Annotated in this window: 93 protein-coding genes and 1 tRNA gene (2 of these 94 only partly in view); 47 read left to right on the top strand and 47 right to left on the bottom strand. The window is 43.4% G+C overall.

Translation table 11 applies throughout. From position 1 onward, the window contains the following. From B3O12_RS01900 to B3O12_RS01875, 6 genes are all read right to left on the bottom strand, one after another. On the bottom strand, window positions 1-235 hold the beginning of the coding sequence (locus B3O12_RS01900; RefSeq protein WP_286755091.1) for a glycosyltransferase. The gene continues 563 nt to the left of window position 1, outside the view; only the first 235 of its 798 coding nucleotides appear in the window; it begins with the start codon at window positions 233-235; the stop codon falls past the left edge of the window. Between the two features lie 7 nt (window positions 236-242). Further along, window positions 243-1,202, bottom strand: coding sequence for an O-antigen ligase family protein (locus tag B3O12_RS01895; protein ID WP_286755084.1), 960 nt, complete (start codon window positions 1,200-1,202; stop codon window positions 243-245). 227 nt (window positions 1,203-1,429) lie between these two features. Continuing rightward, window positions 1,430-2,269: a glycosyltransferase family 2 protein gene (locus B3O12_RS01890; protein WP_286755083.1), complete on the bottom strand. Its 840-nt coding sequence runs from the start codon at window positions 2,267-2,269 to the stop codon at window positions 1,430-1,432. Further along, window positions 2,266-3,075, bottom strand: a complete 810-nt coding sequence (locus B3O12_RS01885; protein ID WP_286755082.1) for a 6-hydroxymethylpterin diphosphokinase MptE-like protein — start codon at window positions 3,073-3,075, stop codon at window positions 2,266-2,268. Before B3O12_RS01885 ends, B3O12_RS01890 begins: the two co-directional genes overlap by 4 nt. Continuing rightward, the gene (locus B3O12_RS01880) at window positions 3,065-3,844 is read right to left on the bottom strand and encodes a hypothetical protein (RefSeq protein WP_286755081.1); all 780 of its coding nucleotides are present in this window, start codon (window positions 3,842-3,844) and stop codon (window positions 3,065-3,067) included. The genes B3O12_RS01885 and B3O12_RS01880 overlap by 11 nt, the downstream gene beginning before the upstream one ends. Then, window positions 3,834-5,123 (bottom strand): hypothetical protein, encoded by a 1,290-nt coding sequence (locus B3O12_RS01875; RefSeq protein WP_286755080.1) that lies wholly within the window; start codon window positions 5,121-5,123, stop codon window positions 3,834-3,836. Before B3O12_RS01875 ends, B3O12_RS01880 begins: the two co-directional genes overlap by 11 nt. Before the next feature lie 53 nt (window positions 5,124-5,176). Here B3O12_RS01875 and B3O12_RS01870 point away from each other — a divergent pair, with 53 nt between their 5' ends. Further along, window positions 5,177-6,241, top strand: coding sequence for a hypothetical protein (locus B3O12_RS01870; RefSeq protein WP_286755079.1), 1,065 nt, complete (start codon window positions 5,177-5,179; stop codon window positions 6,239-6,241). Between the two features lie 32 nt (window positions 6,242-6,273). On the opposite strand, the gene B3O12_RS01865 is transcribed toward B3O12_RS01870, so the two are convergent. The 13 genes from B3O12_RS01865 to cysD all read right to left on the bottom strand — a co-directional run bounded on the left by B3O12_RS01865 (window position 6,274) and on the right by cysD (window position 19,969). Then, the gene (locus tag B3O12_RS01865; RefSeq protein WP_286755078.1) at window positions 6,274-7,008 is read right to left on the bottom strand and encodes an SDR family NAD(P)-dependent oxidoreductase; all 735 of its coding nucleotides are present in this window, start codon (window positions 7,006-7,008) and stop codon (window positions 6,274-6,276) included. Continuing rightward, window positions 7,005-7,952, bottom strand: coding sequence for a phosphoglycerate dehydrogenase (locus B3O12_RS01860; protein ID WP_286755077.1), 948 nt, complete (start codon window positions 7,950-7,952; stop codon window positions 7,005-7,007). The genes B3O12_RS01865 and B3O12_RS01860 overlap by 4 nt, the downstream gene beginning before the upstream one ends. 4 nt (window positions 7,953-7,956) lie before the next feature. After that, window positions 7,957-8,640 (bottom strand): cytidylyltransferase domain-containing protein, encoded by a 684-nt coding sequence (locus B3O12_RS01855; RefSeq protein ID WP_286755076.1) that lies wholly within the window; start codon window positions 8,638-8,640, stop codon window positions 7,957-7,959. Further along, window positions 8,640-9,410, bottom strand: coding sequence for an MBL fold metallo-hydrolase (locus tag B3O12_RS01850; protein WP_286755075.1), 771 nt, complete (start codon window positions 9,408-9,410; stop codon window positions 8,640-8,642). The genes B3O12_RS01855 and B3O12_RS01850 overlap by 1 nt, the downstream gene beginning before the upstream one ends. Further along, window positions 9,407-10,288 (bottom strand): glycosyltransferase, encoded by an 882-nt coding sequence (locus tag B3O12_RS01845; RefSeq protein WP_286755074.1) that lies wholly within the window; start codon window positions 10,286-10,288, stop codon window positions 9,407-9,409. Before B3O12_RS01845 ends, B3O12_RS01850 begins: the two co-directional genes overlap by 4 nt. 18 nt (window positions 10,289-10,306) lie before the next feature. After that, a complete protein-coding gene (locus B3O12_RS01840) occupies window positions 10,307-12,925 on the bottom strand; it encodes an SLBB domain-containing protein (protein ID WP_286755073.1) in 2,619 nt (872 codons plus the stop codon). Window positions 12,926-12,968: 43 nt separating this feature from the next. Beyond that, window positions 12,969-13,472 (bottom strand): UpxY family transcription antiterminator, encoded by a 504-nt coding sequence (locus B3O12_RS01835; RefSeq protein ID WP_286755072.1) that lies wholly within the window; start codon window positions 13,470-13,472, stop codon window positions 12,969-12,971. Then, a complete protein-coding gene (locus tag B3O12_RS01830; protein ID WP_286755071.1) occupies window positions 13,465-13,989 on the bottom strand; it encodes a winged helix-turn-helix domain-containing protein in 525 nt (174 codons plus the stop codon). The genes B3O12_RS01835 and B3O12_RS01830 overlap by 8 nt, the downstream gene beginning before the upstream one ends. A 136-nt stretch (window positions 13,990-14,125) precedes the next feature. Next, a complete protein-coding gene (locus tag B3O12_RS01825; RefSeq protein ID WP_286755070.1) occupies window positions 14,126-15,238 on the bottom strand; it encodes a DegT/DnrJ/EryC1/StrS family aminotransferase in 1,113 nt (370 codons plus the stop codon). Window positions 15,239-15,252: 14 nt separating this feature from the next. Beyond that, complete coding sequence (locus B3O12_RS01820; protein WP_286755069.1) at window positions 15,253-16,308, bottom strand: NAD-dependent epimerase; 1,056 nt, start codon at window positions 16,306-16,308, stop codon at window positions 15,253-15,255. Continuing rightward, window positions 16,308-17,588 carry a nucleotide sugar dehydrogenase gene (locus tag B3O12_RS01815; RefSeq protein ID WP_286755068.1) on the bottom strand — a complete coding sequence of 427 codons (1,281 nt, stop codon included), beginning with the start codon at window positions 17,586-17,588 and terminating at the stop codon, window positions 16,308-16,310. Before B3O12_RS01815 ends, B3O12_RS01820 begins: the two co-directional genes overlap by 1 nt. 177 nt (window positions 17,589-17,765) lie before the next feature. Continuing rightward, window positions 17,766-19,022, bottom strand: a complete 1,257-nt coding sequence (locus B3O12_RS01810) for a sulfate adenylyltransferase subunit 1 (protein WP_286755067.1) — start codon at window positions 19,020-19,022, stop codon at window positions 17,766-17,768. Further along, complete coding sequence (gene cysD / locus B3O12_RS01805) at window positions 19,022-19,969, bottom strand: sulfate adenylyltransferase subunit CysD (RefSeq protein ID WP_286755066.1); 948 nt, start codon at window positions 19,967-19,969, stop codon at window positions 19,022-19,024. The genes B3O12_RS01810 and cysD overlap by 1 nt, the downstream gene beginning before the upstream one ends. Window positions 19,970-20,025: 56 nt before the next feature. On the opposite strand from cysD, the gene B3O12_RS01800 reads away from it, so the two are divergent. From B3O12_RS01800 to B3O12_RS01720, 17 genes are all read left to right on the top strand, one after another. Continuing rightward, window positions 20,026-20,688, top strand: a complete 663-nt coding sequence (locus B3O12_RS01800; RefSeq protein ID WP_189628621.1) for a heme exporter protein CcmB — start codon at window positions 20,026-20,028, stop codon at window positions 20,686-20,688. Window positions 20,689-20,705: 17 nt separating this feature from the next. Then, window positions 20,706-21,368 carry a cytochrome c biogenesis protein CcsA gene (gene ccsA / locus B3O12_RS01795; RefSeq protein WP_286745402.1) on the top strand — a complete coding sequence of 221 codons (663 nt, stop codon included), beginning with the start codon at window positions 20,706-20,708 and terminating at the stop codon, window positions 21,366-21,368. A gap of 4 nt (window positions 21,369-21,372) precedes the next feature. After that, on the top strand, window positions 21,373-21,627 hold the full coding sequence (locus B3O12_RS01790) for a CcmD family protein (RefSeq protein WP_189628623.1): 255 nt from the start codon (window positions 21,373-21,375) through the stop codon (window positions 21,625-21,627). 53 nt (window positions 21,628-21,680) lie between these two features. Further along, complete coding sequence (locus B3O12_RS01785) at window positions 21,681-22,079, top strand: cytochrome c maturation protein CcmE (RefSeq protein WP_189628624.1); 399 nt, start codon at window positions 21,681-21,683, stop codon at window positions 22,077-22,079. A 133-nt stretch (window positions 22,080-22,212) separates the two neighbouring features. Further along, entirely contained in the window at window positions 22,213-24,762 is a 2,550-nt protein-coding gene (locus tag B3O12_RS01780) for a heme lyase CcmF/NrfE family subunit (protein ID WP_229838493.1), read from the top strand. Between the two features lie 165 nt (window positions 24,763-24,927). Then, window positions 24,928-26,217 (top strand): aminotransferase class V-fold PLP-dependent enzyme, encoded by a 1,290-nt coding sequence (locus B3O12_RS01775; RefSeq protein WP_286755065.1) that lies wholly within the window; start codon window positions 24,928-24,930, stop codon window positions 26,215-26,217. 93 nt (window positions 26,218-26,310) lie between these two features. Beyond that, entirely contained in the window at window positions 26,311-26,751 is a 441-nt protein-coding gene (tnpA, locus tag B3O12_RS01770; protein WP_286745393.1) for an IS200/IS605 family transposase, read from the top strand. Between the two features lie 54 nt (window positions 26,752-26,805). Further along, a complete protein-coding gene (locus tag B3O12_RS01765) occupies window positions 26,806-27,651 on the top strand; it encodes a Rossmann-like and DUF2520 domain-containing protein (RefSeq protein WP_286755064.1) in 846 nt (281 codons plus the stop codon). A gap of 27 nt (window positions 27,652-27,678) precedes the next feature. After that, window positions 27,679-28,539 carry a geranylgeranylglycerol-phosphate geranylgeranyltransferase gene (locus B3O12_RS01760; RefSeq protein ID WP_189628627.1) on the top strand — a complete coding sequence of 287 codons (861 nt, stop codon included), beginning with the start codon at window positions 27,679-27,681 and terminating at the stop codon, window positions 28,537-28,539. Beyond that, window positions 28,536-29,114 carry a phosphoribosylglycinamide formyltransferase gene (locus B3O12_RS01755; RefSeq protein ID WP_286755063.1) on the top strand — a complete coding sequence of 193 codons (579 nt, stop codon included), beginning with the start codon at window positions 28,536-28,538 and terminating at the stop codon, window positions 29,112-29,114. The genes B3O12_RS01760 and B3O12_RS01755 overlap by 4 nt, the downstream gene beginning before the upstream one ends. Before the next feature lie 39 nt (window positions 29,115-29,153). Then, window positions 29,154-30,683: a bifunctional phosphoribosylaminoimidazolecarboxamide formyltransferase/IMP cyclohydrolase gene (gene purH / locus B3O12_RS01750; protein ID WP_286755062.1), complete on the top strand. Its 1,530-nt coding sequence runs from the start codon at window positions 29,154-29,156 to the stop codon at window positions 30,681-30,683. A gap of 72 nt (window positions 30,684-30,755) precedes the next feature. Continuing rightward, complete coding sequence (locus B3O12_RS01745; protein WP_189628630.1) at window positions 30,756-31,784, top strand: rod shape-determining protein; 1,029 nt, start codon at window positions 30,756-30,758, stop codon at window positions 31,782-31,784. 9 nt (window positions 31,785-31,793) lie between these two features. After that, window positions 31,794-32,648, top strand: coding sequence for a rod shape-determining protein MreC (mreC, locus tag B3O12_RS01740; RefSeq protein WP_189628631.1), 855 nt, complete (start codon window positions 31,794-31,796; stop codon window positions 32,646-32,648). Beyond that, window positions 32,641-33,153: a Rod shape-determining protein MreD gene (locus B3O12_RS01735; protein WP_286746536.1), complete on the top strand. Its 513-nt coding sequence runs from the start codon at window positions 32,641-32,643 to the stop codon at window positions 33,151-33,153. Before mreC ends, B3O12_RS01735 begins: the two co-directional genes overlap by 8 nt. A 3-nt stretch (window positions 33,154-33,156) precedes the next feature. Continuing rightward, complete coding sequence (gene mrdA / locus B3O12_RS01730) at window positions 33,157-34,995, top strand: penicillin-binding protein 2 (protein ID WP_286755061.1); 1,839 nt, start codon at window positions 33,157-33,159, stop codon at window positions 34,993-34,995. Further along, entirely contained in the window at window positions 34,992-36,266 is a 1,275-nt protein-coding gene (rodA, locus tag B3O12_RS01725) for a rod shape-determining protein RodA (protein WP_189628634.1), read from the top strand. The genes mrdA and rodA overlap by 4 nt, the downstream gene beginning before the upstream one ends. Window positions 36,267-36,270: 4 nt before the next feature. Next, window positions 36,271-36,423: a hypothetical protein gene (locus B3O12_RS01720; RefSeq protein WP_286755060.1), complete on the top strand. Its 153-nt coding sequence runs from the start codon at window positions 36,271-36,273 to the stop codon at window positions 36,421-36,423. Between the two features lie 228 nt (window positions 36,424-36,651). On the opposite strand, the gene B3O12_RS01715 is transcribed toward B3O12_RS01720, so the two are convergent. Both B3O12_RS01715 and B3O12_RS01710 read right to left on the bottom strand, forming a co-directional pair. After that, window positions 36,652-37,404, bottom strand: a complete 753-nt coding sequence (locus tag B3O12_RS01715; protein ID WP_286755059.1) for a hypothetical protein — start codon at window positions 37,402-37,404, stop codon at window positions 36,652-36,654. 420 nt (window positions 37,405-37,824) lie between these two features. Beyond that, the gene (locus B3O12_RS01710) at window positions 37,825-38,832 is read right to left on the bottom strand and encodes a hypothetical protein (RefSeq protein WP_286755058.1); all 1,008 of its coding nucleotides are present in this window, start codon (window positions 38,830-38,832) and stop codon (window positions 37,825-37,827) included. Window positions 38,833-38,866: 34 nt separating this feature from the next. On the opposite strand from B3O12_RS01710, the gene B3O12_RS01705 reads away from it, so the two are divergent. Genes B3O12_RS01705 through chrA form a run of 6 tightly spaced genes read left to right on the top strand, consistent with a single transcriptional unit; the run spans window position 38,867 to window position 44,926 of the window. Further along, window positions 38,867-39,190, top strand: coding sequence for a 2Fe-2S iron-sulfur cluster-binding protein (locus B3O12_RS01705; RefSeq protein ID WP_189628639.1), 324 nt, complete (start codon window positions 38,867-38,869; stop codon window positions 39,188-39,190). 1 nt (window position 39,191) lies between these two features. Next, complete coding sequence (locus B3O12_RS01700; RefSeq protein ID WP_189628640.1) at window positions 39,192-39,794, top strand: thymidine kinase; 603 nt, start codon at window positions 39,192-39,194, stop codon at window positions 39,792-39,794. Then, on the top strand, window positions 39,791-42,028 hold the full coding sequence (locus B3O12_RS01695) for a T9SS type A sorting domain-containing protein (RefSeq protein WP_286746549.1): 2,238 nt from the start codon (window positions 39,791-39,793) through the stop codon (window positions 42,026-42,028). Before B3O12_RS01700 ends, B3O12_RS01695 begins: the two co-directional genes overlap by 4 nt. After that, window positions 42,028-42,720 carry a DNA repair protein RecO gene (gene recO, locus B3O12_RS01690; protein WP_286755057.1) on the top strand — a complete coding sequence of 231 codons (693 nt, stop codon included), beginning with the start codon at window positions 42,028-42,030 and terminating at the stop codon, window positions 42,718-42,720. The genes B3O12_RS01695 and recO overlap by 1 nt, the downstream gene beginning before the upstream one ends. A 43-nt stretch (window positions 42,721-42,763) precedes the next feature. Continuing rightward, window positions 42,764-43,738, top strand: coding sequence for an isopenicillin N synthase family dioxygenase (locus tag B3O12_RS01685; protein ID WP_286755056.1), 975 nt, complete (start codon window positions 42,764-42,766; stop codon window positions 43,736-43,738). 6 nt (window positions 43,739-43,744) lie between these two features. Continuing rightward, window positions 43,745-44,926, top strand: a complete 1,182-nt coding sequence (gene chrA, locus B3O12_RS01680) for a chromate efflux transporter (protein WP_189628644.1) — start codon at window positions 43,745-43,747, stop codon at window positions 44,924-44,926. A gap of 5 nt (window positions 44,927-44,931) precedes the next feature. Here the strand turns inward: chrA and B3O12_RS01675 are convergent, their stop codons facing one another. From B3O12_RS01675 to B3O12_RS01625, 11 genes are all read right to left on the bottom strand, one after another. Then, a complete protein-coding gene (locus B3O12_RS01675; RefSeq protein ID WP_286755055.1) occupies window positions 44,932-45,822 on the bottom strand; it encodes a S66 peptidase family protein in 891 nt (296 codons plus the stop codon). A gap of 68 nt (window positions 45,823-45,890) precedes the next feature. Beyond that, entirely contained in the window at window positions 45,891-46,463 is a 573-nt protein-coding gene (locus B3O12_RS01670) for an OmpH family outer membrane protein (RefSeq protein WP_286755054.1), read from the bottom strand. Between the two features lie 18 nt (window positions 46,464-46,481). After that, entirely contained in the window at window positions 46,482-47,024 is a 543-nt protein-coding gene (locus B3O12_RS01665) for an OmpH family outer membrane protein (protein WP_189628647.1), read from the bottom strand. Window positions 47,025-47,027: 3 nt separating this feature from the next. After that, on the bottom strand, window positions 47,028-49,688 hold the full coding sequence (locus tag B3O12_RS01660) for a BamA/OMP85 family outer membrane protein (RefSeq protein ID WP_286755053.1): 2,661 nt from the start codon (window positions 49,686-49,688) through the stop codon (window positions 47,028-47,030). Between the two features lie 8 nt (window positions 49,689-49,696). Then, window positions 49,697-50,434, bottom strand: coding sequence for an isoprenyl transferase (locus B3O12_RS01655; protein ID WP_286746561.1), 738 nt, complete (start codon window positions 50,432-50,434; stop codon window positions 49,697-49,699). An 83-nt stretch (window positions 50,435-50,517) separates the two neighbouring features. Beyond that, complete coding sequence (locus tag B3O12_RS01650) at window positions 50,518-51,234, bottom strand: DUF6089 family protein (protein WP_286755052.1); 717 nt, start codon at window positions 51,232-51,234, stop codon at window positions 50,518-50,520. A gap of 44 nt (window positions 51,235-51,278) precedes the next feature. Then, window positions 51,279-52,154, bottom strand: a complete 876-nt coding sequence (locus B3O12_RS01645; protein ID WP_189628651.1) for an NAD kinase — start codon at window positions 52,152-52,154, stop codon at window positions 51,279-51,281. A gap of 8 nt (window positions 52,155-52,162) precedes the next feature. Further along, a complete protein-coding gene (locus tag B3O12_RS01640) occupies window positions 52,163-52,828 on the bottom strand; it encodes a CBS domain-containing protein (RefSeq protein ID WP_286755051.1) in 666 nt (221 codons plus the stop codon). Window positions 52,829-52,889: 61 nt separating this feature from the next. After that, complete coding sequence (locus B3O12_RS01635) at window positions 52,890-53,456, bottom strand: anthranilate synthase component II (RefSeq protein WP_286755050.1); 567 nt, start codon at window positions 53,454-53,456, stop codon at window positions 52,890-52,892. Continuing rightward, a complete protein-coding gene (locus tag B3O12_RS01630; RefSeq protein ID WP_189628653.1) occupies window positions 53,453-53,977 on the bottom strand; it encodes a CvpA family protein in 525 nt (174 codons plus the stop codon). Before B3O12_RS01630 ends, B3O12_RS01635 begins: the two co-directional genes overlap by 4 nt. After that, window positions 53,978-54,430 (bottom strand): GatB/YqeY domain-containing protein, encoded by a 453-nt coding sequence (locus tag B3O12_RS01625; protein WP_189628654.1) that lies wholly within the window; start codon window positions 54,428-54,430, stop codon window positions 53,978-53,980. 69 nt (window positions 54,431-54,499) lie between these two features. Here B3O12_RS01625 and B3O12_RS01620 point away from each other — a divergent pair, with 69 nt between their 5' ends. From B3O12_RS01620 to metK, 4 genes are all read left to right on the top strand, one after another. Further along, window positions 54,500-55,216, top strand: a complete 717-nt coding sequence (locus tag B3O12_RS01620; protein ID WP_286755049.1) for a pyridoxine 5'-phosphate synthase — start codon at window positions 54,500-54,502, stop codon at window positions 55,214-55,216. Continuing rightward, a complete protein-coding gene (locus B3O12_RS01615; RefSeq protein ID WP_189628656.1) occupies window positions 55,213-55,974 on the top strand; it encodes an alpha/beta fold hydrolase in 762 nt (253 codons plus the stop codon). Before B3O12_RS01620 ends, B3O12_RS01615 begins: the two co-directional genes overlap by 4 nt. A 1-nt stretch (window position 55,975) precedes the next feature. Next, on the top strand, window positions 55,976-56,686 hold the full coding sequence (locus B3O12_RS01610) for an SAM-dependent methyltransferase (protein ID WP_286755048.1): 711 nt from the start codon (window positions 55,976-55,978) through the stop codon (window positions 56,684-56,686). 66 nt (window positions 56,687-56,752) lie between these two features. After that, window positions 56,753-58,006, top strand: a complete 1,254-nt coding sequence (metK, locus tag B3O12_RS01605; RefSeq protein ID WP_286755047.1) for a methionine adenosyltransferase — start codon at window positions 56,753-56,755, stop codon at window positions 58,004-58,006. A 183-nt stretch (window positions 58,007-58,189) separates the two neighbouring features. Here the strand turns inward: metK and hpf are convergent, their stop codons facing one another. The 4 genes from hpf to B3O12_RS01585 all read right to left on the bottom strand — a co-directional run bounded on the left by hpf (window position 58,190) and on the right by B3O12_RS01585 (window position 60,865). Continuing rightward, window positions 58,190-58,486, bottom strand: a complete 297-nt coding sequence (gene hpf, locus B3O12_RS01600; RefSeq protein WP_189628659.1) for a ribosome hibernation-promoting factor, HPF/YfiA family — start codon at window positions 58,484-58,486, stop codon at window positions 58,190-58,192. Between the two features lie 25 nt (window positions 58,487-58,511). Next, window positions 58,512-59,393, bottom strand: coding sequence for a tyrosine-type recombinase/integrase (locus B3O12_RS01595; RefSeq protein WP_286755046.1), 882 nt, complete (start codon window positions 59,391-59,393; stop codon window positions 58,512-58,514). Window positions 59,394-59,455: 62 nt separating this feature from the next. After that, a complete protein-coding gene (gene rpsU / locus B3O12_RS01590; RefSeq protein ID WP_189628661.1) occupies window positions 59,456-59,650 on the bottom strand; it encodes a 30S ribosomal protein S21 in 195 nt (64 codons plus the stop codon). A gap of 75 nt (window positions 59,651-59,725) precedes the next feature. Continuing rightward, window positions 59,726-60,865, bottom strand: a complete 1,140-nt coding sequence (locus tag B3O12_RS01585; protein WP_286755045.1) for an acyl-CoA dehydrogenase — start codon at window positions 60,863-60,865, stop codon at window positions 59,726-59,728. A gap of 169 nt (window positions 60,866-61,034) precedes the next feature. Between B3O12_RS01585 and rfbB the strand changes: the two genes are divergently transcribed. Both rfbB and rfbA read left to right on the top strand, forming a co-directional pair. After that, window positions 61,035-62,084, top strand: a complete 1,050-nt coding sequence (gene rfbB, locus B3O12_RS01580) for a dTDP-glucose 4,6-dehydratase (RefSeq protein ID WP_189628663.1) — start codon at window positions 61,035-61,037, stop codon at window positions 62,082-62,084. After that, window positions 62,081-62,944, top strand: a complete 864-nt coding sequence (gene rfbA / locus B3O12_RS01575; RefSeq protein ID WP_189628664.1) for a glucose-1-phosphate thymidylyltransferase RfbA — start codon at window positions 62,081-62,083, stop codon at window positions 62,942-62,944. The genes rfbB and rfbA overlap by 4 nt, the downstream gene beginning before the upstream one ends. 1 nt (window position 62,945) lies before the next feature. Here rfbA and B3O12_RS01570 read toward each other — a convergent pair whose 3' ends face one another. After that, complete coding sequence (locus B3O12_RS01570) at window positions 62,946-63,950, bottom strand: M28 family peptidase (protein WP_286755044.1); 1,005 nt, start codon at window positions 63,948-63,950, stop codon at window positions 62,946-62,948. Between the two features lie 150 nt (window positions 63,951-64,100). On the opposite strand from B3O12_RS01570, the gene rimP reads away from it, so the two are divergent. The 3 genes from rimP to infB are packed head-to-tail and all read left to right on the top strand — an operon-like array spanning window position 64,101 to window position 68,656. Then, the gene (rimP, locus tag B3O12_RS01565; protein WP_286755043.1) at window positions 64,101-64,571 is read left to right on the top strand and encodes a ribosome maturation factor RimP; all 471 of its coding nucleotides are present in this window, start codon (window positions 64,101-64,103) and stop codon (window positions 64,569-64,571) included. A gap of 5 nt (window positions 64,572-64,576) precedes the next feature. Further along, window positions 64,577-65,821 carry a transcription termination factor NusA gene (gene nusA, locus B3O12_RS01560; protein ID WP_189628667.1) on the top strand — a complete coding sequence of 415 codons (1,245 nt, stop codon included), beginning with the start codon at window positions 64,577-64,579 and terminating at the stop codon, window positions 65,819-65,821. Window positions 65,822-65,860: 39 nt separating this feature from the next. Continuing rightward, entirely contained in the window at window positions 65,861-68,656 is a 2,796-nt protein-coding gene (gene infB, locus B3O12_RS01555; RefSeq protein WP_286755042.1) for a translation initiation factor IF-2, read from the top strand. 93 nt (window positions 68,657-68,749) lie between these two features. On the opposite strand, the gene B3O12_RS01550 is transcribed toward infB, so the two are convergent. Then, window positions 68,750-69,193 carry a DUF6438 domain-containing protein gene (locus tag B3O12_RS01550; RefSeq protein ID WP_189628669.1) on the bottom strand — a complete coding sequence of 148 codons (444 nt, stop codon included), beginning with the start codon at window positions 69,191-69,193 and terminating at the stop codon, window positions 68,750-68,752. A 150-nt stretch (window positions 69,194-69,343) separates the two neighbouring features. On the opposite strand from B3O12_RS01550, the gene B3O12_RS01545 reads away from it, so the two are divergent. Continuing rightward, window positions 69,344-72,697 carry a T9SS type A sorting domain-containing protein gene (locus tag B3O12_RS01545; RefSeq protein WP_286755041.1) on the top strand — a complete coding sequence of 1,118 codons (3,354 nt, stop codon included), beginning with the start codon at window positions 69,344-69,346 and terminating at the stop codon, window positions 72,695-72,697. 200 nt (window positions 72,698-72,897) lie between these two features. Here B3O12_RS01545 and B3O12_RS01540 read toward each other — a convergent pair whose 3' ends face one another. Next, window positions 72,898-74,082: a THUMP-like domain-containing protein gene (locus B3O12_RS01540; protein WP_286755040.1), complete on the bottom strand. Its 1,185-nt coding sequence runs from the start codon at window positions 74,080-74,082 to the stop codon at window positions 72,898-72,900. Then, complete coding sequence (locus tag B3O12_RS01535) at window positions 74,079-75,071, bottom strand: aspartate-semialdehyde dehydrogenase (RefSeq protein ID WP_189628672.1); 993 nt, start codon at window positions 75,069-75,071, stop codon at window positions 74,079-74,081. The genes B3O12_RS01540 and B3O12_RS01535 overlap by 4 nt, the downstream gene beginning before the upstream one ends. An 80-nt stretch (window positions 75,072-75,151) precedes the next feature. On the opposite strand from B3O12_RS01535, the gene B3O12_RS01530 reads away from it, so the two are divergent. The 5 genes from B3O12_RS01530 to B3O12_RS01510 all read left to right on the top strand — a co-directional run bounded on the left by B3O12_RS01530 (window position 75,152) and on the right by B3O12_RS01510 (window position 84,884). Continuing rightward, entirely contained in the window at window positions 75,152-82,603 is a 7,452-nt protein-coding gene (locus B3O12_RS01530; protein ID WP_286755039.1) for a lamin tail domain-containing protein, read from the top strand. A gap of 111 nt (window positions 82,604-82,714) precedes the next feature. Further along, complete coding sequence (locus B3O12_RS01525) at window positions 82,715-82,867, top strand: hypothetical protein (RefSeq protein WP_189628674.1); 153 nt, start codon at window positions 82,715-82,717, stop codon at window positions 82,865-82,867. 205 nt (window positions 82,868-83,072) lie between these two features. Continuing rightward, window positions 83,073-83,459, top strand: coding sequence for a TraR/DksA family transcriptional regulator (locus B3O12_RS01520; RefSeq protein ID WP_189628675.1), 387 nt, complete (start codon window positions 83,073-83,075; stop codon window positions 83,457-83,459). After that, window positions 83,459-84,046, top strand: a complete 588-nt coding sequence (gene scpB / locus B3O12_RS01515; RefSeq protein ID WP_286755038.1) for an SMC-Scp complex subunit ScpB — start codon at window positions 83,459-83,461, stop codon at window positions 84,044-84,046. The genes B3O12_RS01520 and scpB overlap by 1 nt, the downstream gene beginning before the upstream one ends. 43 nt (window positions 84,047-84,089) lie before the next feature. Continuing rightward, window positions 84,090-84,884, top strand: coding sequence for a pseudouridine synthase (locus B3O12_RS01510; protein WP_286746597.1), 795 nt, complete (start codon window positions 84,090-84,092; stop codon window positions 84,882-84,884). Window positions 84,885-84,996: 112 nt separating this feature from the next. On the opposite strand, the gene B3O12_RS01505 is transcribed toward B3O12_RS01510, so the two are convergent. Continuing rightward, a tRNA-Phe gene (locus B3O12_RS01505) sits at window positions 84,997-85,069 on the bottom strand. Between the two features lie 100 nt (window positions 85,070-85,169). Here B3O12_RS01505 and B3O12_RS01500 point away from each other — a divergent pair. Both B3O12_RS01500 and B3O12_RS01495 read left to right on the top strand, forming a co-directional pair. Next, complete coding sequence (locus B3O12_RS01500) at window positions 85,170-86,498, top strand: 4Fe-4S dicluster domain-containing protein (protein WP_286746598.1); 1,329 nt, start codon at window positions 85,170-85,172, stop codon at window positions 86,496-86,498. A gap of 13 nt (window positions 86,499-86,511) precedes the next feature. Further along, window positions 86,512-87,300 (top strand): (Fe-S)-binding protein, encoded by a 789-nt coding sequence (locus B3O12_RS01495; RefSeq protein WP_414706544.1) that lies wholly within the window; start codon window positions 86,512-86,514, stop codon window positions 87,298-87,300. 158 nt (window positions 87,301-87,458) lie between these two features. Here the strand turns inward: B3O12_RS01495 and B3O12_RS01490 are convergent, their stop codons facing one another. Next, window positions 87,459-88,304: a hypothetical protein gene (locus tag B3O12_RS01490; protein WP_286755036.1), complete on the bottom strand. Its 846-nt coding sequence runs from the start codon at window positions 88,302-88,304 to the stop codon at window positions 87,459-87,461. A gap of 10 nt (window positions 88,305-88,314) precedes the next feature. Then, a complete protein-coding gene (locus tag B3O12_RS01485) occupies window positions 88,315-88,989 on the bottom strand; it encodes a DM13 domain-containing protein (RefSeq protein ID WP_189628683.1) in 675 nt (224 codons plus the stop codon). Window positions 88,990-89,091: 102 nt separating this feature from the next. Here B3O12_RS01485 and B3O12_RS01480 point away from each other — a divergent pair, with 102 nt between their 5' ends. The 6 genes from B3O12_RS01480 (at window position 89,092) to B3O12_RS01455 (ending at window position 111,724) form a co-directional block, all read left to right on the top strand. Continuing rightward, window positions 89,092-89,595, top strand: coding sequence for a hypothetical protein (locus B3O12_RS01480; protein WP_189628684.1), 504 nt, complete (start codon window positions 89,092-89,094; stop codon window positions 89,593-89,595). Between the two features lie 36 nt (window positions 89,596-89,631). Next, window positions 89,632-91,698, top strand: coding sequence for an OmpA family protein (locus tag B3O12_RS01475; RefSeq protein ID WP_286755035.1), 2,067 nt, complete (start codon window positions 89,632-89,634; stop codon window positions 91,696-91,698). Between the two features lie 162 nt (window positions 91,699-91,860). Beyond that, on the top strand, window positions 91,861-93,024 hold the full coding sequence (locus tag B3O12_RS01470; RefSeq protein WP_286755034.1) for an AIR synthase related protein: 1,164 nt from the start codon (window positions 91,861-91,863) through the stop codon (window positions 93,022-93,024). Between the two features lie 140 nt (window positions 93,025-93,164). Further along, on the top strand, window positions 93,165-100,073 hold the full coding sequence (locus tag B3O12_RS01465) for a T9SS type A sorting domain-containing protein (RefSeq protein WP_286755033.1): 6,909 nt from the start codon (window positions 93,165-93,167) through the stop codon (window positions 100,071-100,073). Between the two features lie 237 nt (window positions 100,074-100,310). Then, the gene (locus B3O12_RS01460) at window positions 100,311-105,956 is read left to right on the top strand and encodes a T9SS type A sorting domain-containing protein (RefSeq protein WP_286755032.1); all 5,646 of its coding nucleotides are present in this window, start codon (window positions 100,311-100,313) and stop codon (window positions 105,954-105,956) included. Window positions 105,957-106,180: 224 nt separating this feature from the next. Further along, window positions 106,181-111,724, top strand: coding sequence for a T9SS type A sorting domain-containing protein (locus tag B3O12_RS01455; protein ID WP_286755031.1), 5,544 nt, complete (start codon window positions 106,181-106,183; stop codon window positions 111,722-111,724). Here B3O12_RS01455 and B3O12_RS01450 read toward each other — a convergent pair whose 3' ends face one another. From B3O12_RS01450 to atpA, 4 genes are all read right to left on the bottom strand, one after another. Then, window positions 111,725-112,342 (bottom strand): class I SAM-dependent methyltransferase, encoded by a 618-nt coding sequence (locus B3O12_RS01450; protein ID WP_286755030.1) that lies wholly within the window; start codon window positions 112,340-112,342, stop codon window positions 111,725-111,727. Then, window positions 112,339-113,151, bottom strand: a complete 813-nt coding sequence (locus B3O12_RS01445; RefSeq protein ID WP_286755029.1) for a hypothetical protein — start codon at window positions 113,149-113,151, stop codon at window positions 112,339-112,341. The genes B3O12_RS01450 and B3O12_RS01445 overlap by 4 nt, the downstream gene beginning before the upstream one ends. Window positions 113,152-113,244: 93 nt before the next feature. After that, on the bottom strand, window positions 113,245-114,123 hold the full coding sequence (gene atpG, locus B3O12_RS01440; protein ID WP_189628691.1) for an ATP synthase F1 subunit gamma: 879 nt from the start codon (window positions 114,121-114,123) through the stop codon (window positions 113,245-113,247). A gap of 33 nt (window positions 114,124-114,156) precedes the next feature. After that, window positions 114,157-115,343: the 3' portion of a F0F1 ATP synthase subunit alpha gene (gene atpA, locus B3O12_RS01435; RefSeq protein ID WP_189628692.1), read on the bottom strand. 388 nt of this gene lie beyond the right edge of the window; the window shows 1,187 of its 1,575 coding nt (coding positions 389-1,575); its start codon lies beyond the right edge, outside the window; it ends in the stop codon at window positions 114,157-114,159.

The following is a 115,343-nucleotide window of genomic DNA, read 5'->3' as shown; positions in this document are numbered from 1 at the left end:
TTGTACAGTATTTTAAACCGGCGTTAAGTGCTATACCAAGCCCCAGGTTTTCAGGCAACTTCAACACCTTCAGACTAGTATACATTGCTCTCGCTTCCTCTATAACCTTATCCAATTCTGAAGTAAGTACTCCATCTTCAACCAGCACAAATTCTGTTGGTAATACACTAGAGTCATACACCGAGGATATTGCTCTCTTCAGCAAGACTGGATCATCCATTTTGTAACAACTCATTAACACACTAAAAGCTCTCATCCCGTCCTTCCTTAGAGATAAAATATTTATCGCACCCTAAATAAATGCCAAAAAAAAGCAAAAGCAATAACATGTTGTTCGGTTGTATTGTGAGGTCAGTAGACCCCAACATAACAATGTAGGTGAGAAACCAGACTGCAGTTTTGTTCCTTTGCCAAGACAAAAATATTTGCTTGATTAAAAAGAACAAGCAAGCAAGTCCCACTAAGCCATAATCCACTAGATATTGCAAATAGGCATTATGCAAACTAATTTTATCACTATTTTCCCAAGTACTAAATAAGTACTTATAGTAGAAAGATATTTCCGATAACATCTGACCTACGTACCCATAGCCCAAAAATAAGTCGAAGTAAGAGGGATTGTAATTAACAAAAAAAGAAAGCCAGATCAAGCTCCTGAATGACGAGGCATTACTGATTTGTTCCGGGTCAAGATAGTTGTTGCTAAGAAAATCAAGAATGATAGGAAGAGGAATAATTAAAAAAAGTGAAATATAGAATACCATTGATCGTCTGCTCCATCGAACTCGAGAAAACAGAAAGCTTATTAAGAGATACAAAACGGGCCCTCGGGCGTCATTCAAAAGCAAGGAAATGATACAAGCTACTACCAGCAGTTTTCGATATTTTTTTTCAATGAATTCATTGAATATGATTAAAAGCCCCAATATCATTGCATAGTAAGCATAATTGGGTGAGAACAAGAATTTAACTCTGTTCAAGCCTACCCCAAAAAGCTCTAGAACTCTTACATTGGTATCTTTTTCAAGGTTGATATTATTAAGCTTCGGTCCTTGAATGCCGATAGCAAAAAATACCAGATTGACCATGACCATAATTGCCAGTGCTCCAAAAACGTCTCTTAAAAACCCTTCCTTTCTGGAATCATCTATCAACATTCTTACAGAAAACCCTAAGGTTAAAAGGGATATCATAAAAGTCATGATGTTGACGGAGCCGCCCAGATACCCACGGATATAAGACACAAAAAAAATGAGACAAAGAATAAGCATGGGTTTTTTTGACGGAAGGAGCTCCTGCTTAAACTTGATATTGAAGTTCCAATAAAACAGCAGTAAAAGTAATGTAAGAGTCAAAATAAGTGACCATTGGGAACCTCTTAGACTAGGTTGTAAAGCAACAATGCAGAAGATAAGAAAATACCTGTCTTTCACGAAAATCGAAAATATGACTTTACTCTATTTGTAAGGCTAAAGTAACTAAGAATCGCCCTTTTAAACCGAAACGTGCAAAAGTAAAATAAAGCACCGAGTAATGGTTTTACCCACAAGTTTTCTAATGTGGCTTTAAGCCCCAAATTGGAACGATGTTTTTTTAAGTAAGCCCCATGTCCTAGGCTATTCCTCTTTACCTTGGCCTTTAAAACTTTGAAATCAATGACATTGTTATCAGGGTGCAATACACGGATGTCTGCAATGAACTTTCCCCTCACTCCCTTTAACAGTAATTCTACAACATAATCAAACTCTTCACTGCTATTGTACTGAGCACCAAGTCCAAAGCGCTCATCAAAACGATGATTTGACACTGCTCGATGAAAAATTGAAATACTTGATACTCCTTGAAAGGTATTTGATAACAAGAGTTCAGTATCTCGTGTAAGGCTTACAAATGACAATTTCTTTGCTTGTTCTAGGTTCCAACAGGAAACTGAAAGTAAACCGTAATCTGGATTATTGGAGAAAAAAGCCCTGACTTGACCTAGGGTATGTTCAGTATATTCACAGTCATCATCAGGAAAGCCAATAATCTCTCCGGTCGCATAAGTCAATCCAACATTTCTTGCTCTTGACAGCCCCGAATGTGTATAGCATATTTGCAAATCCAAGCACTTGAATTCTTGCAATATTGAATCTAGGTATCCATACTCATCCTGACATGCGATGATCACTTGAAACGATTGCTCCGAACTATTAACTAATGAGCCTAAAAAACCTCTAATCAAATCTATACGATGCCCCTTTGTGGCTACAATAAGAGAGAATATCATTTAAACAGAGTATCATAATCTAGTCTAGGGAATACTTCAAGTTTTCCGCCAGCGGTGGCATTAAAAATGGATCTACCATCGTTTTCATAAACTGTCTTGGCGAGCTTATAATACTTGAGTACGTTATGCAGCTTTGGATCATGCCATACTTTACCTTTTCCAAAATAGTCCTTATGAAAATGATTAATATCATCCCCAGCACTCGTAATCTTATTCCCTTTAATCGAATCCTCTTTGGGTATAGTATATGAAAAATCCATCCCAATGAGGTATACCTCTTTGAAGCCCATAAAATAAGCGAACTGCAAACTGATCATCGTTACACTTTGGCCACAAAACGCTCTTTGCGCAACATTAGGTGAAAACTGAGGAAACTCAAAAAACTCTGAACTTTCTTCGTAAAACGAACGGTTCATATTGAAGAAATAGGTACAGTTGTCTCGCTTAACTTTCCGCTTGTAGAGAGAAGGAAAGAACTTATAGTTGGCCTTATATGCATTTACTTCTTGAATATTGTCATTCAAAAATGCGGTATCCTCAACCATATAAAAAGTAGGTATAAAACCATCATCTTTGGTCTTATAGAAAATACCATTAAACCCAAAAGAATACTCGTCTTTGAGTTTCCCCAGATCGAGTTTGTTGAGTGATGGACCATTTCCTACAATAAAACATCTCTCTCCTTCAAATTTATTCTTGAGACTCAAAATCTTTTTTTTGTCGTATCCAAACAACAAACCAGGTTCTATCAGTATCCTCGAAGGCAGAACAGATTTATAAACCTTTCTCTTCAAATTAACTAGCATTCAATATACTTTTTAAGCGCATTTCTATTAATTCCATTCCAAGGTCGCTGAGATGAATATTATCACAAGTATATTTTTTCACATCTTCAGGAGACCAGTTTGTAAAATCTATTTTATTTTTCTCATGCAAATAGCGACACATATCAATACTAAAATCATTTACTAGATCGATATTTTGTGGCCTTTCTCTTCTGTAATTTCCCCTCCAATTGTTGATAACCGGATTGCACGAAATCCATATGAAATTAGGGATTTTATTTAGCTCCTCCGCTACTCTCTTTAGCAAGCTCCTTTTTAGAATTGATGCGGTATTTTCCTTCTCAAATTTCACATCATATTCAGTTACATTATATAAATCAGAATAGAACTCACTTCCAAATACATTTTCAATTTTATGCTTTTTAAATTCTATAACTTGTTTTGCTTGAGAGGCTGCTCTAGGAGAAAAATCCACCACTCCCAAATGTCCTATCACTGCAATATAATCTACTCTCCCTAGCTGATTCTTATATAAGAATAGAAAATCAAAAATGGTTGTGTGCTTTTCGGGACACACATAGATGTCAGCATTATATTTCCTTTTGATCCCTGAAACATAGCTATTCCAAGGGGCCTTCCTATTTCGCCATTTTGTAATCTCAAAGCCTCTAGAGTCAGTAAAAATCAGAACTCTCTTCTTTCTGAAGTTGACCATCTTCCAAAAAAAAATATCAATTCTACTAGCAATGATAACAATTACATAAAGCACTTTTCTCATATTATTTTTCATAGAGTATTGTTTTTACCGCTTTCTTATTTAAGTGGATACCAATTAACACAGCTGCTGGAAACATGACATAGGGTATAACAGATATGTCATTTCTTAGTAGAGTGTAAATAATGGATGCAATAATAATTGAATACAAACAATATATAGAATAGTGCGACACGTTATTAGACATCATAATGGCTTGAGAATTCATGGAATTCAGTCGCTCTATCATGGATAGCATGCCAAACACTAGGATAAGGTAAGTTGACAAAAGCTTGGTATTGGAGTTTATGAGTTCAAGCGCCCAGTTTCCTAAAAATCCCAAGATAAGGATCCCTATCAGCAACAAAACCAGGACATTTATTTGTCTAAATCTTATCTTCTTTAGTAGATAGGTTCTTCTTATTTCCTTTCTCTTAAAATCTCTTATGAAAGTCGGCAGCCGGGTATAAAACGGTGCCCAAGAGAACTCGTTGATAATACCCAGCAGCCTATTAGTAAGCAAGTATGATGACGAGACATCTACTGATGTTCTATTGGCTATAATTATACTAATTACCCTATTGAGGCCCACTGAAGACAAAGAAATAAGGCCTGCTCTCCAAGTAGGAGCCCAAATTTCAACAACAGCCTTGAGGTTCATTTCAATATTAAACCTGATGTACTCATCACTTACTAGATATCTAGCTATAAAATAATCTTTGAAAACGTACAAAATCATAACTGCATAGTATACAGCCATAAAATTTGTGAATGAGGGTGAAAACAACTTAAGGTACAAGACCAATATGATGCCAACAATCAGATAAGCGGCTCCATTTATCCAATACACCTTTACAATGTGGCCAAAGCCTTTAAGTACAGAATCAATACGCTTAAACTGAATAGAGAAGAATACATAAAAACTTGGAATCATGACGGTGCTGAGGTAATCTGTAATTTGAACATCCAACTCATCATTTGTGCTGAATGAAAAATACAATGTACCGATACAAACCACCAAACCGATGAGTCCTACCAAAAGAAATATGCCATTTGAGGCACTCAAATATTGTAGGTAGATCTTTTTATCCAATGATCTTGAATGATGATAGGACGAATACCTTAATAGGGTTGTAGTAAAACCAAAATCCAGAAACTGGGTAAGTCCAGTGACACTCGAAACCAAATACCAAGTGGTAATGTATTTAGGCTCATACTGAGAAAGCAATATGGGTGTAAGAACCAATAATGTTAACATTTTTACACCCGTGTTAAACCAAGAAGAGAAAGAAGGTGAGCGAAGATTAAATTTCATTATTACTAACAAACTTCTATTTGTTCAGAAAGATTAGATTTGTAAAAAAAAAAATGATCTTAAGAGAGATTGGAAAACTTACAATTAGCCAGATTATAGAATATTGCTTAGGGCATGTCAAACCACTTGTCATCACTGTGTTGATTGGAGGTGTTATTGGAGTATCGATCTCATTCCTATGGCCAAAGGAATATATGTCCAAAACTACAATGGTTACTACCTCAAATAGTTCGAGTTTTGGAGGAGGTATTGCAAGTCTTGCTAGTATTACTGGGTTTAACTTGAGTACTGGGTCTCAATCAGGCATCAGCCCTAACATTTATCCCCTTATTTCGAAAAACGTGAAGTTTCAGATAGAGCTTTTAAATATGGAACTGGATTCAACCACTGGAGTTACCTATAAAGATCATCTGGAATCAAGACGAACAAATCCCTTTTCTTGGTTAAAGGCCAATACAATTGGGCTTTATGGCAGATTAAAAAAAGAGTCACAAGATGATAAAGAAACATTTGCCAAAAGTAGCGAGGATATTGATTCTTCTGAACCTATCAAAATCAGTTACAAAATTCAAGACCTGCTAAAAATCATTAGCAATGAAGTTCAGGTCAATTGGAATGACAGAGAGCAATACATTGAGATCAAGGTAAAAGATCAAAATCCGATTGTGGCAGCGGCCATAACAAAGTTTACGAAGGATAAGCTTGAGCAGTTCCTTATTAAAATTGAGACAGAAAAAACATTGTCATTTTTGGAATTCATTAATGAAGAGTATCAAAAAAAAGAAAAAGACTACATCAGTGCTGAAGAAGAATTATCCTCCTTTTTAGATCAAAATAAATCCCTTTCTAGTAACATAGCTCAACTCGAACGAAGAAGACTAGAGCAAAAAAGCTCACTGTATTACTCGGTTTTCCAAGAAGTCGCGAATCAAAAAGCACAAGCAGAAATAGAATATCAAAAGAAGTTACCAATATTCACAGTAATAGAAGATGTCAAAGTACCATTAGACAAGGTGGGGCCTAATAGGATTTACTGGTTCGTTAGCTTCGGTTTTCTTTTTGGCTTTATTTGGTTGGTTCTAAGATTACCTATACTTATACGGTCATCCGCAGATTGAGTTAGACATTATTTACATGTGTAAGGTAGGTGTTAAATATCATTTAGCACTGAGCTAATTCCTCCATCTAAGCTTAGATTTGCCCCATTTATAAAGCCACTATCATTAGATGCCAGAAATAAAGCCAACTTCGCCACCTCATCTGGATGACCGATTCTTTGAGAAGGGTGAAGCCCTTTCAGAGTATCTAAAGCCCCCTCATTACCTCTAAACCCCGCTTTGAGCATATCAGTTTCTATGGCAGCTGGACTTATTGCATTGACTCTTACTCTTCCCGATAAGTCTACAGCCATTGATTTTGTCAGCCCTACCAATGCGCTTTTACTTGTCGCATAAGAAACAAACTCCTTTTTAGTAAGCTGGTGATGTATACTTGCAATATTTATAATGCAACCCTTATTCTTTTCTAGAAAAGGTAAAGACCATTGACTTAACAACATTGGAGCAGTAAGGTTAATGTCTAATGTATGCTGCCAATCTTCAATACAAATCTTATCAAACGAGTCAATTATTTGTACTGCTGCATTATTAATCAAAACCAAAAGATTGTTAGCAACTAGACCTAGTTGACTTAAACACTCCTGTTGATAGACTCTGTCATGAGGAAACCTAGATAAGTCAAATGTTAAAAGTTCATCACAGCTATGAGGTTTTTCCTTCGCTAGTTTATCTATACCAACAACAAAAAAACCATTTTCCTTAAATACACTACAAATACTGCTACCGATGCCTCCTAAAGCTCCTGTTACAATTACACTCCTTTTCATAACCTTCCCTTTAGTCCTAGAGATTCCAACAAGTTATTTATGGTACTCTTATGAACACTCTCCCATGCAAATGGGCTACTATTAGTATTGTGAGGTGCCAACATTACTTGATCCATTTTCATTAAAGGGCTATCATAAGGTAGTGGCTCTTCTTCAAAAACATCCAATGCCGCACCACGAATCTTGCCCTCAGAAAGTGCCTTAACTAAAGCTTCTTCATGTACTAGAGGCCCTCTAGCCGAATTGATCAAGACCGAGTTGGATTTCATCATATTGAAAGCATCTTCATTCATCAAATGAAAGCTAGTTTCATTAAGGTCACAATTCAAGCTAACATAGTCGCTTTGTTTAAGCAACTCTTCAAATGACACCACTTTAAGATTCAGCTCAATAATCAAGTCCGTCGGAATTGGTATGATATCATGTGCCACTAGATTCATACCAAAGGCCTTCGCTTTTCTTAACACACTTTTACCAATATTCCCAACACCAATGACACCTAATGTAGCCTCATGCAAAGCATGTCCTGAAATCTTCTTCCATTCTCCAGATTTCATAGCTTTATCCATAAAAGATATATTCCTAGCAAAATTGAGAATATAGGCTAGAACAGAATCGGATACAGGAACAGTAAAAGCATTTGGAGTATTTCTAACTACAATTCCTCTTTTATTACACTCCGACTTATTAATGGAGTCGATACCAGTGCCCCATTTTGAGATCACTTTCAGCCGCTTAGCATGATCCAATACCCTTTCAGTGAAACGATCGTCACCACAAATAATTCCATCAATATCCTCAATGTACCTGAGGAGGTCTTCTTCTTCAAGCCTTTCGTTTACTTCAGGAAGAATGATATCGATGTTATTTGATTCGAGAAAAGACCTGAATCTATCGATAAATGGAATCATATATGGGGCAGAAATAAGTACTTTATATGTCATAAACTTAATTTGTGAAATTCATAATAGACTCGGCTAACACCCAAGTGTCCTGATCATCTATATCTACAGATTCAAGTCTAGGGGTTTCATATAAAAAAGGCCTTTCTCCTATGCGAGAGCCTGTAGTTAAAAAACTCTCTTTCGAAAATATGTATAGGCAAGAGTTTTCTTCATATAGCACCGGTAAATCCTGTGTCCTAATCAATACATTAGGGTCATGATTAAGTGGTTCTAATTTTGAATTAAAAAAGCGGGACTGAAATCTATTCACTGAAAACAAACTATCATATTTTCCTTCTCTTTGCAACCTAATAAAAGTATCAATCGCGTTGTTAAACGTAGACTCCTTTATTAGAGGATTGGTAGTATGGGTCATTAAATAAAATTCTGAATCTACTGCCTCTATGTCGTCTGAAAGCACTTTATTCATCGAAACAAAGTCACCTCTGATCTCATCCCTTCGCTCTCTTAGTAAAACCTTTGGGTGATTTAGAATTTCATACTTACGATTTAGCAACTCTACAGAGTCTGTATTGATAATGACCAAGTCTATGGCTTCTAATGTAATCAGATTTTCTAAAGTCCATTCAAACAGTGGCTTCCCTTTAAAAAGCTTAAAATTTTTACCCTTAATACGCTCACTATGAGCCTTCATCGGCAAAAGTGCAGTACACTTATATTTTTTCATCAAAGCTCTTCCTTTTTATAGAGTATAGGCAATTTCAATTCTACTTGATGGTATTCTTTCTTTATCAAAACTATTTCTTCTGGAGTTGTGCCATTCAACGCAAACATGTCCCAGTGAGTAGGTATCATTGTTTTAATACCTAACTCCTGTGACCATTGAAAAGCTTCCCTCAAGGTCATATTACCTATGATACCTAACTCCTCTCTAAAAAAATTTCTTTCGTTTACTGGCATAAAGCCAATCTCAATATCTGATGTTAAAAACGATTCAATTTCTCTATTGGGAATAGTATCACCCGGATGATACAGTCGATTAGTGCCCACTTGCATGATGTACCCATTGAATTCTGATAAACCATCTTCAATATTAAGCTCGGTATGAGCAGAAGGTATTGTCAAAATGCTGACGTTTTCTGAAAGGCAAATTTTGTCACCGATTTTCGGCACAATTGGAGTAAGCCCTGGAAAACTCTGACCAATAATTTCAGCACTTTTCCAATCACAAATGATTTTCATGTTAGGATTCTGCTCTAATAGAATAGCCAAAGATTTAGGGTCACAGTGATCCTCGTGAGCATGAGTAATGAGACAGTATTCAAGATCAGAAACGTCTATCTTCTTTTCATCGAATATGAATGTTCTGACAAACTTTTCACCATACTGCTCCTCTACAAAAGAAGTGAAATATGGATCAATGATCCAACGAAGCCCTTCATAGGAAAATAAAAAACAAACTTGACCTAAAAAGGTATAGTTCAGGCAAGAACTCATGAAGGATAAAAGTATTTATTTTTTGTGTTTTTAGAAACCTTACGATGTATATGGTTACCCTTATATGAACCTACATACTGATTGAACCTAAACCGCCAGACAGAAAGAAAGTTTTTGAAAAACACCCTCCTTTTAATACTCTCTCTCCAATCTTTGAAAACACCGCTGGTTATAAATTTTATAACGTCTATAATGCTCAATTGTACTTCCGGCATAATTTCTTTTAATGCATAAGCCTCTCTCTCATAACGAGTTCTCACTTTGCTCCAAGTCTCTTCGTGAATGTGATATACACTTGCTGATGAAATATATGCGACTTTCATGCCTTTTAAAAAAAAGTGTTTTGACCAATCCATATCTTCAAGGCCTGTTAGTTCCTCATTAAATGGATACTCTTCCCATAAACACTTTCTGATACAGCTATTAGCATTGTTACTAAAAAAATCATCTTGAGGATTTTTATCTTCATCAGGGAAGTATTTTTTAAAAAGCATCTGCTCACTGAACTTTGACCACTCAACACCTTCTTGCTTACCGTAGCTCATCGCAATATTATCATCTTCAAAAGGAGCTACTAAGTTGTCAATCCAATTTTTATCAACTGGAATACAGTGCGCAGATATGAAAATCAGATATTGACCACTTGCAATTTTACATCCATAATTAAGTGATCTTCCGAATGAAAAATCCGACTTTTTAATATGAACCAATATTAAATCAAACTCTTTAGCAATTGCCAAGGTTTTATCCGTGGAACCAGAATCAACTAATATAACCTCAACTTCACAAGAAGTTTGTTGATTGAAAATAGCCTCCAAGCATTCCCTGATATATTTTTCTTCGTTATATGAACGTATTACAACACTAACTTTAGACATATTACTGTGTAAGATTCCTTAGTTTGACAACCTGTCGACAACCAAAGCCAAAGTGGCTACAGAACCCGCTGCAGCAATTATTGCTTGAAAATTTAATGGTTGTCTTTCAGGCTTCCTGCTAACAAAAATAGTAGACCCGGGCTCAACTTTTGGATAGAACTTAAAAAACAAAAATCTTCTTGTTTGTTTTCTTCTACCATTGGGATACTGCACATAACTGCGTCCCTTCTTAGCAGTAGAAGTAAAACCACCCGCATCATTGATATAATTTTTAAACCTGAATGTCTCATCATATCTCACATTAAGTGGTGAAATAACCTCACCGGCTATCCTAACCGTTTCTAACTTAGAGGGAATCGATATTACATCTCCCTCTTTGACTATGAAATCATATTTAGAACCCGGTTCGTCCAATATTTTTACTAAATCTAATACTGTGGGTTCTTCTTCCCTAATCTCAACGTCTCTTATCAAAGAATCCTGATCCTGAATGTCCTCCACGATCTCTCGTTTAATCCTGCTACCTATAACATCCCCCTCACTTTCGGGTGCCACTTTATTCTGAATCTTGTTCAAACGCTCTATTAGTCTGGTTTGGCTAATGTTCTTTAGGGCCGATTCATCGCTCAAAAGCTTAGCACGCAACTGCTGCAGATGCTCCTGAGAAATTTGGTCGTTGGACTTGGAAGAAGAAAACTCAGTTTTTCTAATGAGTATTGCTCCCTCAGGATATGCGTAGGTTGTTAAACCTTGGGCCCTTTTAAGAATATCTGATATACGCTCATCTTTCCTACTGATTGAATAAGTTCCTGGCGCTATCACCTCTCCTTCAACCGTCACTTGCTGTTGAATCGTATAGCCAGGTGTCTTTCTAACATAGACCTGATCGAAAGGCTGCAATAGCAAGTTTCTATCTTCTCCGCTAAGTGAGAGCGACTTATCAATTTGAAGGGTTATAATTTCTGCCATGGTGTTTAAAGAGGGGTTCTTATTTCTCCTTGATATCTCAATCATGGCACCAGATGCACCCTCGGTGAGCCCCCCAGCTAAAACAATTAAATCCTGAACCGTCATTTGTTTAAAAAACGGATATACCCCCCCTTCAAGAACCTCTCCGGATATCTGTACAATATATTCCTCTTTGAGGGAATATATGGAACTTATACTGACGATGTCTTCCCTCACTAACGGAATATCCGGAATGTTGCCTGACATTAATTTACCCAAATCAATCGGTATTACATCCTGAGAGAAATCCTCGTTCATACGATATATTGTGGCTCTATTCATAAAGGCATCTCCCCTCAAACCATCGGCCTTTTCTATCAACTGCTTCAACGTGAGCCCAGGTGTTAGCTCATATTCACCCTCTCTATATACCGCACCATCTATTTGAACTCTGTTTTTGTAGCGATCCAGAATAGGAGTTACGTGGTAAATGTCGCCATCTTGAGGTATAAATGTATCGAAACTATTGGCATTGACATCAATTACCTCACGCTCCTTTACCCCATTTCTTCTTGCCGTGATAAGCCCTTTATACGCTGTATTAGTAAAACCTCCGGCAAAGCCTAACAAATCTGAAAAACTCTCCCCTTCCAGCGTTTCATAGTAGCCGGGTCTCTTCACTTCTCCACTCAACTCAACTCTCGATTGATAAGGACGAACAATGATTACGTCACCACTCTTTAAGCGGAGGTTATTCTCTTGTATACCGTTGATGAGAAATTCATAAACATCTACTTTAGCAACCAACTTGTTGTTTCTTACCAGCTGAATATTGCGAAAAGTACCCTGCTTATTAGGCCCACCAGAAGCATATAAAGCAGTGAATACCGTGGATAAAGAATTGAGTACATAGTTTCCTGGTTGATGCACTTCTCCAACCACAGAAATATTAATAGACCTTATGTTTCCTAAACTAATTTGATAGAAAATACTTGGTGGGTTGCCAGCTTTAGCCAAAAGACCACTGTGGATTTGAGACAACCTATTTATTATCTTCTTTTCGGCCTCCTTGATGGTCAGTCCATTCAAATGAATTGGACTTAGGTTGTTCGGCCTAATCGTGCCTTCAGGTGAAATCTCCAGCCGTTCATACAGCTGTGTTGATCCCCATAAATCTATAATCACCTCGTCTCCAGGCCCTAGCACATAATCAGCAGGGGTAGGTATATTTAGGTTAGGAGCAAAAGTTAGGTTTTCCTTTTTAAACAGATCAAAGCCGAAAATCTTTTTCTCCTCATCAGACAACTCATTCTTAAAAGGTAGTTCTAAGTCACCTTCACTGAATTGTCCATTCTGTAAAGCTATATTAACCTTTCTACCCGATGCAGTTTGTTCAACCGCACCAGTCTTACTTCTGCCAAGACTATTTCTTAAATCCTCAACGCGCCTTCTGAGCTTAGCTATTTGCGATTCCGACATACCACGCTGCCGTGCCAATGCCTCAAGCTGCTGCTCAGTATACCCACTGCTTTCGACTTGACGCATGTAAGAAAGGATCTCCTCATCGGTAAGATCATCAATATTGATGGTTTTTAAGTCTTTGCCCATGAGCGACTGGGAAAAACCTTCGTTTGACACTACCTGAAGCAAAAGGACAAAGCTTATGAATATATATATGTGTTTTCTCATTAGCACTTTAAATGAACCGAACAATGGCACAAGGATAAATAAATTATGTCTCTTGAACTTTTAAAATTGAGATTTCTGCCTGCAACGAATAATTAAGGGATAAAATATTGAGAATAACTTTGTTACCCTTTCTCATCACTAATTCCCCAACCTCTCCCCTTAAAGGACCATCTTTCACTTCCAGTTTCTCTCCAATGGCATAATCCAGTCTTTTCGAAACCGCCCCAGGATGTTCCTCCAAAAACTCACGTATAGCTCGAATTTCAACATCTCTGATTACAACTGGTTTTTTGAGCCAGAAAACAGAGCTTACAATTCCTTGATCCTGCAAAATACATTGTCTCTCTGACTCATTAACATAAGCGAAGAGGTAGGAGGTGAAAACAGGTTCCTTTATTTTCTTCTTTCGATCGGACCATTGCTTTATTACTGTTCTGGTTGGGCAATAAACCTCATAACCTTCACCAGATAATCGTTCAGCTACCTTTTTTTCGTTACGCGGCTTGGTGTAAAATGCTGTCCAATATTTGTCAGGAGCCTCACTCATTCCAAAGCAATAAAAACTTATCAGACTCAAACTCCAAATCGTTCGATTCTGCTTCTGAATACACTAGGTATTGAATTTTTTTACTGGTGATATTTTCAACTTTATGTATTAAGTGTGTCAAATACACTCTATCAGGACTTCCAACAAAAACAAGGCTAATAATGTCTGATTGCATCCCTTTAGCCAAATCTCCTGTCAGATACACTCTTTTTAGGTCTCCAAGCTTTTCAATGACCTCTTCAACAACTGAATTTAAACCTGTTTGCTTTAACAGTATGCTTCTTACCTCGTTGAACAACGAGAAGCCCGCATTGGCACGATAATATTTCTTATTACCCACCAGTTCGCTCTTTACCATTCCAGCATCCTCAAAACGAGCTAGTTCAAGCCTTACAGAATTCGTGCTTTCATTAAACTCCTCGGCCAAGCCCCTTAAATAGGATTTACTCTCCGGATTCAAAAAAAGCCTTAAAAGTAGTTTAATGCGAGTCTTAGATGAAATTAGGGCTTCTAACATTATGGCTGGATACAGCTTCGCCCGGTCAGTCACAGGCGCAACCTAGCATTGAGTAGTAAAACTACTCAATATTAGATTTTCACAAAAATAAAGTAGAATATTTTTGATATCAACACATTAGTCAGGCTCTCAACCCTTACCGAAAGCTTAAGACTTGCTCGATAATAGTATTTTGCTGTTCCTCAGACATTTCTGTATGAATGGGTAATGAAATTACCCGTGAGCAAAGGTCCTCAGTGTTAGGCATATCTCCAGCCTTGTAACCGAAATATGAGTAGGCTCTCTGCAAATGGTTAGGAACAGGATAGTAAATCATTGACGGGATTTCCTTTTCGGCTAAGTGCTCCACCAAACCATTCCTATCAACTCCATCGGCTAATTTTAAAGTATATTGATGGTAAACATGTGTGCTAAAATTGGACTCCACGGGAGTGGTTATCCAACCGACCTTGGAAAAAGCCTGAGAATACTTCTGAGCAACTCTATAACGAGCCTCGTTATAGCCATCCAAATATTTAAGCTTTACCTTAAGAATAGCTGCCTGAATACTATCTAAACGCGAGTTTACCCCTATCGAATCGTGATAATATCTTTTGCTCTGTCCATGATTTACTATCATTCGGAGCTTTGCGGCTAAATCATCGTCATTGGTCATTATAGCACCACCATCACCATAGGCTCCAAGATTTTTGGAAGGAAAGAATGACGTTGCACCAGCATCTCCCATTGTACCGGCCTTAGCTATTCGCCCATCCGAGAACGTAAATTGAGCACCAATTGCCTGAGCAGTATCTTCAAATACTTTTAAGTCATGGTCCTCAGCAACCTTTAAAATTCTCTCCATATCTGCACACTGTCCATACAGATGTACAGGAACGACAGCAACCGACTTATCTGATATCTTCGCCTCGAGATCTTCAATGTCGATATTAAAGGTATCCGGATACACCTCTACAAATACTGGCTTAAGCCCGAGAAGTGCAATTACTTCCACAGTAGCTACATAAGTATAAGAAGGCACCAGAACTTCTGCCCCTTTTGGAAAGTCGTATGCCATCATGATCACCTGAAGGGCGTCTGTACCATTGGCACAAGGAATAACGTTTTTTACGTGTAGATACTTCTCAAGATTACTTTGAAAGTCATGAACCGCAGGCCCATTTATGAATGCTGAGGAATCCAATACCTCCTCAACTTCTTTTTTAATCTCTTCCTTTATTTTCTCGTATTGCCCAACGAGATCTACCATTCTTATAGGCTGCATTAGACTTTATAAAATTCTCGATACCATTTAACAAACTGACTTACACCATACTCTAATGGTGTTTGAGGTTTATAACCAAGGTTATTGACTAAGTCTTGCACATCGGCATAGGTTGCCGAAACATCACCTGCCTGCATGGGCATAAAATTTTTCTTCGCTTCCATGTCTAGAGTCTCCTCAATAATCCTTACAAAATCCATTAGCTTTACTGGTGAGTTATTACCAATGTTATATACGGTGTAAGGAGCCTTTGCAGTCCCAGGGTCAGGGTCTGCCCCACTCCAGTTCGGGTTCCCTTTTGGAGGATTGTCATTAACCCTAATTACACCTTCTACAATATCATCTATGTAAGTAAAATCTCTCGACATTTCCCCATTATTGAAGATGTTAATGGGCTTTCCCTCAAGAATGGCCTTAGTAAATAAGAAAAGTGCCATATCGGGCCTTCCCCACGGACCATATACCGTAAAGAATCTTAAACCCGTAGTCGGTAAGCCAAAAAGATGGCTATATGTATGAGCCATGAGTTCATTGCTTTTCTTACTGGCCGCGTAAAGGCTTATTGGGTGATCTACATTGTGATGAATTGAGAACGGCATGGTCTCATTCAACCCATAGACCGAAGAACTACTCGCATATGACAGGTGCTTAACTTCATTGTGACGACAAGCTTCCAAAATATTCACAAAGCCCACAATATTGCTATCAATATAAGCTCTTGGGTTTTCAAGGCTATACCGCACGCCTGCCTGAGCAGCAAGGTTAATTACTGTATCAAATTTTTCAGTTGCAAAAAGTCCATTAAGCTTTTGGTCATCTTCTAACTGAAGTTGGATAAAGCGGTAGTTGTCATGCTTAGCACTTTGTATAAGCTTTCCATACTCTATTTCATCAGCGTCAATACCTGTAATATTCAGACGCCCGTGTTTGACCCTTATGTCGTAATAATCATTTACGGAATCGAGCCCTACAACCTGATCACCTCTTTCTAATAGCTTTTGAGCGAGGTGAAAACCAATAAATCCTGCCGTTCCTGTTATTAATACTTTAGCCATTATAATCGAGCGGTAACTTTTTCTTTGGGTAAACAGGACTTAACGTCATAGGTAAGAGGACTACCCTCTAGCCTTTCAATTAACTCTAATGAGAACTGCTTATGAGCTACGGCCAGAACTACTCCTTCGTAATGCTCAGTAGTAAGAGTCTTCTCGTCAATTAACTCTAAGCCATATTCCTCTTGAACCTCTTCTTTGTTTGCCCATGGATCATAAACATCTACTGCGATGTCATAATCTTTTAATTCCTTAATAATATCTATTACTCTGGAATTACGAATATCAGGACAGTTCTCTTTAAAAGTAATTCCTAAAACCAGTACTTTAGACTTATTCACTACTCGACCAGCCTTCATAAGTAGTTTGACCATTTCGCTGGCCACGTAGGGGCCAATAGAATTGTTTAGCCTTCTACCTGCCAATAATATTTGAGGATAATAGCCTGCCTTTTTTGCTTTTTGAGCCAAATAATACGGATCTACACCAATACAATGTCCTCCTACTAAACCCGGCCGAAAAGGAAGAAAATTCCATTTTGTGCCGGCCGCTTCCAAGACATCTACAGTGTCTATGCCCAGCTTGTTAAAAATCATGGCCAGCTCATTTACAAAAGCAATATTGATATCTCTCTGAGAGTTCTCAATCACTTTAGCGGCCTCGGCTACTTTAATAGATGCAGCTTTGTAGGTTCCCGCTGTTATCACAGACTTGTATAGCTGGTCTACTCTTTCAGCAATTTCAGGAGTAGACCCCGAAGTTACTTTCAAAATCTTGGTAACGGTGTGTTCTTTATCACCCGGGTTGATTCTCTCGGGGGAATAACCACAGAAGAAATCTTTATTAAAGGTCAGGCCCGATACCTCCTCTAAAACTGGCACACAGTCTTCTTCTGTTGCACCAGGGTATACCGTTGATTCGTAGATAACTATGTCTCCTTTCTTAAGAACTTTACCTACGGTTTGAGATGCCTTTAAGAGTGGTGTCAAATCAGGGTTGTGATCATCATCAATGGGAGTTGGAACCGTAACAATATAGATGTTACAGCCCGATAAATCATCTAACTTGTTCGTGTTGAAAAGTCCTTTGGGGGACTCTACAGACGAAAGAACCGACTTCAAAAGTTCATCTTCTACTTCTAGGGTATGATCCTTACCATTATTGAGTTCGTCAATTCTTTCCTGATTAATATCAAAACCTATGACTTTGTATTTTTCTGCAAATGCAACTGCCAGGGGAAGACCAACATACCCGAGGCCAATTATTGCGATTTTGTCGTTCATGCGGAGTTTAAATCTTATTACAAATTAGAAACGTACACAACAGGTTGTTACTGTTCAATCTACGTTGCATGCAAATCTAGAAGAAAAATCCGGTCTCTTTAAGGAAGGAATCATAAATCATGATAGCAGTATTAAATCTGCTAACAGCTGTCTTACTTTGCTGAATAATTGTAAGGCTTAACAAATCATTCCAGCAGCCACTGTTTCGTTGGTATTTTCATCGACCAATATTAGAGCTCCCGTAGTTCGGTTTTCAGCGTACTTATCTGTTATCAAAGGTTTGTTTGTCCTGAGAGTAACGTTAATTATATCATTGACTGATACGGTATCGACACCTTCTCTCGTAAGTGAATTCACATCATACTTAAAGTTCAGGTTTTTAACGATAGCCTTAACCTCGTTGTTAGAGTGCATCAGGGTGTACTTAGACCACGGCTGAGGGCCTTTTCTGGAAAACCAGCAAAGTGTGGCTTCAATATCCTGCTGAAGTTTGGGAGACCCGGTTATTCCTGTAATCATATCTCCACGGCTCACATCAATATCATCGGCCAAGGAAACAACTACGCTCATTCCTGTACTGGCTACAGAAAGCTCTTCATCCATTAAATGAATCTGTTTAACTGTCGAAGTTTCACCCGAAGGAAGGACTACAACACTATCCCCTACTGCAAGTTGACCACCTGCCACCCGTCCGGCATAGCCTCTATAGTCATGGTAAGTATCATTTTTAGGCCTAATGACAGTTTGAACAGGGAAACGAACCGCAGCAGAAGTGGTTTTAGAAACATCTATTTGTTCCAAAGTAGAAAGGAGGGTTCTCTCTTCATACCAAGGCATATTTTCAGAAGAATTCACAACGTTATCCCCATGCAGTGCACTTATGGGTATGAACGAAATCCCTTTTACATTCAGTTTGCTGGCAAAACGCGCATACTCTGATTGTATGGATCGGAAAATCTCCTCGTCATAATTCACTAAATCCATCTTGTTGATACAGACTACCAAATGGGGAATTTGTAAAAGGCTAGCAATGTAGCTGTGCCTAAAAGTCTGCTCCACAAGTCCCTTTCGTGCATCGATTAAAATGAGAGCTACATTGGCAGTCGAAGCACCTGTAACCATGTTTCTGGTATACTGAATATGTCCGGGTGTGTCGGCAATGATAAACTTCCTTTTGGGAGTTGCAAAATATCTGTACGCCACGTCTATTGTAATACCTTGCTCCCTTTCATCTTTCAGGCCGTCTGTTAACAGCGCCAAATCTGTATGATCCAGACCACGCCTTTTACTGGAGTTTGCCACATGCTCTAACTGATCTTCAAAGATGGATTTACTATCATAAAGCAATCGGCCAATTAATGTGCTCTTACCATCATCTACACTACCTGCGGTTGTAAAGCGCAGTAACTCCATGTCCAAATACGAATTCTCCATTAGAAATATCCCTCCTTTTTTCTGTCTTCCATCGATGTTTCCGAGCGCTTATCGTCCGCTCTGTTCCCTCTCTCTGTTTGTCGTGCAGCAGCTACTTCCATAATCACTTTCTCCAGCGTATCTGCTTCAGATTCAATGCCCCCTGTTATTGTTATGTCTCCTAAGGTCCTAAACCTCACTTTCTTGTTGTGTATGGTTTCTTCTTCTCCAACATGTAGATGCTCTGAAACAGGGAGCCAAGTATTGTTACGCCAAATTACATCGCGATAATGGGCCAGGTATAGCGATGGTATTGCAATATTTTCCGCTAGTATATATTGCCACACATCCATCTCTGTCCAGTTAGATATGGGAAAAACCCTGAAGTGTTCCCCCTTGTGTTTTTTCCCATTGAAAATATTCCAGAGTTCAGGCCTTTGATTTTTAGGATCCCATTGTCCAAAGTCATCTCTATGCGAAAAGAAGCGCTCTTTGGCTCGTGCCTTTTCTTCATCGCGCCTGGCTCCACCCATTAGCGCATCGAACTGATGTTCCTCAATGGTATCTAATAGAGTCGTTATCTGAAGCCAGTTCCTTGAAGCATCTTTGCCGGTTTCTTCTTTAACCCTGCCTTGATTAATGGATTGCTGCACAGAACCTATAATAAGGTCTACACCCAATTGCTCAACCAACTCATCTCTAAATTTTATGGTCTCAGGAAAGTTATGTCCGGTGTCGATGTGCACAAGTGGAAAGGGTATTTTAGCCGGCCAAAAAGCTTTTTTAGCCAAATGAGTAACTACAATTGAGTCTTTTCCTCCTGAAAAAAGTATGCCTGACTTTTCGAACTGAGAGAAAACCTCACGTATAACATAAATGGCCTCTGCCTCAAGCTCTTTCAAGTGATTGAAGTGCGAGGTACTCTCCTTAAGGCTTATTCTTTCTATTTGTTCTATATCTCCTACCATTTTTGTAGACTATTAGAGTCTGCAAACATAGTATATATTTGCAATCAATTGACAGTATGAGAGAAATTTTAACACTTGTATCTAAAGAATTTCGTTCTGAATGGCGGCAGAAGTATGCTCTGAACGGAATGATACTCTACCTAGCATCAACCATTTTTGTCTGTTACATGAGTTTTAGTCTAAAAACAGGCACTATTCATGCACTAAGCTGGAATGCTCTTTTCTGGATAATTATTCTCTTTACAGCGGTAAACTCTGTAGCAAAAAGCTTCATTCAGGAAGCCGATGGCCGAATGCTGTATTATTATTCTTTAGTAAAACCTGAGTCCATTATCCTATCTAAGATCATATACTACTCGCTATTAATGATGGGCCTCTCCTTAATTGGTTTATTCTTCTATTCGATGGTTATGGGCAACCCGGTAAATGACCTTGCTATGTTTTTGTTGACCATAGTGTTGGCCTCTTTTGGTTTAGCAACTGCCCTTACCATGCTTTCCGGAATAGCTTCTAAGGCCAGCAACAGCAGCACACTTATAGCGGTACTCAGCTTTCCGGTGATCATTCCCATGTTGCTGCTCATTATCCGATGCTCCAAAAATGCACTTGATGGAATTGAACGCTCTGTCTACACCGATCAGTTGCTTACTCTCATTGCCATAAATGCCATTGTTGTTGCGGTTTCCTACCTGTTATTCCCCTATCTTTGGCGATCATAAGCAAACGGTAGTTGACCATGAAAAAGAAGTGGTGGAAAGTACTCTGTATAGTTCTCCTTATCTACTCTATACTAGGCGCTCTTTTATTCGATGCCCCGCGACTGGCCATTCTAAATGAAACTATACGAAACCTGCATTTTCATGTCACTATGTGGTTTGCCATGATCATTCTGTTGGTTACCTCGGCCATTTATGCCATTAAGTATCTGCGCTCCAATCGGATTGACCACGACACTCTTTCGGCAGAGTTTGCCAATGCCGGAGTATTGTTTGGCATTCTGGGTATAGTAACTGGTGCTATTTGGGCCAATTTTACATGGGGCGAACCTTGGAGTGGTGATGCCAAGCAAAACAGTAGTGCCATAGCATTACTCATCTACCTGGCTTATTTGGTACTTCGTAACTCCCTTGAAGATCAGCAGCAAAAGGCTCGGGTAAGTGCTATATATAATGTCTTTGCTTTTGCCGCCCTTATACCACTACTGTTTATTCTACCCCGTATGACAGACAGCTCCCTACACCCGGGCAATGGTGGCAATCCGGGCTTCAACGCTTATGATTTGGACAGCCGGCTCCGCATGGTTTTTTATCCGGCTATTCTGGGCTGGACCCTTCTGGGTGTTTGGCTTGTATCTCTCAGAGTGCGTATTAAAAGAATTAAAATGGCTTTAGAAGACTAAAATCATGAAAAAACACCTTGTAACCCTCTTCCTACTTATCTCTTTAAGTTCATTTGCTCAGAATGGAGCCTACAGTATTAACCCCGAAGACTACAACAATACCTCTGTAGAAATGGCAGATGTAATGCGGTCTAATGGAAAGATCTATGTAGTGGTGGCTGTAGTAATGACGGTCTTTCTGGGCCTTATTATTTACACCATCTCGGTAGACCGTAAAATCTCCCGTCTCGAAAAGGAGGTTTTCAGTGAAAAAGGTTAATTCTTAGGCGTTTGTGTTGTACTTTTGCGCCAGTTTAAGCAACCGAGGAGGAGATGAAAAAATCTAGTATAATTGGCCTGGTGGTTATTGCCATTGCTGTGGCTATAATTATTTCGACAGCAGGTGATGCCAGCTCTTACGTTACGTTCGATGAGGCCTATGCCATGGCCGCCAACGGAAAAGCCGAATCAATCCATGTAGTGGGAGAGCTCAAAAAAGCCCCTAACGGCCAGGTGGTTGGCGTTCAGCCAAGTGAAGACATGCTATCGGTAGAGTTTATTTTGGTTGATGATAACCAAAAAGAACAAACCGTTTACCTCAATCAGCCCATGCCTTCAGATCTGCTCAAGTCGGACAAAGTAGTGGTTATTGGAGGCTATAAGAACGATATGTTCATAGCCGATAAGGTATTGCTCAAGTGTCCTTCTAAGTACGAAGAGACTTCGCTCTAAGAACTGCCGAACACTGTAACCCATAGGCTATAATTTTCGTGGTCTATGCCGTCACTATCCCTCTTAAAAGGACATTGGTTCACAGAGAGGTGTTAAACCATAACTCCCAACAGATAACCCTAAACTTTAGCTCTTGATTTCAGCAACTGTTCATACCACTATCGGCAACATTGGTCACCTGTTGGTAATCGTCTCTTTTGTTGCCTCAATTATTGCGGCTTTTGCCTACGGAAAAGCCTCCCTAAACAATGAGATAGGCAATACTGACTGGATTAAATTTGGAAGAGCCTCTTTCTGGACTCACGGCTTGGCCGTTTTAGGAACCGCTGTTACCCTTTTTCTCATAATCTACAATAACTACTTTGAGTATCATTACGCCTGGTCTCACGCCTCCAAAGATCTCCCTGTTCATTATATGATTGCCTGTTTTTGGGAAGGACAGGAAGGAAGTTTTCTAATTTGGTCTGTATGGAATGCGCTTCTTGGCTTCATTCTCATAAAGACCAACAAAAAATGGGAAGCTCCTGTAATGACGGTGTTCGCCCTCGTTCAGGCATTCTTGGCTTCAATGATTTTAGGCGTGGTTATTGGCGACCTTAAAATCGGCTCATCACCTTTTTTGCTCCTTCGCGATGTAATGAATGAACCCGTATTTCTGGTTAACCCAAACTATGTTCCTGAAGACGGTACGGGCCTTAACCCATTGCTTCAAAACTACTGGATGGTAATACATCCACCAATGACTTTCCTCGGATTTGCCTGTACACTCATCCCTTTCTCTTTCTGTATTGCCGGGCTATGGAGAAAAGACTTTAAAGACTGGATAAGACCCGCTCTGCCCTGGACTATTTTCGGTGGAGTAATACTGGGTACGGCTATCGTTATGGGCGCCTACTGGGCTTATGAAACGCTCAATTTTGGAGGATATTGGAACTGGGATCCTGTAGAAAACGCAGTGTATGTACCCTGGCTAGTGTTGATAGCCAGCATGCACACTATGATTATCTTTAAAAAGAACCACACGGCTCTAAAAACTTCCATTGTCTTAGTGATTGCTACTTTCATACTTATTCTCTACGCCACCTTTTTGGTGAGAAGCGGTATACTTGGCAATACATCGGTACACTCTTTTACCGACCTGGGTCTTTCCGGCCAATTGCTCATATACCTGCTATTCTTTTTGGTGGCGTCTATTGCCATTGCTGCAAGAGTTTGGAGCCAGCTCCCAACCTCAGACAAAGAAGCCTCTGCTTACTCGCGAGAATTCTGGATCTTTATTGGGGCCCTGGTGCTTTGCCTGATGGCTTTCCAGGTTTTGGTACCTACCTCTTTTCCTGTATTCAACGCAATTGTAGAGTTCTTTGGCGGAGTATCTTCACTGGCCCCTCCTGCCAATCAGGTAGAGTTTTACTCCCAATGGCAGGTTTGGTTCGGGATAGGAATAGCCTTGCTTTCAGGTACCGGTCAATTCTTCTTCTGGAAGAAAATGGATAAGGAAAAGCTAAAATCAGCTATGACTTTCCCCGTGCTTATTTCCCTTGTTATTTCGGCACTCATTTTTGTTTTAGAAGACATTTACAACCCAGTATATATTGTTGTGCTTGTGGCCGGAGTATACTCCGTTGTTTCTAACCTTAAAATTATGCTCGATCTCGTGCGCTCCGGAAGTTATAAGCTCACAGGAGGATCAATAGCTCATATTGGTATTGCCATGATGTTGGTAGGCATTATGTTTTCCGAGGGCTACTCTCGTATAATTTCTAAAAACACCACCATTATCAGCCGTAATTTTACTGAAGAGCAAAACACCAACAACGTAGTGCTGTTCTTGAATGACCCCAAGCCCATGGGGGGATACTCTTTGCTCTACAAAAGTGAAGGACTCAAGGCCGAAGGCATTCCGGGTTATGTAAAAAAATCTTGGCTCGACAATACTGAAAATTCTCATTACAAGATTACCCGGGCTGACATTGTAGTAGATGGTACTACTTATGCCCAAAAAGGCGATACTTTATACTTCCGTACTCCGGAAAACACCTACCATGAGATTGAATACACCTCTCTGAATTCTGGCAAGAAATTCACGCTCTTTCCCAGAACGCAGGTAAACGATGAAATGGGACAAACCATTGTTTCTCCCGACATTAAAAAGCAGTGGAACAGAGACTTGTATACCTATGTAGCACTTCAGTCAGACTTTGACGATGAAAACACAGTGTGGAGTGAAAAAGACATACATACCATTCGCCCCGGAGAAAGGTTTTTCATAAATGACTATGTAGCCGTTTTTCAAGGGCTTGAACGACTGCCCCGAGTAAACTACTTAACTATGGGGCCTAATGATGCAGCAGTTAAAGCCAATATTGAGGTGTTTGTTGAAGAAGGAGAAAAACTCTATCTGGAGCCTAAGTTCATTATTAAAGATAAGAACGTGGGCCGGCCACCCGAAGTAAATCAAGAAATAGCCTCAAGGGTAACCTTGGAAAACATTAACCCGGAAGATGGCTCGATAGAACTGGGCATAGAAACTACTCAAAAGGACTGGATCATCCTTCAGGCCATTGAAAAGCCTCAGATTAACATTCTTTGGATAGGTACCATTGTGATGATTATTGGTTTTATTGTGGCTACCAGAAGAAGGTACATTGAGTTTGCCAAGATGCGCGATAAGGGTATGGCCTAATTTACCCAACCTTTTCTCGGTGTCAACAAGCTCTAGTCTTACCCGGTAATACGGGTGTTTTTTCTCATTCTTAAACTCAGTGACACTTAAAGCACTTGCTGTTTAAATAATGTCATTTCCGGTTGCTTCCATTTTTCTCTATTTTAAAAGAGCTAAATAGGGTTTATGAGCAACAGAAGATCATTTTTTCGAAAGACATTCCTTACGGCCGGAAGCCTGTCTCTGACTACATTTTTTCAGAAGTCATTGGCCGAAGACGTATCAGACGCATTAATAAGTCTCAATAACCTTTTGCCTGAAAGGGCTGCACAAGACGAAGAGCTCTGGAAACGTATTCAGCAAGCCTATACAACCTCAAGCAGCATTATTAATTTAAATAATGGAGGAGTGAGCCCGCAGCCTAAAGTTGTTCAAGAGGCTGCCAATAGATTTTACGCCTATTGCAATGAAGCCCCCTCGTATTATATGTGGCGCATACTCGACCAGGGAAGAGAACCCCTTCGAGCTAAACTTGCACACCTGGCCGGAACTGATGCCGATGAACTGGCCATCAACAGAAACACAACCGAAGCAATTAATACCGTCATTTTTGGACTTAATTTAAAACCGGGCGATGAAGTAATTCTCACTAAATATGATTACCCAAACATGATGAACGCCTGGAAACAGCGCGAAAAGCGAGACGGTATAGTGTTAAAATGGCTAGACTTTGATATTCCTATTGAAAGTGATGAAGAGGTTATTAAAAAGTATAGAGAAGCCATTACTCCAAAAACCAAAGTTCTACACATTACGCACATCATTAACTGGACAGGTCATATTATGCCCGCCAGGAAACTCTGCGATTTAGCCAGAGAAAACAACCTCTATTCTATAGTTGATGGTGCTCACTCTTTTGCTCATCTCGATTTCAAGATTGGCGACTTGGGTTGCGACTTCTTTGGTACAAGCCTGCACAAATGGCTATGCGCCCCCTTTGGTACCGGCCTCTTATACATCAACAAAAACAAGATCAAAGACGTATGGCCACTGCTCGGAGCACCAGAAGGGCAAGAAGATAACATCCGTAAGTTTGAAAACATTGGTACGCGCTCTTTCGCCATAGAGCAAGCTATTGGTTCAGCTCTAGACTTTCACCAGGCCATTGGTTCGGCCAGAAAGGAGGCCCGTCTTAAATATCTCAAACAGTACTGGGTAGATCAGGTGAAAGATGTAGACAGGGTAAGGTTCTACACCTCCGCCAAACCGCAGTTCAGTGGTGCCCTTTTCAACTTTGGTATTGATGGAAAAGATGCCGGGCCAGTGCATAATTCTCTATTCAATACGCATAAGGTGCATACCAGTCCGGTGAAGTATGAGAAAGTGAACGGACCAAGAATCACACCTCACGTTTACACTACCAAATATGATCTGGATAGGCTGGTTGAGGCAATAAATGTTGCAACGAAATCATAACTAGCCCATGGTTTAAACCATGGGCTAATTGATTGGCCAATATTCGTGAAACCATTTCAATGGTTTTGTTAAATTCATTGGAAAACACGCACTATGTCACACTCATTTCCCAGAGTTTGGGTTCATCTGGTATTTGGCACAAAGAATAGGCAACCATTAATTGCTCCCGAAAAGGAGAGCAAAATCTATACTTTCATTCAATCGCAAATGATTGATAAGGGTTGTTTTACAAAAGCAATGAATGGAATCGAAGACCACATTCACATTCTATTTCTTCTCAATCAAAATATAAGCCTAGCTGATTTGGTAAAACAAATTAAAGGATCCAGTGCGCATTGGATTAATCAGCAAAATATTTGTTCTGAGAAATTTGCTTGGCAAACTGGTTACGGGGCATTTTCCGTAAGCGAATCTCAATTACCAAGAGTTGAGCAATACATCATAAACCAAAAAGAACACCACAAAACCAAAACATTTATGGAGGAATATGAGGGCTTGCTGAAACTACATAACCTCAATATTGGAAGTGGTTAAAAACCACTAAACAGCTCAATACCCATTTAGCCCACGGTTTAAACCGTGGGCTAAATGGGGGATTCACATTTCCCAAAACCATTTCAATGGTTTTACTACAATGATTACCTTCGTCTTGTGGCATACAGAATTGTAATTCTAGGAACGGGCAATGTGGCGTGGCATTTAGCCAGAGCACTTGAAAACGCAGGTCACATTATTACGCACATTTATAACCGCAATGCAGAGAAAGCCAAGAAATTCGGTTTAGACTATTTCAGCGCATCTACCGGCAACTCTTTGAGTCTATCTAGCATCAATGCAGACATTTTCATTCTTGCAATTTCCGATGACTCAATAGAAGAAGTTGCCTCGAACGTTAGTCTGCCCGAAAACGCCATACTTTGTCACACTTCAGGTTCTAAACCTTTAAAGGTACTTGGCTATGCCCCTACTGAAAACATCGGAGTGTTCTACCCTCTTCAGACTTTCAGCAAAGGGAAGAAGGTAGATTTTAACAATATTCCGATTTGTCTAGAAGCTGAAAACCGGTTTACACTAGAAGCGCTGAGAGCCCTTGGTAATTCAATTAGTTCCAAAACTCAAGAAATCTCCAGCCAGCAGAGACAGGCAATTCATTTGGCTGCCGTGTTTGCCTGCAATTTTACCAACCACATGTTCACCGTAGCGCAAAGCATTTTGGAAAATCAGGAAATGAGTTTTGAAATCCTTAAGCCCCTGATTGTGGAAACCCTCAACAAATCTTTTGAAATTGGTCCGGAACGGGCTCAGACGGGCCCTGCTATCCGCCAAGACCTCAAAACTCTGGATCTTCAGTACGACTCTCTGAAAGCCGATCCTGAATTGGCCGAAATTTATCGGCTTATCTCCCAACATATTATCGATTACTACGCCAACTGAAATATCTTTGCTGCGTAAACAAGCGCAATGCAAGTCGCTAAGCTTTTCCGACCATCGTTTATCTACAACTACCTTAAACTCATTAGAGGAATTAACCTTCTCATTGTTGCGCTTACCCAATACCTTACGGCACTTTTTCTTTTGAGCAACAAGGGGCACTGGTGGGAAATACTAACGGATGCTAATTTTTTCCTGATGGTATCGGCCACCGTAATGATTACAAGTGCCGGATACCTCATAAACGATTATTACGACATAAAAATAGACTTTGTAAATAAGCCCGACAGAGTAGTAGTAGGGCGTGCGCTGAGAAGGCGTTGGGTAATTTTAGGTCATAGTGCCCTAAACATTTCGGCCATTGCCATTGGTTTTTACATATCCATTCCCATTGGCCTCATTATGTTCGGAGCAGCTTTTCTTCTCTGGCTATACTCCAACCAACTCAAAAGACTTCCTTTTGTAGGTAATTTTGTGGTGGCCATTCTTACCGGAACCACTCTGATTCTAGTTGCTGAATACTTCCACGAGAGAGCCTACATCATTGCCTGTTATGCCATTTTCTCAGCCTATATAACCTTGGTCCGGGAAATAATAAAAGACACTGAAGATATGAAAGGCGATGCCCGATTTGGTTGTAAAACCATCCCCATTGTACTTGGAGTGGCCAAAACCAAATGGATTATTTATGCCATAATGGTCGCCTTCGAAATCACAGTCATCATTCTACTTTGGAACTTGTCAGTGATTCTTCCGATCATTCTCGCAATTACTTTGCTACTTTTGGGGCTCGGTGTTCAGCGAGCCGATACCGTGAAACAATTTCATAACCTCAGCACTTACTGCAAAATCATTATGTTGCTTGGAGTGCTCAGCATGATCTGGATATGACCAAAAAAAGACTTTCAATATTTGCCTCAGGCAGCGGCTCCAATGCCGAAAAATTCTTTGAGCACTTTCAAAATCATCCGCAGATCGAGATCGCTTCGATTTTCACCAACAACAAGTCTGCAGGGGTTATAGAACGGGCTCAGCGGTTCAATATAAAGCACCATGTTTATAATCGCTCCTTTTGGCAAACCGGTGAAACTATTCTGGAGGTACTGGAAAGTGAAAAAATAGACTTCATAGTGCTTGCAGGCTTTATGCTACTCATCCCCAAGGCACTGGTTGCCAGATTCCCCAACCGCATATTCAACATACACCCGGCTCTACTTCCTAAGTTCGGGGGCCAGGGAATGTATGGTATGAATGTGCACAAGGCCGTGAAAGCCGCAGGCGAAACAGAAACCGGACTCACTATACATTATGTGAATGAGTACTATGACGAGGGAGCCATTATTTTTCAGGAAAGCTGCACCATAAACCCTACCGATTCGGCAGAAGAGATAGCCGCCAAAGTATTACGTTTAGAGCACAAAAATTATCCGAAAGTGGTAGAGCAAGAAGTTCTCAAATCGATATAAAATCCCTAGTTTTGCGACTTACTAAATCCCCCTTCGAAAATGTCGCAGGTAAAAATCCAATCCGCATTAATCTCAGTTTTTTACAAAGATAATCTGGCTCCTATTATAGAGCTTTTAAAAGCCAACGGTGTAACGATTTACTCCACCGGAGGAACTCAAAAATTTATTGAAGACCAGGGAGCAAAAGTCATCCCTGTTGAGGATTTAACCAGCTATCCATCCATTTTCGGAGGAAGAGTAAAGACCCTTCACCCCAAGGTTTTTGGAGGTATTTTACACCGAAGAGACAATGACGGAGACCTTGCTCAGGCTAAGGAATTCGAGATTCCTTCTATAGACTTGGTGATTGTAGACCTTTACCCCTTTGAGGAAACCGTAGCTTCAGGAGCAGCCGAACAGGACATAATCGAAAAGATTGATATCGGTGGGATTTCCCTGATTAGAGCAGCTGCTAAAAATTTCAAAGATGTATTAATCGTTTCCAGCAGAGAACAATACCCGGCTGTAGAGGCTCTCCTCAAAGAAAAGGAGTGTGCAACCGATTTGGATGATCGAAGAAAATTTGCTGCTGAAGCCTTCGATATTTCTTCTCATTACGACTCGGCTATTTTCAACTACTTTAACCAGCAGGAAGGCCTTGCTAAGTTTAAGGTAAGCCAAAGAGAAGGAAGACAACTGCGCTATGGGGAAAACCCTCATCAGGAAGGGCACTTCTATGGTCCGCTCAACGAGCTTTTCGATCAGCTCAACGGTAAAGAGCTTTCTTATAACAATCTGGTAGATATTGACGCTGCCGTTTGCCTCATCGAAGAATTTGATAGTTCAGAAAATGCCTTCGCCATATTAAAGCACACAAATGCCTGTGGGGTGGCCATTGGCTCAGATGTAAAAGATGCTTATCTCAAGGCCTTTGCGGCCGATACTGTGAGTGCTTTTGGAGGCGTTTTGGTTTCTAATCAAACCATAGACCTTGCTGCTGCCGAAGAATTGAACAAACTTTTCTTCGAAGTACTAATTGCCCCGGGTTTCGAGCCGGAAGCTTTGGATTTATTGAAGGGCAAGAAGAACAGAATATTACTTGTTAAAAAGCAAAACCTAACAGCTAAAAAGCAATATAAGAGTTTGCTCAACGGTGTTATTGTGCAAGATAGAGACCTGGTAACTGATCAAGCGGTCGATTTTAAAACCGTAACTAAAAAGCAGGTAACCGAGGCGCAAAAAAGAGCTTTGGTATTTGCCTCCAAGGTTTGCAAGCACACCAAATCGAACACCATAATTCTGGCCACAGAGAATCAAATGTTGGCAAGTGGTGTTGGCCAAACATCCAGGGTTGATGCGCTCAAGCAGGCCATAGAGAAGGCCAAATCTTTTGGTTTTGAGCTTCAGGGAGCCGTAATGGCCTCAGATGCCTTCTTCCCTTTTCCCGACTGCGTGGAAATTGCCCATGGCGAAGGGATAGAAGCCGTAATTCAGCCCGGAGGCTCCATCAAAGACGAATTGTCGATAAATTTCTGCGATGAGCACAACATGGCCATGGTGTTTACAGGCACAAGACACTTTAAACACTAATTTTGATTAGGCTAGCTTTTAACGAATCATTACATTAGTCCAATTATTTAAACAAGAAGGAGACCAACTCAAATGGGTTTTTTCGATTTTCTAACCAGCGATATTGCCATAGACCTTGGAACAGCCAATACGCTTATTATTCACAGGGACAAGATAGTGGTAGACGAACCGTCTATCATTGCCATAGATAAGAACACCAATAAAGTTTTAGCCATTGGCAAAGAGGCCATGAACATGCACGAAAAGACGCATGAAAACATCAAGACCATCAGGCCTCTGAAAGACGGTGTGATTGCGGATTTCGAGGCAGCCGAAATGATGATCAAAGGGATGATCAAAATGATCGACCTGAAGAAAAGAAGCTTTATGCCTTCTTCTCACCGAATGGTCATTTGTATTCCTTCAGGCATTACCGAAGTAGAAAAACGTGCGGTTAGAGACTCTGCCGAACACGCCAACGCCAAAGAGGTATACATGATTTATGAACCTATTGCTGCGGCCATTGGTACAGGTATTAAAATAGATGAGCCGGTAGGCTCTATGATTGTTGATATCGGGGGAGGTACTACAGAGATTGCCGTTATCGCATTGAGCGGTATAGTGTGCGACCAGTCTATCCGTGTAGCGGGCGATACTTTTACCAAAGACATTTTGGACTACATGAGAAGGCAACACAACCTTCTTATTGGTGAGCGCAGTGCCGAAAAAGTAAAAATAGCTATAGGCTCTGCCCTAACCGAACTGGAAGATGCCCCAGAAGATTACGAGATCAGAGGTCGTGACTTGATGACGGGAATTCCGAAGGTAATTAAGATTTCCTACTCAGAAATTGCTTTCGCTCTGGATAAGTCCGTTTCAAAAATTGAAGAAGCAGTGCTCAAAGCTTTGGAGATTTCACCACCAGAACTCTCTGCCGACATTTACGACAGAGGTATCTATCTGACAGGTGGTGGTGCCATGCTGAAAGGGCTTGACAAGCGTTTAGCTTTGAAAACCAAGCTACCAATACACATTGCAGACGATCCGCTTAGAGCTGTAGTTCGTGGAACAGGCGAAGCCCTGAAAAACATCAATTCATACAGAGCAGTGTTAATGACATAATCTGAATGAATGGGTCAGCTACTTTCATTCCTATATCGGTTTAGGGCATTCTTTACATTTTTGCTCCTTGAGTTAATATGTATATGGCTAATTGTTCGGCATAACGATTACCAGCGAAGTAGCTTCAACAGCCTGATGTCGGCCACAGTAGGCACCATCAATGAGTCTACCGGCAACATTTCCGAATACTTTAGTCTAAAAAAAACAAACCAGCAGTTGGCTGAAGAAAACGCCCGACTGAGGTCCTTGCTGCTCTCTTTAGAGCCGCTGCCCACAGATTCGTTGGCGGGTAATCTCATACCGGTCGATTCAGCCGATACTACCGCTCTTTCTTTTGAGTTGATTACTGCCGAAATTATTCGAAACGATATTCGCAGTACTAAAAACTTCTTTATGATTAATAAAGGAGCCAAAGATGGCATTGAAGAGGGTATGGGAGTAATCAACTCACTGGGAGTAGTGGGTAAAATACGAGGAGTGAGCAAGGAGTTTTCAGAGGGTATTTCGTTACTCAACATTAAAAACCCAACCTCAGTAAAACACCAACCTTCAGGAAGAATGGGCACCGTGCTTTGGGAAGGGGTAAACCCTAAAACTGCCCGACTGCTCTACCTAACCCCCGATGTACCCGTAGAACCGGGCGACACCATTGTAACCTCCGGTTACAATGCCATTTTCCCAAAAGAAATTATGGTAGGTACGGTTAGAAGCAGTGAGCCTGATAAGAATAATACGTACCTGAATATTGAAATAGACCTAAGTGTAGACTTTGGTAGCCTTTCGTTTGTTTACATTATTAAAAACCATAAAAAGCCCGAACAGGATTCGCTCATAAACTTAAATCCCGAAATCATCAATGAGTAAGCACATTGTTCTACTTACGGTATCGTTTATACTGCTTATGCTGGTGCAAATACTGGTGTTCCGAAACTTTGTGCTCTTTCAGGTTGGATTTGCTTTTGTCTATCTCCTTTTCCTGCTTAGCTTACCCATGGAGGTGGGCTTTACGGCCGGTATGATATTGGGGCTCATTAGTGCCCTCATTCTTGACTTGTTCTACCAGTCGTTGGGTATTCATGCTTCGGCAGCAGTATTTATCATGTTTGTGCGTCCTACATGGCTAAAGGCCGTACTCCCTCGTGGAGGGTATGAACCAAACGACATGACCACCATTGGCACTTACGGATTACAGTGGTTTTTGGGCTATGCCACACCCTTAGTGCTGGTTTATTGCCTGGTAGTGTTTTTTGTAGAAGCCGGTACCGCACAATTGTTTTGGCATACCGTAACAAAAGCCCTGGTTTCTACGGTTATAACATTGGTATTTGTGGTATTTGCGCAGTATCTTTTTTATCCAAAAACCAATTAACCCATGCTCGAAAATAGAAGACTGGTTATTCAGGGTCTGTTTATTTTTGTAGGCTTGATTTTCCTCATCAAGCTCTTTGCTCTTCAGGTGGTAGATAAAACATACCAACTCAAAGCCGATCGCAATATTATTCATACCATAACCGAATACCCCTTCCGGGGGCTCATGTATGATCGTGAAAAAAGACTCATTGTTTATAATGAGCCTATTTATGATTTAATGGTGGTTCCGCGCGACCTTTACATTGGAGACACCGCAGAGTTTTGCCAACTCTTTGACATTACCGAAGAACAATTTCGTACTAACCTGCAGAAGGCCAAAGAATACTCCGGAGTTAAACCCTCTGCCCTACTCAAAAAAATACCGCACGAAAAATATGCCCAGATACAGGACCATATGTACAAGTACTCGGGGCTATATGTAAACCCCAGAACTGTAAGAAGATATACCAAGCCTATTTTGGCCACACAAGTAGGTTACATTGGAGAAGTGAGTCAGCGAGACCTGGACAGAGACACCACCAACTATTACAAGTCTGGCGACTACAAAGGGCTTACCGGCCTGGAACAGTACTATGAAAAGGCCTTACGAGGAGAAAGAGGAGAAAGCCGTAAGCTGGTGAATGTAAACGGTATAGAAAAAGGAAGCTACAAAAACGGTGAGCTGGACATCCCTTCCGTACCGGGCAAAAACCTCATCACCACCATCGATCTGAAACTTCAGAGCTATGCCGAAAAGCTAATGGCAGGTAAGCGTGGTAGTTTAGTAGCTATTGAACCCTCTACAGGAGAAATTCTTGCTATGGTTTCGGTGCCATCGTACGACCCTAATCAGCTGTCTGGCAAGAATTTTGGCAAGTACTTCGAGCAAATTAAAAATGACACAACAGGCCCTCTGCTCAACAGGGCTATTCAGGCCAAATACCCTCCGGGCTCCATATTTAAAACTGTGCAAGCACTGATTGCTCTCGATGAGGGAGTGATTAAACCTAATGAACCCATAATTGTTGACAGACTGCGACTGGGAGACCATGCACCGCTAGGCCCATACGATGTGGCTCGCGGTATAGAGTTCTCTTCTAACAACTACTTTTGGGAAGTAATGAGGCGAACTGTGAACCAGAACGTATCGAGCAGTAAGTTTACAGATACACACATAGGGCTGGACAAGTGGGCAGAAGCAGTAAGACGATTTGGCTTTGGCAGCCCTTTGGGGCTAGATATTCCTGGTGAAATTGGTGGTACAGTACCTGATGCTGAATTTTATCACAAAAAGTACCCTCGCGAAAAGGGAAGCTGGGCCTATAGCACCATATACTCTCTTTCAATTGGGCAGGGAGAGCTGGAGGTAACTCCTCTTCAGGTGGCCAATCTGGCTGCCATAATTGCCAACCGTGGATATTATGTTACGCCCCATTTGGTGAAAGCTTATGAAGAAAATGGAGAAATCACAGAACTGGAATATGAGAAACACTATACCGGGCGTGGCGATGAGTACTACCCCGCCATTGTTGAGGGCATGGTTCGGGCTGTAAAGAAAACAGCCGGGCGGGCTGTAATCCCCGATATACCAATTGCCGGAAAGACTGGAACAGCCGAAAATGGGGTGAAGAATGAATCGCTTGATCACTCTGTATTTATGGCTTTTGCCCCTGCTGATAACCCCAAAATTGCCATTGCAGTATACACAGAAAATGCCGGATGGGGTGGAGGCGCCTCGGCAGTAACCGCCAGCCTGGTTATTGAAAAATACCTGCGAGGTTACATTAAAGAAACCTGGGCCAAGAGAGAAGATTATATCCTTAACAAAAAATACCTCATAGGCTTACAACAAGAGAATTGAGAAGAGAAGGCGGACTTTTTGGCGATTTAGACTGGCTGGTGGTCTTTCTTTACTTCACCCTGGTTGCACTGGGCTGGACAAACATATATGCCTCTGTATATGACCCGGTACAAGACCAGAACATTTTCGATCTGAGTCTGGAATCGGGCAAGCAGCTCCTTTGGATAGGTACATCAGTAATACTGATTGTTGTCATCTTGCTTCTCGATTTCCGTATTTATGAATCGTTTGCTCCCATTCTTTACGTGTTCATGATCTTGCTCCTGGCCGGGGTTTTGGTTTTTGGTCGCGAGGTAAATGGAGCAAAGGCATGGTTCGAGATAGGTTCGTTTCGGTTGCAGCCGGCAGAGTTTACTAAACTGGCCACGGCTCTTTTTATGGGCCGATACATTGCCACAACCAATGTAAAACTCACCGACTTTAGTACCCAGGTGAAGGCTCTCCTTATGATTCTCATTCCCATAGGCCTCATACAGCTTCAGCCTGACACCGGTTCGGCTATGGTGTTCGCTGCACTGCTCATTCCACTATACAGAGAAGGTTTTCCTGCCATATATCTTATTCTGGGCATCTCTGCAGCCGTACTCTTTATTTTAACCCTTTTGGTTCCTCAGCCATATATTTTCATTGGTATAGGTTCGCTCACTCTCTTACTCATCCTTTTTCAGGAAAAAAGCCGTAAGAGAATACTGTCGACCATTGCCCTAATGCTGGTTATCAGCTCATTTGTTTTTGGAATAGACTATTTTCTCAATAACCTAATTAAGCCCTATCAGAGGAGCAGAATAGAAGCCATTTTTCGGCCCGAACTGGTGAACCCAAAGGCTGAAGGCTGGAACCTGGAGCAATCTAAAATTGCTATTGGTTCAGGCGGCTTTTCCGGTAAGGGTTTTTTAGAAGGCACCCAAACAAAATTTGGCTATGTACCCGAACAAAGCACCGACTTTATTTTTAGTACCCTGGCCGAAGAACATGGCTGGTTGGGCTGCGCTGTACTTATTTTCTTGTTCATAGCCTTGGTTATGCGCTTGGTTTTTATAGCCGAACGACAAAAGTCTAAATTTGCCCGGTTCTATGGCTATGCCGTTGCTGGTATTATATTCTTTCACTTTACCATCAACATTGCCATGACCATTGGTCTGTTTCCCGTTGTTGGAATTCCTCTGCCATTTATAAGTTATGGTGGGTCATCCCTATGGTCGTTTACCATTATGCTCTTTGTGCTGCTCAAAATAGATATGCACAGAGCACAGGTGCTTTCAAGACATTAGGGGAATGACAACATCCAAAGGACAAAAGTTATCTGAATTTGAAATTGAAAAGATTTTAGGGAAACCTATAAAGCCGACATCAAGTCCAGAAAAGCATTGGGTAGCACATCTTTCTTTTGAAGAAATTCGAGAGCCACACCAAAAAGAGTTCTCTTAAAGAAAACCATAAGTGTGCCTTCCAAAAATATGAGCAGGGCCTATTGGCACGTGTATTTCACTCTGTCAATGTAGAAAACCTCATCTTCAGATTTGATAGCGTTTCACAAGTACTATTAATCAAAGGAAAGGAGATCATTGATCCCAAATGGTATTCACCAATGGCTTGGCTTCTGAAACTAGGTGTTCCTTTAAAACTAGCACACTACTTTACTGTAAATTCAACAGACTACTCTATTAATGAGATGACACTCATCATTAAATCTGAATAATCAAACTGACTGGCAAGATACCTCAGTCTTAATTGTGCCTCATGTCTGTTAATTTCATACTTCAAACTTTGGATAGCTTCTAATTCGGGATCATGTATTTCTTCCAAAGTTGTAGGTGTGGCCTCCAATTCATAAATCAGGTTTTGAACTAATTTATCAAACTTCTCAGGATCACTCTTTAGAAGAGGTTTATTAACAAATACACCAAATCTTTTGACCACACTTAAGCCATGATCGACACCCTTAAAGGCTAAACTAGAGTCTACAGATATAAATAAGTTAAACAGTGAATCAGTCTCCAATAAACCCTGGCTTCTTTCTTCAATAATCTTTTGTGCATTCAATCTGTCCGTAGATTTGACTTTCAACTCAGAAGAATCCAAATCTATCCTTAGTGTGTCTCCATTCGAAATGAACTTAGTTTGTCGATAGTCAACTAATGAGTGAACAATGGCTCTTGTAGGTTGATTCAGTTTTAAAGAAATAGTATCGATACTTTTATAAGTTACGATCCAATTATCCGATTGATGCGCTACAGAATCTAACAGCTCAATCGAAATAGGAGACTCCGTTGAATTATTGACAATAACTATGGCTTGATTTGATGACTCTACCAAATCAATTTCCGGAAGGTTCTTGTCCGGCTTCTTGTTACATCCTGTAAAAAATATCAGGAGAAGTAGGGGCAGAAGAAAAGCTTTCTTATTCATGTGTGTCTATGACACATCATTATAACTATTTTTTTAGTAGAAAGCTAAGCTAGTCCTTCAAAAGCAGAACATTGATCTGTATGCACCGCATCTTCCTCGGTGGATTCAGATGAACCACTTTCTTCAGTGGCCCTTTTAAGGAGACACTGAGGGAGATAGAATGTGAGAAACCCTCCAAAAGTTGATATCCACAATTACTAGAAGGTCCATAGGATCATTTTAACCTTTGTAAGTAAACTTTTGGAGGGATGTTACACCTCGAAAGCCCCTATTCGATTTCTTTGAGTTTTATTTGATTAATCGAACCGAAGTTTATACTAAGAAGTAAGATGAATTCCGTTCAAACAATCCATGTCCTCTTCAGAAGACCCTGAGGATGGTTTACACCATTAACTGATTTCTAGTCAACTGATAACTGTCTTACGCAAACCTTCGCTCCAGCACGCCCATAAAAGCTTCCACTTCCTCGCTGTCCATATCCCAGCCATCATTAAAAGTATTGGCTTTATTTAGCGCTTCCTGAAGGCTTTCCGCTTCATCAATAGCTGCAAAGGCCTGTTTCATTCGACTATTATCCCCATGAAAGAGGTTGTTCTGAAACATAAATTTCTCATTCAAAGTAAGGCTGGCCTCAATTGATTTATTCACCTTTCTCTGCAGCCTTTCCGCAAGAGTCTGGCTTTTATTACCTTTTTCAAATCTGTCGTTGAGCGTTGTCGCTGCTTTTTCTTCCTTCTTTTCAACGGCAAGCTCTTCCGCCACAACTTTGGAGGCTACATTAGCGGGAACTTCCGGCTCAGTAGGTTTTTCTGGCTTGGGTTCTTCTTTTTCATCAAACAGATTGTGTAGCAAATGACCAGCATTGAGCTTTTCCAGAAAAGCAGGTGCATTTACCTCTTCCTTATTCGATCGATCGAGCCCATCGTAGATCTGCAAAACACTGGCTTTTGTATCAAAATCACCCATCTGATCCACCAGCTTTTTAAAGAGTTCCCGGTTGTTCTTTATGTATTTAAACTGTCGTTTAAAATCCTGAGGTTTAGCCAATCGCTCCAGCACCGTTTCTAAAAACACCCTGGGTTCAAACACTATGAGCACGGTATCGGCAATTGCCTGATTAAGTATGGGTTCTAAATGCTTTCTATCAATACTGATGTGGTTGGAAAGCACATTCATAAAATCCTTTAAAGCCGCCTGTACTTTCTCGTGCTTAAAATCGAAATACGGGCTTTCCAAGCGCTCTACCTCTTTGCGCCACTGATTAAAAAGCGATCGGATGATGAAAGAGTTGACTTGTCTTGAATTGGTGAGAGAAATCAACTGCTCTCCATCTATTTTTGTATAATTTTGAAAAGTTTTATCGCAGATAGATTCGCCAATTTTCTGGCTCACTGTTAGTACTTCTGACTGTTTTAGTTGATAAAGCATGTACGGCAGTTTTTCAAAGTTAAATTAAATCATAATGCCCAAAATCCTGATCCGAAATCTGAATAATAAACTGATTGATGTTCCCACTAGTAACGATTCAATCCTCAAAATTATTCATGACCATCAGATTGATTGGATGTTTGCTTGTGGTGCCAAAGGGAGGTGCACATCTTGCCGTATGGTCATTCATTCAGGCCAGGAGCACTTTTCTGCTCCTAATGAGGCCGAGCAAAAGTTGATAGATTTGGGTAGATTAAAAGAAAACGAGCGCTTGGCCTGTCAAAACACCCTAAATGGCGATATTGAGGTGAGTGTAGCTGAACAGAATAAGTTTCCACATTTAACCTATACGGACTGATATGTTTCTTGAGCCACAGACCAATATTTCCGGAGAGCATACCACGGGAAGCATAGAGGTAATATGCGGCTGTATGTTTTCAGGCAAAACGGAAGAACTAATCCGCAGGCTTAGAAGAGCCACCATTGCCCGACAGAAAGTGGAAATTTTCAAACCGGCACTGGATACTCGTTACGATGAGCAAGATGTGGTTTCGCACAACAAAACAGCCATTCGCTCTACCCCCGTACAGTTTGCTTCAGACATTTTGCTGCTGGCTGGCGACAGCGATGTAATTGGTATTGACGAAGCTCAATTTTTTGACAAAGACATTGTAGATGTCTGCCGTAAACTAGCCAATGGAGGCAAAAGAGTAATTGTTGCAGGCCTTGACATGGACGCCAACGGGCAGCCTTTTGGACCTATGCCCTATCTCTTGGCTATTGCCGAGTTTGTAACCAAACTGCACGCCATTTGTGCTGTGAGCGGGTCTTTGGCTTCTTTCTCCTTTAAGCTTACCGATAGCGATAAAACTGTTGAACTGGGAGAAAAAGATATTTATCAGGCCCGAAACCGTAAATACTTCTACCAGGGACAAAAAGAAAAGCAGCACAAGAAAAAGTGAAAAGACTGGCTTTACTTATGGGTGCCTTTTGGCTGATAAGTCAGGTAATTTCTCTGGCTCAGAGTGCTATACCTGTACTCGGTTGGCAAACACACTTTAGCTATACGCATGTAAAACAAGTAGTGGTGGGATCAGAGGCCATTTTTGTGGCTACTGAACAGGCTATTTTTAGTATTGACAGGGAAGAGTTGAGCCTGACCAAGCTTAACAAACTAACCGGCTTATCCGATGTAGGCATAGGTGCCATTGGCCTGCTCTCCGATGAAAAAACATTGGTGATTGGCTATAAGAACGGCAACATCGACCTGGTAGGCCCGTCCTCTGTCCGTAATATCAATACGGTAAAAAACTTCCAGACCACCCTTTCTAAAAAATACCATTCCATAAAAGCCCACAATGGCAATATTTACCTGGCCGGAGATTTGGGTATTATAGTGTACAACCTAAGCCGGAATGAAATTAGCGAAGCCTATCAGAACCTGGGGCAAAACGGAAGCCCTCTGGCCATCTACGATCTGCATTTCGATAACGATAGTATATATGCCGCTACGGCCGATGGTCTGCTTTCGGCCAGCCTTAACAACGGTACCAACCGGCAAGACTTTAACAACTGGAAGAGGGCGCTCACAGGAATAGGTTTCGAAACCATTGCCGAGACCAATGATGGGCTTTTTGCTGGTAGTGAAACCGATTTGTTTCAGAAAACATCGGCTGGTTGGCAGTTTACAGAAAATTTCCCCTCCACCATTGTGCGCCTGGAAGGCACGAATGAAGAATTATGGATTACCACTCATGATCGAGTATATCAGCTCAATGGATCACAGCTTACCCAATCGGTGGCCGTTTCAGCATCGTCAGGCCGAGTAAATTATTCTGCGCAGAACCCTCCCTTTATCTGGCTGGCTACTTCCCAAAAAGGGCTTTTGAGGGCTATTCCTTCCCAGTCAGATTTTGAACAGTTTATGCCGGCCGGGCCAATGGGCGATACTCTGCACAACGGTCAGTTTAACCAGGGAAAAATCGCTTTCAATAGCAGCTCTTTCAACAACCGGGTTTCCGGCCAAGGTTTCATAGGTGAGTTCGATGTTGAAACCAACCTTTGGGCCAATTATTCATTCATATGGAACAATGAACCAATCCAAAACATAGTAGATGTAGAAAGAATTGGCGAAACCTCATACGTGGTTTCGTTTGAACACGGGCTGCTAGAATGGACCGGAGTAAATGATGTTTCGCAACCGGGAACGAGTGCCCAGGCACCTCAGCCCAATGCCCAAAATGAATACAGAGCAACCGCGGTAACTTCAGATAACAACGGACTTTTATGGCTGACACTGCATGATCGAAGCCCCTCGCTCTTCTCATTCAACCCTTCTACCAATACCTGGCAAAGCTATACTCCTCCCCACGATTTGGCGCGTTATGCCATTGATGTTTTTGTGGGACCAACCGGACTCAAATGGCTTACCATAGACCCTGATTTTGGTGGAGGAATCGTAGTATACGATGATGAATCGGGGCGCTCCAGACATTTAAATCTCAACGGAGGGCAAGGCGGCTTGCCCAGCAATGAGATTACATCGATTTATTCAGATAATGACTTGTTTGTTTGGGTCACCACCAGTCAGGGCATGGCCTTCTTCACCAATCCGGGTGCTGTGTTAAACAATCAATCGCTTACGGCTTCAATACCGATATATCAAAACCGTCTGTTGCTTCGCAATGAGTACATTACCGATATGGTAGTTGACCCGGCCAACAGAAAGTGGTTTGCCACCAGAAGTAATGGTCTCTGGCTATTCTCCGAATCGGGCGATGAGCTGATCTATCATTTCACTATCAACAATAGTCCACTGCCTTCCAACCACATTGTTTCTCTGGCATTGGCGCCACAAACGGGCGAGTTGTTTATTGCCACTCCTTTGGGTATGGTTTCTTTTAGAGGTGACGCCACATTAGGTACCGATAGGCATGAAGATGTAGTGGCATACCCTAATCCTGTTAAGCCCGGGTTTGAAGGTTCAGTAGTAATAGAAGGTTTGGTGAATAATGCTTTTCTGAAAATTACAGATGTATCAGGAAAGCTGGTAAAAAACTTACGGGCCAATGGCAGTACAGCCATTTGGGATGTACGAGATGTAAACGGCACCAGGGTAAAAACCGGGGTCTATCTGGTGTTTAGTACCAATGAACTTGGAACAGAAACCTATGTAACTAAAATAGTGGTTATCTAATGCTATACCACACCAAAGGGCTTGTGCTGGGCACAATTAAGTACAGCGAAACCTCCATTATCGCGCGTATTTTTACGCAAAACTACGGGATGCAGTCCTACATAGTGAATGGCGTAAGGAGCCAAAAGGCCCGGGGCAAAACGGCCCTCTACCAACCGCTTTCTTTGCTCGACCTGGTGGTGTACCATAAACCCGGCAAAGACATTCAGCGCATTTCTGAGGCCCGCTTCTCTCTCAGCTATCAGCAATTGCCTTTCCACCCTACCAAAAGGGCAATAGGCATGTTTCTGACAGAAGTATTTGGTAAAGTGCTACGAAACGAATCGCCTAATGAAGAACTCTTTCTTTTTTTGGAACAGTCACTAATACTATTCGACAACCAATCTGAATACCTCAACAATTTTCATTTGCAATTACTTCTTAAAGCCAGTGCATTTATGGGCTTTGGCCCCGCCAACGGAGCCGACCTTATTGACCAACTGGCTGAGGCCGGATATCATTTTAATTTAGTAACAGATGAGCTCGCTCTGCTCGACCAGCTCATGCATGAAAAAATGGGAATCCATATTGGTTTGAGTAATGCCTTGAGGCGCGATTTGCTCGACCATATTATTAAGTTTTACCAGGTTCATACAGATAGTCTGAAGGAAATAAAGTCGATAGACGTGTTGAAAACGATAATGAGTAGCTGAAATCGACACTTTATGTTTAATTTACAAGTCAAATATTATTCTCATGAGCTCAATTCTATATGATGAAGTGCCATCGCTAGACCTTGCACATTTTACTAATGGAAGCCCGGAACAAAAAGAGGCTTTCGTTCAAGATCTGGGAGCAGCCTATAACAACATTGGTTTCGTAGCCATTAAAAACCATGGCTTAACCAATGAAATGACCGAAAAACTCTATACGGCCATTCAAAAGTTTTTTGCTCTGCCCGATGAAGTGAAGCAGAAATATGAAGTGCCGGAACTAGCGGGCCAGAGAGGCTATATTGGCAAAGGAAAAGAACATGCGAAAGGCCGAAGCACTGGAGACCTGAAGGAGTTCTACCACATTGGTCAGGAGGTAACCGATGGTGACCCCATAAAAAATGAGTATCCGGACAATATATGGCCTGAAGAAGTGCCGGAAATGGAAGCCATTGGTAAGGAAGTGTACAAAACTTTGGAAAATGCCGGGGTAAAAATGCTTCAGGCTATTGCTCTTTATCTGGGTTTGGACGAACACTATTTTGACCAAAAAGTGCACAACGGAAATAGTATTTTAAGACCTATCCACTACTTCCCAATTGAAAATCCGGAGGCGGTTCCGGCCGATGCAGTTCGTGCCGCTGAGCATGGCGACATTAACCTGATTACATTATTGATGGGAGCAAGTGCTGATGGTCTGCAAGTGCTCAGGAATGATGGTAAATGGATCCCCATTACTGCCCTACCAGACCAACTGGTAGTAAATGTTGGCGATATGCTTTCAAGACATACCAACAACAAGCTTAAGTCTACCATTCACAGAGTGGTTAACCCTCCGAAAGACAAAATGGGTACATCTCGGTACTCCATACCTTTCTTTATGCACCCAAGGTCTGAAATGGATCTTACTTGCCTGGAGAGCTGTATAGATGATGCACACCCTAAGTTGTATGACGATATTACTGCGGGCGAGTTCCTAGAGCAACGTTTGGCCGAGATTGGCCTTCGAAAAAAATAAGGGGAAGTGCCAGCGGTAAAACGCATTCGATACTTCATCTTTCTAAAAGATGTATTCATTTTGGCCATTAGCGCTTTTGGTGGCCCACAGGCACATTTAGCCATGCTTCTTAAAATAATGGTTAAGAAGCGTGGCTATGTTTCTGAAGAAGAACTCATGGAGCTATATGCTCTCTGTCAGATATTACCAGGGCCTACCTCCACACAAACCATAACGGCTATTGGGTTTAGAATTGGTGGTGCCAACCTTGCCTACCTTACCTTGCTGGTTTGGATGTTACCTGCAGTAGCTATAATGACTACGGCAGCCATTTTAGTAGACAGGTATCAAACCAAGAACTTTAGCCTGGAATTTACCCGGTTTATACAACCTATGGCCGTTGGTTTCATAAGTTATGGAGCCTACGTTATTGCCTCAAAAATGGTGACGACCAAAACTGCCGGGGCTCTAATGGCACTCTCTGCTATAGTCACCTACTTTATTTCCAAACCTGCCGCTCTGCCAATTGTGTTGGTTTTTGCCGGTACGCTCACCGCCTTTAAGTATAAAAAACAAGAAATAGAAGTTAAGGAAAAGGTGAGAATAAAATGGGGCAACTTTACCCTTTGGGGTTTGGTACTCATTGCTGCCGCTTTGTTGGGTGCGTTCACTCAAGATCGTATAGTCCTACTGTTCGAAAATTTCTATCGAAACGGAAGTCTCATTTTTGGAGGTGGGCAGGTACTTATTCCATTTCTTAACAAGGAATTCGTAGAATTTAAAGGCTACCTGAGTTCAGAAGAGTTTCTTTCCGGGCTGGCCATGGTACAGGCGGTTCCCGGCCCTACTTTTTCGGTGAGTTCGTTTGTGGGGGCTCTCTCCGTTCGCGATCTCGGTATCGGAGGACAAATACTAGGTGGCTTTATAGCCGCCTGTGGCATATTTCTACCGGGTACTTTTCTCATTTTCTTTGTCATCCGCTTTTGGGACAGCCTCAAAAAATATAGAGTTGTGCGAGCATCGTTAGAAGGTATTCATGCTGCTAGTGCGGGCATGGTTGCTGCAGCAGCCTTCTTGCTGTTCGAACCTATAGATAACTCGGTAATGAACGTTTCGGTAGTTATTGGAACCTTCCTTCTGCTCACCTATACAAAGGTGCCTCCTCCATTAATCATTCTGGCAGGATTACTGGCCGGTTTTCTAATATAAGCGTCCTATTTATAGTCCAGATATAGAATGCCTGACTCAACCGTCATTTGGACGGGAGCATTCATAAGTAGGGATATGTTTCTGTTTTCGTGCCCTCCGGGAAAACCAAAGGCCTTGGGTATGTTCAGGTTGTAGAAATATGAAGCGATGAGCGCATAGCAGTCTCTATTGAAATAACCTGCCGGATCGTTAATGTGGCTAAAGTCTCCTACAATAAGTCCGGCCAGTCGATCTAACTTACCCGTTCGCTTTAGTTTATTGAGCATACGGTCTACGGCATATAAGCTTTCTCCTACTTCTTCCAAAAATAGAATCTTTCCATCACAATCCATTTCATTGGCGGCCCCTATAGACTCATAAATAAGACTTAGGTTCCCTCCGGTAATGGCTGCCATGCACTTGCCTTCCGCTGAATGCCTCTTAGGGTTCAGCTCAATGGCAAACTGCTGTTCCCCAAAAAGCAGATTTTTAAGGGCTACATCAGAAGCATCGTCTTGCCCAAGGGTGTAGGCCATGGGGCCGTGAACAGCCGCTATACCCAACGAAGCCATTTGCAACTGAAAACCGGTTAAGTCACTAAAACCAATTGTCCATTTCGGGTTCTGAGAAAAAGAGCTATAGTCTGCCTGATCTAAGATTCTTGTGGTTCCATACCCCCCTCTGGCAAAGCAAATAGCTTTAACATCCGGATTGTCCATGGCCCATTGTAAATCGGCCAGACGATTGGCATCGCTCGCTGCAAAATACTCATCTGGGTTATTAAGAAACTGCCCTTTGCATACATCAAGCCCCCAGGAGGCTAATATTCCAAGCCCCGGTTCAATAGGCCTCTCTAGTCTCTTAGCTGTAGCTACAATGGCTATTTTGTCGCCGGGTTTTAAAGGGGCAGGTTTCATAGAATTGAAGGTAAAAAAAAGAGGCTGTCTTCTAAAAAACAGCCTCCATTATCATTTAAAATTTTATTCTAGTTATTTCCGGTAGGAGCCGCATTGCCACTTGGTTCTTCTTTTGGCATTGGCACACCTAATTTCTTAAACACCAACTCTGTGATGTTTAGAGACTCGTCAGCGGCCAAAACAATACCTGCAGAATTCCCAACTCTAGAGTTAAGAATGATCGCAAACCCATTTTCCTTTCTAACAACCTCAATAGCATCTTGAACCTTGGAATATATAGGGCCAATTTTTTCTGCTTCCTTCATTCTATAAGCCTGATCCGCTTGAACTTGAAACTTTCTAAATTGCTCTTGAAGTGAAATAATTTCATTCTGTCTTTCTTGTAATACTACCTGATTAGCATTAGGCTGTTGCGCCATTTGTTCAAGCTGCGCGTACTTAGTTTCAATATCCTTCTGTTTCGCTTCAATCTGCGCTTGCAATTGCGAATAATAGGTTTCAAGTTCAGAAGTAATCTTCTCCATTTCCGGCATATTTCCAACTATATATTCAAGGAAGGTATATCCAATCTTAAATTCCTGAGCCTTTGCAACTGCCGCTACTGACAGAAAAGCAATCATCACTATTAGTTTACGCATCATAATCCTTATTTAATTTCTTTAATTTCTCTTTTTCTGTGCTCCCAGTTCTTCCAGTATAAATTCAGTATAGTCATGAACCGGGTTGCTGTAAATTATACCCACATCGGCTGCCTTATCAAAGATATAGTCCAGTCCGTGTTTTTTTCCAATCACCTCTACGGCCAGGTTCAGCCGGGTACGCAAAGGTGTTAGCAGTTCGTCTACCTTTTTGTAGTAGAGGCCATCAAATCCAAAAAGCTCTGTGTTTTTTTGAAGCGCTTCCTGGCTTTTGGCTTCTATGGCCTTTTTTCGCTCTTCAATCATAGCCGGAGTGAGCAATACTTCATTGGCTCTTAGCTCGGCTCTCATCTTTTCGAGCTCATCGTACAAACTTCGTACCTCTTTGTCGTAAGTCTTTGCCAGAGCCTCCAGCTCCTTTTGTTTTTCTGCGTATTCAGGAAGCTGACTAAGAACGTATTCTGAATCGAAATGGCCAATTTTCTGCCCAAATCCGTTGCCTTGAGCCAGCGCAAAATTAGAGATTAATGTCAATAATGCTAGGGTGGAGAAAATTTTGTGCATGGGTTACCTAATTTGTTGTCCGATAGTAAAATGCACCTGCGACCCACCCAAAACGGCTGGCGATAGTGAATTGTCCTGATCGAAGCCATAGGCCCAGTCGATACCCAAAAGTCCGAAGGCCGGCAAGAATACTCTTGCACCAAATCCGGCAGATCGGAACAAGTCTCTTGGCGAGTATTCGCTAAAATCGATCCAGGTATTTCCGGCTTCTCCAAATGCCAAAAGGTAAATGGTAGAAGTTGGTGCCTTAGATACCGGGTATCTCAGTTCGGCCGTAAACTTGTTGTAGACAATACCTCCCCTAAAACCGGTTACAGGGTCAACAGGGTCTATTGAGTTATCCTCATACCCTCTTAACGCTATAATGTCCTGTCCAATTATAAAGTTGTTTGCCCCATTTAATCCATTACCCCCTAGGAAGAACCTTTCGAATGGTCCGGAGTCTGTTCTTTTGGAGTATGTGCCAATAAAGCCAAGATGAGCTCGGGCATTGATTACAAACTTTGGCCCCACAGGTATGAACATAGACCAATCGAACATCCACTTGTGGTATTCTACAAATTTATAGCGTCTACTTTCGTCCGCCCCATCTACGTACCGGTCGGAATCGGGGTTAAGGATGGACCATGGGGGGGTGGCATTAATGGCCAGAGTAAATTGAGATCCATACGATGGGAAGGTGGGCTGGTCTATATTACCTCTTGAAATAACCGTATTAAAGGTTAAACTGTTGGATTGACCGCTTGAAAACCCGAGTGTATTCCCAAAGTTAGAAACCTCGTAGAACTGATACCTTATGCTATTTTGTATTTGAAAATAATCATCGGGCCATCTAAGTCTTCTTCCCAACCCTACCGAGAAACCTGAAGCTTTTAAGAACCCGTCAGTCTCATTGGTTCTAAAGTTGATGTTTCTATTAACGGTTCGGTTAAAGCTAATGGTGAAGTTGTTGGGTTTTCTTCCTCCCAACCATGGTTCAGAAAATACCAGACTGTAGTTTCTAAATCTTCGGCCATTGGACTGCAACTGAAGGGATAGTTTCTGCCCGTCTCCACTCGGATACGGCCTCCACTTGCTCCAATCGTTTATGTTTTTTACTGAGAAGTTGTTGAGCGATAGCCCTACAGTACCTACAAAGCCAAACGGCCCTCCGAAACCTCCCGAAAGCTGAATTTGATCGGACGACTTCTCTACCAAATTAAAGACAATATCTACCGTACCATCCTGAATGTTGGGAATGGGTTGGGGATTAATTTGCTCCGGATCGAAATAGCCTAATTGACCCAGTTCTCTAATGGTTCTGATAAGTTCTCTACGGCTATACTTCTGCCCTGGTAGAGTTCTGATTTCTCTCAACACCACGTGGTCAGAGGTACGGTCGTTACCTTTTAGTATAATGCGCTTAATTGTGGCTTGTTCTCCTTCGTACATACGCATCTCAAGGTCGATCGAATCGTTTTCTGCTCTTACCTCAACTACTTCTAACCTAAAGAACAAGTAGCCATCGTCTTGATAAAGAGAGAGTATATCATCACCACTATCGCTATCAAACTGGGTCCGTTTTTCAATCCGCTCTTTGTTGTAAACGTCTCCCTTCTTGATTCCCAATTTTTCAGTAAGAAATTCATCGGTATACTTAAAGTTGCCCACCCAGTCTATGTTCCGGATGTAGTACTTATTTCCTTCGTCTACCTTAATACGGAGGTCTATGTACTCATCGTTCAGGGTAGTTACCTCATCTTCAATTACTTCTGCGTCTCTATAGCCTTTTGAATTGTAGAAGTTGATGAGCGACATTTTATCTTCCTTAAAGTCGGCCTCAATGAATTTGGAGCCCTTTAGAAAATTGAGCTTTACGTTTTCATTAATAAACTGCTTAAAGTCTTTGTTAGTCACTGTTTCGGTGCTGTCAACAAAGTTGCCAATGGTTTTTGGCGAGGTGTTGAACACTTGTTCGAAGAATCGGTTGATGAGCCAAAAACGGGGCTTTTCTTTCGTGTTTTTTAAAGCTTTTTTAAGGCGAGAGTCCTCAAAATCAGTGTTTCCTTCAAACTCTATTTTATTTATTTTGACTTTGCTTTTTCGGTCTACTACAAAGTTTAACTCAATACCATCATTCACTATGGAATCTAGTCTTTGCTCTGTTTTAACGGTGGCGTTGAGGTAGCCTTTTTCAACAAAGTATTTCTTTATAACCAGTTCTGAATTTTTGATGAGAGGGGCACTGGCTACTTTTCCATTTACATCGAGCTGGTCCTTCAGTTCAGACTTTTGTCCGGCACCAACACCCTCAATACTGAAACGCAGAATACGTGGGCGCTCTACAATTCTTACTTCTATGTAGGCCCTGTCTCCTTCTGTTTTGGTGAGCCAAAACTGCACATCGGCAATAATGCCTTGAGTCCAAAGTTTTTTGATGGCATCTGAAACCTGACGCCCCGGAATGGTAATCCGATCTCCCACTTTAATACCGGCAAACGAAACCAACGCTCTTTCGTCAAGCACATTGAGTCCGGTAAACTTTATTTCTGCTACTTCAAAAACCTTAGGGTTGGAATAGTCGATTTGTACACCTTCGCCAGCATTGACTCCATACCTTACCTGAGACAATGCACTGGACATGGCCAGAATCAGGAAGCTGGTAGCCACCAATATTTTTCTCATTCCCAAACTCACTTCTTTATTTGCTCGCTAATCTTTCCAAACCTTCTTTCTCTTTCTTGATAAGAAACTATGGCCTCATATAAGTCTTTTTTCCTGAAATCGGGCCACAACGTTTCTGTAATGAAAAACTCGGTATAGGCCATTTGCCAGAGCAAAAAGTTGCTAATACGAAGTTCTCCACTTGTTCTGATCAACAACTCAGGGTCTGGAATTCCCGCAGTTGCCAAATAGTTATTAATTATATCCTGATTTATGTTTTCAGCTTTCAGCTTTCCTTCTTCTACTTCGAGGGCTATTTTTTTCATGGCTTGGGCTATATCCCACCGACCACTATAGCTCAGGGCCAAAATAAGTGTCATCCGGCTATTTCCACTGGTTTTGTCTATGGCTTCTTGTAGCTCTCTTTGGCATTTGGGGGGCAAGCTTGCCCTGTCTCCAATAGACTCAAGCCTGATGTCATTATCCATCAGCGTTTTAATCTCTGAGCTAAGGGTGGAAACCAACAACTCCATGAGGGCCGTAACTTCAAACTTTGGGCGATTCCAGTTTTCTGTAGAAAAGGCATAGAGCGTAAGGTATTTTACACCGAGCTCTGCGCAACCTTCTGTAACATCTCTTACAGACTTTACTGCACTCTTATGCCCAAACACCCGGGCAGCGCCTTGTTTTTTGGCCCAGCGGCCATTGCCGTCCATAATTACTGCAATATGCTCCGGAAGATTGTCTTGCCTGATTTTTTCTTTCATCTACACACCTCTAAAAAAATCAAGCGCGAAGGTACAAAATTGAAACAGCTTTCTAAAAGCTAATGTACTCTTTGTCAATCAGATTAGAAGAATGGCTTCCAACACACAATCTTATAGAAGGTATAACTGAGCGATATGGATGTATTAAACATCCAATCATTGTCGTTGGGGTTTCCTCCCCGGTAGTCTTTAATGTTCGGTGTGGCTTCAGATACATTGTCTAGCATATCTGAGCCAGTACTTATGGCCGAAGTGGCAATACCCAATACCCACCGCCTGTCTAATCGTAATTTTACTCCTACACCCACTGGTATGCGCAAATTAATACCTGTGTCGTAGTTAGTGAGAAAATTATCTTGTCCTTCCATTCGGTAAAGGCCTGCCCCAAAAAACAAATAGGGAGTCCAGAACTGCTGAAGTTTTTCATTCCTGTAGTTAAGAAAATGATACTCAATGAGCAGGTCGGTTAGAAAGAAGCTACCTTCAAACGAAGCTCTCCTGTTGGCTGAAAACACGTCAAATGCTTCATCATCTGCCCCTTTCAACTGACCAATTCCAGCCGAAATGCGGTAACTCACCCCCTCATTAAGGTGCTTTCTGATGAAGAACTGCCCACCCAAAGATCCATTGGAGAAATCGTATTTTCTCACCACATCGCCCAGGTAGTTATTTGTGCCCACTTCCAAACCAATTTCAGACAACTGAGCCTTGGCTGCGAAGGGGATAATAAAAAAGGCAATGATGAACAGATACCTTACAATGGACAGATTATCCGTACGATATGGCTGCAAGCTAGACAACTGATGAAATAGGTTTTAGATGAGTCGAGTTAAATATTGTTAAGTTAATTTCTGGCATCGAGGCCCCAATTTAGCTTTTGTCTGAGAGTGTCAAAATATCTTGTCTCCGGAAAGCGTACCAATTTGGCCTCAAACTCCTCTCTCTTAACGGTTATTTCCACCGAATCGTCTACACTCTGTGATCGGGAATCTAAAGAAACCATGAACTGACGAGATCTTCCTTCAATTTCAAAAGTTATCCGGCTTCTGTCGGATAGAATAATCGGTCGTACATTCAAATTGTGTGGACTAACGGGAGTAAGAATAAAGTTTTTCATGCTGGGGTGTACCAATGGCCCTCCACAACTCAAAGAATATCCTGTAGATCCGGTGGGTGTGGCGATTATGAGACCATCGGCCCAGTAGCTGTTCAGGTAATCTCCGTCCACATATGTGTGCACCACAATCATGGATGAGGTTTCTCTTTTAACAATTGTCAGCTCGTTTAGCCCAAAGTTAAAGGGTTCAAAAAGCCCTTGATTAGATTCTACATGAATGAGCGACCGTGATTCGATATCGAAGGTGCCGGCTACGAGTTTTTGTAGGGCCTCTTGTACTTCATCGCGCGGGGTGGTAGATAAAAAGCCCAACCTCCCGAGGTTTATACCTACTATGGGGACTTCCCATCGGTCGGTGTAAGTTACCGTGTCCAAAATGGTGCCGTCTCCCCCCAAACTCAACACAAAGTCGAAACCGGAGAGGTCTTCTCCTCTTCTGAATGATTTGACTGCGGGTAGCCTAAAATCTTTTTCTGCCAAATCGCTCAGGTACTCGGCAGAAACGCCAACCTCAATACCATCTTTATTTAAAAAATCGATAATGTCTGAAATACAGCCCTGGGCTTCAGGCCCTGTGCTTTTTCCGTGAATGGCTATCTTCATAGTGGGTGTTAAATGTTGAGATACTTCATGAGAAGGTCGAACCGTTCTTTTTCGTTCGATTTAGATTCTTCTTCCTGAAATCTGCCTATGATTTTATATCCGAAACGTTCAAGAGAGGCAACAATGTGAGAAACTTCTGTCTGATTTATCTTTAACGTTACCCGAAACATACTGCTGTCGGCAATATCTCGGCTCACTGCAACACTCAACACTCTGGCATTTTCACCCTCCACCAGCCTAGAAATTTCCGCTAGAGAATAGTCGCGATAGTTAACGAGCAACACCAAAATGGCTCCCTGATCTTGCACGGCTGTTGAGTTAGCAATAGCACGAATGGTGTCTTCTATACCCACAACCCCCATAAAACTCCCAGCAGAAGATAATACCGCTACCATTTGAGAATCGAAATCGGAAGCCATCCGAATTACATCGTAAAAATGCTGATGCTCCAGCACCACGCAACCGGCATCTTCCAGGTCGTACTCGCTGATTGCCTTTTGAGGATCATTGTCTTCAAGAATAATATCTTCTGAAATGAAGCCTAGAAAACGGCCTTTCTCAATAACAGGCAGCTGGTTGGTACGTAGCTCTTCCATCCAAACAATGGCCTTGTTGCCATCGTCTGTCCGCTTTAGAGGAGGAATCATATGATTAATAAGATCTGCTGCTACCATGAGTTTTGGTTAGTTCAACAAGCCGTTCAGCACTAAAGTTCTGCTGTTAGAACACCGCGGTTCAAACAATATTATAAAATCTAACCCAATTTCTAAGCATCTGCAAACCGTATTCTGTCAGAATGGCCTCCGGGTGAAATTGAACGCCACAGGCCATTAGATTCACGTTTTCCATGGCCATTAGCTCTCCTTCACTAGTGCGAGCAGTGGCTACAAAGCCTTTGGGCACCTCAGCAAGCACCAGCGAATGATAACGGACCACCGCTAGCTTTGAAGGCAACTGTCCGAACAAACCGGTGCCACTGTGTTGAATGCTGGAAATTTTGCCATGCATGGGCCTTATGGCCTTCACAAGTTGAGCACCATAGTGTATACCCAAAGCCTGGTGCCCAAGACAAATTCCTAATACAGGGCACTTACCCAGGTAATATTTAGTCAAAGCCATTAACTGACCGGCCTTTTGAGGCTTTTCGGGTCCGGGAGAAAGCACCACCGCCTGATACGTTTCTGATACTATTTCCTCGAACGGTTCATCGTTTCTCTTAACAACCACCTCAAGGCCAAGCTGCCGGAAATAGTCTACCAGATTGTAGGTAAACGAATCGTAATTATCAATTAGTAAAATCACACCGGAGAAAGTAGTGCTTTTATTGAATCGAGCATTTCCTGAGCAAATGGCAACACCACATCCAGTGAGGCTATGAGTTTAGGGCCCAACTCGGTAAGAAACGGGTAAAGCACTAACTCTTCGTTTTGGCCAGGCAATTGAAGACCAAAATTACTGACTAACCACAGGAGAATGCTCACGCCAATCGCCCATTTTACAAGGCCTAGTATGGCTCCTGCAAACTTATCGAATCCACCCAAAATGGTCATGTCTATCATTTTTTTAAGCAACTTACCCAGCATGTTCACCAGAATAATAATGGCCAAAAAAATGACAAGAAAAGAGATGAAGGGCAGCAGCTGATCAAAGTCTTGCAAATACTCCGACAGATACACCATGCCTACTTCCATGAGTTTAAAGCCGCCTATAATAGCCAGCACAAAAGCCAATACACCTATTATTTCGAGCAGAAGCCCCTTCTTGAAACCAAGAACAGCTCCAAAAATCAATGGAATGAGCAAGATGATGTCGAGGGTTTTCAACTATTGACTAAGCAAAGTTTTAACCATGGTAGAAATTGCCTTGCCTTCTGCGCGACCGGCCAAAGCCTTGGAGGCTACACCCATTACTTTGCCCATATCCTGTGGACCGGAAGCACCAACCTGAGCAATTATTTGTTCAAGTTCCTGCTTTAGTTCAGCTTCTGTTAGTTGTTTCGGAAGGTATCTTTCAATTACCTCGGCCTCAGCCATTTCTACAGCATACAAATCTTCTCTGCCCTGCTCTTTATAAATAGCTGCTGAGTCTTTTCTTTGCTTTACTGCTTTTGCCAATAGCTTCATCTCGGCATCGCCAGAGAGTTCACCGGAGCTACCCTTATCGGTTTCAGCCAACAAAATCATTGATTTAATGGCACGAAGAGCTTTTAGCTCGTCCTTATTCTTGGCCAACATAGCTTGCTTTATGTCGGCATCAATTTGCTGTTTTAGGCTCATGGCAAAATATTCTTGAGAGTTTTGAAATCATTAACTTGCGCGCAAAGTTATGCAATAAAGACAATTTGAATGACTAGACTAAGTGTGAACATCAATAAGGTAGCTACCATTCGCAACGCCAGAGGAGGAAACAACCCCAATGTGGTTCAAGTGGCCAAAGATGCAGAACGTTTTGGTGCTCAAGGAATTACAGTTCACCCAAGGCCAGACGAACGCCATATTACCACCCAAGATGTTTACGACTTAAAACAGGTAGTAACCACCGAATACAATATTGAAGGGTTTCCTGATGAACGCTACCTAAAACTCATAGAAGAAGTACGTCCCGAGCAAGCCACACTGGTACCGGATCCTCCTAATGTGCTTACTTCTAATGCTGGTTGGGACACTATTGGCCGAGCCGAGGAGCTCAAGCCTATCATCGACCACATAAAAGGTCTTGGTGTGCGAGTGTCAATCTTTGTAGAACCGGAGATAGATATCATAGAAGGAGCTGCCAAACTTGGAACAGACCGCATTGAGCTTTACACAGAAATGTACGCTACAGCATACCGAAAGAACCCTGAACAGGCTATTGCAAAATACGCAGCTGCGGCCAAAAGAGCCCATGAGTTGGGCATTGGTATTAATGCTGGCCATGATCTGGATTTGGAAAATCTTAACTATCTGGTCAAGACTATACCCCATATAGATGAAGTATCCATTGGCCATGCGCTCATCTGTGATGCCCTGTACTATGGCTTGGAAAATACTATTCAACTTTACTTAAGAGAACTAAATATATGAGCACTCTCAACCACAAGATTCTGGGCGAAGGAGAGCCTTTGGTTATTCTTCATGGTCTTTTCGGCTCATTAGACAACTGGATGACTCTCGGAAAAAAATGGGCGGAGTACCAAAAGGTCATTCTGGTTGACCAAAGAAATCATGGCAATTCTTTTCACCACAATGAGTTTAACTATGGTGTAATGGCTCAGGATTTAAAGCAGCTTTTAAATGAGTTAAACATTACCAAATGTACATTACTGGGCCACTCCATGGGCGGTAAAACAGCTATGGAGTTTGCTGTGGCATTTCCCGAAATGGTTGAGCGTCTAATTGTAGCCGATATTGGACCAAAATCATACCCTGTTCACCATACAACCATTATAAAAGCGTTTTACTCAGTTCCACTCAAGAATCTGAGTTCCCGAAATGAGGCCGATGAGCTGCTTAAGGAGCAAATTCCGGACTTCGGCACTCGCCAATTTTTGCTCAAAAACCTGGCGAGGAGCAAGGAAGGCTTTAGCTGGAAAATGAATCTGGATATTATTGCTAAAAACATTGAAGAGGTAGGAAAGGGCCTTAATCAGAATGCTCGCTTCGAAAAACCCACATTGTTTATAAGAGGCTCTAAATCCGATTACGTTTTAAATGATGACCTTAATTTAATTCATTCCATTTTTACCAACTCAAAAGTAGAAACCATAGAAGGTGCAGGTCATTGGTTACATGCTGAAAAGCCTACAGAATTTTTTGAAATTGTAAATGCCTTTTTAGACTAACATGGCCACAGGAGTAGTATACTTAATTCCCAATATCATCTCGCAAAACACTCAAACAGAGGTGATCCCCGCGCAGGTACAAGATGCCATAAAAGCTACTGACATTTTTCTGGTAGAAGACCTAAGAACCGCCAGAAGATACGTGAGCAGCCTACAACTTGGCCTAACCATAGAGAATCTCGACTTCAGGATTTTAGATAAGAAAACCACCTTTGAACAGTGTTTCGAAATTGCCCAACTTGCCCTTGAGGGCAAAAATTTAGGCGTTATTTCGGAAAGCGGTTGTCCAGGAGTGGCAGACCCTGGTGCCAGACTGGTTCACATGGCACAGCAATTAGGAGTGGCTTGCAAACCATTGGTAGGGCCATCGTCAATTTTGATGGCGCTCATGGCCTCTGGTTTCAACGGCCAGTCTTTTGCCTTTCATGGCTACCTGCCCATAGATAGGAAAGCTCGCCAGCAAAAAATAAGGGAGTTGGAGAAGGAGTCTAGAGAAAAGGATCAGACACAAATATTTATGGATACTCCATATCGCAACGAGCCTCTTCTAATGGATATTCTTAAAGTAGCCCGGCCCGATTCGTTTCTTTGTATAGCTCGAGATATTACGGGCGAAAAGGAGCTTATTAAAACAAAACCCGTTGCCAAATGGAATGTGCGCGAAATAGAGCTCAAAAAAATTCCTACTATCTTTCTCCTATATGCCAACTAGAGAATTGTAAAAAGCTTTCACAGTTCTATACATACTCTTATTTTTGCAGCCTTAAAACATTCTAATATGCCATACCTATTTACCTCAGAATCAGTATCGGAAGGTCACCCAGACAAAGTAGCAGACCAAATCTCCGATGCGCTGATAGACAATTTTCTGGCTTTCGATCCGGACTCAAAGGTAGCTTGCGAAACATTGGTTACCACCGGTCAGGTAGTTTTGGCCGGAGAGGTAAAGTCCAACACCTATCTGGATGTGCAGAGAATTGCCAGAGATGTGATCGAAAAAATAGGTTACACTAAGGCAGAGTATCAATTCGACAGCAAATCTTGCGGTGTACTATCGGCTATTCATGAACAATCCGAAGACATTAACCGTGGGGTAGATAGAGCTTCAAAAGAACTGCAAGGCGCTGGCGACCAAGGCATGATGTTTGGCTACGCAACCAACGAAACGGAAAACTACATGCCTCTTGCTCTGGATTTGTCTCACAAGATACTGCAAGTGCTGGCAGACCTTAGAAGACAAAACAAAGAAATTACTTACCTGAGACCCGATGCTAAATCGCAGGTTACTATAGAGTACAACGATGACAACACCCCTACTCGCATCGATGCTATTGTGGTGTCTACACAGCACGATGATTTTGACGAGGAGGAAGCTATGCTGGCCAAAATTAAATCGGACATCATCAACATTCTGATCCCACGAGTTAAAGCTCAATTGCCGGAAAGAATTCAGAAGCTGTTCAACGATGATATCAAATACCACATCAACCCTACAGGAAAGTTTGTTATTGGAGGGCCACATGGAGATACAGGTCTAACCGGGCGTAAAATTATTGTAGACACTTATGGCGGTAAGGGGGCTCATGGTGGCGGTGCATTTTCTGGTAAGGACCCCTCTAAAGTAGACCGGTCTGCGGCTTATGCAACGCGACATATTGCCAAAAACCTTGTGGCAGCCGGAGTAGCCGATGAAGTACTTGTTCAGGTGTCCTATGCCATTGGCGTAGTTGAGCCAATGGGCATTTATGTGAACACTTATGGTACTTCTAAAGTCCAAATGAACGATGGCGATATAGCCAGAAAGGTTTCCGAAATTTTCGATATGCGTCCTTACGCCATCGAAACCAGGCTCAATTTAAGAACACCCATGTATTCAGAAACGGCCGCCTATGGCCATATGGGAAGAAAAAACGAAGTAGTGAAGAAAGTATTCATCAATTCTAATAATCAGCCTCAGGAGTTTGAAGTAGAACTATTTACTTGGGAAAAATTAGATTATGTAGATAAGGTGAAAAAGGCATTCGGCCTGTAAAATAAAGAGGCTGTTTCAAAAGCTCTAAAACTCCTCTTTGTGAATTCAATCAGAATCTATGAGTTCTATAATGAGCCCTGTGAAGACCCTGCAACCTGCCTTTACATAAGTCAGGCAAGTTCAGGGTAACGCTCATTTAACTTTTGAGACAGCTTCTTTCATTTTCTGTTATAGTTGGGCGACCTAGTGGGCTAGCATTTTTTCTTTATGCCGCTTTATCTGTCTTCTAAGTGCCTCCGTACAATGATCTGTGGCCGCCTCAAAAGAACCATTGGTTTTTTGGGCAAATAACTGTTCGCCCGGCACATTGAGCTTAATCTCTACAGTTTTGTTTTGTACACCCTCATTATTCAATCGAAGAATTACCTCGGCATCAATAGTCCTCTCATAAAAGGTATCCAGCTTGTCTAGTTTCTTTTGGATAAAATTGATCAACTTGATGTCTGCATCGAAGTGGAGTGATTGAACTTGTACTTTCATGATGATATAATTTTAAGGGTTAAACTTATGCCTTTGGGTGGGCCTGATCGAAAACCGACTTCAGCTTGTCCAAAGAATTATGTGTATAAACTTGAGTTGCTGCCAAACTACTGTGCCCCAACAAATCTTTCACCGCATTCAAATCGGCACCTTTGTTCAACAAATGTGTGGCAAAGGTATGGCGCAACGCATGAGGGCTCTTCTTATCCAATGACTGTACCTGACTAAGATACTTCTTCACTATTCGATAGACCATCATCGGATATGCCTGCCCTCCATTCTTGTTAACGATCAAAAACGAATCGCTATCGTGAGAAAAGGCATGATTTTTCTCAGTTATATAATTTTTTAACAAACTGTTCAATGAACGGGATATAGGAATTATACGCTCCTTATTTCTTTTACCCAAAACCTTTATGGTAGACTGGCCGGGGTTAAAGTCTGAAACCCTTAGACCTAAAAGTTCTGAGAGCCGAATGCCAGTTCCGTAGAGAAGCTCTAGCAACAGTTGCTCCATTTGGCCCTCCAGTGAATCGTCAAAAACTAACCTATTCAGAAAATCGGAAAACTCCTCCTCATTCGCAAAGCCGGGTAGTTCTTTTTTTACTTTTAACGATTTTATCTTGACAGTCGGATCTTGTGAAATAGTATCTCTCTTGAGCAGATACTTATAAAACGATTTAAGTGAAGCAATCTTTCTGTTTACACTTCGGGGAGAAGTACCGCCATCCATCAAAGACAAAACCCAGGCCCTAATCATTAATTGATTGGCTTCGGTTATGTTTTGAACTTTAAACTTACTTTGGCAGAAAAACTCGAATTGCTTTAAGTCGTTTTGGTAAGACTTAACAGTGTGTTGGCTGTAGCGCTTTTCGTAGGATATGTATCTAAGGAAGGAATCTACCATGCCAGTACTGCGTCATTACACACAGTACTAACATAGCAATTTATAACTACTAAAGAAATGGATTAGTAGTTTTCTTTGGCGTACATTTTTTGCTTGTAAGCCGCTTTGATTTTCTCGTTTCTGCGGGTGACAGAAGGCTTCTCGAAATTCGTTCTAGATCTCAATTCTCTTAGAACTCCGGTTCGCTCAAATTTCTTTTTGAAACGCTTGAGCGCCTTATCGATTGATTCGTTTTCTTTTACGTTGATAATGATCATAATCTAAACACCTCCTCTCAAATGGAGCGCAAAGTTAAAGAAAGGATTTGCAGATTCCAAGGAAGGCAGAATGATTTACCGAAGTATCTGCCTAGAAATCACCAGTTTTTGAATTTCAGAGGTGCCTTCACCAATTGTACACAATTTGCTGTCTCTATAATACTTCTCTACCGGATAGTCCTTTGTATAGCCATATCCACCAAAAATCTGAACAGCCTCATTGGCAAAAGATACCGCACACTCAGAAGCATAGTACTTGGCCATGGCCGACTCTTTGGTTACCGGCTTGCCATTATTCTTTAAGTGAGCCGCCTGGTAGGTTAGTAGCTTGGCACATTCTAGTTTAGTAGCCATGTCGGCCAATTTGAACGATATGCCCTGAAAATTAAAGATTGGCTGATTAAACTGATGCCTTTCTTGTGAATAGGCCAAAGCAGCTTCAAAGGCTCCCTCAGCTATCCCCAAACTCAGGGCAGCAATGGAAATACGACCTCCGTCCAAAACCTTCATAGCCTGAACAAAGCCCTCTCCTTCTTTACCCAACATGCTTGTTTCAGGTATCCGGCAGTCTTCAAAAATCATCTCAGCCGTTTCAGAGGTTCGCATACCCAGCTTATCCTCCTTCTTACCCGCTTTAAAGCCAGGGGTTCCTCTTTCTACCACAAAGGCAGTCATTCCATGCGAATCGCCAACTTCTCCGGTTCTCACGATGACTACAGCCACATCTCCCGACTTGCCATGTGTAATCCAGTTTTTTGTACCGTTAATTACCCACTCGTTGCCATCTTTTCTGGCCGTAGTTTTCATGTTGCCGGCATCTGAACCTGTGTTTGGCTCGGTCAACCCCCAGGCACCAATCCATTCAGCTGTAGCCAGCTTTGGTAGCCAACGTTGCTTTTGCTCTTCATTGCCAAACTGTAAAATGTGTCCGGTACACAAAGAGTTATGCGCAGCCACAGAAAGACCAATTCCCGGGTCGAGCTTAGCCACCTCAGAAACCACTGTAATGTATTCATCATAGGTAAAACCAGAACCACCATAGGCCTGGGGTACCAACACTCCCATTAAGCCCAACTCTCCAAACTTCTTGAAAATATGAACCGGAAACTCTTGCTTATCGTCCCACTCATTGCGAAAAGGGGCTATTTCTCTCTCTCCAAAGTCTTTGATCATATCAGCAATCAGTCGCTGATTCTCGTTCAATTCAAAATCCATTTCCCTTATAGTTTGTCGAAAATTACCAAATTTGAGTTACCAAACAAACGATCGTTAGGTAGAATAGTTTAACGATAATTTGGAGAGCTTTAACTTTGAAAATCAGACATTCAACTAAATTGCACCTGTAATTAAAACATACTCAATTAGCTTCGTGAAAAATCCTATCATGAAAAAAATATTGATCACGGGAGGGGCTGGGTTTATTGGCAGCCATGTAGTTCGGCTCTTCGTGAACAACTATCAAGACTATTATATCTTCAATCTGGATGCACTCACCTATGCGGGTAATCTGGAAAACCTCAAGGATGTACAAGGGGCGTCTAATTATACCTTCTTAAAAGGTGATATTACAGACGCTGAATTTCTGGACGACTTGTTTGCTACCCATCGTTTCGATGGGGTCATACATCTGGCGGCAGAATCGCATGTAGACCGGTCTATTGCCGACCCCCTGGCTTTCGTTAAAACCAACATTATAGGTACGGTCAACTTGTTGAACGCTGCCAAAAAACACTGGGCAGACAACTTGGAGGGCAAAAGGTTTTATCACATTTCTACTGATGAGGTCTATGGATCGCTGGGTGAAACAGGGTTCTTCTTAGAAAGTACTCCTTACGATCCTCAATCGCCCTACTCTGCCTCAAAAGCAGGGTCTGATCATTTTGTAAGGGCTTATGCAAATACCTACAAATTGCCCGTGGTTATTTCCAATTGTTCCAATAACTATGGCCCTAATCAGTTTCCGGAAAAATTGCTACCGCTTTGCATACACAATATCAAAAATAACAAGCCTCTACCCATTTATGGCAAAGGGGATAACATACGAGACTGGCTGTATGTGGTAGACCATGCCAGAGCCATCGATGTGATCTTTCACAGGGGTAGGCTGGGCGAAACTTATAACATTGGTGGGTTTAATGAGTGGAAGAACCTGGACATTGTAGAACTTCTCTGTGACGTAATGGACCGCAAGTTGGGCCGTACCTTGGGGCAGTCCAGAAAGCTTATCACTTTTGTGAAAGACCGGGCCGGCCACGACAAGCGTTATGCCATAGATGCTTCCAAAATTAAAGATGAACTGGGGTGGCAGCCCTCGCTGCAGTTTGAAGAGGGTTTGGAGAAAACCGTAGATTGGTACCTGGCCAATGAAGAATGGTTGGATCATGTAACTTCGGGTGCGTACCAAAACTATTACCAAAAACAATATCAGATATGAAGGGAATCATTTTGGCCGGAGGCTCCGGCACCAGACTATATCCGCTTACATATACTGTAAGTAAGCAGCTAATGCCGGTTTATGATAAACCCATGATCTATTACCCTTTGTCTATACTCATGCTGGCGGGTATCAGAGAAATACTGATTATTTCAACCCCTCACGACTTGCCTAACTTCATTAAATTGTTAGGCGATGGTAGCCGCATTGGTTGCTCGTTTAGCTATGCGGAACAGCCCAAACCGGAAGGTTTGGCACAGGCTTTTACCATTGGAGAGGAATTCATTGGCAACGACAAAGTAGCCCTTATTCTGGGAGATAATATTTTCTATGGATCGGGTTTGCCAAAATTGCTGAAGGAAAATGCCGATCCGGAGGGAGGCATTGTTTATGCTTACCGAGTAAACGATCCGGAACGTTACGGAGTGGTGGAGTTTGATAAAGACATGAACGCCATTTCCATAGAAGAGAAACCACAAAACCCAAAGTCCAACTGGGCAGTGCCGGGCTTGTACTTCTACGACAATCAGGTGGTTGACATTGCCAAAAACCTAAAACCCAGTGCCAGAGGTGAGCTGGAAATTACCGATGTAAACAAAACCTACCTGAATATGGGGCAGCTCAAGGTGAGCACTATGGACCGTGGAACGGCCTGGCTGGATACCGGAACGATTGATTCGCTAATGCAGGCCGGGCAGTTTGTTCAAATCCTGGAAAAAAGGCAGGGTATCAAAATCTCATGTATCGAAGAAATTGCCTACCGAATGGGTTATATCTCTTCAGAAAAACTAGCAGAAATTGCCCGGCCTCTTGAAAAGTCGGGATATGGCGAGTACCTACTCGGTTTACTAAAGCAGTAAACTACTCGTTGTAGAGTACAGTGAGTACCACATGTGCCACAGCACCCAATACGTCTTTTGAAATTACCGAAAGATTGTCTTCCTGTGTGTGGTGATATGGCCCAAAGTCATTGACATTTTTCCGATAATCAATAATGTCAATCATCGGTATGCGCGCATGTTCATTCACAAACTTATGATCGTCAATAATCAGTCCCATGCCCATCTCTTTAACAAACAGGTTGGAGTAACCCAGTTCATGGGCAATATCCCATGTTCGGGATAGCACTCGGCCGGCATTCTGCTGCGAAACACCATCGTAGTAAAACGTAGATCCCTGAGCCCCTACCATATCCAGAAGAATACCGTAATATGCCGTATAGTTTGGATTATGCTTGTTTTTGCTCCAATACTGAGACCCCAAACAATACCAAGACTCTTTACCATAGTCTCTGGGATTGGCCACATCGCTCATGTTTTCGTGTTGCCCCCAATCTTCCCCATCAAATAAAATCATATCAACTCCAACAGCAGGAGGGTTGTCGCCACTCATTATTCGAGCTATTTCCAGTAACACAGCCACACCACTTCCGCCATCATTGGCACCATCTATCTTTATCATATCATTGTTTGGGTCCTTATCGCCAAACGGCCTGGTATCCCAGTGAGCTGCCAACAAGATTCTCTTTTTTGCACTAGGGTTAAACGAGGCGATAATATTCTTAAGCTGAACCTCCGTTCCGTCATAAACCCTGTCTTTGAATGCCTGCACAGTCACTTTACCTCCATATCCTTCAAACTTATTTACAAACCAATTGGCTGCTTGCTCATGAGCCTCAGTATTTGGCACTCTGGGGCCAAACTCCACCTGCTGCTCCACAAAAGCATACAGTGAATCCTTGTTGGGTCTGGGAGCCTCTTTTAAGTTCAGGCTTGCTTTTGCTACAGAAGTTTTGCTTCCCGTAGAGTCGCAAGAAAAAGTAATAGCGGCCAAAAATGCCAACAGCAGTAAACAGGCTTTTTTCATAACATCTTATTCTTGAGGTAAAAATAAAGGCATTTCTGGTTCTGAACGAATGAAAGAGCTATTTGATATGAAATAAAAAACCTCTATTTTTGCAACACTTAATGGTTACTTTCCAGAGGGGACAGCAAGTCCCCTCTTTCATTATTGACTATGAAAGAACTAACAGACCAAATAAAAACGCTTGCAGAAGGCCATTTGAAAGACGACAGCTACTTCATTGTAGATGTGATTTCCAAAGGTGTTTCGGGCAAAACAAAGATTTTGGTGCTGTTAGACGGAGACCAGGGAGTAACCATAGATGATTGTGCCGAATTGAGCAGAAATTTGGCTGAAGATATTGAACTGGAAGATCTTATAGATGTGGCCTATGTACTGGAAGTTTCTTCACCGGGTCTTGACCACCCGCTTGCATCGCTAAGACAGTTCAAGAAAAATGTAGGTCGCAAACTGAGGGTCAGACTGAAGTCAGGAAGCCAGATAGAAGGCAACCTTCAGGTAGTAAACGAAGCCGCCATAGTGTTGGCTGCAGAAAGTAAAGAGAAAAAAAAGAAAGTGGTAGAAGAGAAAGAGATTTCCTTCGCGGATATTGAAAAAGCCAATGTGTTAGTGTCATTTAAGTAAAGAAAATGGACAGTGGAATTTTAATTGAGTCTTTTGCAGATTTTGCAAAGCAGAAAAATGTCGATAGACCTACCATGATCAGAATTCTGGAAGATGTTTTCAGAACAATGATCCGCAAGAAATTCGAAGTAGACGATAATTTCGACATCATCATTAACGCAGACAAAGGAGACCTTGAAATATGGAGGTTTAGAGAAATCGTTGATGACGACTCTGAAGATATTTGGGACTATGATAAGATTAGTCTCACCGAGGCCAGAAAAATTGAGCCTGACTTTGAAATTGGCGAAGAAGTAGCTGAAGAAATCAAGCTGGAAGACTTTGGCCGAAGAGCTGTAATGACCGCTCGTCAGACACTAATTCAACGAATCAAAGACCTGGAGAAGGACATTCTGTACCAGAAATACAAAGACTTGGTTGGCGAAATTATTTCGGCCGAAGTTTATCAAATTCTGGGCAGAGAAGTATTGCTGGTAGATGGTGAAGGTAATGAGCTTTCACTGCCTAAGAACGAGCAAATTTCTAAAGACAGATTCCGTAAAGGAGACAACGTAAGAGCCATTGTAGATCGTGTTGAAATGATCAATGGCAACCCGAAAATTATCCTTTCCAGAACATCTGGTGAGTTCCTCGAAAGACTGTTCGAAAGCGAAGTTCCGGAAGTATACGATGGCCTCATTACCATCAAGAAGGTGGTTCGTGAGCCCGGTGAAAGAGCAAAGGTAGCTGTTGAATCTTACGATGACAGAATAGACCCTGTAGGAGCTTGCGTGGGTATGAAAGGCTCCAGAATTCACTCCATTGTAAGAGAGTTGCAAAACGAGAATATTGATGTGATCAACTTTACCGACAACATGGAGCTCTACATTGCCAGAGCTTTGAGTCCGGCAAAGATATCGAGCATGAAAATACTGGGCGATGAGGGACGCGTATCTGTGTATCTCAAACCAGATCAGGTGTCTTTGGCCATCGGAAAAGGAGGCCAAAACATTAAACTCGCTTCTAAGCTGGTTGGCTTAGAAATAGATGTATTCAGAGAATTGAGCGACTACGAAGAAGAAGATGTTGATCTGGACGAATTTGCCGATGAGATTGACAGCTGGATTATCGATGAGCTCAAAAGAATTGGCCTTGATACTGCCAAAAGTGTTTTAGCCCTTGCTCAAGACGATATTGTAAGAAGAACTGAGCTGGAAGAAGAAACCGTAAAGTATCTATTCGAAATCCTTAATAAGGAGTTCGAGCAATAGTAGAATTTTATAAAACCTTAAAAAGAGGGATATTTGAGTATGTCAGAAGATAAAATGATGAGGCTAAGCCAGGTGGCAAGAAAACTAAACGTGGGTAGAAACACCATCGTAGATTTTCTTTCTGCTAAGGGCTTCGCGGTAGATAGCAGCCCTAACGCCAAGATATCTGGAGAGCAATATGATATGCTGGCCAAGGAGTTTGCTGCATCGGCCCATGAGAAAGAAGAGGCCTCTCATCTAACCATTGGGACGAAACATGTAGAAGACATGGTAATCGACTCCAGTGGTATTACGACAGAACCATTTAAAGAAAAGGAGCCTGCCAAAAAAGAAGAGCCTAAGAAGGCAGAGCCCAAAGCTGAGGAACCTAAAAAACCAGAGGCCAAGCCAGAAGCTGAAAAGCCTGCTGAAGAGGAAAAGCCGAAGGAAAAGGAAGAGCCGAAGGCCGAACCGGTAGCCGAAAAACCGAAGGTTACTGAACAACCCAAGGCAAAGGAGGAAGAGCAAGAGGAAGAAGAGCGAAAACCCGGACTACGGGTGCTAGGCAAAATCGACCTTGATGCCGGTAAGAAAAAGCCCGAACAAAAGGCTCCTGAGAAGAAAGAAGCACCTAAACCTGAGCCAAAGAAAGAGGAGGCTCCCAAGGTAGAAAAAGCTCCTGAAGCCCCTAAGAAGGAAAACGAGCTCATTGAAGCCAAAGCCGATTCACTAAGAGGACTGAAGGTACTGGGTAAAATAGAACTGCCGGTAGACAAGCCCAAGAAGTCGAAAGATGACGACAAACAAAATCAGGGCGAACACCGCGGCAAACGACCAAGAAAGCGAATTCAACAAACTAAAGTTGAGCGTGCTTCTAAAGGCGCCAATGACAACCGAAGAGGAGGCAATCAAAGAGGAGGCAAACGCCAGGCTCCGAAAGAAGAGCTTACCGATAAAGAAATTCAGGAACAAATTAAGGAAACACTTGCCCGTTTGAGCGGAGGTGGAAAAGGTGGAGGAAAAAGCCGCTCCAAGTACCGAAAGGAAAAGAGAAGTGCTGCTGCCGAAGCTGCCGAAGAGCAAATGCTCAAACAGCAAGAAGAAAGCAAAATTCTTAAGGTTACTGAGTTTATCTCAGCCAGCGATCTGGCCAGTTTAATGAACGTATCGGTAAACGATGTGATTTCCACCTGTATGTCTTTGGGAATGTTCGTTTCCATAAACCAGAGACTGGATGCCGAGGCCATAACCATTATTGCCGATGAGTTTGGCTACGATGTTCAGTTTACTTCGGCCGATGATGAAGTAGAAGTACTGGAAGAAGAAGACAGCCCGGAAGATCTGCAAGAAAGAGCACCAATTGTTACCATAATGGGTCACGTTGACCACGGTAAAACTTCATTGCTCGATTACATTAGAGACGCCAACGTAACTGCCGGTGAGGCGGGTGGAATTACCCAGCACATTGGTGCATATGATGTAGAAACCAAAGATGGTAAACGAATAGCATTTTTGGATACACCAGGTCACGAAGCCTTTACGGCCATGCGTGCTCGTGGAGCTAAAATCACTGACGTTGCCATTATTGTAGTGGCTGCAGACGACAACGTTATGCCTCAAACCAAAGAGGCCATAAATCACGCTCAGGTAGCGGAGGTACCTATTGTTATAGCCATTAACAAAGTAGATAAGCCCAACGCAAACCCTGACAAAATCAGAGAAGAACTAGCCAACCTGAATATTCTGGTTGAAGACTGGGGAGGAAAGTACCAATGCCAGGAAGTTTCGGCCAAAACGGGTCAGGGAATTGATGAGCTTCTCGAAAAAGTATTGCTCGAAGCAGAACTTCAGGAGCTAAAAGCCAACCCAAACAAGAATGCCGTAGGAACTGTGATAGAAGCCTCTCTCGATAAAGGTAGAGGATACCTCGCCACCCTTATGGTACAATCAGGCACAATGAAAATTGGCGATGTTGTGTTGGCAGGGTCGCACTATGGCAAAGTAAAGGCCATGTTCGATCACCGTGGCAACCGACTCAAAGAAGTTGGCCCTTCTACCCCGGTTCAAATGCTTGGTTTAGATGGTGCCCCTCAGGCCGGAGACAAGTTCAACGTAATGGACAGCGAGCGAGAAGCTCGCGAAATTGCCAACAAACGTGAGCAGATACTCAGAGAGCAAAGTGTAAGAACCAAAAAGCACATTACACTCGATGAGATTGGAAGACGTTTGGCCGTTGGAAACTTCAAAGAACTCAATGTAATTGTGAAGGGTGATGTGGACGGTTCTGTAGAAGCACTGAGTGATTCCTTGCTTAAGCTCTCTACTGATGAGGTTCAGGTAAACATCATTCACAAGGCCGTTGGTCAAATCTCAGAGTCCGATGTACTACTGGCCACCGCTTCTGATGCCATTATTCTGGGCTTCCAGGTGAGGCCATCGGGAGGAGCAAGAAAACTCGCTGAAACCGAAGAAATCGAAATCAGACTTTACTCCATCATCTACGATGCCATCAACGAGATCAAAGATGCTATGGAAGGCCTGCTGGAACCAACTGAAAAAGAAGTAATCACGGGTAATATCGAAGTCCGCGAAACCTTCAAAATATCTAAAGTGGGTACTGTGGCAGGATGTTATGTAACCGATGGTTATGTGAAACGAAATAATCAAATCCGACTAATCCGCGATGGTATTGTAGTATATACCGGAGACATCGGCCAACTGAAGCGTTTCAAAGACGATGTAGGTGAAGTAAAAGCCGGTTACGAATGCGGGTTGAGCATTAAAAACTTCAACGATATCAAAGTAGGAGATATAATTGAAGGTTTTGAAATTCAGGAAGTAAAAAGAACGCTCTAATTATAAATTAGGAGTTTCTACAACTGTCTCAAAAGCAAATTGGAACTTTGAACAATCGTCAAAGACCGGTGCTTTTGAGGCAGTTTTTTTTTACTACTTCACCGCAGACCAGCTCAGAGAATCAATGAGATTGTGTATGGAGGCCTCAATAGCTTTAAGCCGTTCCGGTGCGCCATCATAATCGACCACCGTTTTCTTCTTGCCCCCATTGTAAAAGCTTACAGTAGTGGTTGGCAAATCCTTTCGACTGGATGTGTATTGGCTCTCCAATTCCATAAAGCGGTTTTCTACAAACAAACTTAGCAGCTCATCCAACCGTGCCTCAGGCAGCCGAGCCTCAAAGCTTCCTTCAAGAGGAAGAAACTTCCGGGCATTTAGTATCACCTTTCCTGAACTGAAAATTGAAATATCATAATCAGGGCAAGCACCCATGCAAGCTGTTTTCTTCATGAAAACAACAGGCAGTTCGCTTCCGCTATTTTCGGCCGATTTGCACCCAAATAAAATGAGCATTAAAAAAACAAAGTGCTTTTTCATAGAGAACCAGTTATAGTATTAACTTAATACAATGTATGTAGTTTATCAGTTTAAACGTCAAATTTTGAATCAGTTTCATACAGAGTGTACCGAATGATGCAATAGGCGTTTTTCTTAATAGCACTCAAGAAAGTTAATTGAACATTTGCCATGAGAAAAATATTTGTTCTGCTACTAAGTTTAGGGATACCTCAACTCAGCCTTGCCCAGCAAGCCGAAAGGCTAGATGTACAGATACCCGTTATTTGTTACGCTTCAGATGAGAGCCCCGGAACACGCATTTTTCATAACCCGGCTCACTATGCTCGCTTGCGCAATGCCCTGAACCATGGCAACAGCACCCGTCAGAGGGCCGATATTCGGGTAGAATACAACGGATTCAGTGAAGAAGCCAAAGCGGCTTTTCAGGCTGCCGTAGACATTTGGGCAGGGCTAATCTCCTCCCCGGTCCCTATTCGAATTAATGCCACCTGGCAGAGCCTCGATGAAGGTGTACTGGGATCGGCCATCTGGAATACCGCCTTTCGCAATTTCGATGGTGCCAAGCAACTAAACACTTGGTACCCGGTGGCACTGGCCGAAAAAATGGCCCGCCAAGAGCTCAACAGCCCCAACGAGCCCGACATTGTTGCCAATTTTAACAGTCGCGCACCCTGGTATCTCGGCACCGATGGAAACCCCGCCCCCAATCAGTTCGATCTGGTCACTGTAGTACTGCATGAGATTGGTCATGGTCTTGGTTTTGTAGATAGCTTCAATTACTCCGAAGACTCCGACCTGGGCTCGTACGGAATTCAGGAGTTCCCTTTTATTTTCGACTTGAGTGTGGAAAACAGTGCCCGGGAGTCGCTCATAGAAATGGGCAACAACACGGTGGCCTTAGGCAATGCACTCTCCAGCAATGCCGTGTATTTTAACTCGCCCACTTCTGAAGCCAGTACAGGTACAAGACCAAGGCTATATGCACCAAACCCCTATGATGCCGGATCGAGCATAGCACACCTTAATGAAAACACCTATGCCTCGGGAAATGCCAATTCACTAATGACTCCTCAAATTGGATTCAACGAGGTGATGCACGACCCGGGCCCCGTAACACTGGATATGTTTGGAGACATGGGCTGGGAACTCACTTATATAGACAGCATTGATAGGCCAAATACAGAAGACATTACCTCAGATACCTACACCATTACAGCCAAAGTTTTCAGCGATATCGGATTCAACCCCAATGAGGTTCGCCTGTTTTACTCAACGGATGGCTTTGTAGCCAACAGTAGTGAGGTTCAAATGACGAGTACTAACAACGCCAATGAATTTAGTGCGCAAATACAGTCGGCTAAAACAGAAGGCCAGGTGTACACTTACTATATCACCGCGGTTGACGATAAAGGCCGACAGTTTTCGAGACCCAGTGTGCTGGTTCCTGAACGATACCTCAGGTTTCAGTCGGGAAATGATAGTGAAGCCCCCATAGTGTCGCACACTCCTCCCAATTTTATCCGAACCACCGATCAGGGGGTTACTCTGGAAACTACGGTAACCGACTTTTTACCGGTAGACGTAACCCTGGAGTACGCAGTAAATGGTGGGACTTTGCAAAGCGCAATATTCAGGCTGGCTAACCAAAATCAGAATTTATATCGTCTTTTCTTAGACCTCTCTTCACTTAACCTTGCCGATGGAGATTATATTGAATACCGAATAAAAGCTACTGACCAGGCCGCTGCGCGCAATGAAACTGTTTTTCCGGCAACAGGTTTTACCAAAGTAAATGTAGTAGCCACTGCAGAGCCCCGGCACTTCTATTTCAACAACTTTAACAACATCTCGGAAGCGGCCGAAGACTTTTTTACCAGCGCCAACTTCTCTATTCGTGAAGAAGCCACATTTGAAAACGGAGCCATTCATTCAGATCACCCCTATGCCGATGGTACCGGAAGCAACAACGAAAGCAATTACACCTTTGAGCTAAAAATACCCATTATTGTCAACGAACAGAATGCTAAAATGAGCTTTGATGAAGTAGTACTGGTGGAACCCGGGGAAGCCAATTCGGAGTTTGGCGACAACGGATTTTACGACTATGTAATAGTGGAAGCTTCTAAAAATGGAGGAGAAACCTGGCTACCCCTGCTTGATGGCTATGATAGCCGGGTGCGCTCCAACTGGTTTTCCCGTTACCAAAGTAGTTTAGTAGACAACAATTCAACCGCTGTTGGCGAGTCTTCCATATACGCCAAACGAGAAATTGACTTATTAGCCAGTGGCGATTTTGAGGGTGGAGACGAGCTTCTCATTCGTTTCAGGCTGTTTGCCGATGAAGCCGCTCACGGCTGGGGTTGGGCCATAGACAATCTGAACATTCAAATGGATGTGGTACCACCAACTCTGAGGCATCAGCACTTCAACTACGCATCAGAAAGTAACAGTCTTAGTTTCGATGCCCTGGTAACTGACAATGTGGAGGTAGATAGTGTTGCCTTGTATAGCGAAGTGAACGGACAGCCACAACCAATCATTCAGATGACTCATCTGGGGAGCAATCTCTACCGGGCATTGGTAGATATTACCGCCTTAAACGAAGGTGATGTAATTGAATATAGAATTGCAGCTTTTGATAGCCGCTCTCCTATAAAAAATGCTTCATTCCTGCCCGGGCCGAACGAGTTCTTCTCAATACCCCTTATTAACTTTGGTAACCCCGTTACAACTTATTCCAATAATTTTAACGAGGCCTCTGAAGATTTTGTAGGCAATTTCTTTGGTATAGAAACGCCCAGTGGGTTCAGCAACGGAGCCATTCATAGCCGGCATCCCTACCCTTCCAATTTCGGATTGTCCGGCAGTACTACTTTTACATATACGCTCAAAAAACCAATTACAGTGAGCGCAACTATGCCATATATAGCCTATGACGAAATTGCCTTGGTAGACCCTGTGGCCGATTACGCGGCTTTGGAAGTTTCTAAAGATGGAGGACAAACATGGCTGGAACTCAGGCGATCTACAGCCAATACAGAGTCTTCGGTTTGGGGCAATGCATTTGCGGCCGGCACTCCTCCTGAGCCATCAATGTTTAGAACCAGGTTAGTAAAACTTACAGACAATGCCCAGATAAATGCGGGTGACGAAATACTACTAAGGTTTAGGTTGGAAAGGCGCGGCACCAGAGAAGGCTGGGGTTGGGCCATTGACAATTTACAAGTTCAAAACGACCAGATTACAGCCATTGACAATACTGCATTTAATTTGGGCACCGAAATATTTCCTAACCCGGTAACCGGAGACCTGCTTTACATAAAGAGCATGGAAAGTAGTGGTTCGATTGATATTAGCCTTAAAACCATGAATGGTCTTGAAAAGCTGAGTGCCAAAGGTGTTGAGCTAGATGATTCACGGCAAACGGCCATAGACATTTCAGGCTTGCCTTCGGGTCTTTACATTCTAAGGGTGGTACAGGGCAGAAGCTCCAAAGTATTTAAAGTGTTGAAACTGGAATAATCTGCTTTGGAAAGAATAACTTGAGCCCCGATTGTTTACCTGATTAGGGCTCAATGTTCGTTTTCTACTTTTTGGGTTGGCTCACAGCTATTGTATTCATTATGGGTATGATTAAACCGTGGTGGGTTCTTTGGTGGCTTGCCACTAAAAACCGCTACAAAGTTCTAGCCTACTACGGAACCCTATTGCTTGCCTTATGGCTACTTTACTTTTTCACACAATAACACTCTTTTGCCTTCTACATCTGTTAGAGCAAAAATGTAATGTTTACCTCCGTCTTTAAGCCCCGTTTTTTTCCTGATGTCTTTGACAGAAAGAGGATAATTGCGAACAGAGATATTGGCTTTATACTCAGGCAAGCACTTCTTCAGTTGCTTCTTGTTCAGCGATATCTCTTCCTTTACCCTGAACACACGACCGGGAAAATTTTTCACCTCACTGTGGTGAGTATAGAGATGGGTATTGGCATGAAGTTTAAAAAGGCCAAACTGCTGTGCACATGACTTAAAAGCTCCGGCCTTTAGAATGCTGGCATTTGGCTCATACAAAAACGGCCCAATGCTGCCCAAAACAACATCAGACTGTTCTTCATCTTCATAGGTAAACTCAAGGACTTCATTCTCATGCAAACCTGCCCCAAGGTTTATGGCCTTAATGTTTACCCGATTTCCCCCATTTTTATGCATTAGAAACAGTAGTTCCTTTACCTCGTTGTGAACAGCTACTACATGCACTTCTTTTACACAACCTAAATCGTTGACAGCCTTTTTAATGTCCAACATGGGAGAAACCTTTAAAAGCAATTGCTCACAACGGTTCATCAATTGCGGAAGCATTTCGACTACATTAGGACTGTAGTGCTCTAAAAAAACTACTTTTTGATCGTTTCCATCTCTTCGGGCGGGATCGAGATAAATGAGGTCCTGACTTTCTAGTTCATCAATGGCTTTTTCGGCCTGCTGCTGAAGGGTCACAATATGACTTCCTAAAACCCTGAAGTTATGCCTGACCAGCTCATGTAAATAGGCATTGCTTTCTACATGCACGGCATATTCAAAGTGCTGAGATATAAAGTAAGTATCTACACCAAACCCACCGGTCAGATCGGCCATACGCGTTCCCCTAACCAGCGAGGCCTTGTAACGGGCCGTTCTCTCTGAGGAACACTGCTCCATAGAAATGGCCGGAGGAAACAAAATACCCTCTTGAGCATACCAAGAGGGTATTTTATATTTAGCTTTTTGTCGTGAGGCTATTTGCTCCACCAAATCGCGCATGGCGATGTTGGGGAATGGGCTTTTTTTGAGCGATAACGATACCGGGTCTTCCGACAAATGCTCTTGAATAAAAGCCTGTACCTCCGCTAAAGCCAGCTGCTCTATCAAGCTATCTTGAGTTGTTTCTGAAGGTATTCTACAATCTGTACGGCATTGGTTGCCGCTCCCTTTCTAAGATTATCGGCCACAATCCAAAGGTTGAGCGTATTAGGTTGACTCTCATCTCTTCTAAGTCGGCCAACGAACACCTCATCTTTTTTATGAGCCGTAAGCGGCATGGGGTATACGTTGTGCTTAGGATCATCTTGCAAAACCACCCCTTCGGCACTATTCAATAAAGCTTTAACCTCTTCCATGTCAAAGTCTTCCTTAAACTCAACGTTCACCGACTCAGAGTGTCCTCCAACAGTGGGTATTCTCACCGTAGTAGATGTTATACCAATGGAGTAGTCATTAAAAATCTTGCGGGTTTCGTTCACCATCTTCATCTCCTCTTTGGTGTATCCATTGTCCAGAAATACATCAATATGAGGCAATGCATTCATGTCGATCTTATGAGCATAGCACATGGGCCCATCAATACCCTGCCGTTCGTTCATCATCTGATCTACAGCCGCTTTACCGGAGCCTGTAACCGACTGGTAAGTAGAAACAACAATACGCTTAAGGCCATAGCGCTTTCTCAGGGGTTCCAGTGCCACCACCATTTGAATGGTAGAACAATTGGGGTTGGCAATAATTTTATCTTCTGCTGTAAGCGTTGAGGCATTAATTTCCGGTACAATCAGCTTATGATCGGGGCTCATTCTCCAGGCCGAGGAGTTATCTACCACGGTTGTTCCGACAGCAGCAAACTTAGGAGCCCACTCCAAGGAGGTACTGCCTCCTGCAGAAAATATGGCAAAATCCGGAGCCTGAGCCACCGCATCTTCCATAGTGATTACAGTGTATTCCTTACCCTTAAAGGTTTTCTTTGTTCCGGCCGAACGGGCAGAAGCCACCAATAGCAGCTCATCAAATTGAACATTTCTTTCTTCTAGAACCTCCAGGATTTCCCCTCCCACAAGTCCGGTCGCACCTACAACTGCAATCTTCATAAAATCAATTCATTAACTATTTAGACTTAAAGTCGAAAAACGCGTCAAATTTACTACTTTAGTGTACCTGAGCACAAAAAATGAGAAATTGTTTTCTCCTTACTTTTCTACTCTGCACACAGTATGCTATTGGGCAGATAGGCAGTTTTCCCTATTCACAGGGATTCGAGAATGCATTTACCACCGGCAACAACGTAGAATTCATTACTGACTGGACAGGTAATGAGGTGTCTACCTCCAGCCGTATCTTTCAGGGAAGTGATGCACGAAGCGGCAGTTCCTCCCTACACATTATTCCAACATCTACTTTTAGTGGAGAAGTATTAATTACTCTCGACCTTACCGGAATTAGCAATCCGAAAGTCACTTTTTATGCCTATTCCAAACAAAATGGAGCCAGTTCAACACGACCGGTATTGCTTTCTTTTTCCACCTCTATTGATGATGGAAACAACTACTTGGACAACACCAGTATAGGTGATGAGACCACCTTTCCTAACAATAATCTAACCAGCTACACTGCCTATGAATATGAACTACCTACGGCAGCAAACGGTGAAAACAATGTAATTGTACGCATAACGGCCAGCAGAGGAGACGGAAGCGGATCGGCTGCCGAACTCGTAATGGACGACTTTACTATTGAGGAACAAGTGCTCCCTTTGGCCATTAGCAATACTACGGCCATTGACGCCAATACGGTGGAGGTAACTTTTAACCAGCCGGTGGAGCAGGTCACTGCCGAAACTGTCGGAAACTACGCCATAGACAATGGCGTTTCGGTAACCGCAGCTTCCAGAAGTTCTTCCCAAGTGGTAAGGCTTACTACCTCCGGCATGGTAAATAACAATTATACCCTTACCGTGAACGGTGTAGAAGATGAAGCAACTAACACGGCTGCCAATAACCTGCAGAGTAGCTTTAGTTATGTGGTTCCGCTGGCTATTGAGAGTATTAGCGTGGTAGATAAAAACACACTGCTGGTAGACTTTAATCTAAATGTAGAACAAACCACAGCAGAAACCCTTAGTAATTACGGTCTGGACAATGCCATGGGCAACCCAAGCTCCGCGGTAAGGAATAGTGTTTCTAATGATCTGGTAACCCTCACTTTTAGTACCGACCTGGCCGATGCCAGTTACACCCTAACCGTTGACAATGTTACAGATGAGTCTACACTAGCTACAGCCAGTAACCTTACCGGTACATTCAGCTATCTCAATTTGGCTGTGGAATCGGTTACGGTCAACTCTTCTACTAGCATTACCATAGATTTCAATCAAAACTTGAACCCTCTTTCGGCCGAGAACACCACCAACTATAGCGTTAATTTTGGAAGAGGGAATCCAACCAACGTAGTACAAAGCATTACAGACGCCTCGATAGTTACCTTAACCGTATCTCCGGGCTTGGTGAATAATACCTATGAGATTACCATAAACAATGTGGCCAATACAGCCGGCAACTCGGTGGCGACCAACCTTACGGCCAATGCTTCTTTTCAAACCCCCACTTCTACCAGGCAAATAGTAATTAATGAAATATATGCCGATCCATCGGGAGCCAATGCCCCAAGTCCGGTGGTTCTACCCTCTGGTTCGTCAGAAGAGTTTGTCGAATTGTTCAATACAAGCAGCGAGGCCATAGACCTGACCGGCTTTGAGCTTTCGGGAGGCACCATTGGTAACCATGTGCTAAATGGAGGTGACTATGTAATACTTACCTCTTCCAGCAATGTGGCCAGTTTTCAACCATTTGGCAACGTGGTGGCTGTTTCTTCATGGAATGCCCTCACCAACACTGGCGAAGCTCTTGTGTTACGGGACAACCTGGGCAACCTAGTCGATAGCCTGACCTATGACCTGACCTGGTATAGAGACAACAACAAAGCCGATGGTGGCTGGAGTTTGGAGCAAATAGATCCGGAAAGACCCTGTAGCGATGTAGACAATTGGAACTCTTCCATAAGTGCGCAAGGAGGCACGCCAGGTACGATAAACTCCGTATTCGATAACACTCCTGATAACAGCGCTCCGGGTATAGTCAATGTGTTGGCTAACTCCAATCAAGAAATTGTGGTGTTGTTCGATGAGTTTATCGATCCGGCTTCCGTGAGTGGAGCAACGTTCGGGCTCAACCATGGAGCGGCCGTTTCTTCGGCCACACAAAACCTTCCGTACGGACGCAGCATTACCCTGAGCCTTAGTCCCGCGATGAACTCCGGCAATATTTTTACCCTTACAGTAAATGGGCTCACCGATTGCGCAGGAAACGCAGTGGTCAATGGCACTTTCGACTTTCTGTTCGACAATGAAGCACCCGTATTGAGCCGATTGGTCTATAAAACTCCTCAGCAAATAGATCTGATTTTCGATGAGCAACTCAATGAAAGCATTGCCGAAACAGAAACTAACTTTAGCATTAACCAGGGAATAGGCAACCCTTCGCAGGCTACTTTAAATAACACACAGCGCAACAGGGTTAGCCTAACCTTTGGCACCACCCTTACAGAAGGAGACTCATACACCCTCTCCTATCAAAACATGGCCGATACCTTAGGCAATACAATTACAAACAGCAACGAAGTGTTCGGCTTTGTGAACCAAATTGACACAGTGATAGTGGTGAGCAGCCAGCTTCTAGATGTGTATTTCGAGGCCGATCTGAATGAGCCGGCTGCGGAAACAGTAGGCAACTACCTGGTGAACAGAAGTATAGGAAACCCTATTAGCGCGGCTCTAGACAACAGCAACCCCAGGTTAGTGCATTTGGTTTTTGACAGCTCATTTCCCGAGAATACAACTACGGAAATATCTTTCGAGAACATACAAAACTCTAGTCTGGCCTACCTTCAGCTTTTCAATACTCCTTTTGTATATGACACAGACGACCCCGATATCGATTCGGTAGTGGTTGTAGACCAGAATACCTTACAGGTCTATTTTGATGAAATATTGGATGAAACCAGCGCTGAAACCATTAACAACTACTCCGCAAACAATGGCATTGGCACCCCTGCTCAGGCTATACTTCAACCGGGGGGCACTTCGGTGGTTTTAAATTTTGCAGTGGATTTTGAGCAGGAAGTCAAAAACGTACTTACCCTAACTGCTATAGAAGATTTAGCAGGAAACGCCATTTCAACCAACCGAAACTTTGATTTTACTTTCGACCGGCTGCCGCCAAGGCTTGTGGGGGTTGAACTGCTCTCTCCCGTGGTTTTGGCGGTTGAATTCTCAGAAGAGGTAGTCAAAGCGGTGGCAGAAAATGTGAACAATTACTCGGTCAATAATGGTATAGGAAACCCCATTCAGGCGGTTAGAACCGAAAAAAACACAAGTATTGTTGAACTAACCTTCAGCAACCTGGGCAACAATACCAGCAACACGCTAACCATTTCCAATATCTCCGACCTGTTTAACAACGATCTGCCGACCAACCTTACGGCAAGTTTTTCTACTTTGCTACCCGAATTTGGTCGCTTCATTGTATTGAGCGACACAAGTATTCAAATTCAGTTCACAAAACCTCTTACAAAGGCAAGTGCCGAAAGAATCAGCAACTATGGATTCGATAGAGGTCTTGGCCCCTTTAGCCTGGTTCAAAGTAGCACAGATGCCTCTATTGTTACTCTCTATTTAACCACAAGGCTTGAAGAAAACCTCAACTACCGCTTAGTTATTAATAACCTTCAAGACCTTGACGGAAACACAGTGCCGCCAACCACTTTCGATTTTACATACAATGATCTTATTACACAGGTGAGCCTCATTAACGCCAACACTTTGGAGGTGCTCTTTGAAGTGGATGTGGATGAAACCCTTGCCGAAACCAGCACCAATTACTCCCTCAACAAAGGAATTGGCAACCCCTTGACTGCCGTTAGGAGTTCGACCAACAGCAAGCGGGTTACCTTGTTTTTCGATAAGGCCCTGACCGAATCGGCTACCTACCAACTTACCATACAACGCATAAGAGACATATACGGAGACGTGGTTCCGGCCAGCAGAACTACCCTGCTCTACGATGTAACTCCCCCGGCCATTAGCGCTGTAAACTCTACCTACAACAACGAAATAGATGTAATATTCAACGAACCACTCGACAGGGCAACAGCCACCAGCCTCAACCATTACTCCTTGAACAACGGGGTAGGGCAACCGGTAAGCATTCGTCTTTCAACCGATGCTACCACCGTAACACTCCGTTTTGCCAATAGCCTCGTAGACGGTTTGAACTATACACTCACTGTAGACCGGGTAGAAGACCTGCAAGGCAAAGCCATTGCTGCCTCTACCTTCGACTTTACCTTTAGTTCCCCAATATCTCCGGCCTTCAGAGACCTGGTGATTAATGAAATCTATTTCGACACACATTTTACTTCGGGCATACCCAATTACGAGTTTATTGAGCTTTATAATAGAGGTACCGAAGCCATAGAGTTGAGAGACTTTGCCATAACCGATAAGCGAGATACGGCCTACCTGACCAGTTATGTACTTCAGCCCAATGCTTACCTTACAGTTTCTACTCAGGCCGGTAAAGTAAGCCTGCAAAACTTTGGTCCGGCCATGGGAGTAAATCGCTTTCCTTCACTTTCCAATACAGGGGAGACCATTGTTTTTCTGGACAGAGACAAGAATGTTGTCGACTCACTGAGCTACACAAAGGCCTTTTACAATGACAACACCAAATCATCTGGAGGATACACCGTAGAGCTCATTAACCCCAACAAACCCTGCTTTGACCAAACCAACTATGCGGCATCGGTTCACCCAAACAAAGGCACTCCCGGAGTCCAAAATTCGGTGTACGACACCACACCCGATACTACGCCACCCTTATTGCAAAGTGTCTCTGTAGTTTCAGGCACCCAACTGCGCCTTACATTCAATGAATCAATGAATTTGGCCTCGCTTATACCTGCCAACTTCACGTTGGAAGATGGCATAACCGTAAGCTCCATAACACTCGAAAACACTTTTGGAAGTCAGATACTGCTCAACCTAAGTGCTCCTTTCCAAACCGGAATATCGCGTACCATCACACTCAACAATATTCAGGACTGTACAGGAAACACTCTTTCCACACAAGGTACCTTCCTCAAAGGATCTACACCGGAGGCTAACGAGCTTTTGGTAACGGAAATAATGGCTACACCTGCCCCCAGCAACGGGCTTCCGGTAAGGGAATACTTTGAAATTTATAACAACAGTAGTGAGGTGATGGATTTGGGTCAGGTAATTTTTAAAGATGACAACGGCACCTACCGTCTAAGCAGTTTTAATCTGCAACCTGCCGAATACATTATTATAACCAGCAACTCCGGGGCTACCGACTTAGCCGTTTATGGACACGTCTTGGGAGTTAACTCCTTTCCTACCCTTACTGAAAAAGATCGCATACGGCTGGAAAACATCCATAACGAATTAATCTTTGAAGTTGAATACGACAAAACCTATTACCAAAACGACAGTAAAGACGATGGTGGGTTTAGTATAGAAATGATTAATCTGGCACCGGCCTGTTTCGATAAAGCCAATTGGATAGTGACCAACTCTTCTGTTGGGGGCACTCCTGGAGCTCAAAACTCAGTATATGACAATTCACCTGATACCACGGCTCCAACCATTACGCAGTTCACAGTGGTTTCCTCAACTACTTTCGATATTCAGTTTAGCGAATCTATGAATGTGGCCACACTGGTTCCTGCCAACTTCACCTTTTCAGGAGGGCTCAGTTTAAGCAGCATTACTCAAACCGAAAAGTTCGGCCGAAAAATTAGGCTTACTCTTTCTACTGCCTTTGCCACCGGAACACCATATACACTTTCTGTTAATAACCTGAGCGATTGTGCTGGCAATATACTGCCACAGCAAATCCTTCAGTTCAGCCGGGGTGCCACACCTTCACCAGGCCAACTCATTATTACCGAAATAATGGCCAACCCCACTCCAGCTCAAGGCCTTCCGGAGGTAGAGTATCTTGAAATACTCAATGTTTCGAACCAAATACTATCACTAACCGGAGTAATATTAGCCGATGCTACCAACTCAACCCTGTTGGGTAACATGAATATAAGCCCGGGAGAATACGTTCTACTGGCTCCATCTTCAACTGCAAGTCAACTCAATGGTTACGGAAAAGTTTTGCCAGTAACCAATTGGCCCAACCTCAATAATACTGCCGACCGCCCGACACTATATACGCCAGGCGGGGTAGAAATACACCAGGTAAACTACAATTCCAGCTGGTACAGAAGCAGCACCAAGGCCAATGGCGGATATTCTTTAGAAATGATAGACCCTGACTTTCCATGCCTTGAGGGAGCAAACTGGATAGCCTCAGACAACCCAAACGGAGGAACACCGGGAGCCTTAAACTCTGTAGATGGCGACAACCCCGACCTTACCGGCCCTAGTTTGCTGCAGGCCGTGGCTGTTACCAAAAGCGTAGTGCAATTAACCTTTAGCGAAAAGTTAGAATCATCCACCGTGGCCCTGGACCGCTTTAGTGCCGACAATGGTTTATCGTTTATCTCCGCGCAACTGGATGAAACCAAAAGAATTGTGACCCTGGTTACGGCCACAGATTTGGCCGATAATAGCCTTTACACCATTACGGCAGACAACATTACAGACTGCACGGGCAACCTTATACAAGCCAATGGCAAATCCGCCACGCTCATTATTCCGGCCAAAGCCGAACCACTAGACATAATCGTGAATGAGGTACTCTTTAATCCGGTAACCGGTGGTCATCGTTTTGTGGAATTCTATAATCGGTCTAACAAATACATTAACCTAAGAGGCTGGAAGATTGCCGGCCTTACGAACACCCGGGTAATTACAGACAAAGACCTGTTTATCCACCCGGGATCCTACTTTGTGGTAACCTCAAACGGAGCAAACATTAAGAGCCAGTACCCCTCAGCCGATGAGTCTACCTTTATTGAAATTAGCTCAATGCCCAGCTTACCAACTAACGAGGGTACCGTGTTTATATACAATTTAAACAACCTGCAAATTGACCATTTCGCCTACAGTGAAGATTATCATTCTCCCTTGTTGGATGATGTGGATGGTGTATCGCTGGAAAGAATCCTGTTTTCGGGTGGTTCCAACGACAAAAACAATTGGTTCTCGGCCTCCTCGACAGAAAATTACGCTACACCCGGTTATGAAAATTCGCAGGCGCGCACCCCTCAAAACCAGATAGGGGCCGTGAGGGTAGATCCACCAACCTTTGCCCCCGATGTAGCCGGAGCCAAAAACTTCACCACGCTCAACTACGCCTTCGACACGCCCGGCAACACCCTGAACATTAGAATTATCGATGCCGAAGGACGCATAGTAAAAAGACTAACTCAAAACACTATTGTGGGCAAGGAAGGATTCTTTACCTGGGATGGCACTACCGAAGACGGAGGCAAGGCCAGAGTGGGATACTATATGGTGCTCATGGAGGTGATCTCAGCAGAGGGAAAAATCAGTTACATAAGAGACAAGGTAGCTATAGGTTCAAGACTTTAGTATAGCACAATTGACAAACTAACAATTGTTAGCCTAATGTTATGGATATTATAACAATGTTACCTATCTTTCTGTTAACCAACTAAATGAGACCACCAAAGAATCAACTAAATGAATTGCTTAATCAATGAGACTATCGATCGCTATATGCGAAAAGGTCGTAGAATGGACGTAATTGCCCGATACATACGGCTAAAGTACAAAGTAACCATCGAGAACTCCGCGTTATCCAAACGTTTAGATCTCATCAACTTAAATTACTAAAACTTAAAGGCTCATCACGAGCCTTTATTTTTGAAAAGTAATTTGGCCGAACCCGCCCATCACAGAATTAACACCCCAAAAAAGAGCAGTTCACCACACGAAAACTCAATTTTAGCTGTTTTTAAAAAACATATTTATTCTTTGTAAATGAGTTGGGTCAACTTATTTTAGCGCAAATTTTTTTCGACACTAATTCAATAACAATATGAGCCAGACGGAGAAAACAAGGTACTCAGAAAGTGAGCTAAAGGAATTTGAGGCGCTCATTCTTGATAAAATAGAAAAGGCCAAAAATGAACTGGCCGAATTGAAGAAAAGTCTTACCAAAAGTGGTGACACCGGTGAAGACATAACCAATAACTCTACAAAAGTATTGGAAGACGGTGCAGACACGCTGGAAAAAGAAAACCTTAACCAGTTGGCGGCACGTCAGCAAAAGTTCATTAACAACCTGGAAAATGCTCTTATCCGCATTAAGAACGGAACCTACGGTATATGTGTAGATACCGGCAAGCTAATTTCCAAAGAGCGTCTTAAGGCCGTTCCGCATACCATGCACTCCATTGAAGCCAAATTGGCTCAGCGCAGCTAGTGGACTTTTTGGCCAACCATATTGAAGCGCTCATTTTCTGTGCTCCCAAACCCATTAAGGCAGAAGACATACAGTCATGCCTAAGCGAAATGTTTGAGGCCGATGTTCCCATGGAAGATATCGATAAAACCATATCTTCCATACAGGAAAAGTACGCAGCCGATGCATATGCCTTTGAGGTAATTAAGAGCGGAGGAGGCTATCAGTTTCTTACCAAGCCGGCCTATCAGGCGAGTATTGGCATATTACTAAAGCAGCAGTCTAAAAGAAGACTCTCTGCCTCTGCTCTGGAAACCCTATCCATAATTGCCTATAAACAACCCGTCACTAAATCGGAAATAGAACAGATAAGGGGAGTTAACTGCGACTATACCGTGCAAAAACTGCTGGAAAAAGAGCTCATCGAAATCAAAGGCAAGGCCGAAAGCATAGGTCGACCAATGCTCTACGGTACCTCCGAGAAATTTATGGACTACTTTGGCATTAACGACCTGAAAGAACTACCCACCCCCAAAGATTTTGCCCAGAACGACAACGAAATAGGCAGCCCCGAAAAAGAAGAAGAGCCCAGCATAGAAGAAGATTAACTACCTTTGCCCAAAACTACAGTAGTGATACTGCACAAGAATTATGGGCAAAAAACCATTCAGACCAAAAGGCCACTCCGGCCTCAAACACAAAGCCTCAAGTAAACAAGCTGCTCCGGAAAAGAACGTGATGGAAGCTTTTCCTATGCGGCTCAATAAATACATTGCCAACTCCGGGCTATGCTCCAGAAGAGAAGCCGATAAACTCATTGAACAGGGAGAAATTACCGTAAATGGCAAAGCAATCACCGAAATGGGTTTTCAGGTGCAAAAAAATGATGTCGTGCGGCATGCAGGCAAGGTGCTAAAACCCGAGAAGCCCGTATACGTGCTCCTGAATAAACCCAAAGGTTATATTACTACAACCTCCGACCCGGAAGGCAGAAAAACCGTAATGGAGTTGGTAAAGAATGCCTGTACGGAGCAAATATTTCCTGTAGGAAGGCTAGACCGAACCACTACGGGCCTGCTTCTTTTTACCAACGATGGAGACTTGGCCAAGAAACTCACCCACCCCTCCGGTAACATTAGAAAAATATACCAGGTAACCTTAGACAAGCCCCTTACTAAAAACGACTTCATTGCTATTGTTGAAGGATTTGAGTTAGAAGATGGCCCTGTGCGGGTTGACGACCTGGCCATATTAGACGCTACCAAAACGGTAATAGGCATTGAGATTCATATGGGCCGAAACCGAATTGTGAGAAGAATCTTCGAACACTTTGGCTATCGGGTAGAAAAACTCGATCGAACCGTTTTTGCGAGCCTCACTAAAAAAGACCTCCCCCGTGGAAAATGGAGGTTTTTGAGTGAAAAAGAATTGCGCTCGCTTAAATAAAAAATAGTATGCATGCATACTATTTTTTCGTGGTTTGTTATATTCGCAAAGATGTGCAAACGATTTCTATACCCATCAATAAAAAAAGCCTCACGAGGAGGCTTCTGGGTTGTGGTGCTGAGTGGATTCGAACCACCGACTCACGGATTTTCAGTCCGATGCTCTACCAACTGAGCTACAGCACCTGAATTGGAGGCACAAAAGTATACAAAAAGTTAAAGCGTGCAAAACATTTTCAATAAATTCAAAATTCAAACAGAATCGCCAACAAAGCCCATTTAAAACATGGAATACTTGCCACAAATTGCCTTTGTAGTAGTCATTGCGGTGGCTACCTACCTCCTCTACAAACGAATTACACAAATTCGTAAAAACATATTATTGGGTCGCAAAGAGAGTAGAACCGATCAGCGGCCGAAACGCTGGAAGACCATGTGGCTGGTAGCTTTTGGGCAAAAGAAGATGTTTAAAAGAATTGTCCCTGCCTTTTTACACCTGCTCATATATGTCGGCTTTCTGGTCATCAACCTGGAGGTGCTAGAGTTTGTAATAGACGGCCTGGCCGGAACTCACCGAATTTTTGCTCCGCTTTTGGGCGATTTCTACACGGTGCTTATCAACATCTTCGAGTTTCTGGCTGTTGGCGTTCTGGTTTCCTGCATTGCCTTCTTAATCAGGCGCAACATACTCAAAGTAAAACGCTTCCATTCTCCGGAAATGAAGAAATGGCCAACACTCGATGCAAACCTGATTCTCGTCATCGAGATCATACTTATGTTTGCCATTCTTACCATGAATGCTACGGATATGCTCATTCAGGGACAAGATGAACACTATGCACAAACCGGTAAATTCTTCTTTAGCTCCTTTTTAACTCCCCTGTTCGAAGGCTTAAATGTATCCACACTTATTCTCATTGAGCGCTCGGCATGGTGGTTTCATATTGTAGGCATTTTGGCTTTTGCAGTGTATGTAACTTACTCTAAACACCTGCACATTGCCCTGGCCTTTCCAAACACTTGGTACTCCAACCTTAAAGCCAAAGGACACATGGAAAACATGCCTGTGGTAACCAATGAGGTGAAAATGATGCTGGGCATGCCTGTGGAAGGTGCAGAAAACCCGCCAACTGAAGTAGCCAGATTCGGAGCCAAAGATGTGAATGACTTGAGTTGGGTGAATATAATGAACGCTTACTCCTGCACCGAGTGCGGCCGTTGTAGCTCTGAATGCCCGGCCAACCAGACGGGCAAGAAGCTTTCTCCAAGAAAAATAATGATGGACACCCGCGACCGTGCAGAAGAGGTTGGAGCCAGTTTGGCCAAAGGTGGAAAAGGCCTGGAAGATGGCAAGTCACTCTTGGGTGACTACATCACCAAAGAAGAAATTAACGCCTGCACCAGTTGCAATGCTTGCGTAGAAGCCTGCCCGGTGAATATAGATCCGCTTTCTATCATCCTTCAAATGAGAAGGTATGTAGCCATGGAAGAGTCGGGTTCGCCAGCCAGCTGGAACAGCATGTTCCAGAATGTTGAGACCAATTTCGCACCATGGAAGTTTGCACCAACCGATAGGTTCAAGTGGGCTGATGAATTAAAAAACGCAGAAAAGTAAGAAGATGAGTACTATGAATACAAGTGTTCCAACCATGGCCGAAATGACCGCCAAAGGAGAAACCCCAGAAGTTCTTTTCTGGGTGGGTTGTGCCGGTTCTTTCGATGACAGATATAAAAAGGTAACCATTGCCTTCATAAAAATTCTAGAAAAAGTAGGCATCTCTTATGCCGTTTTGGGCGAGGAAGAAACCTGTACAGGAGACCCGGCTAGAAGGGCCGGTAACGAATTCCTCTTTCAAATGCAGGCCATGGCCAACATTCAGGTACTGGATGGCTACGGGGTGAAAAAAATTGTGACCGCTTGCCCGCATTGCTTCAACACTTTGAAAAATGAATACCCCGACCTGGGCGGCAACTATGAGGTCATTCACCACTCCACCTTTCTTCAGCAATTAATCAATGAGGGCAAGGTGAAAATGAAAGGTGGTGGAGAATTTAAAGGGAAGAAAATTACCTACCACGACTCATGCTACTTGGGCAGAGCCAATAATATTTATGAGGCGCCACGAGAGGTGCTGCAAGCATTGGATGCCGAGTTGGTTGAAATGAAAAGATGCCGAACCAAAGGCCTTTGTTGTGGAGCTGGTGGGGCGCAAATGTTCAAAGATGCTGAGCCAGGAAATAAAGAAGTAAATATTGAAAGAACAGAAGATGCCTTGGCCACCGGTGCCAACATTATTGCGGCTGCTTGTCCTTTCTGTATGACCATGATGCGAGATGGTGTTAAAAGTAAAGAGAAAGAAGACAGTGTAGAGGTCTTGGATCTTGCAGAACTAATCGCAAAAAATGAGGGACTTTAGTAAAAAAGAGAGGGGCGAAAGCCCCTCAACTATTTATTATTAAACTAAACTCACTCGCTTGAACGCTAGCCGTATGCCTGAACAAGGAATGAATCTCTTAAACTAGCGTTTTATGCCAACAGTACAAACTACAAAACTCTGTATGCATCTAATTACTGCTAGATGGTTAAATAGAGGCCTATAGAAAAGCTGGGGCTGGCCAATACCCTTCTTCCCGAGGCCGCAAAACCTACAGCAGTAGAAAGTCCAAAACTCTCTTTTATCCTGTAATTGAGTTCCGGAGTAATGGCCAGGTATTCAATATTGTTAGAGAAAATTCCATTGGAAGGCGTTTCTACATCGCTGCCATTGTTGAAGGAGTTGACACTATACACTTTTAAAGCTCCGGATAATCGGCTTGTAAGACTATGCCCCACCTCAACACCCCAGCGCCATTCATCGCTGAAATTGTTGCTCCTGTTATTAAACGCCAGTAAGGTGTTGACATAGCCCTTTCCCTGATTAATGCCCCGGCTCGCCTCCAGGCTTATCATTGTATTAAACTCACCGTCTCCTGTTTGCAGCACCCCTGTTTGGCCCCCGGCATCGTTTCCAAAAGGCAGCCCGAAAGTAACCGAAGCACTCATTACAACAGGTTTATTAGTTATGAGGCCATATTTGAAACTAATGTCCGTATCGCCAAACGAGTTTACCGCATCTCCGGGAGCTATTTGATTACCATTGGCATCTACCTGCTCATTGAGGGTAGCTCTTGAAAAGAAAGGCACATAACCAATCACGGTAAGCTTATCCGTCAATCCGTACTCTCCATACAAACTGGTAATGTACACACTAGCCGTGGCAATGTCTATTATCTCCCCATTAGGAGCATAATAGCTTCCTGAGCGAATGACATATTGGCTCCATTTAAAATACCCCTTTCCTTTTGGCGAAGGCCATCCGCCACCGGCATAGCTCAATTGCACCAGCAACCCTATCCCTATTATTAACACAATCTTCTTCATATCCACCTATTCAATTTTCTAATCGGCCTGCACCAAATACAGCCCCAAAGGGCTTACAATACACTAACACATGGTTGTATGAAAACAAGCGCACATTATCTATGCTGGTCTCATACACCTGCATACCGGAATTAGACTTTAGCCTACCCATCTCAAAGCCGCCCGTTACCGACCTTTCGTTATTCGATAAAAACACAAAAAGTCCGGGTCCGTTAGATGAACTAAAGTTTTGAAGAAAGGTAAGGCGCAGCTTATCATCTACCTCCTCCAACACAAACTGACCATTTACGCTGTAATCGTTTACCCCCATAAACCTACCCATGCGCTGGTTATTCCCAACTTGTGTTTCGGAAGCCGCTGCCACATCAATAGAATCGGCTGCGCCATTGTAGCTTGCTCTAATGCGCACGCTTCCCGGCATAATGGCTTCGGCAAGGCCCGTATCATCTACACTTATCACTTCAGGGTTACTGGAACTCCACGAAATCATTGAAGCTTCCATTTCTCCAAAACGATTAAAAAACTCAGCCATTAACTGATAAGATTCTCCAACCGCAATACTCTGCAGTCGCGTATTAATGCTCACCCTTTCCGGCACCAATAGCTCATCTACCACATCGGTGCCCACACAGGCCGTCAGAAGGGTAGTACAACTGACGATTAAAAAAAGCTTTTTACTTTTCATGAACTGTTTAACCCAAACCGTGGAATTTTTGTGACAATCAATTGGTTGCAAATGACAACCGAACGACATTTGACAAGTTAAAACCACTAGCATCGTTTACCTATGACAACTGCTTTTGACCAACTGAACGACAACGCACGCATCTGGATATTCCAATCTTCGGCACCTATTGACCCAGGTATTGAGCAGGTTCTGCTGGATGAAATTGATGCCTTTTTGAAAAAATGGGCTGCTCATGGCGCTGATCTTATGGCTTCTGCCACCCTATTACACCGTCAGTTTATTGTGCTGGGCATCGATGAACAGTTCAACATGGCCAGCGGCTGTTCCATAGACAGCATGATGCGATTTATGCAAGAACTAGCCGAAAAGCACAACCTGAACTTATTCGACCGAACTCTGCTGGCCTTTCTGAAGCAAAACAAAGTGGAGACGGTAGAGTTAAAAGCACTAAAGTCGCTCATAGCACAAGGCTATTTTGAAAATGGTGTGTTATTTTTCAATAATACCGTTCAAACCAAAGGCGACTTGCAAAAAAACTGGTTGGTAAAACCAGAGGAAAGTTGGCTCAAAAGATACTTTGATAGTGCAAAAAGCGTATTATAAGATAGCTTTTGGGAATTTTGCCCTAATTTACCACATATGAAGACGAAAAGCTTCTTGATGACTCTGGCCACGGTAATCGTATTGCTGGGCTGTAGTTCGAGTAAAAACTTTCTGGGAGTACAAGAAGAGCCTAAAAAGGTGGCTCCACGCCCTTCAAACCCTTCTGTAGGTCAGCCCGAGAATGCTGCCGATGTATTGGCCAAAGAACCGGAAAAAACCACTCCAAAAATTCTGCGAAGCTATGTTGAAGACCAGAATTACACACAGGCCATTAAAGAGTTTCAGGCGGCCCTGAGTCAAAATCCTGATGCCGCAGATATTAACTTCTACACAGCCGAATCGTACCGAAAACTTGGCGACCTCAGAGCTTCTACCCCCTATTATGAAAAGGCCATTGCCGGAGGTTTCGAAGATGAAGAATTGGAGTTAAACTATGCTCAGGCTCTGAAGGCCAGCGAAGAGTACGACAAAGCTCGCGAGGTACTGAGCAATTATCTTACTTATGCTTCTTTGGAAATTTACCGCGACAGAGCCCAAAGAGAACTAGCCAATTTGACCAAATTGGATAGTATCAGCCTGTATGTTCGAGATGTAGACCTCAAACCACTCGAATCCATCAACTCCGATCAATCTGAATACAGCCCGTTTTTCTACAACAACAAACTCTATTTTGTCAGTACCCGGGAGGCTACTACCTTCCAACGCTATGGCCTTCCTTTTAGCGATATATTTAGCGTAGACCTCGATGGCCTGAGTCCAAAAGCAGAAACGCTGAGCAAATTGCCCGACCTGTTTAACTCTACTAATATTAACGAAGGCCCTATAGCCTTTTCACCCGATGGAAACACCGTTGTGTTCGCCAAAGGCAACCCTGAAGGAAAGAAAGAAAGAAGAAGTGTAGACTTATATGTGGCTACAAAACGCAATGGTGAGTGGTCTACCCCAGCTCCAATGCCCATTAACAACCCTCTGGCCTGGGATACCTCTCCTGCTTTTAATCAATCGGGTACAACTATTTATTTTGCCTCCGACAGACCAGGAGGCTACGGTGGCTCGGATATCTACAGAGCAACCATTAACGCTCGCGGCCGCTGGGCCGATGTTACCAACATGGGGCCAGATATTAACACAGCCGGAGATGAAGTCTTTCCTTACGTTTCACCAGACAACAAACTCTATTTTGCCTCCAATGGACATGCCGGTTTCGGTATGCTCGACCTGTTTGTTGCTGAAAATAAAGGAGGCGTAATTACAGTAAAAAATATGGGGCCATCCTTCAACTCCAGTTCCGATGACTTTGGGCTTGTGTACAGCGACTTTCCGTTCGAAGGTTTCTTTAGTTCCAACAGGCCGGGAGGCAGTGGTGGAGACGATATTTATAGCTTCGTAGATAACTCAAGCGATTTAAAAACCATCACTTACACACTCAAAGGCACAACCTACCGGATTAATGAAGACAGCACACAAAGCATATTGGGTGATGTTCGTGTAAAGCTACTCGATGAAAATGAGCAACTGGTAGACGATGTACTTAGCAGTCGAGGAGGGTCATACAGTTTTAAAATTGACCCGGAAAAAAACTATACCATCATTGGCGAAAAGCAAGACTACTTCACCGCACGCAAGTTCTTTTCTACCGTAGGAGAAGGCATTCCACAAGAGGAGCTTGTTGAACGCTTCAATGAAAAAGTATTCAATGAAGATATTGCTCTGGATCCAATAATTCTCGAAAAGGCTATTGTGCTCCAAAATATTTACTACGACCTCAACCGTGCTGAAATCCGAAGTGATGCAGCGGTAGAGTTGGACAAATTGGTTCAGATATTAAAAGATAACCCGAACATACGTATTGAACTGAGCTCCCACACCGATGCCCGTTCAGATGACGACTACAACCTCGACCTCTCGCAACGCAGAGCACAAGCAGCGGTAGACTATATTGTTTCCAAAGGTATTTCGGCCGACCGTCTGATTGCCAAAGGCTATGGAGAGTCGCAGTTGGTAAATGGGTGTACCAATGAGCGAATTGATGAGTGTACGGAAGAGGAACATCAGCAAAACCGAAGAACAGAGTTTAAGGTAATAGAATACGAAAGAAACTAGCCTGACAGGTCACCCACACCATGGTGTGGGTAGCTTTGGCCTGACCAATAGTATTCAAATACCGTTCGTTTAGAGCAAGCCTTCCCCTTTTCGTGGGAAAGACGATAAAATTTTACTTTTGAGGCAACCTCTTCTTATTTTTGAGCCACTAACCATTCGATAATGAGCGACAGATATATGCAAAGGGGCGTGTCAGCGTCTAAAGAAGATGTTCACAATGCCATCAAAAACCTCGACAAAGGCATTTTCCCCAATGCATTCTGCAAAGTGGTTCCCGATCTAATTGCCGGAGACCCCGATTATTGCAACATTATGCATGCTGATGGGGCCGGCACCAAGTCTTCACTTGCCTATTTGTACTGGAAAGAAACCGGAGACCTAAACGTATGGAAAGGCATTGCCCAAGATGCCATAATCATGAACATAGACGACCTGCTTTGCGTAGGTGCCACCCAAAACATATTGCTCTCTTCTACCATTGGCCGTAACAAAAACCTGATTCCGGGAGAAGTCATATCCGCCATTATCAATGGCACTGAAGAGGTTCTTCAGATGCTGAGAGACAATGGTGTAAACATAATATCGACCGGTGGAGAAACAGCCGATGTGGGCGATTTGGTGCGCACAATTATTGTAGACAGCACCGTAACGGCCCGTATGAAGCGAGCGGAGGTAATTACCAACGAAAATATTAAACCCGGGCAGGTTATTGTCGGCCTGGCCTCATACGGTCAGGCCAGTTATGAAGAGGAATACAACGGTGGAATGGGCTCAAACGGGTTAACTTCTGCCAGACATGATGTGTTCCACCACTCCATAGCCGAAAAATATCCGGAAAGCTTTGACCCCTCTGTACCCAAAGAGTTGGTTTACTCGGGCTCAAAAAAACTTACCGACCCTGTGGAGGGCTCTCCCTTAGATGCCGGTAAGTTGGTCCTTTCTCCCACCAGAACCTATGCCCCTATAGTAGTAGAAATACTTAAAAACCTCCGCCAGGAGATTGGTGGAATGATACACTGTAGCGGTGGAGCTCAAACCAAAGTGCTTCACTTTGCCAAAAACGTACACATTGTTAAAAACAATCTTTTCCCCATACCTCCACTGTTCAAGCTCATTCAATCAGAAAGTGGTACCGAATGGAAAGAAATGTACAAGGTTTTTAACATGGGCCACCGAATGGAAATCTATATTGATGAAAAACATGCCAACGACATTATAGCGATTAGCAAAAGCTATAATGTTGATGCAAAAATTATTGGCCATGTTGAAAGCTCTTCTTCCACCAGCTTAACCATTGAAAATCAGGGCCAAAAGTTCTCATATTAAGCCCTAAAATTATGGCAAACCGCAGTGTTTAGCTATATTTACAATTCTCGACCTAATGTTTAACATTTAGTCGTCACCTAAACACTACGGACTTGGTATTTGAATCTTTCAAAAGATTTCAGAGGCTTGCCTTTGCAAGTGTGCTTATATTGATTTGCTATGTTGACGAGCTGTCAGGTCAAACGGCCATTACCAGCGCCACCTTCAACAATGTAACCACTGGCCTTACCACTTCCAGTTATACTGCCACTTCCCCTTCCGATGCCAGTGGAGGAATTTCTCCCAACACCACCTATACCGTTCGCTACGGCCAAACGCAAAACCAATTCATTACCAGCTATACACTAGGTACCACCACCTACAATAACTTTGTACTTCCTGATACGCTAATTATTCAGCGCACCGATGCTGGCAGGCAGCTCATCATCTTTTATGAATATGGCAGTTTAGACACCGGTCCAAATCCGGATGAAATAAACATTCAACCCGAACAGCAGGACAATGAAGAGGCTCTCTATCAAAGTGGCCTTTCCAATGCCGGATACGACAATATATTGGTAAACTCAGCCACCAACTTTGCCAATGTGGAGCGGGTAGATGTGATCTACTTTTCGGGCATTGTAACCTCTACTCCGGCCAACGCGGTTTTTCCCATAGTAGAGCGAGGAGGAAATGACGACATCCGCGTGGCAGCCATTAGAGGCTTAGATGCCAACGGGGTACCCAACGACTATTACCCAACAGTGGTTAGGGTGAGAGACAATGATGGAGACTGGGGTAGTCTTGGACAAAACCATACGTCTATTGTTATGCGAAGACAAGACGCCACGTCCAACCCACTACCACAAACCGTATTAGGGTCACAGGTACTCCATGGCACAGCAATAGACTTTACAGAGTTTGGTATTGGGGCTGACGAGATCGTTTACGGATACTCCATTTTTGGAGATGACGTCACAGTAACAGGCAGCGATCTGGTAGACTTCAGCAACGCAACCAACTACCCAACCAACACAGGTTCAGGTTCCGGACTAGACCTTATTGCCGGTATTTCTACAGCCGTGGCCAGTGACGATAATCTAAGAAAGGCCACCGGGCCGGGAGGCTACAAAGCAGCACTCAACACCTGGCTCAAAGCCAACGTAGGAGTTACCACTGCCACTGACGGAAGTAACGTAACCGACTGGCAAGATCAGTTCTTGGGCGACCATGACGCTACCACACTGGGGACCTCGCCAACTTACCGAGATGGCACAGCCAGTGCTCTTCAGGATATTAATTTTAACCCCACTATCGACTTTCTGTCGGCCACTGAAACCGGGCTTCAAATAGCCGATAATACAGACTTCAACACCGCAACCTCTTACGAAAGAAAGAGCATTAACATAGCCTTTCGTACGGGAGATGACGTAACCGTAAAGCAGCAAATATATGAGCAGGGAGGAGCTACCCGCGGGCTCAACGTTTACTTAAGAAGCGGTACCCTTTACGTTGGGGCCTGGAACGAAGCTTCTGACGGAGCAGGTTCCCCGTGGTCGTTCAATACCGTATCGTCTTCCATATCTACAGACACAGAGTACATTGTCACTATAGAGCTAGATGGTAACAACACCACTACCGGCAGTATGAGGGTTTATCTAAACGGCCAATCGATAGGTACTCTTTCAGGAGTTGGTCTGCTTTATGCCCACGGTGACGACATCGGAATTGGCGATGTGGCCGGAGGCTCTCTTTATGATGATGGCACCACGGCAGCAGCATCGTTTTACGGTAGCATACCAGAAATTATTTATTGCAACGAGCCCAGTGGTTTCAGCAGTTCGCAGCGCAACCGAATCGAAAGCTATCTGGCACTGAAGTATGGCATAACCCTAGACCAAAGTACTCCTGTAAACTATGTAAACTCTGCAGGAAGCGTGATTTTCAACACCACTATCAACGCCTCATCGGGTGGATTCTTAGAATACAACAACGACATTGCAGGCATTGGCAGAGACGATGAGTCTGAGTTTATACAACTAAGCTCTCAGAGCGAGAATTCCGGCAGCATTGTACGCATGGATAGAAACAGCGCCATTGGTACGGACGATACCTGGCTCATTTGGGGTAACGATGGTGGATCTACAACACCAAGCAGAGCAGTGACCAAGCCCGATGTCATCAATGAGAGACTTCCACGTGTTTGGCGCGTGGCCGAAGAAAACTCTGTAGGTGTTACCGATGTATCGTTTGATTTGACAGGTCTTGGCTTAGGGACTAATGCCGATGATTTTTCGCTGCTGATAGCCGGAGCATCTTCGGGAGGAGATTTCTCCAGTGCTACGGTAGTTACAGGAGGCACATTCAGTGGCGATGTAATAACCTTTACTAACGTAAACCTCTCCGATCTTCAATACTTTACTTTGGGAACTCAGTTTTTTATCTGTACTCCCGGCAATGTGCAAGACGGACTCTCTCTTTGGCTAAAGGCCGATGCCGAAACCTACAACACCGGAACCACAGCCGCCACCAACGGCCAAACCGTAGAAACCTGGGGAGACCAAAGCAGAAATAATTTTGATGCGACCAACGATGGAGGCACAACTAACAGAGCACCAACCTGGGTAGAAACCGATGTAAACTTTAACCCGGGTCTAAACTGGGGAGCCGGTACCAACGATATAGGGTTCAACCTGGGGAGCAATTACATTTTTGCTCCGGCCGCCAATGGCGGAGCCCATATGTTTTCATCCGTTCAACCCGAGAATACGCTTACCGGGGGCGACCGAAACAACAAATGGATTGTTAACTTCGGAAGCGTCAATGCATCGGCATACGGAATAGCGGCCTATGCCGACCGGGGAAATATAGTCGCTGATGGTAAGGACAACTTCAACATTTCTCCGACAGCCAGCAACTTTATTGCTGAGGGAGACATCAATACCAATGCCGGAACTGCCGACACCAAAACCTATAAAGTAGATGGTTTTACAGAAAACACGAGCACTGGCGTAGATATAGATATAGACGACTCCGGCATATCAGAGGCCAGCACTCATGGCTCTAATCAGGGCCCCGTATCCATTGGTCGTCAATCTCAGTCCAACGGGCTCGATAACAACTCCGGACGTAGGTTCTTTGGAGACATGCAGGAGGTAATTGTATACAATGAAGATATCTCCGAACTGGATGCTCAAAAAATACGCAGTTACCTGGCCATTAAGTACGGAACAACCCTGACCAATGACAACGATGCCGATGCCGTAATCAACGAAACCATATCGGGAAGTGTGGTTGAGGGAGACTATGTAGCTTCCGATGGCAGCACCATTGTATTCGACTATAGCGATAACACGGGTTTTGTTTCAAATATAGCCGGCATAGGGCGCGATGATGACACCTGCCTGGAGCAAAAGCAGTCAAGATCTGTCAATAGTGATGCCATACTAACTGTAGGCTTGGGTGAAATAGCCACTAACAATGCCTCTAACCCTAACTCTTTTGCCAGTGACCTTAGTTTCTTTACCTGGGGCAGCGATGGAGCAAGCACCGAATATGCCAGCAGAACCACCAACGGAACTCCCGGCACGGTAACGGAGCGAATGCTCAGGGTATGGAGAGCACAAGAAACGGGTACTGTTGGGGCCACAGATATATCCTTCGACCTTACCGGACTAACCGGATACTCCACAGACGCTGGAGATTACCAACTCATTGTAGCCAATGGAGGCGACAACACCTCTTTAGAAGCAGGTTCAACCATTACGGGAGGAACATTCAACGGCACTGTATTAACCTTCAACAATGTGAACCTTAGCGATGGAGATTACTTTACCTTGGGAGTAGCCTCTGAGCAATGTGGTCCGGGAGGAGTTTCTACCAACCTCCAGCTTTGGCTTCGGGCCGACCAGGGTACCAATACCACTACCGATGCCTCAGATGTGACCAGTTGGGGAGACCAGTCGGGCAATTCTTTCAATGCCTCAGCTACCAACGCCCCGGTATACAACGAGAACAATTTAAACTTTAACCCATCCATTGACTTTACTGCGGCCAACTCAGACAACATGCAAATTGCTGACGGAACTAACCAAAGCCCCGATGAACAAGCCGTATTTCTGGTGGGCTCCATTGGATCGGGCTCTGATAGCTGGGCACCGTTTGTGATGAAAACAGCCTCATTCGACTGGCCTAATGGTTGGGGACTTGCCAGAAACAACAACACTACCGAAATCTATTATCACAAAGACGATTACACCAGCAACAACAGCGGAACCGACTATGCCAGCAGGAGTATCACTTATGATGAAGCCAATATTCATGTGGCTTTTAAAGACGCTACCGACTACAACTACAGTCTTGATTTGGGTACAGCCGACACAGACTTACCCGGTTCTACCTATCAAAGCTCAAACAATGTAATTTTCCTTGGGGCCTCTCCAAGTGGTTCCGGAACCTCCAACAACACTACACCAAATGCCTTTCTAGACGGTAGTATATCGGAGGTAATTATGTTTAATGATGAACTCACTGCCACGCAAAGACAGCAGGTGGCCAGCTACCTGGCCATTAAGTATGGTATTACACTAGATCAAACCACAGCTACCAACTACGTGTGGTCTGATGGAACTACGGTGATTTGGGATGCCACCACCAATGCCGGCTTTAACAATGACATTGCCGGTATAGGAAGAGACGACATAAGTTGCTTTAGCCAAAAACAATCGCGGAGCATTAATTCAGATGACATAATAGCCATTGGTTTAGGGTCTGTAGAAACTTTAAATGCCGATAACATTAATGTATTTGACGACAACGGAGACTACCTGGTATGGGGCAATGATGGTGGAACCACTGCCCAGGCTACTGCCGAAGCTTCTGATGTACCCGCCACTATAGCCGAGCGCATGGAGCGCATTTGGAAAGTTGAAGACACGGGCAATGTAGGTGAAACCGAAATACAGTTCGACCTTAACGGATTGGGTTATGGCACTGATGCCTCGGACTTCCGTCTGCTCATTGCCGGGAGTGGAAGCGGAGGAACCATGTCTGGAGCCACGTTGGTTTCAGGAGGAACCTTCAATGGTACAACCTTAAGTTTTTCGGGCATTGATCTGGCCGATGGCGAGTATTTTACTTTGGGAGTGATAGAACAGTGTGGTCCGGGTGGAGTGAATACCAATCTGGCCCTTTGGTTAAGAGCCGATCAGGAAGTATACTCCGATGCCGGCACTACCCCTGCCTCCAATGGCGACAACACCTTGCAGTGGAACGATCAAACCACCTTCAACAGAAACGCTTCCGAAAACAATGGTGGTGGAGGATCTGTAATTGAACCAGTATATAACACCGAAGTAATCAACTACAACCCTGCCATATTCTTCTCTGACCAAAATACCACCAACAACTCCTATTTACAAACAGGCACATCGACCAACACTGTAGATGGCGACATGTCTTTGGTTGCCGTGTTTACCACCAACCAAAACCAGGGAACCAATGATCAGATTGATAACACCCCGGCTTTAATCGGGGCAGAAGACAATACCGCATCGGACGACTACGGGCTGGGGGTTTACCAGGGAGAGGTAGTATTTAATGCAGCCAACACCAACACATTCACTGCCCGAAGTACCACCACATATAATGATGGCGAGCCCTATATTGCTACCGGCACACGCGTGCAGGCAGCATCTGGTGCAGTAGCTCTTTATGTAAACAGTCTCAATGTAGGCAATGGCACTTCCGATGCCGTGGCCCTGGATGAACCAGATTCCTGGGCCATAGGAAATCAGAAAGACTATGACAATGAGGCTCAGTTTCAGGGTAACATTGCAGAGGTAATCGTGTTCTCATCGGTATTAACAGCCGTAGAGTTGGCTAGAGTAGAAAGCTACCTTGCGCTAAAGTATGGCATTACCCGAACCAACAACAACGATAACGATGGCACCACCAACGAAATCATTTCCGGTGCCATTCGGGAGGGTGACTATGTAGCGGCTGATGGTGGAGTTGTTTGGGACTATGCCGCCAGAGGAGCTACATACTTTAACGACATAGCCGGCATTGGGCGCGATGACCTTTCATGCTTTAATCAAACCCATTCAAAAAGCGAGAATAATGATGCCATTGTAGACATAGCCATTGCCTCGTTTGTCGACAACGACTCCTATTTTATTTGGGGAAATGACAACGCGCCCATCGAATCGCCCAATAACAACGAAAGGCCGACCGGAATTAACAGCCGCCTCAACCGTGAATGGCAGGCCCAGGAAACCGGCACCGTGGGCACCGTATCCGTTACTTTCGATTTACAGGACATAACCGGCACACCACTGGGTGATAATAACCTCACTCAAGTGCGCCTGATGATCACTACCGATGGAGATTTTAGCTCTGGTGTAACATTGGTTTCTCCAGCGTCCATTGACGCAGTAAATGAAACAGTAACCTTCAATGTGGATTTTGATGGTACAACCGGTTATTATTTTACCTTAGGCTCTGAAGAAGTAGATGCTCTGCCAATAGAGCTCCTTCGCTTTGATGTGCGCAACCATGTAGATGGTGTAGAGCTGAGCTGGGTTACTACCTCAGAAACCAACAATGCTTACTTCACAGTTCAACGAAGCACTAATGGCCTTGATTTTGAAGACATTGAGCAAATAGAAGGAGCGGGCAGCTCAGAAGAAGTGAATCGATATAAATACCTGGACAATAATGTGAGGGCAGGGAAATATTTTTACCGACTGAAGCAAACTGATTTTGGAGGAACTTTTAGCTACAGCGAAATTCGAGGAATTCTGGTGCCCGTTGAAAAAAACCTTACACTAACGATCTTCCCCAACCCCAATAGTAGCCGACTACTCAACTACCGATATAGCGTAGACTCTAACGCCACCAGGATACAAATCAGCATTCTTAATAGTCAGAGTCAGGTGGTTGTTGACCATACAGAATCGGTGACCGGAGAGACCCGTCAGCTCGATATTAGCGGATTGGCACCCGGCCTGTATTTTGTTCGTTTGAGAGCCGGAAGCCAAACACTGACCAAGCAGCTTATTGTAAGATAAAGCAACACGAGTAGTCGCTCAAAACGACCAAGGAGTAGAAATATTACTTTGGGCTATTGTTATGTCTTGAAATTTACCCATCTTTACAGCCCTTTCACCGATAATTTTTTGCAGATCACCACTAATAATCTGCATTTCGACTCGACCCAAGAATTCAGACCACTTAATGAATAATAAACAAATGGTTGAAGACCATGGTGGGAAAACTACTCCCTATCCGTGGCCAAAAGGAGAAAAATGGCTACTAAGCTGTTCAAATACTACTTGCTTTCACTTTTCAATGCAACAAGGGTTTCTTTAGTCACTCTATTTGCACTGAGCGGCCTTTGCATATCTTTTGCGCAGACCGGCATTTCCACCATCAACACTACCAACATTACCGGCACTTCTACGAACTACACTGCCACCGCCCCCAGCGATGCGGCCGATGTAGGAGGGAACAACGTAGTGGCCAATAATGAATACCGCGTAAACAACGGGCAAAACAATAACATCAGAGTTACTTCATATGTGGTTTCGGGTACAACATATGACAACTTTCTTGTGCCCGATACAGTGGCCATTCGAAGAACAGACGGTAGCCGGTTCATTAACATTTGGTACGAACTCATAAATCCAATTCCCGTCCCTGGCGGTGGGCTAGAAGACATTGACCTTGGCCCCGATGCTGTTGAAGATGCTGACCTTATTTACAAAAACAGAAATATTAACTCGGGCTACGACAACATTCTTGTCAATGAAGATGATGAAGGAGCAGGAACCATTCAGGCACAGACCGAACGAGTGGACATTATTTGGTACACAGGTATAACCACTTGTGAACCGGACAATGCCATATTCCCGGTAATTGAACGAGGGGGCAATGACCGTTTCCAAATGGCTGCCATTACCTCACTCGATGCGAATGGCGATCCGGACGAGTTCACTAGTCTGGTGGCTGTTGAAGATGCCGACTGGCCGGGAACAGGCTCTTCTTTTGACAACTTTCTTATTCTCAGGAGACAAAATTTTGGCGATGATCCACTTCCACTTCTGGACATTGGTACCAACAGGGGGCAGTCGGCCCAAACGGTGCAAGGTGTGGCGGTTTCGTTTACGGAGTTGGGCATTACAGCCAATCAGGTGGTGTACGGATACTCGCTTTTTGGCTATGATGTAAGTGCAGCCTCTCATGACCTGACCGATATCTCTACCTTTCCTTCTACCACCCTGGCAAGCGAGGGCGGGCTAGACCTGGTAGCCGGAGTAACAGCAGCCGTATCTTCAGACAACTGCCTTACCCCAGCCGTAGGTCCCGGAGGCTATAAGCAACCATTGGCCACCTGGCTTAAGGCTAATGAAACCGATGAGGTGACCAATAATACCGAAGGTTCGTCCGTGTCGTTGTGGGAAGACCACTGGACCGGTGGTCATGACTTTTCTACCGGAGCCGGAACACCCACCTACCGACTCACTACCAGCCAAATCAATTTCAACCAAACTGTTGATTTTACCACTTCCTCAACCTCTCTAACCACAGGAAACAACGAAGACTTCAACTCTTCTTCGTTCTACACTAAAAAAGGTATCAACATTGCCTTTAGAACCGGTAATGCATTCGGCTTTACCAACCGCCAGGTGATTTACGAGCAAGGCGATGAAACTCGAGGCATAAATATTTACATGCGCTCAGGCAACTTGCATGTAACCGCCTGGAACCGAAACTCTGACGGGTCGGGTGCTCCCTGGAACAATGGAGCCAACGTAACTACCATTTCAAGCAGTACCTTAAGCGCCAGTACGGAATACATTGTTACTTTAGAACTGAACGGAAACAGCTCCGGCACCGGTACACTCACGGCCTACTTAAACGGGCAAAGCATAGGAAGTATTTCTAATGTTGGGCTCCTATATGATCATTCCAGTGGAGACATTGTACTGGGTGGAGCCGGAAGCGGTGATGGCACCCAATTCGATGATACCACCACAGATACCAATGTAAACTCATTCAGAGGTCAAATCTCTGAGTTCATTTACTGTAATGAACCCAGCACCTTTCCGGTAACCCAAAGAAGAAGAATTGAAAGCTACCTGGCCATTAAATATGGTATTACCCTAGATCAGTCTACAGCCATCAGCTATTACAATTCCAATGGCAACATAATATTCAACACCTCAGCAGCGGCCTCTATTGGCGGCTACTTGGAATACAACAACGACATAGCCGGAATTGGGCGTGACGATGGCTCTGAACTTGAGCAACTACAATCAAGAAGCGAAAACCTCAACTCCATCATTACAATGAGTCGATCCACATCTTTCCCTAAAGACAATACCTGGTTGATTTGGGGAAATGACGGAGCCGCAGTGACCGATACCGAAACTTCTGATGTACCCCCAACCGTTCAGCAGCGTATTGAGCGAATATGGAGGGTGGCCGAAACCAATTCTTCCGGTAATGTGACCATCTCGTTCGATCTTTCTGAATTATCGGTCTCAGGCAGTCCGGGTCAAGATGATTACAGCCTTATTATTGCCGGCAACTCATCTGGTGGAGCCTTCACAAGTGCGCGAGTCATTACGGGCGGTACGGTATCAGGCAACACACTAACCTTTGAAAATGTAGCCTTCGAAAATGGTGAATACTTCTCTCTTGGAACCGGATTCATTACTTGCGGGCCGGGAGGTGTTACTTCCAACCTAAACTTATGGTTGAAAGCCAACCTGGGACCAAATACCCTGACCAACGGGGCTTCCGTTACTACCTGGGCCGACAGGGCTGGAAGCAATGATGCCACTGATGCCGGTAACCCACCGAGCTTCCTTTCGAATGCTATAAACTTTAATCCGGCTATTGATTTTGATGGAACCAATGACAGACTGGACGGTTCCGCTGGTTTCTATTCAAACGGATACTACCTTGTTTTAACCCCAACAAACGACATTGACAATACGGTATTCCAAACGCCACTAGGTTTCGATGCAAGCACTGCTTCTGCCAATGTAAACCTGGGTGGTTTTATTATGGGTAATGCTTTCGGCATTGGAGATATACTCAGTCACGCCATTGGAGTAACCGGTGGTGGAACTCGCCACGTGCGCTACTACAACAACTCCAGTTACGTGTTTAACGGAGGCGAAACGCTGCTCTTCCAAGTAAGAGATAATTCCGGAGCCACTTCGAACGACATTTATCTCAATGGGGCCGTTATTACAGACGCCTCAAACTCTTCCGGTCTGGTCAGCGTAAGCGATGAAGCCTATTCTGTTGGCGACCTTGAACCCAACAACGGTGCCGGGCCGGCCTCTGCCCTATTCTATGGAAACATAGCTGAGGTAATCTCTTACAACGCCAGACCAACTGATGCCGAAAACGACAGGATTGAGTCCTATTTGGCTCTAAAGTACGGTATTACGCTTGACCAGTCTACCGCAAGAGATTACGTAAACTCATCGGGCACCACTATTTGGGACGGAACTTCGGCCAACGATCTATACGATAGTGATGTTGCCGGTATTGGTCGTGACGACAATGCATGCCTTGAACAGAAACAGTCGAAAAGTATTAACAGTGGCTCTATAGTTACCATGGGTCTGGGAGAAATCAGCACCTCTAACGCCTCCAATACGAACAGCTTTAGTGCCAACAACTCCTTCCTTATTTGGGGAAATGACGGTGGAGCAGCCAACACTCCATTTAACACCGTAAGTCAGTTGCCGGGCAATGTGACCGAACGGTTAGGAACTATTTGGAGGGTTGATGAAACCGGAACAGTAGGTGATGTCTCCATCTCCTTCGATCTTACCGGGCTCACCAGCTACACTAGCCGAAATAACTCTGACTATCAGCTCATCATAGGGCCAAACTCGCTCACTCCGGGAACCTCAGATCTCTCTTCGGCCAGCACATACTCAGGCGGTGTTTTCGATGGAGACGTAATTACTTTTAACAACATAGATTTTAGTGATGCAGAGTATTTTACCCTGGGTACAGCCAGAGAAAGTTGTGGCCCTGGAGGTGTAACCGCTGCTGCCGGTTCAATGAGCGACAATATTGAGCTCTGGCTCAGGGCCAATGAAGGGACCAATACCACTACTGATGGAGCCAACATAACCAGTTGGAGTGACCAAAGCGGCAACGCACGAGATGCTGCTACAGCCAATTTAGGCGGCTCTAGCCTGGTATCACCTACATTCGAAACCAACGAATTTAACTTTAACCCGGGTATTCGCTTCTACGACCCTAGCTCAACCAATGGAGTCTATATGCAAACCTCGGGCAGTCATTCTGTAAGTGGCGACATGTCTATTATTGTTGTCTTTAAATCAGGTCAGGCCTTTGGCTCTTCTACTGACTTTGAAGATGCTCCGGTTTTCTTAAGCACAGGAACCAACTCAGTTACCACCGATTATGGTGTGGGTATAGCCTCTGGCCGACTGCACGCCAACCTGGATAACAACTCAACATTAACCGCTCGATCGGGAACCTCTCCTTTGTATAACACTTTAGAGCCGTTTATTACAACCGTAACGCGGGAGCAGGCCGCATCGGGAGCTGTAAACCTATATGCCAATTCGGCCAGCGTAAACTCACTGTCTAACACCTCCTCTAATACGGCTCTTAATGCAGCAACCACCTGGGCCATAGGCAACCACGTGGACGGAAACGTGAGCTCTCAACTCAGTGGACGCATTGCCGAGGTACTGGTCTTCAGCGAAATTCTTACTGCAACTGAGCGTCAGCGAATAGAATCTTATCTGGCACTGAAGTATGGAATTACACGCGATGTAGCTTCGCTGGGCGCTTCGGAACAAGACTATCTGGCCTCAGACGGAAGCACCATTTTCTGGGACTGGAGCGAAAACACTAGCTACAATAGCGATATTGCAGGCATTGGTAGGGATGATGGAAGCTGCCTGGCGCAAACCATCTCCAAAAGTGAAAATGACGATGCCATGGTAACCATGCAAGTGGCCTCTTTCGGAACGGATAACTCCTTCTTACTTTGGGCCAACGACAATGCAGCCATTGAAAACCCGGACAACGAAGAGTTTAATCGGGCCAGCTATAGCAGCAGGCTTAACCGCGAGTGGAGAGTGCAAGAAACAGGCACCGTGGGAACTACAACCATTACCTTCGACTTATCTAACGTAAGTGGTCCTTCTGGGCTTGCCACAAACAACCTCAACCAGGTGGTAATGTTGGTAGATTCAGACGGGGATTTCTCTAGTGGCGAAACCGCCATTACATCTAGCTCCGTTGATGCGGTGAACAAAACCATTACCTTCCAATACAACTTTACTGACGGGCAGTTCTTTACCCTGGCCTCTTATGAAGCATATGCCCTTCCAATTGAGCTACTTTCTTTCAATGCCTCTGCCATTTCCGATCAGGTATTCCTTTCATGGACGACCAGTTCGGAAACCAATAACTCTCACTTCTCTATAGAAAGAAGTACCAATGGTGAAACCTTTGAGTCCATTGGTGAAATTGAAGGTGCCGGAAACAGTGCTAAGGTAATACGGTATAAGTTTACTGACCGCTCTCCGGAGCCAGGTAGAAACTTCTATCGACTCAAGCAGTACGATTACAACGGAAATTATAGCCATACTGAAACCAAAAGCGTTTTAATAATCCACAGTTCGGAATATCGACTGAGCATAAGACCAAACCCAGTTAGAAAAGACGAAAAAGTTATCATAGAATATAAGGTTCCATCAAACACAACAGCCCATCTGTCCGTTATAAGCATGCAAGGACAGGTGCTTATTAGTGAAAAACTCAACACTGATAAGAGCGAGTACACAGCTGAGGCAAGTATTTTCTCGCAAGGAGTATACTTGGTAACTATAAAAACAGCAGAAGGCAAAAGGCTAACGGAGCGGTTAATTGTGACCAATTAGCCAAATTTGCCCGAAATTACTTCCCACCATGAAGTAGCTGTTCCAATATTGGGAAAAAATTGCTGGTCAATTGTTTTAGAATTCCCATTAAATCCTCCATTTTTGTGGCTCTGACCTCAACCTATCCTTTTTGGCACAGAATTGCGTACCTCAACCTTGCAGTTTCAAAGTGCCGTGTACAACCATAACCATATTAATTTGAATACTGCTTTTGATTAAAGCGAATGACTGAGGTAAGACTAATGGTGCCCTTTGGTGCCCACCTAAATGTTGGACTACTCACCATGAGAAGAGCGTTTTTCTTACTCAGCTTATTGCTATTGGCTATAGTTTCCAAAGCTCAAACGGGCATAAGTGCCATTAATGTTACCTCTGCTACTCCAACTAGCTCCTCATACTCACAAACAGCTCCCAGCGATGCGAGCAACGACATTCAGCCGCTTTCTTCTTACACCATTAACAATGGTCAGGGTAACAACCTAAACATTAGTAGCTACACCGTTAGCGGAACAACTTACAACAACTTCCTAACCCCCGATACGCTGGCCATTAGACGAACAGATGGTAGCCGGTTCATTAATATTTGGTATACATTAATTACTGACCCTAACCCGGGCGGAAGCCCCACGTTTTCCTTAAACCTGGATCCTGAGGCAGTAATTGACGCTGACGAAATCTATAAACTAAGGTCGGTAAATGCCGGGTATGACAATATTTTGGTAAATGTGGATGATCAGGCCGGTGGTAGTATCCAGGCTCAAACCGAGCGTGTAGATATTATATGGTACACCGGCATTGTAACCTGCGAACCTGACAATGCTATTTTTCCTGTAGTAGAACGTGGCGGAAATGATGAAATAAAAGTAGCGGCCATCACTTCACTCGACATAAACGGAGACCCCGATGGCTATTCCAGCATGGTGTTAATTCAGGATTCGGATTGGCCGCAAGCAGGCCAAACCTTTAACAACTACCTTATTCTACGAAGGCAAACGGTGGGTCAGAACCCTCTGCCGCTCATTAACATTGGTACTTTTGTCGGCCAGACATCCCAAACGGTTCAGGGAGTGGCCGTTTCATTCACTGAGTTGGGCATTGCCCCTAATCAGGTAGTTTATGGTTACTCTATCTTTGCTTCAGACGTAGACGATGCTGTTCACGATTTAACAGACATTTCAACCTTTCCTACCAATACAACTGCGGCCAACTCAGGGCTCGACCTTGTGGCCGGAGTAACCGCGGCTGTTTCTTCCGATGAGTGCCTTACTCCTGCGATAGGCCCCGGAGGTTACAAAGCCGCACTCGCCACCTGGCTAAAAGCCAATGAAACGGATGATGTAACTACCTCCACAGAAGGTTCTACAGTTACTGACTGGCAAGACCACTGGATTGGCAATCATGACTTTACAACTGATGGAACAGCCCCGCTTTATAGAAGCACATCTTCTACCATCAACTTTAACGAAACGGTAGATTTTACCACTACCAACAGAGGCCTTACCACTGCGAACAATACTGATTTTAATACCTCTACCTTCTACACTCGCAAGGGAATCAACTTTGCGTTTAGAACAAATACCACCGACATTACTACCCGACAGGTGATTTATGAGCAAGGTGGTGCTTCAAGAGGGATTAACATTTACATTGAAAGCGGAAGTTTGCATGTGCATGCATGGAACAGAAACAACGATGGTGCCGGTGCACCTTGGAACACTTCGGACAACACCATTAGTACTTCTATTGCAGCCAATACAGAATACATTCTAACCGCAGAGCTTGATGGCAACAGCTCTACTACCGGTGCACTCCGAGCCTATCTCAACGGACAAAGTTTTGGTACACTCTCTAATGTAGGGTTACTTTACACTCATACGGGAGACATCACTTTTGGCCGTTCCGGTGGTGGAACACGCTACAGCAACGGATCGGAAAGCAACAACAATAGCTTTAGTGGCGAGATTTCTGAGTTTATTTACTGCAACGAACCCGGGTCGTTCCCATTGGCTCAACGCAACAGAATAGAAAGCTATCTGGCCATAAAGTATGGCATTACGTTAAACCAAAGTTCACCCTACAACTACGTGAATGCAGCAGGAGAAGTAATTTTCAACACTACTCTGAATGCCTCATTAGGTGGCTATTTAGAGTACAACAGAGACATTGCCGGTATTGGCCGAAACGATGCCTCTGAACTTGACCAGAGAGAATCGCGTAGCGAAAACTTTAACTCTATTGTGACCGTGAACAATGGCGGCTCCTTCTCTTCAGACAATACCTGGTTTATTTGGGGTAACGATGGAGGCGATGCCAATGACTTGACTCCGGCAACAGATACTCCTCCACTAATCTCAAATAGAATTGACCGTGTTTGGCGTGTTGCCGAAACCGGAGAAACCGGAAACAACAGCATTAGCTTCGATTTAAACGAAATTACATTTAGCGGCAGCCCTGGGGCAACAGATATTAGCCTTCTGGTAGCCAGCAACTCTTCGGGGGGTAATTTTTCAAGTGCAACCATACTCACTGGCGGAGTAATTGTAGGCAACACCATCACTTTCAGCAACGTTAACCTGGCCGATGGTGAGTACTTTACACTGGGCACCGGTTTCATTTCGTGTGCACCCGGTAATGTAGACACCAATCTTTCGCTGTGGTTAAAGGCCGATTTCGGCACCAATAGTACTTCTGGTGAAGTTACCTCATGGGCCGATCAGGCCGGTAGCAACAATGCCACCGGAACTACCGGAACCGTTCCAAGCTACTCGTCTAATACCATTAACTTCAATCCTGCTCTGGACTTTGATGGAGTTGATAACGTACTGACAGCCAACGCAGGCATGTCTACTCATGGCTACTACCTTGTTTTGGTACCAGATAACAACATTACCAGTGCCTCAGGATATCAGGTGCCTTTAGGTTTCGATGATTCTTCTGTGTCGCCTTCGAGCAGTATTGGAGGGTTTGCCATTGGCAACCTGTATGGTAGCATCGATGATATTATATCGCATACCGTAGGTAATGGTGCAGTGGGTTATGGTCGTCAGGAAATCAATAACCTTAAAACATTGAGCTCGGGCATTCCTCTAATGTTTGAGGTACGCGAAAACTCAGGGGCCTCTCAAGCCAATATTTCTCAAAACGGGCTGGCTGTTGATAACAACAACGGAGGAAGCTACCTGGCTGCAACCAATGAAGAATATGCCATTGGACGGTTTGAAACTCCTAACGACTTTAGTCTTACCGGGTTCTTTGATGGTAAAGTAGCTGAAATCATCTCCTACTCGGCCAGACCCAGTGATGCCGAAAGCGAGCGAATTCAATCCTATCTGGCCATTAAATATGGTATCACTATTGACCAGACTACCGGTCAAAACTATGTAAACTCAGCAGGCTCTACCATTTGGGATGCCACTACCAATGCCACCTATAACAATGACATTGCGGGCATTGGGCGCGATGACAACTCATGTCTTGAGCAAAAGCAATCGAAGAGCGTAAACTCAGGCAGCATAGTTACTATAGGCAATGGAGGCATCTATACAGACAATGCCACCAACCCGAATAGCTTCTCAGCCGACCAATCATTCCTTGTTTGGGGTAATGATGGAGCCGACCCGGCACAGTCTAACGCCAATACATTAGACGTTCCCGGCAACGTAACAGAGCGTATGGAAACCATTTGGAGGGTAGATGAAACAGGTACTGTTGGAAACACCTCTGTTTCGTTCGACTTAACAGGGCTGGGCTATTCATCTGTAGCCTCAGACTTCCAGCTTATTGTTTCTTCCAGTGCTACTATGGCCTCAGGAACCACTATCTCTGGAGGAACATTCAATGGCAACGTACTTACTTTCAATAATGTAGACTTTGCGGATGGCGATTTCTTTACGCTCGGAACAGCCCGCACGGCTTGTGGCCCCGGAGGAGTGACAACCGATTTGGCCTTGTGGCTTAAAGCCAATGAGGGCACCAGTACAACTACAGACAACACCGATTTGGCCTCATGGAACGACTTTAGCGGAAACAACAGAAATGCTGTAGAAACCAACATGGCGGGTGGAGCTCCGGTAGAGCCTACTTACCAAACCAACGAAATTAACTTTAACCCTGCTATTCAGTTTACTGATCCTAGTTCAAACAATGCCTCCTTCATGTTGACCACCAATGGAAACAATGTGAGCGGAGACTTTACTCTCATTACAATTTTCGAATCGGGACAAAGCGGTGGTAGCACTACTAATTTTGAAGATGCGCCAATATTGTTGGGTGCGGGTACTTCGGGCACGAACCTGGACTATGGATTAGGCTTCTCCGGAGGACGAATACATCTTAACGCTGCCAACAACCAGTCACTTACTGTGCGAAGTACTTCGGGAACATCTTACATAGACCTGGAACCTTATATGGTTACCGCCACGCGGGTTCAGTCGTCCGGAGCAGTGGCACTCTTTATCAACTCGGCCACAAACGCCACTGCTACAGGGGGCACCAACTCCTTCACCAACCCCACTGCCTTTGGTATTGGTAACAACCCGGACCCCACCGTTGGCTCGCAATTCAATGGAAGAATAGCCGAATCAATCGTATTCTCTGATGACCTAACGAGCAACGAAAGGCAACGGGTTGAATCTTATTTGGCACTTAAATATGGTATAACTCGCAATACCACGGCCGATTATTTGGCTTCTGATGGAGGAACCATTTGGAGCTATACTTCCGATGCGGCTTACAATAGCGACATTGCTGGTATAGGAAGAGATGATGGCAGTTGCTTGGTTCAACTGAAGTCGAAAAGTGAAAACAACGATGCCCTGGTAACCATGTCCATTCCTTCGTTCTCTGCAGACGATTCGTTCCTTATCTGGGGCAATGACAACGCGCCTATAGAAAACCCTGACAACAGAGAATTTAACAGTAGTCAGGTAAAGAGCAGGCTAAATAGAGAGTGGCATGTACAAGAAACCGGTACAGTGGGCAACATTACCCTCACTTATGACCTTTCGACCATTTCCGGACCCTCAGGAATTGGAACGAACAACCTCAATCAGGTAAGGCTTATGGTCGATGACGATGGAGACTTTACTTCGGGTGTAACCCTCATTTCTCCTTCGTCTATAAACGCTGCGGCAAAAACCGTTTCGTTTACTGTAAACTTTACCAACGGACAATACTTTACCCTGGGATCAGAAGAGGTGGCTGCACTGCCTATCGACTTAATTTCGTTTTCTGCCCGACTGCTTGAAAACAATACTGTTCGACTGCACTGGACCACTGCTGCAGAGCAAAACAATGCCTACTTTACAGTAGAGAGAAGTCAGGATGGACAGAATTTTGACGCCATAGGTATAGTTGAAGGTGCGGGTGAATCTTCGAGCATCAGAACCTATCAGCTTACTGACCACAACCCACCGCAAGGACTTACCTACTACAGGCTCAAACAAACCGATTTCAATGGAGATTCTGAATACTCAGAGCTAGTCTCTGTCTTTATTGAGTCCAGCCTTAATCACCAATATGTGCTTTACCCTAATCCGGTAAGTCTGGGTGAATCGGTGACTATACGCTATACGGTAGACAGGAATCAGGAAGTATTTATAGAAGTACTGGATATGAAGGGGCGTTCGCTTTACGGGCAAGAGCAGCTTCTTTCCGTCCGGGGTAGTTCATTGAGCATCCCTACCAAAGGGCTGAACCGGGGACTGAACCTTATAAAGATTACCGATAGCAACGGTCATACCACCACTCTCAAACTGCTGGTCGAATAGTTATCTTAAATCTTTTCGGACAAGTACCCGACTAAACACCAACTGACCATAAAAGTTTTCTTCCTGTAGGGTCAAGAAGCACTTGCTCAGTTTCTTCTTTATGGGTAACAACTTACTGGCCTGCAGCCTACTGAATAAACGAAAAAACAGAATCATTGAACGCACCAGAAGCTTTTGGCTTGTGGTGACGGGAATATCAAAATCTGTAACAATGAGTGTGGCTTCGGGAGTCATTAGCCGGTCTAGCTGAGTCAGAGCCTTTTCCAGATGGGTTTCGTCAAAACAGTCGAGAAAAAAATTACAGAGCACCAGATCGTATTCACCACTGTGGGTAAAAAAATCCTCTGGTGTGTACCGCACATTCTGTAGCCATGCCCCACGTTTTTGAGCTTGTTTCAGCATAAGTTCTGAACGATCTAAGAAAGTAACTGAGCGGGCAAGTTGTAGCGATTGGTGTTGCAAAAGCTTCCCTGTTCCTCCACCAGCTATCAGCACGCGCTTGTCGGCACAGGTATTGCCCAAAAAACAGGTCTGTGCCAACAAAATAGACTCACCAAAAACCAACTTGGCCAAAAAGTCATAGATGGGAGCCACTCCATCGAATTTGTTGTGAGTCATAGCCAGAGAATCAGGGGTAAAAAGAAAATTCCATCGGCCAGCACTCTGTATAGTTGATACCGGCCAAAGAGCCTTTGAAAGGCCAGCAAAATAACAAGTACCAAGGCCATGGCCAGAAGCACAAGTTCTTCATAAAATATGGCCGGCCAATTGGCCATCATCCAAAAGGCTATGAGCAAAACGAGTACTAGTAAGACAATTGCTGATTGGCGCACCGCTCTTTTGCCTCTTTGTGTAACTATAGAAAACTGGCCATCGGAAAGGTCAAGCGAAAACTCATAGAGAGGAATCACCATAAGATTAACCAATGCTAAAAGGAATATTTGCAAGATCACCAGCATTTCGTGCCTATTTACCTGCTCGGCAAGGCTCAAAGGGGCTAGAGAAACACCGGCAGTATATATAAGAGCAGCCAGGTACTCTTTACGTAGCGAGTGTTTTGAGAAATGCAGATAGGCAAAATAAAGGGCCACCAATATAACCAATACACTACCAAACAAGATCGTGCGTTGCGGAAGACGAAACAGATTCCAAAGGCCTAGCCCAAACGCTACAAGCACACCTATTATCAGTTCCTTTTTGTATTTGCGATGAAAAGCGTGCCGGGGGTTAAGCACTGGCAACTGCGAGTGCATAGCATCTTTGAGGTGATCCAAGGTGTAAATAAGCCAAATGGCAATGGCCAGGCCAATAACCATTGACACAGTTAGTGCTACTCCTAAAAGGTGAGCCACAAAAAAGCTCATAACCACCGCTCCAGCCGTAATGTCTAAACTCAGGTTTTGTACAAAATGAATAACTCTACCCATAAGCCTGCACTGTGGAGCTTTTCTTATATGATCATAAAAAAACCCCGAAACAAGTCGGGGTTTAATTTATAATAATTGTTCGAATCTTTTGTTTTAGCCCTGAGCAGCCAACGCTTCGGCACCACCCACAATTTCGAGAATCTCTTTGGTAATGGCCGCCTGGCGCGTTCTGTTATAGGTTAGCTTCAGCTCTTTAAGCAGTTCTGCTGCATTGTCTGTAGCCTTGCCCATGGCAGTCATTCGTGCACCATGCTCAGAAGCATTAGATTCCAAAACAGCTTTGTAGAACTGAATCTTCAATGACTTAGGTATTAATTCTTCAACAATAAAGTCTTTCGAAGGCTCATAGATGTAGTCTATGTTGGTGGTCGTGTTCTCTTCACGCTCCAGCTCAACTATTGGCAAGAACTGTTCTGTTCTTACAATTTGAGTAGCCACGTTTTTAAACTCGTTGTACACCAAATATACCTTATCATAAGTGCCATCTGCATAGGCCTGCATTGCGTATTCAGCAGCTTCTTTTACCGTATCGAAAGTAAGATCGCCAAAAACACCCCAAAACTGATTGATTACAGGGTATTCTCTTTTCTTAAAGCTATCAAAAGCCTTTTTACCAATTGGCAACACCTCGATATGCTTTCCGGCAAGCTCATTCGAATTAATCAGGTTTCTGCAGGCTTTAACAATATTGGAGTTAAACGCACCACACAAGCCTCTGTCTGAAGTAACCGGTACAATAAGCACCTTATTTACTTCGCGCTCCTGAGCATAGGTATTCATGCCTTCTTCTGTATTACCAGAAGATACGTTGGCCAAAAGCGCAGCTAGCTTTTCTGAATATGGCCTGAGCTGAATAATGCGATCTTGGGCTCTTCTCAACTTTGCAGCCGCCACCATTTTCATGGCTTTGGTAATCTGCTGAGTAGAGGATACCGACTTTATCCGCTCTTTTACTTCTTTTAAACTTGCCATAGTCTATTCTTGCCTGGGTTTCCCCAATTTGAATTAATATTTAGATGAAAGCTCTTTTGCCACCTGCTCTATAGAAGCAATGGCCGAATCGTCTAGCTTACCGGCCTTTAGGGCATCTAGTGCCGCTCTATGACTGGTTCTCATAACGGTTAAGAACTCCTTCTCAAACTCTCTTACTTTCTCAACAGGTACTTTGTCTATGAGACCTTTTGTAGAAGCATAGATAATAGCTACCTGCTCCTCAACCGGTACCGGAGAGTATTGTCCCTGCTTAAGAATTTCCTGGTTTCTTCTACCTCTATCGATGGTCAGTTTAGTAGCCGCATCTAGGTCTGAACCGAACTTGGCAAAAGCCTCCAGTTCGCGGAACTGAGCCTGATCGAGCTTTAATGTACCGGCTACTTTCTTCATTGACTTAATCTGGGCTGAACCCCCTACCCTTGACACTGAAATACCCACGTTAATCGCAGGACGCACCCCAGAGTTAAAGAGGTTGGTTTCCAGGAATATCTGTCCGTCAGTAATTGAAATTACGTTGGTTGGAATATAGGCAGAAACGTCACCGGCCTGAGTTTCGATAATTGGAAGGGCTGTTAATGAACCACCACCTTTTACTTTACCTTTCAAAGAAGGAGGAAGGTCGTTCATAGCTGCTGCAATGTCATCGTTGGCATTGAGCTTAGCCGCTCTTTCCAAAAGTCTTGAGTGAAGGTAGAATACATCACCAGGGTAAGCCTCACGTCCCGGAGGTCTTCTCAATAGAAGAGATACTTCACGGTAAGCTACGGCCTGCTTAGAAAGGTCATCATAGACCACCAATGCCGGACGACCTGTATCTCTGAAGTATTCACCAATAGCTGCACCAGTAAATGGAGCAAAGAACTGCATTGGTGCAGGATCTGAAGCGGAAGCCGAAACAACCACGGTGTAGTCCATGGCCCCACCCTTTTCAAGAGCAGCAACCACACCGGCAACGGTAGAGGCCTTTTGACCTACGGCCACGTAGATACAGAACACCGGCTCACCGGCTTCATAAAACTCTCTTTGGTTAATGATTGTATCAATAACCACGGCAGTCTTACCTGTCTGACGGTCGCCAATAACCAGCTCACGCTGACCACGACCAATCGGAATCATGGAGTCAATAGCTTTGATACCTGTTTGAAGAGGCTCGTTTACCGGCTGACGATAGATTACCCCCGGAGCCTTTCTTTCCAAAG

The organism is Roseivirga sp. UBA838 (assembly GCF_002296035.1).
Classification (GTDB): Bacteria; Bacteroidota; Bacteroidia; order Cytophagales; family Cyclobacteriaceae; genus Roseivirga; species Roseivirga thermotolerans.
Note: the sequence above shows the minus strand (reverse complement) of the source record. Positions and strands in the feature narration are given on the sequence as shown.

Bases quoted from the DNA above. Each gene is read 5' to 3' on its own strand.
- B3O12_RS01895 (WP_286755084.1), bottom strand. From the start codon at position 1,202: ATGACTTTTATGATATCCCTTTTAACCTTAGGGTTTTCTGTAAGAATG.
- B3O12_RS01890 (WP_286755083.1), bottom strand. From the start codon at position 2,269: ATGATATTCTCTCTTATTGTAGCCACAAAGGGGCATCGTATAGATTTG.
- B3O12_RS01885 (WP_286755082.1), bottom strand. From the start codon at position 3,075: ATGCTAGTTAATTTGAAGAGAAAGGTTTATAAATCTGTTCTGCCTTCG.
- B3O12_RS01880 (WP_286755081.1), bottom strand. From the start codon at position 3,844: ATGAAAAATAATATGAGAAAAGTGCTTTATGTAATTGTTATCATTGCT.
- B3O12_RS01875 (WP_286755080.1), bottom strand. From the start codon at position 5,123: ATGAAATTTAATCTTCGCTCACCTTCTTTCTCTTCTTGGTTTAACACG.
- B3O12_RS01870 (WP_286755079.1), top strand. From the start codon at position 5,177: ATGATCTTAAGAGAGATTGGAAAACTTACAATTAGCCAGATTATAGAA.
- B3O12_RS01865 (WP_286755078.1), bottom strand. From the start codon at position 7,008: ATGAAAAGGAGTGTAATTGTAACAGGAGCTTTAGGAGGCATCGGTAGC.
- B3O12_RS01860 (WP_286755077.1), bottom strand. From the start codon at position 7,952: ATGACATATAAAGTACTTATTTCTGCCCCATATATGATTCCATTTATC.
- B3O12_RS01855 (WP_286755076.1), bottom strand. From the start codon at position 8,640: ATGAAAAAATATAAGTGTACTGCACTTTTGCCGATGAAGGCTCATAGT.
- B3O12_RS01850 (WP_286755075.1), bottom strand. From the start codon at position 9,410: ATGAGTTCTTGCCTGAACTATACCTTTTTAGGTCAAGTTTGTTTTTTA.
- B3O12_RS01845 (WP_286755074.1), bottom strand. From the start codon at position 10,288: ATGTCTAAAGTTAGTGTTGTAATACGTTCATATAACGAAGAAAAATAT.
- B3O12_RS01840 (WP_286755073.1), bottom strand. From the start codon at position 12,925: ATGAGAAAACACATATATATATTCATAAGCTTTGTCCTTTTGCTTCAG.
- B3O12_RS01835 (WP_286755072.1), bottom strand. From the start codon at position 13,472: ATGAGTGAGGCTCCTGACAAATATTGGACAGCATTTTACACCAAGCCG.
- B3O12_RS01830 (WP_286755071.1), bottom strand. From the start codon at position 13,989: ATGTTAGAAGCCCTAATTTCATCTAAGACTCGCATTAAACTACTTTTA.
- B3O12_RS01825 (WP_286755070.1), bottom strand. From the start codon at position 15,238: ATGGTAGATCTCGTTGGGCAATACGAGAAAATAAAGGAAGAGATTAAA.
- B3O12_RS01820 (WP_286755069.1), bottom strand. From the start codon at position 16,308: ATGGCTAAAGTATTAATAACAGGAACGGCAGGATTTATTGGTTTTCAC.
- B3O12_RS01815 (WP_286755068.1), bottom strand. From the start codon at position 17,588: ATGAACGACAAAATCGCAATAATTGGCCTCGGGTATGTTGGTCTTCCC.
- B3O12_RS01810 (WP_286755067.1), bottom strand. From the start codon at position 19,022: ATGGAGAATTCGTATTTGGACATGGAGTTACTGCGCTTTACAACCGCA.
- cysD (WP_286755066.1), bottom strand. From the start codon at position 19,969: ATGGTAGGAGATATAGAACAAATAGAAAGAATAAGCCTTAAGGAGAGT.
- B3O12_RS01800 (WP_189628621.1), top strand. From the start codon at position 20,026: ATGAGAGAAATTTTAACACTTGTATCTAAAGAATTTCGTTCTGAATGG.
- ccsA (WP_286745402.1), top strand. From the start codon at position 20,706: ATGAAAAAGAAGTGGTGGAAAGTACTCTGTATAGTTCTCCTTATCTAC.
- B3O12_RS01790 (WP_189628623.1), top strand. From the start codon at position 21,373: ATGAAAAAACACCTTGTAACCCTCTTCCTACTTATCTCTTTAAGTTCA.
- B3O12_RS01785 (WP_189628624.1), top strand. From the start codon at position 21,681: ATGAAAAAATCTAGTATAATTGGCCTGGTGGTTATTGCCATTGCTGTG.
- B3O12_RS01775 (WP_286755065.1), top strand. From the start codon at position 24,928: ATGAGCAACAGAAGATCATTTTTTCGAAAGACATTCCTTACGGCCGGA.
- tnpA (WP_286745393.1), top strand. From the start codon at position 26,311: ATGTCACACTCATTTCCCAGAGTTTGGGTTCATCTGGTATTTGGCACA.
- B3O12_RS01765 (WP_286755064.1), top strand. From the start codon at position 26,806: ATGGGGGATTCACATTTCCCAAAACCATTTCAATGGTTTTACTACAAT.
- B3O12_RS01760 (WP_189628627.1), top strand. From the start codon at position 27,679: ATGCAAGTCGCTAAGCTTTTCCGACCATCGTTTATCTACAACTACCTT.
- B3O12_RS01755 (WP_286755063.1), top strand. From the start codon at position 28,536: ATGACCAAAAAAAGACTTTCAATATTTGCCTCAGGCAGCGGCTCCAAT.
- purH (WP_286755062.1), top strand. From the start codon at position 29,154: ATGTCGCAGGTAAAAATCCAATCCGCATTAATCTCAGTTTTTTACAAA.
- B3O12_RS01745 (WP_189628630.1), top strand. From the start codon at position 30,756: ATGGGTTTTTTCGATTTTCTAACCAGCGATATTGCCATAGACCTTGGA.
- mreC (WP_189628631.1), top strand. From the start codon at position 31,794: ATGGGTCAGCTACTTTCATTCCTATATCGGTTTAGGGCATTCTTTACA.
- B3O12_RS01735 (WP_286746536.1), top strand. From the start codon at position 32,641: ATGAGTAAGCACATTGTTCTACTTACGGTATCGTTTATACTGCTTATG.
- mrdA (WP_286755061.1), top strand. From the start codon at position 33,157: ATGCTCGAAAATAGAAGACTGGTTATTCAGGGTCTGTTTATTTTTGTA.
- B3O12_RS01720 (WP_286755060.1), top strand. From the start codon at position 36,271: ATGACAACATCCAAAGGACAAAAGTTATCTGAATTTGAAATTGAAAAG.
- B3O12_RS01715 (WP_286755059.1), bottom strand. From the start codon at position 37,404: ATGAATAAGAAAGCTTTTCTTCTGCCCCTACTTCTCCTGATATTTTTT.
- B3O12_RS01710 (WP_286755058.1), bottom strand. From the start codon at position 38,832: ATGCTTTATCAACTAAAACAGTCAGAAGTACTAACAGTGAGCCAGAAA.
- B3O12_RS01705 (WP_189628639.1), top strand. From the start codon at position 38,867: ATGCCCAAAATCCTGATCCGAAATCTGAATAATAAACTGATTGATGTT.
- B3O12_RS01700 (WP_189628640.1), top strand. From the start codon at position 39,192: ATGTTTCTTGAGCCACAGACCAATATTTCCGGAGAGCATACCACGGGA.
- recO (WP_286755057.1), top strand. From the start codon at position 42,028: ATGCTATACCACACCAAAGGGCTTGTGCTGGGCACAATTAAGTACAGC.
- B3O12_RS01685 (WP_286755056.1), top strand. From the start codon at position 42,764: ATGAGCTCAATTCTATATGATGAAGTGCCATCGCTAGACCTTGCACAT.
- B3O12_RS01675 (WP_286755055.1), bottom strand. From the start codon at position 45,822: ATGAAACCTGCCCCTTTAAAACCCGGCGACAAAATAGCCATTGTAGCT.
- B3O12_RS01670 (WP_286755054.1), bottom strand. From the start codon at position 46,463: ATGATGCGTAAACTAATAGTGATGATTGCTTTTCTGTCAGTAGCGGCA.
- B3O12_RS01665 (WP_189628647.1), bottom strand. From the start codon at position 47,024: ATGCACAAAATTTTCTCCACCCTAGCATTATTGACATTAATCTCTAAT.
- B3O12_RS01660 (WP_286755053.1), bottom strand. From the start codon at position 49,688: ATGAGAAAAATATTGGTGGCTACCAGCTTCCTGATTCTGGCCATGTCC.
- B3O12_RS01655 (WP_286746561.1), bottom strand. From the start codon at position 50,434: ATGAAAGAAAAAATCAGGCAAGACAATCTTCCGGAGCATATTGCAGTA.
- B3O12_RS01645 (WP_189628651.1), bottom strand. From the start codon at position 52,154: ATGAAGATAGCCATTCACGGAAAAAGCACAGGGCCTGAAGCCCAGGGC.
- B3O12_RS01640 (WP_286755051.1), bottom strand. From the start codon at position 52,828: ATGGTAGCAGCAGATCTTATTAATCATATGATTCCTCCTCTAAAGCGG.
- B3O12_RS01625 (WP_189628654.1), bottom strand. From the start codon at position 54,430: ATGAGCCTAAAACAGCAAATTGATGCCGACATAAAGCAAGCTATGTTG.
- B3O12_RS01620 (WP_286755049.1), top strand. From the start codon at position 54,500: ATGACTAGACTAAGTGTGAACATCAATAAGGTAGCTACCATTCGCAAC.
- B3O12_RS01615 (WP_189628656.1), top strand. From the start codon at position 55,213: ATGAGCACTCTCAACCACAAGATTCTGGGCGAAGGAGAGCCTTTGGTT.
- B3O12_RS01610 (WP_286755048.1), top strand. From the start codon at position 55,976: ATGGCCACAGGAGTAGTATACTTAATTCCCAATATCATCTCGCAAAAC.
- metK (WP_286755047.1), top strand. From the start codon at position 56,753: ATGCCATACCTATTTACCTCAGAATCAGTATCGGAAGGTCACCCAGAC.
- hpf (WP_189628659.1), bottom strand. From the start codon at position 58,486: ATGAAAGTACAAGTTCAATCACTCCACTTCGATGCAGACATCAAGTTG.
- B3O12_RS01595 (WP_286755046.1), bottom strand. From the start codon at position 59,393: ATGGTAGATTCCTTCCTTAGATACATATCCTACGAAAAGCGCTACAGC.
- rpsU (WP_189628661.1), bottom strand. From the start codon at position 59,650: ATGATCATTATCAACGTAAAAGAAAACGAATCAATCGATAAGGCGCTC.
- B3O12_RS01585 (WP_286755045.1), bottom strand. From the start codon at position 60,865: ATGGATTTTGAATTGAACGAGAATCAGCGACTGATTGCTGATATGATC.
- rfbB (WP_189628663.1), top strand. From the start codon at position 61,035: ATGAAAAAAATATTGATCACGGGAGGGGCTGGGTTTATTGGCAGCCAT.
- rfbA (WP_189628664.1), top strand. From the start codon at position 62,081: ATGAAGGGAATCATTTTGGCCGGAGGCTCCGGCACCAGACTATATCCG.
- B3O12_RS01570 (WP_286755044.1), bottom strand. From the start codon at position 63,950: ATGAAAAAAGCCTGTTTACTGCTGTTGGCATTTTTGGCCGCTATTACT.
- rimP (WP_286755043.1), top strand. From the start codon at position 64,101: ATGAAAGAACTAACAGACCAAATAAAAACGCTTGCAGAAGGCCATTTG.
- nusA (WP_189628667.1), top strand. From the start codon at position 64,577: ATGGACAGTGGAATTTTAATTGAGTCTTTTGCAGATTTTGCAAAGCAG.
- infB (WP_286755042.1), top strand. From the start codon at position 65,861: ATGTCAGAAGATAAAATGATGAGGCTAAGCCAGGTGGCAAGAAAACTA.
- B3O12_RS01550 (WP_189628669.1), bottom strand. From the start codon at position 69,193: ATGAAAAAGCACTTTGTTTTTTTAATGCTCATTTTATTTGGGTGCAAA.
- B3O12_RS01545 (WP_286755041.1), top strand. From the start codon at position 69,344: ATGAGAAAAATATTTGTTCTGCTACTAAGTTTAGGGATACCTCAACTC.
- B3O12_RS01535 (WP_189628672.1), bottom strand. From the start codon at position 75,071: ATGAAGATTGCAGTTGTAGGTGCGACCGGACTTGTGGGAGGGGAAATC.
- B3O12_RS01530 (WP_286755039.1), top strand. From the start codon at position 75,152: ATGAGAAATTGTTTTCTCCTTACTTTTCTACTCTGCACACAGTATGCT.
- B3O12_RS01525 (WP_189628674.1), top strand. From the start codon at position 82,715: ATGAATTGCTTAATCAATGAGACTATCGATCGCTATATGCGAAAAGGT.
- B3O12_RS01520 (WP_189628675.1), top strand. From the start codon at position 83,073: ATGAGCCAGACGGAGAAAACAAGGTACTCAGAAAGTGAGCTAAAGGAA.
- B3O12_RS01510 (WP_286746597.1), top strand. From the start codon at position 84,090: ATGGGCAAAAAACCATTCAGACCAAAAGGCCACTCCGGCCTCAAACAC.
- B3O12_RS01500 (WP_286746598.1), top strand. From the start codon at position 85,170: ATGGAATACTTGCCACAAATTGCCTTTGTAGTAGTCATTGCGGTGGCT.
- B3O12_RS01495 (WP_414706544.1), top strand. From the start codon at position 86,512: ATGAATACAAGTGTTCCAACCATGGCCGAAATGACCGCCAAAGGAGAA.
- B3O12_RS01490 (WP_286755036.1), bottom strand. From the start codon at position 88,304: ATGAAGAAGATTGTGTTAATAATAGGGATAGGGTTGCTGGTGCAATTG.
- B3O12_RS01485 (WP_189628683.1), bottom strand. From the start codon at position 88,989: ATGAAAAGTAAAAAGCTTTTTTTAATCGTCAGTTGTACTACCCTTCTG.
- B3O12_RS01480 (WP_189628684.1), top strand. From the start codon at position 89,092: ATGACAACTGCTTTTGACCAACTGAACGACAACGCACGCATCTGGATA.
- B3O12_RS01475 (WP_286755035.1), top strand. From the start codon at position 89,632: ATGAAGACGAAAAGCTTCTTGATGACTCTGGCCACGGTAATCGTATTG.
- B3O12_RS01470 (WP_286755034.1), top strand. From the start codon at position 91,861: ATGAGCGACAGATATATGCAAAGGGGCGTGTCAGCGTCTAAAGAAGAT.
- B3O12_RS01460 (WP_286755032.1), top strand. From the start codon at position 100,311: ATGGCTACTAAGCTGTTCAAATACTACTTGCTTTCACTTTTCAATGCA.
- B3O12_RS01455 (WP_286755031.1), top strand. From the start codon at position 106,181: ATGACTGAGGTAAGACTAATGGTGCCCTTTGGTGCCCACCTAAATGTT.
- B3O12_RS01450 (WP_286755030.1), bottom strand. From the start codon at position 112,342: ATGACTCACAACAAATTCGATGGAGTGGCTCCCATCTATGACTTTTTG.
- B3O12_RS01445 (WP_286755029.1), bottom strand. From the start codon at position 113,151: ATGGGTAGAGTTATTCATTTTGTACAAAACCTGAGTTTAGACATTACG.
- atpG (WP_189628691.1), bottom strand. From the start codon at position 114,123: ATGGCAAGTTTAAAAGAAGTAAAAGAGCGGATAAAGTCGGTATCCTCT.